We start from the raw sequence: 109,794 nt of genomic DNA, 5'->3' as shown, positions 1-109,794 counted from the left end.
CTTCGGGGACGTCGGGCTGCCGACGGTCGACCCGGCGGACGTGGCCGAGGTCGCGGCCGCCGTACTGCGGGGCTCCGGGCACGAGGGGAACACGTACGACCTGACCGGCCCGGCCCCGGTCACCCCGCGCGAGCGGGCCGGGGCCATCGCGGGGGCGATCGGCGCACCGGTGCGGTTCGTGGAGCAGAGCCCCGAGGAGGCCCGCGCGCAGATGCTGACCTTCATGCCCGAGCCGGCGGTGGAGGGCACCCTGGCGATCCTGGGCGCGCCGGTCGCCGCCGAACGGGCCGTCAGCCCGGCCGTCGAGCGGATCCTCGGCCGGCCCCCGCGCCCCTTCGCCGCCTGGGCGGACCGCTCGGCTGCGGCCTTCCGCTGAGGGCGCCGGACCGGCCCGGCACCCCTTCCCGTCTCTCCCCAGAGCAGCAGCAGAGCAGTAGAGCAGTAGCAGAGCAGTAGCAGAGCAGTAGCAGAGCAGTAGCAGAGGAGCAGGACCCATGCCCGTACAGCCCGTACTCGACTCGACGATCCACTACCGGGAGGCCGGTGAGCGCGCGGGCGTACCCGTGGTCTTCCTGCACGGGAACCCCACCTCCTCCCACCTCTGGCGGGAGGTGATCCCCGCCGTCGGCGGGCCGGCCCGGCTGCTCGCGCCGGACCTGATCGGGATGGGGGACTCGGGCAAGCCCGGCATCGGCTACACCTTCGCCGATCAGGCCCGCTACCTCGACGCCTGGTTCGACGCGCTCGGGCTGGAGGAGGCGGTGCTCGTCGGGCACGACTGGGGAGGCGCGCTCGCCTTCGACCGGGCCGCCCGGCATCCGGGGCGGGTGCGCGGGATCGCGTTCACCGAGACCATCGTCAAGCCGATGACCTGGGAGGAGTTCCCCGAGGGCGGCCGCGAGCTGTTCCGGGCGATCAAGACGCCCGGGGTGGGGGAGGCGATGATGCTCGACGAGAACGCCTTCATCGAGCAGGCGCCGCCCGGAACCTTCGGCCCGGGCGCCCTGGAGGTCTACCGGGCGCCGTACCCGACGAGGGAGAGCCGGCGCCCGCTGCTCCAGTGGGCCCGGTCGATGCCGCTGGGCGGGGAACCCGCCGAGGTGGTGGCCCGCGTGGCGGCGTACGGGGAGTGGCTCGCGGCGAGCCCGGACGTGCCCAAGCTGCTGCTGACCTTCGCCCAGGGGCCCGGAGCGATGACGGGCCCGGAGACGGTCGACTGGTGCGTGGCGAACATCGCGGGCCTGGAACTCGCCCGGCACGACGGGGTGTCCGCCGGCCACCACACCCCCGAGGAGCACCCGCTGCTGGTCGCGGCGGCGGTACGGGACTGGGCGGGGCGGCACGGGCTGTGGGGGTGAGGGCCGGTTGCCCCGATCGGCGGGGACGGGGCGAAGGGCGGTCGGCGCGGGCCTTCGGACCCCCCGGCGGCGGACGTAGGTCCCTGTCGGTGGGCCTTCCGCCCCGGGGAGACTTCGCATCATGGACACTCTGGATTCGGTGATCGTCAACGTCAACGATCACCTCTGGACCTACCTGCTGATTCCGCTGGTGGTCGGTGCGGGCCTGTACTTCACGGTCCGCTCCCGGGGTGTGCAGCTGCGCCTGCTTCCCGAGATGTTCCGGGTGGTGAAGGAGAAGACCCCGCCGCGCGCCGACGGCCGCAAGCAGGTCTCGTCCTTCGGCGCCTTCACGATCTCCGCCGCCGCGCGCGTCGGTACGGGCAACATCGCCGGTGTCGCCGCCGCCATCACCCTGGGCGGCGCGGGCGCCGTCTTCTGGATGTGGATGATGGCGCTGATCGGCGCGGCCTCCGCCTTCGTGGAATCGGCCCTCGCCCAGCTCTACAAGGTGCGCAACGCCGGCGGCGCCTACCGGGGCGGCCCGGCGTACTACATGCAGCGGGCGCTCGGTAAACGCTGGCTCGGGGTGCTCTTCGCGGTGACGATCACCGTCACCTTCGGCTTCGTCTTCAACGCCGTGCAGGCCAACACCATCACCGCCGTGGCCGCGGGCTCCCTCGCGGACGCGGACGGCTCGAACTGGCTCGGCCCCTCGCTCGGCGTGCTGCTGGCCGCCCTGCTGGGCCTGGCCGTCTTCGGCGGGGTCAAGCGGATCTCGTCCATCACCACCGTCCTGGTCCCGGTCATGGCGATCGTCTACCTCCTCCTCGGCGGGGCGGTGGTCCTCCTCAACATCACCGAGTTCCCCCGGGTCATCGCGGACATCGTCGGCGGCGCCTTCGGCTTCCGCGAGCTGGCGGCCGGCGGCATCGGCGCGGCCATCCAGCAGGGCATCCGGCGCGGCATGTTCTCCAACGAGGCGGGCCTGGGCTCGGCCCCGAACGCGGGCGCCGCCGCCGAGGTCTCGCACCCGGTCAAGCAGGGCCTCGTACAGTCCCTGGGCGTCTTCTTCGACACCCTCCTCGTCTGCACGATGACGGCCTTCATCGTCCTGGTCACCAACCCGGAGCTGTCGGGCCGCCAGGGCGCGGACCTGACGCAGACGGCGCTGAGCGACACGCTGGGCGGCTGGGCCGGCCATCTCCTCACCGTGGTGGTCTTCATGCTCGCCTTCAGCAGCATGATCGGGAACTACTACTACGGCGAGACCAACATCCAGTTCATCACCCGCAAGCGGTGGGTCCTGCCGGGATACCGGGCCCTGGTGCTGTCCGCGGTTGTCCTGGGCTCGCTCGGCTCGGTGTCGATCGTCTGGAACCTGGCGGACGTGTTCATGGGCCTCATGGCCCTGATCAACCTCGCCGCGATCATCCCCCTGTCCGCCATCGCCTTCCGCCTCCTGGACGACTACCTCGCCCAGCGCCGCGCGGGCCTGGAGCCGGTCTTCACCCGCGACCGCATGCCGGACCTGAAGGGCGTCCAGTGCTGGGACCGTTCCTACCTGACTCGGCCGATGCCGACCGGGTCGGTTGAAGCCGGACATGGTCCGGTGCCCCGCGAACGGTCTTCGGGGACGGGGAGCGTCATGAGCTGATCGCTTCGGTCCCGGCAGGTCTTGTCACCCGGGTGGGGTGTGCCTGTGGTCCTTGGCGGGCTCGTGTTCCCTCGCGCCCTCGGTACGGTGACGGTCTGGCCGGTAGCTCTCCGCGCGACGATCCTCTGGTCGTGTGCGGTCACACCTGGCCGACGCCGTGTCCCGTGTCCGAGGGCGCGTCTACCGATCGCCACCGAGGCCGCATGGTGCCCGGTGACGGTGGCGGTTTTCGATTGCTGCTGGAGCGGCGCCTTCCAGTGCTGGGTGCCCCAGCGGCTGGTGTAGGCGGGGTCGACCGCGATCACGACGAGGCCGGCGTGGTGGGCCATGCCGCGGAGCCGCTCGCGGAAGCGGGCGGTCGGCAGTCCGACTACGGTGCGGCGGAACGTCTTGCCGCGTTTGCCGCGCCCCATGGTTTCCCGGCCGGTGGAACGAGCATCGTCGAAGCCGAGGTTTTCGATAGCCAGACCAGCGCAGTCGTGGAGTTTTGCGAGGTGGATGAGTTCGCTGATCGCCTGCCGGAGGCGTCCGTCGCGCTGGGATGTGGGTCCGGTCAGGTCGGTGGGTACGGTGATCGGCTGGGCGACGGGGTTGCCGTGTGCGTCGACGACGCAGGCGGCGAGGTGGTCTGCGTTGAGGTCCACGGCCAGCAACCGGACTCCGGTTGCGGCCAGCTCGGCGGGCGTGGGCAGCACTGCCTTCGGGGTGGACCAGGAGGCGTCGAGGTGCCAGCGCCCGCGTTCGGGGTCATACACGATGTCGTAGCGCACCGAACGGTTGGTTGTGATCCGGTCCAGCCACTCCTCGCGGCGGTGGTTGAACGTGACCGTGCAGTCGAGCCGGTAACGGCCGCGATGCGCGTTGGCCAGGTGTCGCAACGGTTCGGGCAGGATGATCGTGACCGTGCCGTTGGCCGGGTCGACGCTGATCGTGTAGTTCCCGTACGGTGCCCCCGACTCGCCGTCTGCCGTAAGGAACATGCGTCGCGCGTCCCATTGTTCGCGCCACTCGGCCCCTGTGAGCCCAGCCTTGGCGAGGTTGTGCCGTGTCTTGGCGAGCCGACGGCCGCCGACCACGACCACCGGACGCCCGGCCTCGATCCGCCGCTCCACCTCCGCCAGGCGCACGGTGAGCGCCTGCAACCGGCAGTGCTTCTGTGCACGCTCGGCCCGGCTCGGGTAACCGCGGACACCACCCACACACTGACCGCACGGCACCGCCAGACGCTTGCGGATTCTAGCGATCGCCCGGCGCAGGGACGCCCGCTCAGCGAACAGGCAGCGCAGGCTGAGCTGGTACTGGTCCTCCGACGCACGGGTGATGGCCCCCGCCCATCGCGACGACGACGCCTCCGTCAACGCACGCTTACGCTCTGCCCGCCGATTCCCCTTCGCTGGCACCACACCGATCCGCACCCGCTCAGCCAGGTCTGCACGGGCATGCCGGCCCAGATGGTTACCGACGACCCGCAAGACCTCGGCATCATGGGCGGATGGGTGCAGACGGTCCCGGATACGGGCACCCGTCGGCGCGGATACGGTGAACGGTTCAGCCAGCGTCCGCAGTACACGCTTCCGCCGTCCCTCATCACGGGCCACCAGCCACCCCCCCACCGTCCCTGAAACAGCCCTAACGGCCTCCACTGACATTGACATCCCGGCCAAGACCGCACGTCAGTTACGACCCCGTTCACCTGTACGAGGTACCTGACGGCCAACTACGGCAACAACTCGATCAACAGTTGGCTACCCGCCACTGGTTGCGGGACGAATCGCGCCCGGTCGTACGAGTCGCGAAGGCCCCCGCCGCCGCTGCCACCGCCGCCCCCGCTCTGCGCGGGCCGTCCGCCTCCTGGGGGCTGGACCGGATCGACCAGACAACCCTGCCGCTCGACAACACCTTCACCACCCAGGGCGGTCAGCGTCCGCGTCCTGAACTGCGAGGGCGCGGGCAACTCTTCCGGGATCATCGCGGGCCTGGACTGGGTGGCCAAGAACGCCAAGCAGCCCGCGGTCCTGAACGGTTCCCTGGGCGGGGACGTGTCCGCCGTCCTGAACGCGGCGGCGGACGCCGTGACGGACGCGGGCGTCCTGCCGGTCGTCGCGGCGGGCAACTCGTCGAAGAACGCCTGCCTTGTCTCACCCGCGTCGGCGTCGAAGGCGCTGACGATCGCGGCCAGCAACAAGTACGACGAGGAGACCGACTTCTCCAACTGGGGCGAGTGCGTCGACCTGTACGCCCCGGGCGAGGAGATCGTCTCGGCGAAGCTGGGCGGCGGCTCCGTGGCCGAGAACGGCACGTCCATGGCCGAGCCGCACGTCACCGGCGTGGCAGTCCTCTACAAGGCGGCGAACCCGGCCGCGGCGCCGGAAGCCATCGTTGAGTACCTGGGGTTGAATTCCGCGAAGGACGTCCTGAAGAGCATCAGCAAGTCCTCCCCGAACGAGCTGCTGTTCACCAACGGCCTCTGACCGCCGCAGCCGCGAGGCGCGCAGCACTCACGCACGGGCACGGGCGCGGTTCCACCGCATCCGGGACCACGGCAGGGCCAGCTCGCTCCGGTCCTTCACCTCGCGCGGGGCGAGGTCCGCGATCGGGGCGGCCTCGCGGTGTCTCGCGTACACGGTGTCGACGTAGCGGTGGCCGGTGTCCGGGGCGATGAAGAGGACCGTGCGGCGGGGTGAGCGCTCGCGCTCGTGGCGCGCCGCGAGGTAGCCGGCGCCGGTCGACAGGCCGGCGAAGACCGCGTGCCGGCGCAGCAGGTCGACGCTGCCGGCGAGGGCGGCGTCGAAGGAGACCCAGTGCAGGGTGTCGTACAGCTCGTGCGAGACGTTGCCGAAGGGGATGGAGCTGCCGATCCCCGCAATGATCATCTCGGGGTCGGTGACGTGTTCGGAGCCGAAAGTGACGCTGCCGTAGGGCTGGACGCCGACGAGTTCGACGTCACCGCCCTCACCCGCACCCTCGCGGAGGTAGCGGGCGAGGGCGCCGGTGGAGGCGCCCGAGCCGACCCCGCCCACGACGGTGAGCCCGTCCGCCGCGGCGGTGGCCTCGCGGATCCGGTCGGCGATCGCGCGGTAGCCGAGGTAGTGGACGTCGTCGTGGTACTGGCGCATCCAGTGGTAGTCGGGGTGTTCGGCGAGGATCTCGTGGATCCGCTCGACGCGCCGCTTCTGGTCGAGCTTCAGGTCGCTGCACGGCTCCATCTGCTCCAGCGTCGCCCCGAGCACGGCCAGTTGGGTCCGCAGCGTGTGGTCCACGGTGGCCGAGCCGACGATGTGGCAGCGCAGGCCGTACCGGTGACAGGTCAGGGCCAGGGCGTACGCGTAGATGCCGCTGGAGCTGTCCAGCAGGGTGTCCCCGCGGCGCACGGCGCCGGTGTCGAGGAGGTGGCGCACCGCCGCGAGGGCGGAGACCACCTTCATCGTTTCAAAGCGCAGGCAGACGAGCCGGTCGTCGAGGCGTATCAGGTCCGGCCGGCCGATCGACTCCGCGATGTGCTGGTCCATGGTGAGGGCTCTCCTTGGGGCTGGGGCTGGGGCTGAGGGCGGTGGTGGAGCCGGTCGTGAAGGTGCGGGTGGCGGGGATGCCGTGGGCGTCCAGGGCGTGCAGGCAGCCGCGGACGCGGTGGCGCAGCCCGGGGGCGGCCGGATCGAAGAGCACGCCCGCCACCGCGCCGCTGTGCGCGATCTGCACGCCGACCGCCCCGACCCGGCGGGCGAGGGCGGTCAGCGCGTCGAACTCCGGGTGCCCCAGGATCTGTTGGCCGCGCCGTGCGCTGGCGGTGGCGACCGCGCCGAGCAGTTCCGCGCTGCCGGTGGCCACGGCCCGGCGCAGCAGGGCGCGCAGCCGCTCGTAGGCCCGTACGTCGCTGTCGGCCACCTCGGTGGTCGGAAGGGAGAGGGTGTCGACGGGCGCGCCCCCGCCGAGGGCGCAGCCCACCACGACCAGCGGCGGCAGCGCCGGGCCGAGGACCTCCAGGACCCGGCCCTCCCGCTGGGCGAACAGCACGGGGCGCCCGCCCAGCATCAGCGGATCGGAGGCCAGTTCGGCGCGTACGGCCAGCCCGGCGACCGTCGGGGGATCCAGCCGCAGCCCGTACGAGTCCGCGACCGCGCGCACGGCTGCGATCACGTCGCTGCTGGAGCTGCCCATGCCCAGGCCCACCGGTATCTCGCCGGTGAGCCGCAACTCCCCGCCGCAGTGCGGCTGACCGGTCCGCCGCGCGCACTCGGCGACGGTGAGGGCGGCGGCCCGCGCCGCCTTCGTGCGGTCGGCGGGTACGACGGTCAGCGCCTCTGGCGCAGCCCCGGGGCGGCGGACGAACGCGGCGCTGCTGCCGGGGCCCGCCATGGGGAGGGTGACCAGTCCGGCGCAGCGGCGCCCGGCACCGTCGAGGAAGACGCCCTGGAGGATCTCGCCGTGGTGGCAGGGGGCCTGCCCGGTGCCGGCGCGGGGAGCGCCGGGAGTCACGCGCCGCCCGCCGTCCGGTAGCGGTACAGGACCGACTCCTCGGCGCTGAACTGGGAGAAGGGGAAGGGCTCCGCGGACAGGGCGGTCACTCCGGAGCCGAGGAAGGCGCGGGCGACGGCGCTGCCGGTCTGCGCGTAGACGACCAGCGGGATGCCGCGGGAGCGGCAGCGCTCCAGGATGGTGTCGAAGGTGCCGTTGCTCAGGGTCATTCCGGTGGCGACGACGGCCTGCGCGCGCTCCAGTACCTCGTGCATGTCGTCGGTGACCGGGTCGCCCCACTGGGTGGCCTTGAGGTTGAGGTCGCACGGCAGCGGCCGGCCGCCGCGCTCGCGGATCGCCGCCACCAGCGGGTTGACGACGCCGATGAGGCCGACCTCGGCGCCCTCCTCGATGTCCAGGAGTCCGGCGATGGCCGCGTCGCGGGCCCTGGCGCGGATCTCCGGGGTGCCGGTGGGGAGGGTGACGGGCTCGGCGTCGCCCTGTTCGGCCGCCACGCGGTGGGGGCGGGTCTCGGAGAGGTAGGCGTCGAGGGCGGCGATCCGCAGCGGGCGCGGGGCCTCGCGCAGGAGGACGTCGAGCGGGGTGCCGGAGGAGTCGCGGCAGATCGACGGGTCGATCTCGCCGGCCTCGAAGGCGCAGCCGCCGAAGGAGCCGCCGAGGCGGACCAGGACGTACTGGTTGAGGTAGGTGGTGTCGCCGCCGGCCAGGCGGGTGCCGTGGTGGATCCAGAACACGCTGGTCGCGACGAGCGAGGAGGGGAGCGGGCCGTGCTCGCCGGCCAGTACGGCCTCGACGAGCGCGTCGACGGAGGGGGCGGGGGCGGGGGCGGGGGCGGGGGCACGGGAGGTGGTCGGAGTCATGGGGGGCATGGGGGTCGTCATGGGATTCCTCTTCACATTCACAGAGCGGGTCGGGACGTGTGCATCCGTGCGCCGAGCGGTCCGCGGTAGCCGACCTGCGGGTGTCCGAGGGCGTCGGTGGTGAGTTCGGCGTCCACTTCGAAGACCTCGGCGAGGCGCTCGGCCGTCAGGACGGCGGCGGGCGGGCCGGAGGCGATCAGGCGGCCGTGGTGCAGGAGCAGCAGCCGGTCGCAGTACCGGGCGGCGAGGGACAGGTCGTGGAGCGCGACCAGGACGGTCTGGCCGGTGCCGGACAGCAGCTCCATCAGTTCGAGCTGGTGCTTCACGTCGAGGTGGTTGGTGGGCTCGTCGAGCAGGAGGGCGGCCGGCTGCTGGGCCAACGCGCGGGCTATGTGCGTGCGTTGGCGTTCCCCGCCCGACAGCGCCTTCCAGGGGCGCTCGGCGAGGCCGGTGAGTCCTACGCGTTCCAGCGCGGCGGCGATCACGGCCCGGTCGGCGGCGTCGGGCCCGCGCCAGCGGTCGCGGAACGGGGTCCGCCCGAGGCCGACGATGTCCGCGACCGCCAGATCGCTGTCCGCGCCCGCGTCCTGGGCGACGAAGGCCACCTGCCGGGCGATCCTGCGCGCACTCCAGCCGCGTACGGACTCCCCGTCGTACCGGACCGCGCCCGCGTCGGGTGCGCGCAGGCCGGCCAGGCAGCGCAGCAGCGAGGACTTGCCCGAGCCGTTGGGGCCGAGCAGCCCGACGGTCTCGCCGGCGGTGATGTCGGCGCTGACGTCCCGTACGACCGGGGTGCCCGCGACCGACCAGCTCAGGGCCTCGGCGGTGATCCGCACGGCACTCACGGCACTCACAGCTCACCCCGCTTGCGCAGGACCAGGAGGAAGATCGGTACGCCGAGCAGCGCGGTGATCACGCCGACGGGAACCTCGCGGGGTCCGAAGGCGACCCGTGCCAGCGCGTCCGTCCACACCAGGAACACCGCGCCCGCCAGTGCCGTGTACGGCAGCAGCACCCGGTGCAGCGGCCCGACGAGGAACCGGACCCCGTGGGGGACGATCAGCCCGACGAAGCCGATGGCGCCGACGGTGGCCACCGCCACCGCGGTCAGCACGGCGGTGACCACGAGCAGCAGCATCCGCGTGTGCCGTACGTCGATCCCGAGGGAGGCGGCGGTGTCGGTGCCGAAGGCGAGCCCGTCGAGGGCGTTCGAGCAGAGCCAGGCCGCGGCCAGCCCCAGCGGGGTGACGACCGCGCAGACGGCGACGGTGTCCCAGCGGGCGGGTGCCATCGAGCCCAGGAGCCAGTGGGTGACGGCCCGCGTGGTGTCGGCGTCCGCCGAGGCCATCAGGACGAGCGAGGTCAGCGCGGTGAAGAGCTGCCCGATGACCACGCCGGTCAGGACGATGCGTACGGAGTCCAGCCCGGTGCGCCGCAGGAGCAGCAGGAGCAGCCCGAAGGACAGCAGTGCGCCGGCGAGCGCTCCGCCGGTGACGCCGAGGGTGTTCGCGCCGATCCCGAGGACGACCACGGTGACGGCTCCCGCGGAGGCGCCCGAGGAGACGCCGAGCAGGTAGGGGTCGGCGAGGGCGTTGCGGGTGACCGCCTGGAGCACCGCTCCGCACACGGCGAGCGAGGCGCCGACGAGGGCGGCCATCAGCACGCGCGGCAGCCGCAGGTCCCAGACGAGCGAGTCCAGCAGCGGCGGCAACGGCTCCACGTCCAGGCCGAGTCGGGAGCCGAAGACGCGGGCGAGACCGGTCCAGCCCACGTCGGCGGCGCCGATCCCCACGGCCGCCGCCACCGAGACCGCCAGGACGGCGGCGGCGAGGAGGAAGAGGCCCGCCCCGGCCACGGCGGACCGGGGTGCGACGGACCGGGGTGCGACGGACCGGGGTGCGGCGGGCCGGGGCGCGGCCGGCCCCGGCCCGGTCAGGGCGACCGACCCGGGGGCCACCGGGTCAGCGGGCATACCCGAGGTCCTTCATGCCGGCCGCGAGCAGTCCCAGGGCGTGTACGGAGCGCACCGAGGGGTCCAGTTCGATGCCGGGCACTTCGAGGATCTTGCCGTCGCGGACCGCGGCGAGCTTGGAGACGACCGGGTGTCCGGTCATGGTGGCGCGCTTCTCGGCGGCGCTGTCGCCGGGCCGGCCGCGCTCGGAGAGGTCGCCGATCACGATGAAGTCGGGGTTGCGCTTCGCGACTTCCTCCCAGGAGACCTCCGGCCAGTCCTCGTCGACGTCGTCGAAGGCGTTCTTCGCGCCGACGATCCGGCTCATCTCGCTGGGCAGGCCGGTCTTCCCCGCCACGTACGGCATGCCGTTGAAGACGGAGTAGAGGTAGACCACGGTGGGCCGTTCGGCGCCCGCGGTGCCCCCGGTGACCTTCGCGGCGTTCTCCCCGGCCTTGGCCACGGCGGTGCGCTGGTCGGCGGCGAGCTCGGCGGCCCGCTCCTCGGCGCCGAAGACCTTGCCGAGGTTCTCGTAGTCGGAGAAGAGCAGTTCGAAGGGGGTCCGGCCGGCCGGGTTCCGTTCGGGGCAGTCCACGGCGCTGACGAAGGTCGGGACCTTGAGGGCGTCCAGCTCCTCGCGGGTGCCGGCCCGGTCCTTGGTGAAGAGGTCCGCGGAGCCGCCGACGACGAAGTCGGGGGTGGCGGCGCGCAGTTGCTCGCCGGTCGCGATCTTCGGAGCGATGACGGGGACCTTGGCGTACGCGGCCTGGTACGCGGCGGGGATCTTCGTCTTGAGGTTGGCGGTGCCCGCCATCGAGTCCTGGAGGCCGAGTTCGAGCAGGGTCTCGGTCGAGGTCTGGTCCAGGGCGACGGCCCGCTTCGGCGGCGCGGCGAAAGTGGCCTGGCGGCCGCAGCTCGTGACGGTGGAGGCCTGGGCGGCGGGGGCGGCCGCGCCCTTGGGGTCGTCGGCGGCGGGTGCGGAGCAGGCCGCGGTGGCGAGGGCGATGGTCAGGGCGATGCCGAGGCGGGCGGGGTGGCGCATGGTGTCTCCGGTCTGGGCAGGACGGGTGGGGGCGGACGGGGGTGAATTCGGGCGAATGGCACCGAATTTCGGCGAATGCGGGCGTTGTCGTGCACCGGGCAAGACTGCCGCGTTCGAAGGGTACTGTAATGGTATTCATTTTCATTAAGAACCCCGGGGGTGGTTCGTGGAGCCCCCGCCCGTCCTTCAAGGAGCAAGCACACCGTGGCGACCACACCCGCGCCCCCGGCGCCCAAGACCGTTGACCCGCCCCCGCGTTCGGTCCTCCTCGACGTCCCGTTCCTGCGCCTGTGGGCGGGCACCACCGCCTCCGGCCTCGCGACCTGGGCCCTGCCCTTCGTCCTCGGGCTCGCCGTCCTCCACCGCGACCTGAGCGCCGCCGGCCTCGGCCTGGTCCTCGCCGCGCGCACGGTCGGATTCCTCGCCGCCGTCACCGTCGGGGGCGTCCTGGCCGACCGGCACTCCCGCCGCACGGTCGTCTTCTGGTCGGCCCTCGCGGCTGCGGTCGCAGCCCCCCTCCTCGCGGCCGGGCTGGGCCGCTCGCTCCTGCTGATGACGGCCGCCGCCGCCCTCGCCGGAGCCGGGCAGGGCGCCTGCCGACCGGCCTTCCAGGCGCTCACCGCCGAGACCGTCGACCCCGGGCGCCGCCAGCAGGCGAACGCCGCCATGACCATGGCCGTACGGGGTTCCACGCTCGCCGGACCCGCCCTGACCGCGCTGCTCGCGGCCTTCCTCGACGTCTGGACCCTGCTGCTCGGCATCGGCCTGCTCTGGCTGGTCGCCGCGCTCGTCCCGGGCAAGGGCCAGGGCGGGGCCGCCGGTTCCGTCACCGCTGCGCGCGCGAGTTTCCGTACCGAGTTCCTGGAGGGCGTACGGGAGGCACGCCGCCACCCCTGGTTCCTCGCCGGACTGGCCGCCCTCGTCGCGGTCATCGCCCTCGGCTACTCCGCCACCAGCGTCGCCCTGCCCCTGATCAGCCGGGACCGCTACGACAGCGAGTGGGTGCTCGCGGCGGCCATGACCGCCTACATAGTGGGCGCGCTCGGCGGAGCCCTGGTCATCGCCCGCTGGCGGCCGCGCTCACAGGGCTGGGCGGCCTTCGCGGGACTGGCGGCGTACGGATTCGCCCCGCTGAGCCTGATGCTGCCCGTGCACCCGTGGGTGGTCGTGGCCGCCTACGCCGTCGCCGGGATCGGGATCGAGCTGTTCAACGTGCCCTGGTTCACCGCCACCCAGCGCGAGGTCGCCCCGGACCGGCTGGCCCGCGTCTCCTCGCTGGACTTCCTCGTCTCCTACGGCCTGGCCCCGGTCGGCCTCGCCCTCATCGCCCCGGCCATCGATACCTTCGGCGTCACACCGGTCCTCGCCGCCTGCGCGGCCGCCTGCTTCCTCGTACCGGCGGCAGCCGCCCTGGTACCGACGGCCCGTCACTTCGCGCGGAACGCCCCGGCGGCGGAGGGGACTTAGGAAACCTCCGGTCAGGCTCGGGCTCGGGCGGGCACCTCGCGGACGAGGAGAAGTGCCACGGCGCCCAGGAGGGTGCCGGTGATGCGGCGTTGCACGGTGGCCCAGCTCGGGCGCTGCCCCAGGAAGGTGGCGATGGTGCCGGCGGCGATGACGATCAGGGCATTGACGGTCAGGCTCAGCGCGATCTGGACCGATCCGAGCGTCAGGCCCTGCGCGGCCGGATTCCCGCGCTGCGGGTCGATGAACTGCGGGATCAAGGTCAGGTACATGATCGCGGCCTTGGGGTTGAACAGGTTGGTGACCAGCCCCATGCGGAAGAGCCGGGCCGGGCTGTCACGGGGAACGTCACGGACCTCGAACATGCCCCGCCCGCCGGGGCGTAGGGCCTGCCAGGCGAGATGGGCCAGATAGAGGACGCCCGCGGCTTTGAAGCCGATGAACAGCCAGGGCACGGCGACGAACACGACCGCGAGGCCGAGGTTGCCCATCAGCATGTAGACGACGAAACCGACGCCGGTACCGGCCAGGGAGACGAGCCCCGCGGCGCGCCCCTGGTTGATGCTGCGCGTCACGAGGTAGATCATGTTGGGCCCGGGGGTCAGCGCCATGACCAGTGCGGTGAGGGCCATTCCGAGCGCGGACGCACCGGATACGGGTGAGGCCAACGAGGTGAGGGACATGCCCCTCACCCTGATGTAATGCCCTTGTGCATCTCAACCCTTACGGCGAGTACGCCGTGCTCCTCGCCCGCTCCCTGGCCGACGACTGGCCCGACACCCGCGCCGGGATCATCAAGCGGACCCGCGAGTTCGGCATGACGATGCCCTTCCCCGAGCGGCCCGACGACCACGTCCGCTGCCGGGCGGTGCTCGACGACTGGATCCGGGTCGTCGACGCCCGCGACCCGGGCGAGCGGGCGGCGATCCTCAACGAGCAGATGGCCGCCGCGACCGCCTATCCGCGCATGACCGACCACAACGGCGAGGGCTGGCACCTGCACTACCGCGACGTCGACGACGACCTGGCACGGGTCCTGCACGCCGTGTTCAGCGTCGGCACCGCACTGCACCTGACGACGCGTGGCATGAACCGCCTCGGCCGGTGCGCGGCTCACCCCTGCACGAACGTCGTCGTCGACACCTCGCGGAACGGCACCCAGCGGTACTGCTCACCACGCTGCGGCAGCCGGGACGCCGTCCGCCGGCACCGCGCCCGTCAGCGCGAACGGTGACGACTCGTGCCGAGGATGGCAGTGTGCCTCCATGAGCTACAGCATCTTCCTGCTCCGGTTCGTGGACGGCGAGGTCGTCGCGCTGGACGACGTACCGCTCCGGCACGTGACGGAGCCGTACGTGGTGGCGGGCGGCCCGGACGACGGCTATTCGCTGCTCTGCGCGGAGGACGGGGGCGAAGCGGACCTCTACCACGCGACCCACGGCGAGAGCGGACTGGTGAGCGTGATGGCCACGCACTTCGCCCGTGGCGCGATGCTCGGCGTGCTCGCCCGGCTGGCGGCAGCCCTGGGGGCCGCCATCGTCCCTCAGGACGGTGGCGCACTGATCTTCCAGGAGAAGGAGCGTCGCCACCTTCCCCCGGAGCTTCAGGCGAACGCGGTCGTCATAGTTCCCACGGCGGAGGCAATGCAGGCGGCGTTCGACGCGCGCTGAGCGCGTGATCCGCCCGGAGGGTGCCTAGGTGAGCGCGGCGACGAAGGTGGACCAGGCGGGGGCGCCGAAGGTGAGGTGGGGGCCGTCGGGGACCTTGGAGTCGCGGACGGGGACGAGGCCGGGGTGGCCGTCGGAGACTTCCAGGCAGTTGCCGCCATCGCCTGCGCTGTGGGTGGACTTGCGCCAGATGGCCATCTCCAGGCAGTCGCCGCCGTCACCGCCGCTGTAGCTGGACTTGTGCCACGTGGCGGTCGAGATGTCGTATTCAGGCCTGCGCGTCATGTGCGTAATCCTCCGCCACGGATTCGATCAAGGCCAGTGATTCACGTGGTGCCAGCGCGCTGGCAGTGAGGAGATCGTAGGTCAGGAAGTGGCGTGCCACCGTGGCCGGATCGTCTAGCAACAGACCTGTTGTGTGGCCCGCGAGATAGGCGAGTGGAGGCGCGTCGTCGAACGACATCAGCTTGAGGGGGCCGTCCATCGTCGCGTGAGCACCCGCACTGAACGGCAGCACCTGAAGGATGATCCGGTGGGACCGGATCAGGTCCGCGAGGTGCCGCAGCGCCTCGGCCATCACCGACCGGCTGCCGATGACTCGACGCACTACCGCCTCATCGAGCACGCACCACAACAACGGGGTTGTTGGCTCTGCAAGCAGGGCAGCGCGGGCCAGTCGGGCTTCGACCAGGGCGTCGATCGCCGACTCCGTCGCCGTCGGCTGGTACGCGCGGAAGATGGCCCGGGCGTACGTCTCCTTCTGGAGCAGGCCCGGGATCAGCAGGGGTGCGTACTCTCGGATGGCCTTCGCGAGGCCCTCCGCCTCGGCGGCCTCCGTGAAGTGGTCGGGGTACTTGAACTTCGTCACGGCTTGGCAGTTCCGCGTGAAGAAATCGTCGGTGCCGAGGACGCGGTCTATCTCGCGGCCCAGCTCCACCGTCATCCGCCGTGTACCCGCTTCGAGTTGGCCGATGAAGGAACCGCTGACGAAGAGGGGCTCGCCGAGTTTGTCCTGGCTGAGGCCGGCCCTTTTGCGGGCGACGCGCAGTTCGGAGCCGAGCATGGTGCGGGGTGAGGAGAACGGGTCCACGTCTCCGGAATCGGGCACGGCAACTCCCCTGACAACAGGTGCGGGTGTTGGAGTGTGACCCTTGAAGGCTAGCCAGCGCGTCGCCACTCTGAGTGCTGAACTCGACTACTCAGAGCGAAAGGTGACATGGTAAATGGTGCTTACGCCGATGGAACGGATGCTGGCTGCCGAGGAGGCCGTCGGGCAGTTGAAGGCCGCGCTGACGGACGTAGGGGTCGTGTTCCCCTCGCTCGGGGTGGACGGGGTGTCCGCGGCCGGGTCCTACGGGCTGCCGCTGGTCGATCTGGGGCGCTGCAACCTGGACACCGCGCTACGGCTGGCCGCCGTGCTGCACGAGCGGGCCCACCCCTCCTGAGGGGTCGGGGAGTCGGACCGTCAGGCGCGGGAGGAACCAGCCGACCAGCGGGCCCGTGCCCAGGGCGACGAGCACGGTGCCGAGGCCGAGGGTGCCGCCGAGCAGCCAGCCGAGGCCGGCCACGGAGACCTCGATGCCGGTGCGCACCGTCGCTACGGGCAGTCGGGTGAGGCGGACGAGACCGGTCATGATGCCGTCGCGCGGGCCCGAGCCGTACTGCGCGCCGAGGTAGAGGGCGTCGAAGAAGGCGAGGGCGAGCAGGCCGAGGGCGAGGTACGCGAGGGCGGCGGGCGTCCCCTCGGGGGGCGGGAGTACGGCGGCGGTGGCGTCGGCGGCGAAGCCGACGATGGCGACGTTGAGGACGGTGCCGAGTCCGGGGAGCTCGCGCAGCGGGATCCAGGCGAGGAGCACCAGGAGCGAGATCAGGTTCGTCGCCCAGCCGAAGGAGATGCCGAGGGACTTGGCCGTGCCGTCGGTGAGCACGCTCCAGCTCGCCGTGCCCAGGCCGGACTCGACGAGCACCATGACGGCGGCGCCGTAGCCGGTGAGGCCGAGCAGGAGTTGGGGGACGCGGCGTGCGGTGCGGCCCGCCCGGAGCTGGGCGAAGGCGTTCATGCGGGGCATGGGCTCAGCCTCGCCTCGATCTGGACCCGGAATCGATAGCCAGATTGCGTACGCTGGTCCGATGAAGATCAGCGCGCACGCCGTCGGACGCATGGTCGGGACCTGGCAGGAGGGCCCCGGGCCGGCGCACCAGCGGCTCTCCGACCGGCTGCGGCTGCTGATCCTGGACGGGCGGCTCTGCCTCGGGGCGGCGCTGCCGGGCGAACGGGACCTGGCCACCGCGCTCGGCACGAGCCGGACCACGGTCGGGGCCGCGTACCGCACGCTGGTGGACCACGGCTACCTGGAGACGAGGGAGCGCGCGCGGGCGACCGTACGGCTCCCGCACGAGGACGCGCCCGCCGGGCGGCGGGCCGGTACGGACGCGGAGGCGGAGGGCGTCGACCTGTCCTTCGCCGCGCCGCCCGCGCCCCCGGAGGTCCTCCACGCCGCTTTCGCGACGGCGCTGGAGCGGCTGCCGCTCCACTTCGAGCGGCACGGGTACGACCGGTACGGCACCGCGGAGCTGCGCGAGGCGGTCGCCGGGTGGTACGGGTGCAGGGGGCTGCCGACCTCGCCCGATCACGTCATGATCACCAGTGGTGCGCAGCACGCGATCGGTCTGCTGGCGCGCACGCTGCTGTCGCCGCGGGACAAGGTGGTGATCGACCACCCCACGTATCCGCACGCGATCAGGGCGTTCACCGAGGCGCGCGCCCGGCTCCTGCCGGTGGCGGTGGGCCCGGCGGGGTGGGACGTACCGCAGCTCCTCGCGGCGGCGCGGACCGCTCAACTGGCCTACCTGATCCCGGACTTCCACAACCCCACCGGGATGTTCATGTCCGCGGACGTGCGCCGGAGCCTGCGGCCGGCCTGCCCCACGATCATCGACGAGACCCTGGCGGACCTGGACCTGGACCTGGACCTGGACCTGGGGCTGGAGGCTACGGCCCCGGACCCGGCCGCGGAACCCTTCGCCGCGACGCACCCCACCGCCATCAGCGTCGGCTCGGTGTCCAAGAGCATCTGGGGCGGCCTGCGCATCGGCTGGATCCGCGCCGTGCCCGCGCTGCTGGAGCGCGTCGCGCGGGCCCGGCCCGCCACGGACCTCGGTACCCCGGTGGTGGAACAGCTGGCCACAGCCGTGCTCCTGAACGGCGGTCAGACCCGGCGGCCCGAGGCGCTGCACCAACTGCGGGCGCAGCAGGACGCCTTGCTGGCGGCTCTGGCCGAGCATCTGCCCGAGGTGCACGCGCCGCGGGCGGCCGGTGGTGTGACGCTGTGGGCGCGGTTCCCGGAGCCGGTCGCCTCGCGGCTGGCGGCGGTCGCGCCGGACCACGGGGTGACGATCGCGGCGGGACCGCGGTTCGGGGTGGGCGGCGCGTTCGAACGCCATGTCCGCCTCCCCTACACGCTCCCGGCGCCCCGGCTCACCGAGGCCGTGCGCCGCCTGGCCGCCGCCCACCGGGCCCTCACGGCGGGCGCCACGGGGATGCACAGGCCGGCCCCGGTGGCCTGAGTCGGGCCGGGCCGCGTTGGGCCGTGGCGGTGGCCGTCACCAGCCGTTCGGGGGAACGGCGGCGATCCGGTCCGCCCCTTCTGCCGCTTCTTCCGCCCGGCGTGCGCATCGTCGACGCGACGAAAGAAGACGAAGGAAGACGAAGGAAGGTGACGCGATGCCGCTGTATCTGTCGAGGTTCAGCTACACGCCGGAGACCTGGGCGAGGCTGACGGCCCACCCCGAGGACCGCGCACAGGCCGCCCGGTCGTACATCGAGTCCGTCGGCGGGCAGCTGCACGGCTTCTGGTACGCCTTCGGCACGCACGACGGCTACAACCTCTGGGAGGCCCCGGACAACGTGTCCATGGCCGCGGTCGCCCTGGCGATCAGCGGGGGCGGCGCGCTCAGCTCGTTCGAGACGACGGTCCTGCTGAGCGTCGACGACACCCTGGACGCCCTGCGCAAGGCCGAGCAGATCCGCTACCGGCCGCCGGGCGCGTCCGGGACGCCGTGACCCGGCGGCCGGCGCCCGCCGCCCCCGCCCTCAGTCCGTGCTGATGCGGGCGTGGAGGTGTTCGTCGTGCCAGCCGTCCGCGTGGAGGAGGGCCCCGCGCATGGTGCCCTCCAGGGGGTAGCCGGAGGTCGTGGCGACTCGGCAGGAGGCCGGGTTGGCCACGGAGTGGGTGATGTACAGGCGGTGCAGGCCGAGTTCCCCGAAGGCCCAGGGGGTCAGGACGGCCAGGCCTTCGGCGGTGGCTCCGAGGCCGCGGCCGGCCGGGAGGAGCCAGTACATGAACTCCCCGCTGCCGCCGCGCAGGTCGATGTCGGCGAGGGCGATCACTCCGACGGCGCAGCCGCCGTCCGCGGGGGCCAGCGCCCAGATCGCCGAGCTTTCGGCCTGCCAGCGTTCGCGCCAACGGGCGATGCGGGTGACGGCCTGCTCCTCGGTGAGCCGGTCCGGGCGGTTCCAGTGGCGGATGTCCGGGTCGGCGTACGCGGCCACGAGCGCGGGGGCGTCGTAGGGCTCCCAGGGGCGCAGGCGCAGCCCGCAGGGCAGGTCGTACGAGGGCTGGGCGAGGGCGGCCATCCGGCCGGACGGGACGACGGCCGGTATCGAGTCGGTCATCGGATCATCATCGGACCGTCGGCGTGCCGGCCCCGCACCGGGTCGGGGTGCCTCGCGCTGAGCAGCGGGACGACCGCGACTGCGACGGGGACCGCGGCAATGAAGGCTCCCGGCCGGTGGACCACACCGGCCGGGATCCTTCGTACGTGGGGGCCTGCCGTCAGCGGCCCACCGTCAGCGGCCCACGGGGACGGGCGTCGCGTCCGGGACGGGCTCGGTGGTCGCCGAAGGCGCCGGTGCGGTCCCCGGGGCCGTTTCCGTGTCCGGGGCGGCGTTGAACTCGGTCAGCATCTGGTGTGTTAACTGCACCTTCTCTGGCTCGTTGGGCAGGGCGATGTTTCCCCGCTCAAGGAGAGCCCGCATGAAACCCAACCTGCACCACGACTTGATCGAAGGCCGCGCCGATGTGCCTCGCCTCGGGTCGGTGGCCAAACTGGAGACCCAGCACCCTCCGTACGCGGTCCTCACCGTGTCCGGTGAGGTGGTCGAGCCCGCCCTCTCGTACCTCCGAGACCTGGCGCTGAGCGACAACAGCCCGCTGACCGGCCGCAGCTACGCGCATGACCTGCTGCGCTGGTTCCGGCTGCTGTGGTTCCTCGATCTGCCGTGGGACAAGGCGTCCGAGGCGGAGGCCGCCGCCCTCGTGGGGTGGCTCCGTACGGCACCCAACCCGCAGCGCCGCCGCAGCAGTCCTGACTCGCCACGGCCAGGGTCGGTGAACCCCCGCACGGGTAAGCGGTACCTCCAGGCCGGCTATGCGCCGAGCACGATCAACCACGCATTGACCGTGGTCAGCAGCTTCTACGCCTTCCACCGTCACTACGGACGTGGCCCGCTGACCAACCCCGTCCCGGAGTCGCTCGCACAACGAAGGGCGCTGGCACACCGAAACTCCACCGAGCCGGCGCAGCCATTCCGGCGGGCCCGGCTACGGCAGCGAGTGTCGAAGGGCGACCCAAGGGCGATTCCCGACGTTCTGTGGGACGAGTTCTTCGAAGCGATGACGCATGACCGGGACAGGGCCGCTGTCCTGCTCTACGTCTCCAGCGGTGCCCGAGCCGAAGAGCTTCTGGGGGTCACCCCGGCCGATATCGACTGGTCACGGCAGGTCTTCCACGTGATCTCCAAAGGGACCAAGGAACGGGACCCCGTACCGGCCAGCCCGCAGGCCCTCATCGTGCTCGCGGCCTACCTCGACTCCATCGGCCTGCCTGCGGCCCACGAGCCCGTGCTGCGGACGCGGCGCGGCCCCGACAAGCCGCTGAGCTACTGGGCGATGCGCCGGGTCATCCAGCGGGCCAACGCGAAGCTCGGTACGAACTGGACGCTGCACGATCTTCGCCACACGGCAGCCAGTCGTATGGCGAACGACCCGAACCTGACCCTGACCGAGGTCCGGGCGATCCTCCGGCATGCGGACCTGGCGACCACGGGCCGCTACCTCAACGCCCGCGTCGAGGACCTCTTCGATGCCCTGCAGGAGCACTACAACCGGCCCAAGGTCGTGCACAGTATTGCGCCTGGCTACGACGAGGACGACTTCAAGGCGGTGTTCGGTGCCTAACCGTCACACTCCCGACACCTACACCGCGCGAAACCGCCGCGTCGCCTCCTACCGAGAGGGTGCACGGCCAGAGGCGCCGAGGAGCCGGTTCTCCACTGCATCCGTGAAGGCCGCACCGGCACCGCGGCCAGAGGTCCCGCCGGCGCCGTTCGGGGATCTCTCCCGGGCGACGTTGGAAGAGGTCCGGGAGATCGCCACAGGAGCACTCAAGGGGCGTTCAGACCGTTCCCACGCGAACAAGCGGCGCCGTGGGATGAACATGCTGCTCGCCCACTTGGAGACACTGCCAGGGGAGACCTGGCAGCAGCGGTGGGAGGCGAGCGGCTTCGACGGCGAGAACGCGCCCTCGGTCAACATCCTCGCGCGTGAGGGGTTCCAATACGACGGCTTCGACCTGATCACGGCCGCCAAGATGGCCTTCTGTCTTCGGGTGGTCCAGCCGTCGGTGTCAGGCTTCCGCGCCAACAAGTTCACGCGGTACGCCGAGCCCTTTCGGGAGATCCAGAACGACCCACTCCTGGACCGGTTCTTCGAGGCCGTTGACGGACACCCCACGATGGGACACGTCCACAAGGCACGCGCGAAGTTCGATCTCACCTGCGCGCTGACCACTCAGGGCATCGCACTCGAAGATCTGACGCCTGCGGCTCTGCTGCACTACTCGCTGGAGTCGAAGCGTCTCGGGCTGACCCACGGGGCCAACAAGAACCACAATCGCTTCGCTGCGCTCGGTGCCTGGCAGTTGCTCCACGCCATGGGGCACTTTCCGGCTGAGACGCCACCGACGCTCAGGACGTTCGTGTACACCGGTCAGCGGACGATCGAGGAACTGGTGGACCGCTACGCGATCAAGAGCCTCTCAGTCCGACAGCTGTTGATCGACTACCTGACCCGCAGGCGGGCGGAGACTGACTACGTCACCGTCACCGGCCTTGCCCGGAACCTGGCCAAGCACTTCTGGGCCAAAATCGAGGAGCTCAGCCCAGGACACCCTGACCTGGTCCTCGGCCAAGACCTCTACGACCAATGGCGAGCCGAGCTCCAGACGTGCACCACTGGTGGCGGCCGGGAGCTGAGGAAGCGCCTGGACCCGGAATCCATCCTCCTTGCCGTTCGCGGCCTCTACGTCGACCTCCACAGCTGGGCTGTCGAAGAGCCGGAGCGGTGGGCGCAGTGGGTCGTTCCGTGCCCCATCCGTCCGCAGGATCTGAAGGGGTTCGGGAAGCGCAGGCGGGAGATCAATCGGCGAATGGCGGACCGGGTCCGCGTCCGGCAGCCGCTCCTGCCCGCGCTGGTGGCCCACGTAGAAGCACGCCACGAGTTCTACGCCGGTCTGCTGGATGCCGCTCGCCCGATCGCGCTCGGTGAGGAGTTCATCCACCAAGGGCGCCGCTACCGGCGCCGGAACTCCGACTATGACCGGCGCATGGCCGCGGCGGAGGCAGAGCCGGCGGTGAGGATCACGGAAGAGGAATCGGGTGAGCGGATCAACGTGACCGTTGTCGAGGACTCCGCCTTCTGGGAGTGGGCGGCAGTCGAGGTGCTGCGGCACAGCGGAATCCGGGTGGAGGAACTCTGCGAGCTCACGCACCTGAGCATCCGCCAGTACCAACGGCCTAACGGCGAGGTCATCGCCCTGTTGGTGGTCGCGCCGTCGAAGAGCGAGCGCGAGCGAGTGATTCCGATGTCGGCTGAGTTGTTTCACGCCGTCGCGCAAATCCTTCGCCGCCAAACGCGCAATGGCAGGACCGTCCCCCTGGTCACCCGGTACGACCCGCACGAGCGGACGTGGTCGGAGCGGCTGCCTTTCCTCATGCAGCGACATATCGGGACCGCGATCGGCGTCATGTCTGGCGCAACGGTCCTGAGCATGCTTGACCGCAGCTGCAAAGAGCTGGCCGAGATCAACTCCGCCTTTGAGGGCCTGAAGTTCACCCCGCATGACTTCCGTCGGCTGTTTGCCACCGAGGTTGTCAACGGGGGCCTACCGATCCACATCGGCGCAGCCCTGCTCGGACACCTCAATCTGCAGACGACTCAGGGTTACGTTGCGGTGTTCGCAGAGGATGTCGTCGGCCACTACCAGGCCTTCCTAAACCACCGGCGAACGTTGAGGCCAGAGGTGGAATACGGCGAGGTCACACCACAGGAATGGGACGAGTTCGAGGAGCACTTCGACAAGCGCAAGGTCGAGCTGGGCAACTGCGCGCGTCCCTACGGGACGCCCTGCCAGCACGAGCACGCCTGCATCCGCTGCCCCATGCTCCAGATCAATCCCAAGATGCTGCCGCGACTCGTGGAGCTGGAGAAGGACCTCCTTCTACGCCGTAAGAAGGCGGAAGAGGAGCAGTGGCTCGGCGAGATCGACGGAATCGACATGACGCTGACGTTCCTGCGGACCAAGCAGGCCGAGGCGGCTCGGACTGCTCAGCGGACCGTGGTGGATCTCGGCTTGCCGCGCCCCCGCTCTGTGGGCCGGTGAACGAGAGGACCATAATCAGCCGACACGCCTCTGGGGGTGGGGCCGAGAGCTGGGGAGGCGATCGAGCGTGGCCTTGTTTAGCCGACGCAAGAGCACTGGACCGGACTGGATCACGGATCTGCCGGGCAGGAGCAGGACAACCAGGCGGTTCTATCAGGCGTTGGTAGGTCGTCACCTGGACGTCTTGCGTACTACGCAAATCGCCCCTGCGGCGACGTGGGAGCAGGTGGCTTACGTAGCGATTGTCCACAACAACTCTGTGCCGATTGCTGATCGCAACGCTGGCGGGGTTGACCTGCTTGATGCCGAGATCCAGGAGGCGATCCGCACGGCACTCGATCAGTTCGCGGCCCACCATGGTGTTCGAGGCAGCCTGGTCCGGGCGTGGGGGACCGCGAAACTGTTCAACGAGCGCTTTGCTTCAGGCTGGGAGCGATCCAGCAATGTCATCGGTTGGTGGCAGGAGCGGCCGATCGCCTTCGCCTGCATCATGCACCCGGTCAAGGAGGGTGAACCTCTGATCGACGGACTGCTGATCTTTGATCACGCTGTCTACGAGTTCACGCCCGACGCTGAGAGGCTGCCACAGGTTCACTGGAGCCGGATGCAAGTACGGGAGGCGGAAGAGCCGGTACGGGGAGCAACGACTCTGCACCTGGACGCCGCTACGGGCTATGCGCGTGCCGACATCGCCAGCGATGCAGTGATCATTCTGCAGACCATGCAAGGGCCTCTCTTCACGGACCCTGACATGCCTGTGCCGAAGGTCAAGAAGCGGCGCAATTGGGGATCTACTGGCTGAGGCCGCCGGAGCACCGATGCTCCGGCGGCCTTCGGCCACTACTCGCTCAGCGAGTCAGAACTGCTTCCTCTTCCGGTGCTGTACTCGTTACCGGTTCCTCAGAAGTGGACTGCTCCTCTTCACTAGGCTCATTGAGTGAAGTGCAGAGAAGCTGGGTGAAGCCGAAGAAGTAGGTGGCGGCGAAGCCCACGAGGTAGCCGACGGCCAGGCCGCCCGCGTAGATCGCGATGGTCATCCCCATGCCCGACTTGCCGTCCAGCAGCGGGAACAGCGCCCAGCCCGAGGGGCCGATGGCGGTGGAGCCGAAGGCGGTGCCGAGCTGGTTGAAGAGGCCTACGAAGGCTCCGCCCGCGGCGCCGCCGATGCAGGCGGTGATGAAGGGGCGGCCCAGGGGGAGGGAGACGCCGTAGATGAGGGGTTCGCCCACGCCCAGGAAGCCGGCCGGGAGGGCGGACTTGATGGTGGCGCGGATCGAGCGGTTGCGGGGGAGCTTGTAGTAGACGGCGATGGCCGCGCCGACCTGGCCCGCGCCCGCCATGGCGAGGATGGGGAGCAGGACGGTGTAGCCGGTCTGCTCGATCAGGGTGGTGTGGATGGGGATCAGGGCCTGGTGCAGGCCCAGCATGACCAGCGGGAGGAAGAGCCCGCCGAGGACCAGGCCCGCGAAGGCCCCGCCGGTGGCGAGCAGCCAGGTGGCGAAGGTGCCGATGGCGCTGGAGACCTCACCGGCGACGAACATCAGGCCGAAGATGGTGACGAGGCCGGAGATCAGCACCGTGAGGGTGGGGGTGACCAGGACGTCCAGCGCTTCCGGGACCCACTTGCGGCACCACTTCTCCACCTGGACGGCGAGCAGCGCGGCGGCCAGTGCGCCGAGTACGCCGCCCTGGCCGGGGGAGAGCTGCTGGCCGAAGGCGTCGATCTTCGCGACGCCCGGGAAGACGATGATCGCGGCGACCGCGCCGCCGAGGATGGCGGTGCCGCCGAACTCCTTGGCCGTGTTGTAGCCGACGAAGACGGCGATCAGGGACATGAAGCCGCTCGCCATCGCGGCGAGCGCGGGGACCACGGCCGGCACCCAGCCCATGTTGGTGAGGAAGCCGTTCAGCCCGGCGATGATGCCGCAGCCGATCAGGGCCGGGATCAGCGGGACGAAGATGTTCGCGATGCGGCGCAGGAACAGCTTGAAGGGGGTGGAGTTCTTCGCCTTCTGGGCGTTCTTGATGGCCGCGCCCTGGGCGGCGAGTTCGTCGGCGGTGTGACCGGCGCCGGCGGAGGCGGGGGCGGCCGCAGGGGTTGCGGCGGCGGCCGAGCGGCTTTCCGCGACCAGGGCCTCGAACTCGGGCGTGACGCGGGCGACGGTGCCCGGTCCCAGCACGATCTGGTACATCCCCCAGCTACCGCTGGGAGGGGCCCCCAGGTCCTCGACGACGCCCATCACGGCGGGGACGGCCTTGAGGGCCTCGTCCTGGACCAGGGAACGGTCGCGCAGGGTGATCCGCAGGCGGGTCATGCAGTGCGCGATGGAGAGGATGTTGTCCGGACCGCCGACCAGGGGAAGGATCGCGGCGGCTGTGGCGCGGTTCTTGTCAGTGGACATCGTGGTGTTCGCCTTGCTGCTGGGGGTCAGCGGGGGATCGGCAGGGGTGGGTCAGCGCGGGGTCTGGGCCGGGGTCCGGGTCGGGGTCCGGGTGAGGGCGGCCCGGAGGTGGCCCTTGGAGGCGGTGAGCAGTTCGCCGGCCGTGGGGCCGTCGACTCCGCCGAGGATGACGAGGATGGCCTGCTTGACCTCGCCGTCGGACGCGGTGAGCGCGGCCTCGATCTCGGCGTCGGGGGCGCCGGTGGCCAGAGAGACGATGCGGCGGGCGCGGGCGCGCAGCTTCTCGTTGGAGGAGCGCATGTCGACCATCAGGTTCCCGTACGTCTTGCCGAGCCGGATCATCGTGAGGGTCGAGATGAGGTTGAGGACGAGCTTCTGCGCGGTGCCGGCCTTCAGGCGGGTGGACCCGGTGAGGAGTTCGGGGCCGACGACCACCTCGATGCCGTGGTCGGCGGCGGCGGCGAGCGCGGAGCCGGCGTTGCAGGACAGGCCGACGGTCAGCGCCCCGCGGTCGCGGGCGAACTCGACGGCGCCGATCGCGTACGGGGTGCGGCCGGAGGCGGAGATCCCGATGACGGTGTCCTCGGCGGTCAGGGCCAGCGCGGTCAGGTCCTCGGCGGCCAGTTCCTTGGAGTCCTCGGCGCCTTCGACGGCCTTGACCATGGCGGAGGGGCCGCCCGCGATCAGGCCGACGACCTCGGAGGGGTCGGTGTTGAAGGTGGGCGGGCACTCGCTGGCGTCCAGTACGCCCATCCGTCCGGCGGTGCCGGCTCCCGCGTAGATCAGGCGGCCGCCGCGGGCCATCCGCTCGGCGATCCCGTCGATGGCGGCGGCGATCGTCTCCAGCTCGCCGGCGACGGCGGCCGGGACGGTGGCGTCCTCGGCGTTCATCAGGCGGGCGATCTCCAGGGTGGGCAGCTGGTCGATCTCGGCCAGTTCGGGGCGGAAGGCCTCGGTGGTCAAGGTGGCGAGCTGGGCGCGGAGTTCGGCGTACGCGGTCATGGGCTTCGGCTCCTGAGGTACTGGCTGGTGCTGTCGTTGCTGCTAGCGGGTGGTGCTGTTGCGCTTGGCGGTGGGTACGGGGGTGTGGTGGCGGGGCGCGAGCGCCTCGTACGAGGCTGCGAGCGCGGGGGCCGCGGTCTCGTAGGTCTGCTGGGCGACACCCACGAACAGGCAGTCCACGACGAGGAGCTGGCTGGTCCGGCTCGACATGGCCGCCGGGCGCAGCTGGGTCTCGCGGGCGGCGGAGGTGGCCAGCACGAGGTCGGCGTAGTGGACGACGGGGGAGCCGGCGCGGGCCGTGAGCGCGAGGGTGGTGGCGCCGTGCTCGAAGGCGGTCCGCAGGGGCTCGATGACGTCGCCGGTGCCGCCGGAGTGGGTGATGGCGACGGCCACGTCGCCGGGGCGCAGCAGGACGGCGGTGGTGACGGCGAGGTGCGGGTCGTTGTGCGCCTGGGCGATGAGCCCGATGCGCGACAGCTTCTGCGCGAGGTCCTGGGCGACGAGGCCGGAGGCGCCGACGCCGTAGATCTCGATGCGGCGGGCGCCCGCGAGGGCGGCGACGGCCGAGCCGAGGGCGGCGACGTCGAGTCCGGCGGCGGTGTCGGCGAGGGTCTGCGCCTCCTCCTGGGCCAGCTTGGCGACCACGTTCGCGAGGGAGTCGTCGACGGCTATGTCCACGGTGACGGCGGGGGCCGCGCCGGACTCCTGCTGGGCGGCGAGCGCGGCGAGCGCGAGGCGCAGGTCGCGGTAGCCGGGGTAGCCGAGGAGGCGGGCGGTGCGGACGACGGTGGCCTCGCTGGTGCCGGTGCGGGCGGCGAGGCCGCTGACGGTGAGCGCGGCGCAGGCCGCGGGGTCCTCGGCGACGGCTTCGGCGACGGCCTGCATGGAGCGGGTCATCGAGGGGCCGAGGCTGCGGACGCGGGCCCGCAGGGCGGCGGGGGCGGGGACCGGGACGGGGGGCGGCGTGTCCACGCGGCTACCGCTGAAGGTTTCTTTCACGTTCTCGCTCACCCTTGAAACTTATTTTCAGAGGGGTGGGAACGTCAAGACGCCATAAGTCACCGGAGAAAGAGGACCTTCGCCACGGGGCCGGTCCGGGTCCACAATGTGTCCATGGACCACGCGACCCCCCCACCCCCCCTTGAGCAGGCGCTGCACGCCGCACGCGCCCTCGTACTCGCCGATCTCGTCGCGGGCGATGTCGCCGAGGCCTATGTCGTCTCCCTCGTCGAGGATGCGGTCACCCACCGCCGGTGGTGGGTGGAGCAGTGGCCGGAGGGCGTCGACTGCCTCGCCGGCCTCGTCGCCCAGGACGTGAAGGACGCGCTGCTGGAGAAGTACGGGCGCTGGCCGCTGTGCCCGGTCTGCGGCCACGGCGAGCCGCACGCGCTGGACGTGGAGCCCGAGCTCGGACCGGACCCGATGTGGGTGTGCTCGGAGGCCGGCGTGCGGGTGGCGCCGGTGGGCGGCCTGGGACCCGTCCTGGGCGGCGGCCTCGGCTCCGACTCCGGTAGCGGCTCCGCCTTCGGTTACGGCGAATGAGCCGCCGGTGACGGTGTACATCGACCCGCCCGACTGGCCGGGTCACGGCCGCATGTGGTCGCACCTGGTCAGCGACGCCTCGTTCGAGGAACTGCACGCCTTCGCGGCATCGATCGGCTGCCCGCCGAAGGCCTTCGAACGCGACCACTACGACGTCCCGGAGCAGCGCTACGCGGACGCGGTGGGCGCGGGCGCGGTCGAGATCGGCAGCAAGGAACTGGTCCGCCGCCTGACGCAGGCGGGCCTGCGGCGGCCCAAGGGGCGGGCGGCGTAGCCCCGGCGTGCGGGGGACCGCTGTCGGTGGCGGGGGTTAGCCTCCGGCAATGATCGTGATGTCCGGCGACGACCGCCGCTTTCCCCCTGCCCTCGCCGACGTGGCCCGGGTCGAGTTCGACTACGGGGACGAGGGCGAGGGCGTCGACTTCGAGCCCTACGAGGCCTTCGTGTCCGCCGAGGACACCACCGACTGGCTGCGCGCCTGGACGGGGAACCACGAGGTCGACGGGGACGCCTACCGGGTGTTCGGCCAGGACGGCTCCGGCGGCCTCGCGGCCCTGTGGTGCGTACGGCCGGGGCGGCCCCTGCACGAGCAGCCCGTGGTGTTCATGGGGTCGGAGGGGGAGGTCGGCGTGGTCGCCGGGGACCTGTCCGGGTTCCTGTGGGTGCTGGCGGACGGCTTCGGACCGCGGGAGGCGGCCCTGTACCCGGAGCGCGCGCCGCGGCCGGACGAGGCCCTGGCCGGGATCGCCGGGCGGCACGCGACCACGGCGCGCAGGCCCGCCGCGGAGGTCGTCGCCGGGGCCCGCGCGGAGTTCGGGACCTTCGAGGACGACCTCGGCGAGCTCTGCCGCTGAGCCCCGGCGGGGGCCTGGCTAGACCCGCTCGGGCACCGTCGGCAGGGCCGCCGCCGAGCCGGTGACCAAGCGCGAGGGGGTACCCGTACGGCGGTCCAGGCGGAGGGCCACCAGGCCCAGGGCGATGGCGGTGACGGTCATCGCGCCGCCGGCCCAGGCGGTGGCGGAGTAGCCGTACCCGGCGTCGATGACGGTGCCGCCGAGCCAGGGGCCGCCGGTGTTGCCGAGGTTGAAGGCGGCCGTGGTGGTCGCGCCGGCCAGGGTCGGGGCGGCGCCCGCGACGTTGAACATGCGGGCGTTGAGCGCCGGGGCCGTGAAGAACGCCGAGAAGCCGAGCAGGAACGAGAGCGCGATCGCGGCCGCGGCCGTGGAGGCCAGCAGGGCCAGCGCCGCGAGGAAGACGGTGGAGGCGGTGATGCCCCACAGCATCACCCCGAACAGGTGCGCGTCGGCGATCCGCCCGCCCACCGTGGTGCCCACCAGCGCGCCGATCCCGAAGAGGCCGAGGATCCAGGGGACCCACTTCGAATCGAGCCCGGCCACGTCCGTGAGCAGCGGGGACAGGTAGCTGAAGGCGCAGAAGACGCCGCCCGCGGCCAGCGCCGTGACGCCGATCGACAGCCACACCTGGCGGTCGCGGTAGATGCGCAGCTCGCGCGCGAGCGTCGGCTTCTCGGCGGGCAGCGGGATCTTCGGGATCAGCGCGAGGATGCCGACCAGGGCGACGGCGGAGGCCGCGCCGACCGCCCAGAACGCGGAGCGCCAGCCCAGGTGCTCACCGAGGAACGCGCCGGCCGGGACGCCGAGGACGTTGGCGATGGACAGCCCGCCGATCATGACGGCCATGGCCCGGGCCCGCTGGTGCTGCTCGACCATGGCGATGGCCACGGCGGCGCCGACCGCCCAGAAGCCGGCGCAGGCGAGCGCGGAGACGATGCGGGAGGCGAAGAGCAGCTCGTACGAGGGGGCCAGCGCGCCCGCGACCTGGCCGAGGCCGAAGAGGGTGATCAGGGAGAGCAGCGTGGTGCGCCGGGGCAGCCGCAGCGTGGCCACCGCGAGCAGGGGCGCTCCGACGACCATGCCGATCGCGAAGGCGGATATGAGCAGGCCCGCCTGGGGGATGGTGACGCCCATGTCCTCGGCGATGGGTGGCAGCAGCCCGGAGAGCATGAATTCGCTGGTACCGAGTGCGAAGACGGAGAGGCCGAGGATGTAGACGGCTACGGGCATGCGGGTGCGTTCGGCTGCTGCGGGCATGAACTACCTCAACCACGGCGAACGGGATCACATTCCCGGGGGCTGATCCGAGGGCTCGGTCAGCTGGGAGAGCTCGGCGGCCAGGTTGGCGCGGGCCGGGGCCTCCCAGTGCGCGGTCCCGTGGGCGGTGCGGAAGAGGCGGGGCAGCGCCAGGAGCTGGCGCAGTACGGCGGCCCGGCCTTCGCGGAAGGCCTCGTCGGGGACGAAGCCGTACTCGGCGCGCACGGCTGCGGCGTAGGCGGCGTACTGCTCGGCCGTGCCCGCCAGGACGCCCAGGTCGGCGTCGCAGAGCAGCTCGCCGTTGGCGTCGCCGGGCGCGGGGTCGTGGGTGATCGTGAGCCGGACGAGGCGGGCCACCTCGGCGGTGCGGGCGTCGTCGATGCCGAGCTCGGGCAGGGCGCGCTCGGCGAGGGCGGCGCTGCGCTCCTCGTTCTCGGAGCGGTCGGGGCGGTAGACGGCGTCGTGGAACCAGGCGGCGAGCTCTACGGCGGGCCTGTCCGCCGCCTCCACTGCTTCTTGGGCCGCTGCGAGTGCGTCGATGCGTGCGAGTACGTCGGCCAGGTGTGCGGTGGTGTGGTACCTGCGCTGCGGCTCCGCCCAGGCGGTGAGGAGGCGGTCGGCGTAGGGGGACGGGTCGAGGCCGGGGGTGGCTCCGGCGGCGGCGGTGGTGGCGTGCCAGCGGGCGCGGAGGTTCTGTTCGCGGTGCGTGTCGGACGTCATGGCGGATGTCATGCGCACATTGTGGTGGTGGCGTGATTGTGCTGGTGAAGGGTGGGCGGAGGCCCGTACCCTGGGCATTGGACTAGACCTATTTTCCAATGCGGGACGAAGGATGGGATTACATGAGCAACCGTGCGCTCCTGGAGGTGATCGCCCTCGACGTGGAGGATGCGGTCGCGGCCCAGGCCGGTGGGGCGGACCGACTCGAACTGGTCACCGACATGGCCGCCGACGGGCTCACCCCGCCGCGCGAGACCTTCGCGGCGATCCGGGCGGCGGTCGACATCCGGCTGCGCGTGATGCTCCGGAAGGCCGACGGGTTCTCGGCGGGCTCCGCGCAGGACGTGGAACGCCTGGCGGAGGAGGCGCGTGCGCTGCGCGCGGAGGGGGCGGAAGAGTTCGTCCTGGGCTTCCTGAACCCCGACGGCAGCCCCGACCTCACCGCCGTCGTGGCGGTCGTGGCGGAGCTCGGCGGCTGCGGGTGGACGTTCCACCGCGCGATCGACCGGGCGGCGGACCGTGACCAGCTCCGCAAGGCGGTCGCGGACCTGCCCGGACTCGACACCTACCTGACCGCGGGCGCGGCGGGCGGGGTCGACGAGGGTCTGCCGGTGCTGCTGGCGGAGGCGGCGAAGGCGGGCACCCCCGGCTACGAGCCGCGCATCCTGGTGGGCGGCGGCCTCGCCCTCTCCCACCTCCCGGTGCTCCGCGAGGCGGGCATCGACGCCTTCCACATCGGCAGCGCGGCCCGGCCTTCCGGCTGGGACCGTCCGGTGTCGGCGGCGGCGGTGGAGTCCTGGCGGACGTCCTTGAGCTGATCGCTGCGGGGTGGGCCGGTGCCGGGGGCGGGGTGGGGTGTCGGCCTGGACTGCATGATTTAGGCGCCCTGTGTTCTGCTTCGACAGCGCGGGCCTTTTGCGCGCCACAAATCACGCTTTACGTCCAGGCCGACACCCCACCCCGCCCCCGTCCCCGGCCCGGCGAGCCTTCGACCCCGACCGGGGGGAACGTCCAGTCGAGCGTTCCCTCCCGGCCGGGGTTTGTCTTTTCAGCCGTCCGGCGTTTGAGGACCGGGGTCTGGGGCGGAGCCCCAGGGGTCCGGGCGCAGCCCGGGGTCCCTGCTTTCAGCCCGTCCGGCGTTTGAGGACCGGGTCAGGGCCGGCCCTGGGAACGGTGGAAGGGCGGGTCGGGGACAGCCCCGCAGGGCTACGCCAGGGCCCCCGGCAAGGGGCTCGTGTGGAGGACGGTCAGGCCCGAGACGGCTCGGGTGAGGCAGACGTAGAGGCGGCGCAGGCCGGTTCGTTCGTCGGGCTCGCCCGCCACCACGTCCGCCGGCTCGTGCAGCACGACGTAGTCGTACTCCAGACCCTTGGCCAGTGCGGCCGGCACCAGCGTCAGCCGCGACTCCGCAGTCGTCTCCTCGCCGGGCGAGAGGTAGGGCAGCCCCGCCGCCAGCAGTGCGTCCCCGAGTTCAGGGATCCGCGCGTCCGCCGCGATCAGACCGATCGACCCCTCGTGCACGAGCGAGGCCCGGCAGGCCGCGACCACCGCGGACGGGAGGTCGGAAGCGACCTCCGAGACGATCAGCGAGCCCGGGGTCTCGCGGACCGAGGAGACCGGGGAGAGGCCCGGTGAGATCGCCGGCAGCAGCCGCGAGGCGTAGGCGATCACCTCGCGCGGCACGCGGAAGCCCGCCGTCAGTTCCTCCAGCACCGCACCCGGCTTGCCCAGGTGCCCCAGCGCCTCGTCCCAACTGCGCGTCGCCCACGGGGTCGTGCCCTGCGCGAGGTCGCCGAGGACCGTCGCCGAGCCGGTGGTGCAGCGCCGGCCGACCGCCCGGTACTGCATCGGGGACAGGTCCTGCGCCTCGTCGATGACGACGTGGCCGAGCGAGTGCGTGCGCTCCACCAGGTCCGCCGTCTCGTCGATGAGGACCAGGTCCGCCGCCGACCACTTCACCGATTTCACGCTGCGCGCCGGCTTCGCCCAGCGCAGTAGTTCCTGCTCCCGCGCCGACAGGACCCCCTCCGCGTGCTCCGCGAGGAACTCCGCGTCCGAGAGCAGCCGCAGCACCAGCTTGGCCGGTTCCACCAGCGGCCACACCGCCTTGACCACGGCCTTCACGGCGGGATTGCGCGCCACCGCGTCCTGGACCCGGTCGTCGGGCGCCTCGCCCGCCTGCTCCATGCGTACGAGGACCGCGTGCGCGATCCGCTGCGGGAGGGCGTCGCGGGCGGCTCCGTAGCGGATGTCGCGGTTCTGGAGCTCGGCGACGATCTCGGCGATCTCGTACGCGGGCACCCGCCAGCGGCGCGATCCGCGGACCACCATCAGCGGTTCGACCGGCTCCGACACGTGCGAGTGGACCGCGCGGCGCAGTACCTCCGCCATCCGGGCATCGCCCTTGATCACGGCGGTTTCGGCGGCGTCCGTGCCGCGTACCTCCAGGTCCGCGCGGGCGACCAGGTCGTCGACCGTGGCCTGCTTGACCTCCAGCTCGCCCAGCGCGGGCAGGACCTGCTCGATGTAGTGCAGGAAGGAACGGTTCGGCCCGATGACCAGGGTGCCGGTCCGGGCGAGGCGGTCGCGGTGCGCGTAGAGGAGGTATGCGACACGGTGCAGGCCGACGGCGGTCTTGCCGGTGCCGGGGCCGCCCTGCACGCAGACGGAGCCCGACAGGCCGGACCGCACGATCTCGTCCTGCTCCGGCTGGATCGTCGCCACGATGTCGCGCATGGGGCCGACGCGCGGGCGCTCGATCTCCTGCTGGAGCAGCTTGCTGACGGCCGCCGCCTCGGCGGGGTCGGAGAGGTGCTCGTCCTCGTACGCGGTCAGCTCGCCGCCCGTGTAACCGAAGCGGCGGCGCAGCCCGATGTCCTGCGGGTCGTTCTTCGAGGCCCGGTAGAAGGGCTGGGAGACCGGCGCGCGCCAGTCGATCACCATGGGGTCGCCGCCGGCGTCGTGGACGTGGCGGCGGCCGATGTAGAACTGCTCGCCCTCCGCGCCCTCGGCGAGCTCCGCGCCGGGCGAGTGCAGGTAGTTGAGCCGGCCGAAGAAGAGGGGGGTGTGGGCGAGGTCGGCGAGGGCCTTGATCCGGTCGTCGATCTGGGCCTGCAGGACGACCGCGTTGACCCAGTTCGCGGTGACGTCGCGGATGTCGAGGTTCTCGACGTCCTCGCGCATCGCGCGGAGCGCGGAGCGGGAGGCGGCGAGGTGGGCCCGCTCGCGGCCCAGGGGGTCGGCGGCGGCCGCGTCGGAGTCGGGGGCGGTGTCAGGGTCGGCGTCGGGGTCGGTGACGTGGGCGTGCGCGGGCACGGAACTGCCTCCATCTGCTGAGGACCTGCGTGATGCGGGCGGACGGGCCCGCCGGTTTCCGAGCGGCGGGCGGCGCTCCCGGTGACGCGGCGGGAGGCGGCAAGAGCGGAGATTCTAGCCATCGCAGAGGCGCTGCGCGAATGGATATCGCGAAGGGGCAGGGGGCCGAAAGTCCTTCGGGGCGGTGGCCCCGTACGGGGGATGTTCGGTCCGTGTCCTCCTTCGGACAGAGCCCGTAGGGGGTGGCATGGGCCGGGAGGAGGATGCCGGAGAGTCCGAGGTTCAGCCCTCAGGGCGATGTGACAAGCCGGTCGAAAACCGACCATGGATACATGAGCACCGCAACCTACACCCCGGTCCAGGGTCGCCGCCCTCGCGGCGCCACCGCCACTTCCGACTCCCGCCCCCGCCACAGCGTCGGCAGCGTCCTGCGCGCGGCCAAGGTCTTCGCGGCCACCGCCGTGAGCGTGGTCGTCCTCGGTGAATACTCCGAGGACGCGGGCGTCATACGCCACTGAGGCCTGGCGCCGAGCCGGAGCCCGGTGGCGGCGCCGGAGGCTCTGCGCCGCCTCGCCGCTGCCGTCCGCGCGGGCGGCTGGGGGCCTCGGCGCGGGTCCCGGGGCGTTGATCCACTAGGGTCGCGCCGTGACCCGGAGTTCCGAGCCCAGCCGCTCTCCGTCGCCCCGCGCCGGCGTGCTGCTCGCGGGCCTGCTGCTCGTGCTCGGCGTGCTCTGCGTCGCCCTGCGCATCCCGGTGGCCGATGCCCTCGCCCCCGGCCTCTCCGCCGCCGAGTGGAGCCCGCCCGCCGCGTATCCGCCGTTCGCGGCCATCCTCTTCGCCCCGGCCGCCTGGCTGCCGACCGGCGTACTGAAGGCCGTCCTGGTGGGGGGCAGTGCCGGGCTGTTCGCCCTGCTGATCCTGCTGTCGTGCCGGCTGGCGGGACTGCGGGCCCGGCCCGGTCCCGTGCTGGCCGCCACCGTCGCCGGGCTGTGGCTGGAGCCGCTGTTCCAGAGCCCGCTGTCCGGCCAGATCGCCCTGGCCCTGGCCTGCCCCGTCCTGTGGGACCTGCACCGGCCGCGCGGCGCCCTCGGCAAGGGCTTCGCGCTGGGCACGGCCGCCGGGATCACCCTGACCCCGGCGCTGCTGATCCCGTACCTCCTGCTGACCGGCCAGGTCAGGGCCGGGCTGACCGCGCTGGGCGCCTTCGCGGGCAGCGGCCTGCTCGGGCTGCTGGTCCTCCCGGGGGCCTCCGCCGAGTTCTGGTCCCGGCACCAGCCCCCGGGCGGCCGCTCGCTCCTGCTGGACTGGCCCCACCTGTGGGTCTGGACCGCCCCCCTGCTCACGGCCCTGCTCGCCGCCGCCCTGCGCCGCCGGTCACCCTTCGGGCAGCAGGATGTCCGCGTCGTCGAAGACCCGCAGCACCACGAGCAGCAGCCGCCCGCGCGACACCATGTACTCGGCCACGATCTGTGAGGTGAGCCGGATCTCGCGGTCCTGCTCGCCCGCTCCTATCGGCCGGGACAGCTCCGTGTACGGATCGCGTGCCAGGATCTCGAGCGCCTTGTCGAAGGAGGCGCGGCGCACGGGTTCGAGCCGGTCCCGGTCGCGGCCCGCCGACTCCGTGAAGAGGACCTCGTAGATCTCCTGGTGCGTCATACGACCAGCGTAGTGCTCGCCACCCCGTCCGTCAGTCCCCGTCCGTCAGTCCCCGTCCGTCAGTCCCCGGCCAGCAGCTCGTCGGCGTCCATGATCCGGTAGGCGTAGCCCTGTTCGGCCAGGAAGCGCTGGCGGTGCGCCGCGAAGTCCTGGTCGATGGTGTCGCGCGCGACGACCGAGTAGAAGCGCGCCTCGTGGCCGTCCGCCTTCGGGCGCAGGACGCGGCCCAGGCGCTGTGCCTCCTCCTGGCGGGAGCCGAAGGTGCCGGACACCTGGATGGCGACCGTGGCCTCGGGCAGGTCGATGGAGAAGTTCGCGACCTTCGAGACGACCAGCACGCTGATCTCGCCCTCGCGGAAGGCGTTGAAGAGCTTCTCGCGCTGCGCGTTGGAGGTCTCGCCCTTGATGACAGGCGCGTCCAGGTGCTCGCCGAGCTCGTCGAGCTGGTCGATGTACTGCCCGATGACCAGGGTCTGCTCGCCCGCGTGCTTGCGTACGAGGGCCTCGGTGACCTTCCGCTTGGTGGCGGTCGTGGCGCAGAAGCGGTACTTCTCCTCCGTCTCGGCGGTCGCGTAGGCGAGCCGCTCCGACTCGGTGAGGTTGACGCGCACCTCGACGCAGTCGGCCGGGGCGATGTAGCCCTGCGCCTCGATCTCCTTCCACGGGGCGTCGAACCGCTTGGGTCCGATCAGCGAGAACACGTCCGACTCGCGGCCGTCCTCGCGCACCAGCGTCGCCGTCAGCCCGAGGCGGCGGCGCGCCTGGAGGTCGGCGGTGAACTTGAACACCGGAGCCGGCAGCAGGTGCACCTCGTCGTAGAGGATCAGGCCCCAGTCCCGGGAGTCGAAGAGCTCCAGGTGCGGGTAGATGCCCTTCCGCTTCGTCGTCAGGACCTGGTACGTGGCGATCGTGACGGGCCGGATCTCCTTGCGCGTACCGGAGTACTCGCCGATCTCCTCCTCCGTCAGCGAGGTCCGCTTGATCAGCTCGCTCTTCCACTGGCGGGCGGAGACGGTGTTCGTGACCAGGATCAGCGTGGTCGCCTTGGCCTTGGCCATCGCACCGGCGCCGACCAGCGTCTTGCCGGCGCCGCAGGGCAGCACGACCACGCCGGAGCCGCCGTGCCAGAAGCCCTCGACGGCCTGCTGCTGGTAGGGGCGCAGCGCCCAGCCGGTCTCGTCGAGCTCGATCGGGTGCGCTTCGCCGTCCACGTACCCGGCGAGGTCCTCGGCGGGCCAGCCCAGCTTGAGCAGGGTCTGCTTGATCTGCCCGCGCTCGGAGGGGTGCACGGCGACGGTGTCGGCGTCGAGCCGCGCGCCGACCAGCGGGGCGACCCGCTTGGACCGCAGGATCTCCTCCAGCACCGGCCGGTCGGTGCTGGTCAGGACCAGTCCGTGGACGGGGTGCTTGGAGAGGGTGAGCCGGCCGTACCGGGCCATGGTCTCGGCGACGTCGACGAGCAGCGCGTGCGGGACGGGGTAGCGGGAGAACTCCACGAGCGCGTCCACGACCTGCTCGGCGTCGTGCCCGGCGGCCCGCGCGTTCCACAGTCCGAGCGGCGTGATCCGGTACGTGTGGATGTGCTCGGGAGCGCGCTCCAGCTCGGCGAAGGGCGCGATGGCGCGCCGCGCGGCCGCGGAGAGCTCGTGGTCGATCTCTAGGAGGAGCGTTTTGTCGCTCTGGACGATGAGGGGCCCGTTCACGCGCGTGTCCCTTTCCTGCGGGGGAGGACCACCCGGACGCGGGTGGCCAAACCTCCAGTCTGCCGTATCGCTCCGCGGGTCGGGCGGTTCTGAGCTCGGTGTGCGCGGTCAGGCTCCGCCGGTGGCGAAGGCGAGGACGGCGGGGGCGGCCTCGTGGAGCGTCGGGAAGTGGCGGTGGGTGCCCGGGGGTGGGGTGGGGGCGTTGACGGACCAGACCGTCATGCCCGCCGCGAGGCCCGACCGGACGCCCGAGGGGGCGTCCTCGATGACCAGGCAGTGGGCGGGGTCGGCGCCGAGGAGGGCCGCGCCCAGCAGGTACGGGACCCCAGAGGGCTTGCCCTCGGTCACGGAGGCGGCGTCCACGAGGACCTCGGGGACGGGCAGGCCGGTGCGGTCGAAGCGGCCGCGCACCCGGTGCGCGTAGTTGGAGGTGACCAGGCCCCAGCTCCCCGGGGGCAGGGCGGACAGCAGCTCGGCCGCGCCGTCGAAGGCGGAGTAGGTGCCGGAGCGGACGTCCTCGTCCTCCAGCTCGTGCAGCGCGGCCAGGCACGCGCGGGGGTCCCGGTCCGGGGCGACGGCCGCGAAGGTTTCCAGCGGGCGGGTCCGCAGGGCCACGGCGTGGACGGCGTCCGGGTCCAGTCCGTGGCGTTCGGCCCAGGTCGCCCAGACCCGGCGCTGGTTGGCGACGGCGTCGACGAGGGTGCCGTCGACGTCGAACAGGACGTACCGGGCGGGAGGGGCGGGAGGCTCGGGAGCTGCGGCAGGGGTGGGAGCGGTGGCTGCGGTGGTCACCAGCGGATCATGCCAGGCCGCGCAGGAGCAGCTCCAGGCCGCCCTCGAACTCCCGGTCCGGGGTGACCGAGCGGGCGTCGCGGGCGGTGGCCGTCATGTACGGGAACTCCTGCGGGGGGAGACCGGCGATGGCGGTGGTTCCCGGGCCGGCCAGCGGCCCGAGGTGTTCCAGCTGCGTGGCGCCGATCACGTAGGCGACGAGGGCGCGCAGCGCGAGCACCCGCTCCTCGGCCTCGATGCCGGCCTCGGTGAGGACTCCGAGCACCGTTTCCGACCAGTGCAGCCCGCTCGGCGAGCGGTGCCGGTGGGTCAGGGTGAGCGGCAGCGTGGCCGGGTGGGCGCTCATGGTGTCGCGCAGGCGGCGGGCCAGGACGGTGATCCGGCCGGGCCACGGGCCCGGGGGCGGCGGGGTGGTGTCGACGCCGCTGAGGACGAGTTCGACGACGAGCACTTCGAGTTCCTCGCGGCCCGGGACGTAGCGGTACAGGGCCATGGGGCTGGTGCCGAGCTCGGTGGCGACGGCGCGCATGGAGAGGCCGGGGAGCCCGTCGCGGTCGATGACGACGAGGGCGGCGGCGGCCAGTTGGTCCGGGGTGTGTGAGCGGGGGCGCGGCATGACGGTTGACAGCGTACGGCATACGCCTACGCTGGGGAGGTAGGCGTACGGCATACGCCTACGCCTGTCGAGGGAGGGTTTCCCATGCTCGAAACCGGTTCCGTGGTACCCGTACACCGGCTCACGTCCGTCGGGGGAAGGCCTGTTGGCGGAGGGCCCGCCGAGGAAAGGCCCGCCGGGGGAGGTGCCACCGGAGAAGGACCCGCCGAGGGAGGTGCCGCCGAGGGCAGGCCCACCGAGGGAAGCGTCGTCCGCGTGCCCGACCCGGAGCGGCTCGTCCATCTGCAGTTCCGGCGCTTCGCCGGCTGCCCCGTCTGCCATCTCCACCTGCGGTCCGTCGTCCGGCGCCACGCGGAGATCGAGGCCGCCGGGATCCGCGAGGTCGTGCTCTTCCACTCCCCCGCGGAGGAACTGCGCCCGCACGTGGCCGACTTCCCCTTCGCCGTGATCGCCGACCCGGAGCAGCGGCTGTACCGGGAGTTCGGCGTCGAGTCCTCCCCGCGCTCGCTGCTGGACCCGCGTGCCTGGGGGCCGGTGCTGTGGGGCATCGCCCGCTCGGCCGCCGCGGTGGCGCGGGGCCGGGAGCGGCTTCCCGCCCGGCGGCAGCCGAACGGGCGGCTCGGGCTGCCCGCCGACCTGCTGATCGGGCCGGACGGGAGGGTGCTGGCCGCCAAGTACGGGGAGCACGTCTACGACCAGTGGTCCGTCGACGAGCTGCTCCGGCTGGCGGCGGCCCGATATCCCGTGGGCGCCGGGGAGGGCGCTGCGTAGGGTCGGCGCATGAGCAGCGATCAGCAGAGCTTCGTACCGCCGGCCGAGGTGTTCGAGGTGCCCGTCCGGCTCGTCGGGGAGGGCTTCCGGCTGGAGCCCCTCGGACCCGAGCACAACGAGGGCGACCTCGCCGCCTGGAGCGGGAGCATCGCGCATGTGCGCGCCACGCCCGGCTTCCTGGGGAACTGGCCTCCGCAGGAGGGGATGAGCCCCGAGGCCAACCTCGCCGACCTGGTGCGCCACGCACGGGACTTCGCCGAGCGGCGCGGATTCACGTACAGCGTGCTGGAGGGGGAACAGGAGGGGGAGGGCGAGGTCGTCGGGTGCCTCTACATCTACCCGGCGAAGGAGGACCCGGAGCGCGTGCACGTCACTTCCTGGGTGCGCGGGGACCGGCTCCCGCTCGACAAGGCCGTGTACGACACCGTCGCGCGCTGGTTCGCCGAGGTCTGGCCGTTCGACGCGGAGCGGATCGACTACGCGGCCAGGTGAGCGACGCCGAAGGGGCCCGGCCCGCGCGCTGCGCGGGCCGGGCCCCTTGGGGGTGGTGGCGGGGGGTGACTAGTGCTGCGGCCGGAAAGGTTTGCCGGGTCGCGGTGTTCGGTGCGGTGCATCGCAAGGCGGAGGACCGCGGTTCGTACTGGACGTACTTCCGTGGTCCGACAACGCGGCGAGGTGCCGTGCCGGGCGCCGTGACCCGGTGAACCTTTCCGGTCACAGCACTAGCCGCGGACGGTGCGCTGACGGCGGGCGAACCAGGCGGCCGCGCCGCCGAGGCCGACGAGGACGGCGGCCAGGCCGGAGTACAGGGCGGTGTTGGAGTCCGAGCCGGTGTGCGCGAGGGATCCGGTCGGCGCGGGGCTGTTGCCCGTGGACGGGGTCGTCGTGGGGGCGGGAGCGGTGGTCGCGGAGGCGGTCGGGGCCGGGGAGGTGGGCGCCGGCGAGGTGGGCGCGGGGGAGGTCGGGGCCGGCGAGGTGGGCGCCGGGGAGGTGGGCGGGGTGGTGGCCTTCGGGCCGAGCACGAACTCCCCGTCGGCGTGCTCGAAGTGGTAGGTGTTGTCACCCTCGGCCAGGCCGACGGAGGCGAGCGCCTTGACCGGGGTGAGCTTCTTGAGCTGCGTCTTCGGGCCGAGCCTGACCTGCAGGCGCACGACGCGCTCGCCGGAGGCGGCCCCGAAGCCCTTGGCGATGACCGGCAGTTCGACGCTGGTGCCCTTCCAGGTGCCGTCGCCCTTGACGCGCGTCTGGAGGTTGGCTGCCTCGAGCTCGGACAGGTCGGCCGTGGCCACCTCGAGCCAGGTGCTGAGCCCGGAGCCGAACTGGCCCTCGCCGGTGACCCGGTAGTGCAGGTCCAGCTCCTTGCAGTCGGGGGACCCGCCGCCGTCCGTGCAGGGGGCCGCCTTGCCGAACCAGGTCTCCAGTGCGCCGGGCTTGCTCGCCGGGCTGGTCTTGAAGGTCAGGAAGCTTTCGCCGCCGTCCGCGATCTCGTTCTGGACGGACGCCGCCCGCAGCGTGAAGTCGCCGTTGATGGTCGGGTAGCTCTTGCCGAGGCCCATGGTGATCTTCCAGACCAGCTTGCCGCCGGCCGGGATCTCGAAGCCCTCGCTGGCGTTCTTGCCCGCCGGGTAGAACAGGCCCTGCCACCCGCCGTCCTGCTGCCCGATGAAGTAGGAGGTCGCCGGGGCGCTGACGGGCTCGACCTTGTAGACCACGTCGGCCTTCTGGAGCGGGCTGGCGCCGGTGGGGTCGAGGAGCATCCACGGGTGGTAGGAGGAGGGCTTGTCCGTCGTGTTGGTCACCGTCAGCTCGAAGGTCTCCGTCGCCCCGCCCCGGGTCAGCGGGCCGCTCGGGACCGGCGCGCTCATCGTGGTCTTCAGCGCCTTCGGGTTGCCCTCGTCCGCAGAGGCCGACAGCGGCGTCAGGACGGTGCCGGCGATGGCGGCGGCGACCACGGCGGCCGACCCGGTGCGGCGGGCGGTGGCGCGGAAGGCGTCGGAGCGGAGGGCGGCGGTGCGAGCGGACATGGTGGACTCCCCCAGGAATCATCAAGATCAGACGGCAGCGGCGGCCGAGACGGCCGAGAGGTGGAGCAGGGGCGGAGCAGAGGTGGAGCGAAGGTCGTGCGACCACGAGGCACAGAGAGGCCGTGCGGCGAGAGGCGGAGCAGATTTTCGAGAGGCCTGGCGCGGTGGCCGGCGGTTGAACGCCGTTCCGGTGGTGCGTGGTTCTCGCCGGCGCTCCGGTTCTCATGTCCCCGGTCGCTGCTGCGATGAGCTGATCCTCACACAGATCACATCTCTAATCCGTCGTCGGAATGTCACCGCCGTGCAACAGGCGAGAAGGGCTCTTTTGGCGGCCTGACCTGCGGAAATAGCGGAATGGGCGGTACCTGTTTCGCCGCTACGCGCCCAAGTGCGCCAGCGGCCCGGCCGGGTAGGGAGTCTCCACCGGCAGCAGGGCCCGCGCCGCCTCCTCCTCGCCCGCGCGGAGCAGGCCGTGGACCTCCCGCGCCAGCGGGGTGACATCGCGGATCGAGACCGTCCACTCGTCGGCGTAAGCGCGTGAGGCGGGCCCGGACAGGCCCAGTTGGAGCGAGCGGTACGGCAGCGGGTTCAGGTGCGGGTCCCGTTCCGGGTCCCACTGGACGCGGGCCGGGGCGGTGCGCAGCGCCTGCCTCCACGCCTCGCGGTCGGGGTGCACGTCCGGGGCGTAGTGCGACAGGCAGGCCTCGCCCAGCGCCCGGTCGAAGCCCGCGCGGGTGATCTCGACGGCCAGGACCGTCTCCTGGTCGGCCTTGGTGGCCCAGCCGCAGCGGTACATCATCCACAGGAACGAGGGCTTGACCCAGGTCATCCGCTCCCGCTTCCAGGCGGGCGGGAACCGGCCCTCCCGGGCGGCCGGCACCCCGATCCGCGGGTGGTACGCCTGGTACACGGTGAGGGTGTCGGCGGTGTGCGAGGCGCGGATCTGATGGCGGGGGACCCGGGTGGCGGGGCCGGTGGGACTGGTGGTTCCGGTGGGGCCGATGGAGCTGGTGGGAGCGGTAGAGCTGCTGGGACCGGTGGGGGTTGCGTCGGACATGGCTCCAGAGTGCGGGCCGACGCCCCGCCCGGGCCAGGGGATTTCCCTCCGGTGCCCGGGGAGCCTCCCCCGGGCGCCCTCAACTACACCTGGTCCTCCGCCAGTTCCGCGACCCCCGTGATCCGGTGCAGCGCGAAGGTCCGTACCTCGTCCGCCGTGTGGTCGTAGCCGGTGACGAAGCCGCCCTCCACCCGTACCGGGGCGATGACCCGCTGGCTCGCGGCGCCGTCGGCGTTGACGTAGCCGATCCACACCGCCGACCCGGTGAGCGCCGCCGCCTGCACGGTCGCCAGGGTCTCCGCCGCGCTCGTGCGCGGGAGTTCGCCGGCAGTACCCGGTGCACCCGGGGCGCCGGAAGGAGCCGGCTCCTTGCGGACCGCCGTCGCCGCCAGGTCGCCCGCGCGGATCGCCCGTACGGCGGCCCCCAGCAGCGTCCTGTCCGGGACCGGCGGCCCGTCGGGGACCGGTACGGGCAGGGCGCGGGCCGGGGTGCGGTGGGCGTCGGCGCGGGAGAGCAGGACGTCTCCCGTACGGGATTCCGCGGCCGGGGCGTAGCCCATGGCCCGCAACCCGTCGAGCAGCGCCGTCGGTTCGGCCTGCGCGGCCAGCACGGTCGGGGCGAGGCGGCGCAGCCCGAGGCCCGCGGACCGCTTGTCGGCGAGGATCTCGTTCAGCATGCCGTCGTCGTCGCAGCGCACGTACGAGGAGGCCGCGCCGACCCGGAGGTGTCCGTGCCGCCGGGCCACGTCGTCGATGAGGTACGACAGCGGCTGCGGCACCGGGGTCCGGCTGTGCTCGGTGAGGAAGGACTGCAGGTCGACGGCGGTGTGGCCGGCGTCCAGGGCGCGGCGTACCGACCCGGGCGTGAAGCGGTACACGGTGGCCCCGCCCTTGGACTCCACCTCCGCCAGCACGGCCAGCACCTCGGCGAGCGCCCGCCGCAGCGGCCCCGGGGCCACCGCCGTCAGGTCGGCCTGGAGCAGTACGTGGTCCACGGGCTCGGGCAGCAGCGGCGCGAGCAGCGGCGCCGGGTCGCGGCCCTCCAGCAGGGCCCGGCCGGGCGCTGCGAGCGCTCCCCGGCCGGTGACTCCGAGGACCTCCGCCTCGGCCAGCGTCCAGCGGGCGAGGCGGGCGCGCAGTTCGCTCGTACCGCGCACCGGCCGCTCCCACGAGAGGCGGGCGAGGACCACGGCCGGGTCCGGGGAGCCGCCCTCGGGGAGGTCCGCGAGGAGGCCCAGGATGCGGCGGCGCACCTCGGGGGCGGCGGAGCGGTCCAGCTCCGCGCCGAGCACCGAGAGGGTGCGGCCCTTCGCGTCCTGCTCGCCGACCAGGCCCGGGGTCCGGGTGGCGGTCAGCCAGGCCGCCGCCAGGGCCGACCAGCGCTCGGCGGGCGGGAGTTCGAGCCAGACGTCGAAGGCGGGGGTCGGGGCGTACCGCTCGTCGGCCTCGCCGTCGCTGGCCAGCAGGCCCGCCGCGTAGGACAGCTCGATCCAGAACGCCGCCGACGGCTCGTCGGTGTCCAGGGTGGCCGCCGCCCGCTTCAGATCGCGTACGGAGAGCCCGCCCGCCCGGAGCACGGGCGGACCGGCGTGCTCCCAGGACTTCACCAGCTCCTCGACCGTCGACAGCGCGGCCAGTGCCTGGCCGGCCGCGTTCGCGTCCACAAGCTGTGGACGGTGCTCGCGGTGCGCGGGAACCTCCGGGGCCAGCGGCTCCGTCGCCCGGTGCGCGAGCCCGCCGCGCAGGTACAGCGCCACCTCGCGCGGCAGCAGCACCGTGCGCGCCGTGGCCGGCAGCAGCAGGCCGCGGGCGCGCAGCCAGCGCACCGGAGGCGTCGGATGGGGCGTCACTTCCCCGTACGGCGGGCCCCACACGAGCCGGCCCAGCACCTGATGGGCCTCCGCCGGAGCCTCGTCGAGCAGCGCCGACATCCGCTCCGGGTCGGTGAACAGGGCCGTCAGCGCGGTCACCGCCGACACCGGGTCGTGCGTCGCGGGCAGCCCGACGGCCGCCACGATCTCCTGGATCCGGGTCGGCGACATGCCCGCGGTGGCCTCGGCGACGGTCGGGCCGAGCCCGGTCGGGGAGGGCCGCGTCGCGGAGGGGGCGAGCAGCTCGCGGGCGGTGCGCACCAGGCGCAGCCGCTCGTCGTCACCCCATACGAGGGCCTGCTCGCGCAGGGTCGCCAGGGCGCGGGGGAGTTCGGCGCGGGCCCCGTTGTCCTCCCCGGAGGTGGTGCCGGTGTCTCCGCTGAGCAGGGACTCCAGTACCGCGTACGGGCAGGGCTCCGGGCCCACCGCGAGGGCCTCGGCGGCCTGCAGGGCGAACCGGTCCAGGCGGTCCAGCGCGCGCACCACCGAAGCCCGCGTCCCGGCCCGCGTGGCGAGCTGCGTCACGTCTCCGGGGACCGGGCTCAGCAGGTCCGGCCGGGCGCGCAACAGGGCGCCGAGCCCGTCGTCGTCGCGGGCGCGCAGTGCTTCGGCGAGGGAGCGCGGAGCGCTTCCCGCGGTGCTCGGGTCAGGCACGGTCGTCGCCTCCTGGTCGCGTCGGCCGGTCAGTCGGCCGGTCCCCATCCGGTCAACGGTATCCGCTGCGCCCCCGGCCGCTCCACGGGCGCACGCGCTACCTTCGCTTGAGGTGGCACGGGAGGAGCCGGGGCGTGGGGATCGAGAGCGACCATCTGGTCTACGAATATCTGAGCCGGGTCGGGGACTTGGCGCAGCGCAGGCACCTGTCGTCGGGCGACCGGATGCGGCTGGTGGCGGGGCTGCGGGACGAGATCGACCGGCGGCGGGCCAAGTACGAACCGGAGACGCCGGCGGCGGTACGGAGCATCCTGGAGCGGATCGGCACGCCCGAGGAAGTCCTGGACACGCTGCCGGCGGCGGGCGCGGCGGACGCTGCTCCCGCCTCTGCTTCGGCTCCCTCCGCTCCCGCGGTGCCGGTGCAGCGGGGGGCCGCGCCGCCGCACCTCGCGGGGCTCGACGAACTGGGCGCGGGCGAGAAGCTGGAGCCCGACTGGTGGACGGTCGGGCCCGGATCGACGGTGGAGGGCTTCGCGGGCGGGATCGAGATCCCCGAACTCCTGAAGGGGCCGGGTGGGGGCGCGGGCCCGGGCCCGGGCTCCGAGCCGGAGGCTCCCGCGGAGGCCGCCCCTGAGGGTCCGCGCACCCTCATGGGCTACCTGCGCGAACGCCGCCGCCGGGCGAAGGCCGAAGCCGCGGCCGCCGTCCCCGCTGTGGTGGCTGCGCCGAAGCCGAAGCCGTACGCCTTCCTGACGCTCGCCGGGGTGGTCCTGGTGGCGGGGGCGGTCTCCGGCTACTGGCTGCTGCTCGCCGCGGGCTGGCTGCTCGCGTACGCCTCGCGCGTGCTGGGTTCCGCGGAGCGGAAGTGGGTGGTCTTCGGGTTGCCCGGGGTGGTCTTCGCGGGGGCGGTGGTGTGGCTGTGGGGCCGCCTGAACGGCCGGTGGGGCGCACCTCTGGCCGACGAGGCCCTGAGCGCTGCCTTCCAGGGCCTGCTGCCCTGGCTGGCCCGGGCCGCGGCGGTCTCCTCGGCGATCTACCTCTTCTGGCGCTCCCGCCGCCGCTGACCCCCTCCGGGGCCGGTCGCCTGGTGCGGCGCCGCTGCCGGGGACCGGTCCCCGGACCCCTGCGCCTCAAACGCCGGCGGGGCTGGGGTGTGCTGGGGCTCGGTGGCTGCGGGTGGGGGTCGGTGCCGGGGTCGGGGTGGGGTGTCGGCCTGGACTGCATGATTTAGGCGCCCCCTGCTCTACTCCGACAAGGCGCGGCCTGCTTCCGCGCCACAAATCACGCTTTACGTCCAGGCCGACACCCCACCCCGCCCCCGTCCCCGGCCCGCCGAGCCTCCGACCCCGGCCGGGGGGCGTCCGGCCCCGACCGGGGGAACGCCTGACCCCGACCGGGGGAACGTCTGACCCCGACCAGGGGGAAGCATCTGACCCCGACCGGGGGGAAACGTCCGACTCCGACCGGGGGAACGTTCAGTCCCGGCCGGGGTTTGTCTTTTCAGCCGTCCGGCGTTTGAGGACCGGGGTCTGGGGCGGAGCCCCAGGGGGTCCGGGCGCAGCCCGGTACCCTCCAGCCCGTCCGGCGTTTGAGGACCGGGTCAGGGCCGGCCCTGGGAACGGTGGAAGGGCGGGTCGGGGACTTCGCCCCGCAGGGACGAGCCCGCCCGCGGGGCCTGACATGTCCGCACATTTCACCGTCCGGTAAGCCGGGGCTCGGGCTGTGTTCCTGTGGGCGGAGCCCGCCTCTGCACAATGGAGCCATGACTCCCGAGACGCAGCTGACCGTCGGGTTCGACCTCGACATGACCCTCATCGACTCCCGGCCGGGCATCAAGGCGGCCTTCGAGGCGCTCTCGGCCGAGACGGGCACGTTCATCGACACCGAGCAGACCATTTCCCGCCTCGGACCGCCGCTGGACCAGGAGCTCGCGTACTGGTTCCCGGAGGCGGACATCCCCGCCGTGGCCGACCGCTACCGGGAGATCTATCCCACACACGCCATCGCGCCGACCCCGGCGATGCCCGGCGCCCGCGAGGCCGTCGAAGCGGTCCGGGCCCTCGGCGGCCGCGCGATCGTCGTCACCGCCAAGCACGAGCCCAACGCCCGCCTGCACCTGGACCACCTGGGCATCAAGCCCGACGCGGTCATCGGCTCGCTGTGGGCGGAGGCCAAGGCGGTCGCCCTGCGCGAGTACGCGGCGCAGGTCTACGTCGGCGACCACGTCGGCGATGTCCGCGGCGCCCGCACGGCCGGCGCGGTGTCGGTGACCGTTCCGACCGGCCCCTGCCCGGAGCCGGAACTGCGGGCGGCGGGCGCGGACGTGGTCCTGACCGACCTCACGGAGCTGCCGGCCTGGCTCGCGGAGTACGAGCGCACGCGGACCGCGTAACCGCGGCTACGCCTGCGAGGCGCGGGCCGCCGTGCGCTGAGCGGCGGCCGAGCGCAGCACGCCCGCCGCCGAGATCATGAAGCCGACGCCCATGAGCATGCACACGGCCCACGCGTACGAGGGGAACGGGTCCACGTCGAGGAAGAGCGGGGCCATCGTGGCGAGCGTGGCCACGGCGCCGGCGATGAAGACGATGCCGCCGGCCTTGACGAGCGCGTCGCCGGGGCGGGCCGCGTCGGGCTCGGGCTGAGGAGTAACAGTCACTCGACCAGGGTAGTTCCCTGGCCTCATCGGCTCCGACGCATGGGGCCACGATAGGAACACGTCGGCTAAGGGCTGTCCCGCTATCGGCGTCCTGTTCGACGTAGGGTCTGCGAGACGGTGCGGCCGGCGCTGTTGTCTCGGCGACATGGGAGGGCATCGTTGGACCCGAACCCCATCTGCTGCTTCTGCTATCAGGTCATCGATCTCGACCAGGACGGGGCAGCGACCGAGCTCAGGCTCGGTGCGGTTGACCCGGTGTGAGGCGGTGCCGTGCGGCAGCAGGCCTATTCACACTCAGACTGTCTGAGCGAACAAGTCCACCCGAACATCGATCTGTGGTTCGAGCTCTGAGGCCAGGCTGACCTCCCGCGCGACTTCCGCAAGTTGCTGACCGCGCTGCGCCGCGAGGGCGCCGACACCGTGCGGCCCGGGCGGCCGTGGGGCCTGTCCCTGGAGGACCGGGTCGTACAAGGGTGAAGTGGTTCTCGGCGACGAAGGCGAGCCCGTCATCCTGCCCGGCCGGCCCCACGCGGACATGGACGAGTGGCTCGACCTGGTCGAGAGGATCAGGCCGAAGGTGAAGGAGGGGCACGAGCCCGAGAGCCGCGCCGCCAAGAGCCTGCTCGCCGGAATCGCCAAGTGCGGAGAATGCGGTGCACCGCCCGCCCGAGTGCGGACCTCAGGGGCGAAGCGAAAGGACGGCATGCGATCGCCCTCGAAGTACTTCTACCGGTGCACCAGCCGATTCCGCGGTGGCTCCTGCAAGAAGGGCGCCTACATCGAGTGCGCGGAACTGGATCGAGTCGCCGAGGACATCTTCCTGAACAGCGTCGGGCGGTGGCAGCAGTACGAGCGAGTGGGCGCCGGCCCGTCGTACAAGAAGGAGTTGGGCGCGGCCGCGGTCCGGCCGGCCGGACTCGAAGCCGACTTCCTTGCGGGGAAGTACGACGGCAAAGGCCAGGACGAGCCCTACTGGCGGATGCACAAGTCCTTGTCCGGGAAGGTGCGCAACCTGAAGAACCGGCCGTGCTGGATCTTGGTGAGATCGGACGCGAGATCTTGACCGCGACGTACGGATCGGCCGAGTTGCCCGCGACGCTCCGAGACCGTCTGGATCGGCGGGAGAAGGACCGCGAACGATACCGGCCAGTGCCACTGGCCGGTATGGGTGGAGCGGCTTGACGAGGGGTAGATAGACGGAGAGGCTTCGGGCAATGGCAGGCAAGAGCAAGCGCTGGATAGCCTGACCTGCGGGAACAGTGGTTTGGCTGACTGGTGGAATGGGGTGCTTGCTTTGCCTACCGGCAAGGTCAAATGGTTCAACAGTGAGAAGGGCTTCGGCTTCCTCTCCCGCGACGACGGCGGCGACGTGTTCGTCCACTCGTCGGTGCTCCCCGACGGGCTGGACGCGCTCAAGCCCGGCCAGCGCGTCGAGTTCGGTGTTGTCGCGGGGCAGCGCGGTGACCAGGCACTTTCGGTGATCGTCCTGGATCCGGCACCCTCCGTCGCGGCCGCGCAGCGGCGCAAGCCCGACGAGCTCGCCTCCATCGTGCAGGACCTCACGACCGTGCTGGAGAACGTCACGCAGTCGCTGGAGCGGGGCCGTTACCCCGACAAGGCGCAGGGCGGGAAGATCGCCGGCATGCTGCGCGCGGTGGCCGATCAGCTCGACGTCTGAGTCCCCCGTACGACCGTGCCCCGCCGCCCACCAGGGCCGCGGGGCACGCTCATGCCTGCCGGAAGGCCTACGGGAAGGCCAGCGCGTCGGCTGCGATGGCCGGAACCAGACCCTCCGCGGCCGCCCGGGTCAGCAGCCCGCGCACGGCCGCGTAGCCGGCTTCGCCGAGGTCGGCGGTGAACTCGTTGACGTACAGCCCGATGTGCTGGTCGGCGACGGCCGGGTCCAGCTCCTGCGCGTGCGCCCGTACGTAGGGCCGGGACGCTTCCGGGTCCGCCCAGGCCATCCGGACCGACGTACGGGCCGACTCGGCGAGCGCGCGCAGCGCGTCCGCGCCCAGGGAGCGCTTGGCGATGATCGCGCCGAGCGGGATCGGCAGACCGGTCGTGGACTCCCAGTGCTCGCCCATGTCGGCCAGGCAGTGCAGCCCGTAGTCCCGGTAGGTGAACCGGGCCTCGTGGATGACCAGTCCGGCGTCCACGCGGCCGTCGCGCACGGCGGGCATGATCTCGTGGAAGGGGAGGACGACCACCTTGCCGACGCCCTCGGGCAGCACGTCGGCGGCCCACAGCCGGAACAGCAGGTAGGCGGTGGAGCGTTCGCTCGGGACCGCGACCGTCTTGCCGGTCAGGTCCAGGCCCGGCTCCCGGGTCAGACTGCGGTCTTTTACAAGCACAAGCGGGCCGCAACCACGGCCCAGCGCGCCGCCGCAGGGGAGCAGCGCGTACTCCTCCAGGACCCACGGCAGGACGGCGTAGGAGACCTTCAGCACGTCCAGCTCGCCGCGCTCGGCCATGCCGTTGGTGATGTCGATGTCGGCGAAGGTGACGTCGAGGGCGGGCGCGCCGGGGACCCGGCCGTGGGCCCAGGCGTCGAAGACGAAGGTGTCGTTCGGGCAGGGCGAGTACGCGATCCGTACGGGCCCTGCGAGGTCGGCGTCTGTTCCGGTCATGGAGGTCCTCCCCAGGAAGCGAGTACGGGCCGCAGGGCCCGGAAGCCGTCGGCCAGCGCCGTCAGCGCCTCGCCGATCCGCCAGGCGTCGCGGTCCCGCGGGCCCACGGCGTTGGAGACGGCACGGACCTCCAGTACGGCCAGCCCGTGGGCGGCGGCGGCCTCGGCGACCCCGAAGCCCTCCATGGCCTCGGCCCCGGCGAGCGGGTGCCGGGCGGCGAGGGCGGCCGTACGGGCGGCCGTGCCGGTGACGGTGGAGACGGTCAGGACGGGCGCGAGCAGCGCCCCGGTCGCCTCGGCGGCGCGCGCGGCGAGCTCTGCGGGAGGCAGGTGCACGCTGCGGCCGAAGCCGAGTTCGGTGACGGTGAGGAACCCCTGCGGGGTCTCGGCGCCCAGGTCGGCGGCGACGATCGCGTCGGCGACCACGAGGGAGCCGATCGGGGCGGCGGGCGCGAACCCGCCGCCGATGCCGGCGGAGACGACGAGGCCGTAGCCGTCCGGGGTGGGCGCGAGCGCCAGGGCCGTCGCGGTACCGGCGGCCGCGGCCGCCGGGCCGACTCCGGCGACCAGCACGTCGAAGGCTCCCCGGCGGTGGATGAGGTAACCGCCGGGGAGGGTGCGCGGCGGTTCGCTGCCGGGGGCGTGGTCCGGGCCGGGGGTGTGGTCCGGATGAGGGACCGGACCGGACAGGCCTCGGACGACGGAGTCGGCCTCCGCCGTCACCGCGGTCACGATGAGCGCGCGCATGGTGGGTGCGTGACTACTTGAGCTTGAGGGTGAAGGCCCAGACGGCGAGGGGCTTGCCGTCCTCGGAGACCTGGACGATGTTGAGCTTCTTGGAGGCCGGGGGCTCGCCGCCCTGGCCGCCGGTGGCGAAGATGTCGGCGCCCGGGAAGCTGTCGTAGGTGTTGGAGGTCGGCTCGGTGATCTGCTGTCCGTCCAGGACCAGCTGCCACTTCTTGCCGTCCTCGACGACGTCCGGCTCGACACCGAGGCGCAGCGTGTCGCCGCGGCCGTAGTCGATGGTCTTGGCGTGCTTCAGGTCGGTGAAGCACTCCTGGACCTTTTCGCCCGTGAGTTCCTTGGCGTCGCTGCAGGCGGCTTCGGCGGACACCGACGAGGTGCCGACCGTCACGGTCGCCAGCGGCGTCGGCTTGTCACAGGCGGAGAGGAGGAGGAGGCCGGCGGAAACGGCTCCGAGGGCCGCGACGCTGCGGCGGGCCCTACCCGAGAAAAGCGGTGCGGTCATGAGCCGAAGGCTATCGGGCGGGTGGCGTGCCTTGCTGCACGGGGTCCTGTGGTGCGGCGCCGTGGCGCAAGCGCCCCCGGCTGCGCCGGGCCTTCCGGGGCTCCGCCCCGGACCCCGCGCCTCAAACGCCGGCGGGGCTGGATTTGGCCGGCGCCGGTCTGTACGCGCAGCGTGCGTGCGGAGCCCCCACGCGGCGGAGCCGCAGAAGGCTGCGCAGCCGGGAAGGGGCGGGGTGGGGGGAAGCCCCGCGCAGCGGCCCCGGCTACGCCACCCGCGGTCGTGGGGACGTCGGGTGCTGGTGGCGCGGGGAGGCGAGGAAGCCGCGCAGGGCCATCGTCGTGCCCAGGGCCACCACCGCCGCGGCCACCGACATGCCGAGGACGCCGTTGAGGGGGAGGGCGATGCCGATCGAGCCGCCCAGGACCCAGGCCACCTGGAGCAGGGTCTCCGAGCGGGCGAAGGCCGACGTGCGGACGGCCTCGGGCACGTCGCGCTGGATCATCGCGTCCAGCGAGAGCTTCGCGAGGGCCTGGCAGAAGCCGGCCGTCGCGCCCAGGACGGCCATGAACACCCCGCTGAAGAAGACCGCCGCGAGGACGGCCACCGCGAGGGTCAGGGACAGGACGGCGGCGATGATCGCCTCGGGCGCGCGGGCCCGGAGCCAGGCCCCGACGGCGGTCCCGCAGGCGTTGCCGACGCCTGCCGAGACGCCGACGATGCCCAGCGACACCGCCGCGCTCTGCCCGGCGAGCGGGTGCTCGCGCAGCAGGAACGCCAGGAAGAAGATCAGGAACCCGGACAGTCCGCGCATCGACGCGTTCGCCAGCAGCCCGCACAGCACCGGCTTGCTGACCGTGCGCAGCCCCGGTCGCTTCGAGTGCGCCTCGTGGGTGGAGAGCCGGGCCCGGCGTTCGCCCTTGGCCTCGTCGACCTTGTGCGGCAGCGTGAACGCCGCGAAGGTGCCCCAGATGAAGATCGCGCACGCCCCGTAGAGCGGCCACGGCGGGCCGATCGTGTGCAGGGCCGCGCCCACGGGTGCGGCGGCGCCGGTGGCCAGCAGGCCGGCCAGGGTCACCCGGGAGTTCGCCTTGACCAGGGAGAACCCCGGTGGGAGGAGTCGGGGGACGACCGCGCTGCGCACCACCCCGTAGGCCTTGGAGGCGACGAGGACCCCGAGGGCGGCCGGGTACAGCTCCAGGCCGCCGGTGGCCACCGCGCCCGACATCATCACGGCCAGCAGGGCCCGGGTGAGCATCGCGCCGGCCATCGCGGCCCGCCGCCCGTGCGGCAGCCGGTCCAGCAGGGGGCCGATCACCGGGGCCAGCAGGGTGAAGGGGGCCATCGTGATGGCGAGGTAGAGGGCCACTCGGCCGCGTGCTTCGTCCGTGGGGACGGAGAAGAAGACGGTGGAGGCGAGGGCGACTGTGATCATCACATCACCCGCGCCGTTGATGGCGTGCAGCTCGATCAGTTTGCCGAGGCCCGATTCGCCCGCCCCGTGCGCGTGCGTGGCCCGCCGGATCCCGCGCGCCGTACCGGTGAAGGGCAGGTGCAGGGCACGCCCGACGGCCCGGCCGGCCCGCCTGGCCGGTCCCGAGCCGTCATCGGACGACCGTACGGGTGCCACGTGGCCATAGTGCCCCACTCGGCCCCCCGGGACCCTTCCCGGCGCGTCGCGGGGACCCGGCCGCGCCCCGGGTTGGCTGTGGGTTGGCCGTGGGTGTCCGCGAATCGGACCTTGCATGTGGGCCGAAGGCGCCGGAGGAGGTAGCGTGCGTAGCGCGCCACCGGCGGTTGCTCCTGGCCGCGCGCCTCTTCGCGATCCCGCAGAATGGATCGCAGGTAGGTGCGCCCTGGAACCCGATCGGGCGCGGACGTCGACGCGGCCCCCTGGTCCGCTCCGCCCGCGCTACGTAGGGACAGCCGACGGGTCGTTGTGGACGACAAGACGGACGGCGCACTCGTGAGACGGCGTAGGAGAGAACGAGACCTGTGAGTGCTGCGACGACGCGAAGCCGTACCCCCGACCGCCTGTGCGTCGAGGCGGTAGCCCTCGCCAGGGCGGCGGCCGAAGAGGCCGCCTACCCCGGAGTGGTGGGCGAGCACACCGCTGCCATCTCGGAGGGCGACAGGGTCGTCACGCACTTCTTCGAGTGCAAGGACCCCGGGTACCGCGGCTGGCGCTGGGCCGTGACGGTGACCCGTGCGTCCCGCGCGAAGAACGTCACCCTCGACGAAACGGTGCTGCTTCCGGGCGACGACGCCCTGCTGGCCCCCGAGTGGGTGCCGTGGAGCGAGCGGCTGCGGCCGGGCGACATGGGTCCGGGGGACCTGCTCCCCACGGACGCCGAGGACCTGCGGCTGGAGGCCGGCTGGTCGGGCGAGGACGCCCCGCCGCCGAACTCGGTGGTGTCCACCGAAATGGCCGAACTGGTCGAGGCGGAGGACGCCGACGTCACCGACCGCGCGGTGGTGCCCGTACGCGGCTCCATCACCTCGGTGGCGGAGGAGCTGGGCATGCGCCGGGCGCGGGTGCTCTCGCGCTACGGGCTGCACAGTGCCGCCGACCGCTGGGACGAGTCCTTCGGCGCGAAGACCCCGATGGCGCAGGCGGCTCCCGCCTCCTGCGTGTCCTGTGGCTTCCTCGTCGCCATCGGCGGCTCGCTGGGCCAGGCGTTCGGCATCTGCGCGAACGAGTTCAGCCCGGCGGACGGCCGGCTGGTCTCCCTGTCCTACGGCTGCGGCGGCCACTCGGAAGCCGCGGTCATGCCGAAGCCTCCGCGACCGGCGCCGCCCGTCCTGGACTCGATGGCCTCGGACGAGTTCCACCTGCGCCCGTCCCCCGACTCCGGCTCGGTCCTCACCACGGACCCCCTGGCCCCGGACCTCGGGCACTCCTGACACCGGGAACGGCGCGGGCGGGCCCCGGTGGGCCGGCCCGCGCCGTTCTGCTGTTCCCGCCGCGTCAGCCGGTGGTGGCCGCCGGGGCCGGCTCCTGCTCCGGCTCCACCTTCTGCTCCGGCCCCGGCTCCTGCTCCGGTTCGTCCACCGCGGTCCGCGGCTGCACCGCGGTGGTCCCGCGCCGCCGGAGCCTGCGGACGAACCACGGCGTCCAGTTCTTCAGCTTCATGGCCGGCGCCTCGATCAGGTGCCAGGACAGCGCCGCCAGCAGCACCGTGCCGGCCATGGCCAGCAGCAGGAAGACGGGCTTGCCGTACTTCGCGTAGCCCAGCAGGGCCAGCGCCTGTTCCACGGTGAAGCCGTAGATGTAGATCCCGTACGAGTAGTCCCGCTTGCGCCCGATGCTCCGGAACGGGCGCGGCAGCCGGATCGCGAGCCACAGCAGCAGGTACGCGAACGCGGGGTAGCCGAAGACGAAGACCCCGCCGTAGGCGAGCGTGCCGAGGAGCACCGCGGCGCAGAGGAGCGCCAGGCCGTCGTGGACCGGCACCCGGTCGCGGTACAGCTGGAACGTGGCGCCGATCAGGAACACGAAGCACAGGTGGATGAGGAAGTGCACCGACATGGAGCCCAGGAGCGGCACCTGTACGGCGGCCGTCATGTCACCGGGGATGCCGCGCAGCGAGGGGGCGGTGACCCAGTCCCGCAGGATCAGCAGGCCCAGTACGGCCGCCGACAGCGGGACGAGCCTGCGGGCCCGGCGGAGCGCGCCGGAGGCGGCCAGTACGCCGATCATCAGGTAGCAGAAGAGCTCGTACTTCAGGGACCACAGGGCGCCGTTGACGCCGGGGTCGAAGTTGGTGCCGCGGGCCTTTCCTTCGCCCAGCACGCCGGAGATGTCCCAGTGGGTGCTGACCGAGGTGTTCCACGTGCCCCGGAGGTAGCTGACCGGGCCCTCGGGGTGGTTCCAGTACCCGTCGGTCGAGCCGTGGAGGTGGGCGTACAGCAGGGGGAGGACGACCAGTGCGGAGACGAGGAGCGAGCCCCACAGGCCGGGCAGGATGCGCAGGGCGCGGTGCCAGGCGTAGCGGCCGGAGGTGCTGCGGGCGCCACTGCCCGTGATCATGAACCCCGACAGGACGAAGAAGCCGATGACGGCCATCTTGCCGACGTCGGTCTGCGCCCCGCTGTACTTCCACACGGGGTCCAGGGGGCCCCACCCGATCGGCCACACGTGGGAGACCACGACCGACGAGGCGAGGACCAGGCGCAGTACGCCGAAGCTGTTGGCCCGCGGCGAGTACAGCTCACCGAGGGTTCCGCGCCGGCCGGGCAGGACGGGTGTGCTGCGGGACACGGGTGTGCTGCGAGACGCGGGTGCGCTGCGAGACATGGGGGAGTCAGACTTCCTTGAAGGGGGATCAGACGCCGACCGGGCAGACGGCGGCCCACAGTTCGGCGACGGCGTCGCGCAGGGTCCGGCCCGGCTTCCAGCCCAGCGTCCGCTCGGTGGCGGAGATGTCGAGCTGGTGCCACTCGGTCTCCGGGCCGCTGCCGTTCGGGGCGGGCACCTCCACGATCCGCGTCGGTACGCGGCTCTCCTCGATGAGGAGTTCGACCATCTCGCGGGCGGACGTCGCCCGGCCGAGCCCGAGGTTGAGGACCGGCGGGCAGGCGCGCACGGGGGCGAGGGCGGTGGCGATGGCCTCGACCGCGTCCAGGAGGTGGAGGAAGTCGCGCTGGGCGGTGAGGGGCATCAGCGACAGCTCCGCACCGCCGGCCGCCCGGCCCTCGGCCAGCTTGCCCGCCATGACGCCGAGGAGGCTGTGTACGGGCTGGCCCGCTCCGACGACGTTGCCCAGGCGCAGCACGAGGGCGTCCAGGCCCCGGTCGCGGACGGCCTCGGTGATCAGCTCGGTGGCCCGGAGCTTGAGGCGTCCGTAGACCGTCGAGGGGCGTGCGGGGGAGTCCTCGGTGTAGCTCGTGCCGATCGGGAAGAGGCCGTACTCGTGCACGGATCCGATGTGCACCAGCCGCGGCGGCTTCGCCATGCCCTCGAGGGTTTCCAGCAGGCGCTCGACCATGCCGAGGTTGGCCGGGACCATCTGTTCGTCCGTCAGGCCCCAGTCGCCGCCCGCCGCGTTGACGATGACGTCGATCCGGTGCGCCTCGAGGATCCGGGCCAGCTCGGCCGGCGGGTCGAGGGTGAGGTCGAAGGCGGTGAAGGCGGTGAAGGCGCCCGGCAGCGTGAGGGTCGGCTGCCTGCGGGCGACGGCGAGCAGGCCGTGGCCGCGCTCGTCGAGCGTGGCGCACAGGGCCCGGCCGATGAAGCCGGTGGCTCCGAGGACGGCCACACGGGGCAGGGGCTGGCTGGTGAGCGGCATGGCGTTGGCTCCGGACGTCGGGAGATCGGGCGATCGGGAGATCGGGAGATCGAGGGATCGAGAGATCGGGCGAGGGTGTGGTGGCTGTCGGGGGTGTGCGCCGTCAGCGGTGGTCGGCGCCGGCGACGTGCCGCAGCAGGGTGCGGGCGCCCTCGCCCTGCTTGTTCTTCAGCGCGCCGGGGAGCATCGTCAGGGCGTGGATCCGGGAGGACAGGTGGAGCCGGGAAGCCTTGGCGGCCTTCGTCCAGCCCGCGGCGTCCAGCCGGTCGGCGACGTCCATGAAGAAGCGGTTCGCTTCTTCGAAGCGGACGCCGGTGAAGGCCTGCCGGGAGGAGGCGCTGACGGCGTGCCGCCGGTACTGGAAGCACAGGGTGTCCGACACGAGCATCCGCTCGCCGTCCTGGAGCAGGTCGATGACCAGGGCGAGGTCCTGGGTGACCTCCAGGTTGTCCCGGAGGCCGGCCTTGACGACGGCGTCGGTGCGCCAGCAGATGGAGGGGAAGAACAGCCAGTTCCCGCGCAGCAGGCTCGTGGCGAGTTCCTCGCCGCCCATCAGCACCTCACCCTTGAACCCGGGCTTGTACAGGCGGCGCTTGGACTGGTCGACGAGTCCCTCGGTGGGCTTGCCCGCGCCGTCGATGACCTCGACGCCCGGCTGGACCATGCCGATGCCGGGGTGCTCCGCGAGCGCGGCCCGGATGGTGGCCACGTAGGCGGGCAGCATGATGTCGTCGCAGCCCAGCCACACGAAGTGGGCTTCGCGGACCAGCCCCAGGCACGTGCGGTAGTTGCCGGTGACGCCGAGGTTGCGCTCGTTGCGCCGGTAGGAGACGCGCGGGTCGTCGAGCTCCGCGAACCAGCCGGGTACGGACGGCTCCTTGCCGTCGTCCACCACCGTGAGCCGCCAGTTCGGGTCGGTCTGGGCCAGCACGCTGCGCACCGCGGCTTGCATCAGGGCCACGTCGCCGTAGTACGGCAGCATGATTTCGAGAGTGCTCATGGGGCGTGCACCGGGTCCTTCGCAGGGGACGGGACGGGAGGTGTCCGGTGGCCGTCGGCTCAGTGACCGACGGGGGCCGGGCATTCCTCGTAATCCGGCAGGATGCCCGCCGCACGCCTCGGCCAGAGGGCCGTAGTGGGACGGCTCAATGAACAGTCCGTGCCGTGCTGGAGCGGGGTCCGGCCCCCTTCGACGAGGGGGCCCGGCGCGCCCGGAGGGCCCAGTACAGTGACCGCACTATGCGCATTCTCGTGACCGGTGGCGCCGGTTTCATAGGCTCGCAGTTCGTACGCTCCCTCCTCTCGGCAGACCCTGCCGCCACGGTCACGGTCTTCGACAAACTGACCTACTCGGGCGTCGAGGAGAACCTCGCGCCCGTGGCGGGCCACCCCGGTTACGCGTTCGTCCGCGGTGACATCTGCGACGTGGACGCCGTCGACCAGGTCATGGCCGGCCACGACGCGGTGGTGCACTTCGCCGCGGAGTCCCACGTGGACCGTTCCATCGCCGGTGCGGGCCCCTTCGTGATGACCAACGTCGTGGGCACGCAGGTGCTGCTGGACGCCGCGCGGGGGCACGGCGTCGGCCGCTTCGTCCACGTCTCCACCGACGAGGTGTACGGCTCGATCAGCGAGGGCTCCTGGACCGAGGAGTGGCCGCTCGCGCCGAACTCCCCGTACTCCGCCTCCAAGGCGGGCTCCGACCTGCTGGCGCTGGCCTACCACCGCACGCACGGCATGGACGTCGTGGTGACGCGCTGCTCCAACAACTACGGGCCGTACCAGTTCCCCGAGAAGGTCATCCCGCTCTTCACCACGAACCTGATCGACGGCAAGAAGGTCCCGCTCTACGGCGCGGGCGGCAACATCCGTGACTGGCTGCACGTCGCCGACCACTGCCGCGGCATCGAGCTGGCGCTGCACAAGGGCCGGGCCGGCCACGTCTACAACATCGGCGGCGGCGTCGAGCTCACCAACAAGGAGCTCACCGGCCTGCTGCTGGACGCCGCCGGCGCCGACTGGGACATGGTCGAGCCGGTGGAGGACCGCAAGGGCCACGACCTGCGCTACTCCCTCGACATCAGCAAGATCAGCGAGGAGCTCGGCTACGCACCGCAGGTCGGCTTCGAAGAGGGCCTGGCCTCGACGATCGCCTGGTACCGCGAGAACCGCGCCTGGTGGGAGCCGCTCAAGCTGAAGGCCGCCCAGCAGCCGTGAGCACTCCGGACGCCGGGGTGAGCGCTGCGGGCGCCGCGGTGACCGCTCCGGACACGGCGGTGACCGCTCCGGACGCGGCGGTGACCGCTCCGGACGCGGCGGTGACCGCTCCGGGCGCGGCGGTGGCCGTGAAGCGGTCGCCGCTCGCGCGGATCGCGGGCACCCTGCCCCCCGGCACCCTGCTGGTGATCAGCGGCACGGTCGTCCTGGGCGCGGCCTCCTACGTCCACCTCATGGCGGCGGGCCACAGCCTCGACACCGACGGCATGGCCGCCCTCTCGGTGCTCTGGACGATCCTCATGTCCGTGGGCATCGGCCTGTTCTTCCCCGTGGAGCAGGAGCTCACCCGGATCGTCGCCGCGCACCGCGTCGCCGGTACGGGCGTCTCCGGCATCCTGCGCCGGATCGCCGGGCTCACCCTCGGCATGCTCGTCCTGCTCGCGGCCGGGCTGGCCTGGGCGGCCCGGCCGCTCGCCGACACGTTCTTCTACGGGCACACCGAGATGGTCGGCGCGCTCGGCCTGGCCTTCGCCGCGATGGCCCTCGGCAACATCAGCCGCGGAGTCCTGGCCGGCCTCGGCCGGTTCGGCCCGTTCGGCCGGCAGCTCGGCATCGACGGCGTCCTGCGCATCGGCCTCGCCGTGGGCTTCGCCCTCGCCGGGGTCCGCTCCCCGCTGGCCTTCGCCCTGATCCTCACCGCCGCCCCGCTCGCCGCCGTCCTGGCCACCTCGGTGCCCGCCTTCCGGGGGCTCGGCCGGGGGCCGTCCGACCGGTGGCCGGGGCTGCTCGGCGGGCTCGGCCCGCTCGTCGTCTCCACCCTGCTGTCCCAGGTCGTCGTCAACGCCGCCGTGGTCAGCACCAAGCTCCTCGCGCCCGGGGACGGCGCGCTCGTCGCGGGCCTGCTGAACGCGATCGTGCTGGCCCGGGTACCACTCTTCGTCTTCGGCTCGCTCCAGGCCTCGCTGCTCTCCGGGCTGTCCACCGCGGCGGCCGCCGGCGACCGCGCCGGATTCTCCCGGCTGCTCGGGCGGACCTCCCTGGTCGTCACCGTGCTCGGCCTGGCCGGGGGCGTCCCGGCGACCCTGCTCGGCCCGTGGCTCATCGAGGTGCTCTTCAAGGCCGAGGCGGGACTCGGCCGCGCCGTGTTCTTCTGGATCTCCGCCGGCACCCTCCTCTACATGCTGGCCATGGTGCTCGGCCAGGCCCTCCTGGTCCTGCACCGGCACCGCCTGCAACTGCTCGGCTGGGCGGTGGCCACCCTGGTCCTCGCCGGCGCGACCCTGCTCCCCGGCGAGGTCTCCACCCGCGTGAGCCTCGCCTACACCCTGGCCTCGCTCGCCGCGGTCACCGCCATGGCCGCGGCCCTGTGGGCGACCTTTCTGCGCCGGCCCCGGGCCGCCGCGACGGCGGTGGCCGCGGGTGGCGGAGCCGTGGAGCCGGCCCTGGCCGACCGGTCCTGACCCGTCCTGACCGGGGCCCGCTCCGGCCGGCGCCGACCGGCGCCGACCGGGGCGGGCCTCCTGCCGCTGGAGGCGTCGGGGCCGCCCCCGGAGCACCTCGCCCGGTTGGCCGACCTGGGATGTGGGGGGTCGGCCGGCGTGTTCCGCTGGGCGGGATGAAGACGTCCGCGCGTCCCGAGACCCACACCGGCCAGGCGGCCCCCACGCGCACCCGCCTGTCCTGGGTGGACTTCGCCGTGGCCGCGGCCTTCCTGGTGCTCGGGTACGCGATCCTCCAGGTCGGCAAGGGCACCACCGTCAACTTCGACCCCGCCGACGTCCCCGACGTGGACACGGACCCCGCGAAGCTCCCGTACTACGCGGCCCGCAGCGTCCTGCGGATGTTCATCGCGCTGATCGCCTCCGTGGTCTTCACCTTCGGCTACGCCTACGCCGCCGCGCGCAGCCGCCGCCTGGAACGGGTCCTGATCCCGGCCCTGGACATCCTCCAGTCCGTCCCCGTCCTCGGTTTCCTCTCCGTCCTCGTCACCTTCTTCGTCGCGCTCTTCCCCGGCTCGCTCCTCGGCCTCGAAGTCGCCGTCATCTTCGCGATCTTCACCTCGCAGGCCTGGAACATGACCTTCGGGTTCTACGCCACGCTCACCTCCCTCCCCCGCGAACTCGACGAGGTCTCCCGCTCGTTCGGCTTCACCCGCTGGATGCGCTTCTGGCGCGTGGAGGTCCCCGCCGGGGTCATCGACCTGGTGTGGAACGGCATGATGAGCTTCGCTGGCGGCTGGTTCATGCTCGTGGCCTCCGAGGCGGTCTCCGTCTCCGGGCAGGAGTACGCCGTCCCCGGCCTCGGCTCGTACGCGGGCACCGCGATCGGCGAGGGGGACCTCGGCAAGATCGGCTGGGTCATCCTCGCGATGACCGTCACCATCGTCACCGTCAACTTCTTCTTCTGGCGGCCCCTCACCGCCTGGGCGGAGAAGTACAAGAACGAGCAGTCGGAGTCCACCGACGTCCAGCGCAGCTGGGTACTGGACTTCCTGCGCCGCTCCCACTGGCCCCGCCTGCTCGGCCGCGCCACCGCCCCCGCCCGCGACGCCACCGGCCGGGCCGCCCGCGTACTGGGCCGCGACGACATGGCGCTGTCCGTGGATCCGGCCCGCCGCCGGACCGGCGACGTGGTCTTCACCGTCGTCGCCGGAGCCGTCATCCTGTGGGGCCTGTACGACCTCGTGCGCTACCTCCAGCGCGAGACCGGCCTCGGCGTCTTCGGGGAGCCCCTCGTGCTCGGGCTGATCACCTTCGTCCGGGTGATCGTGCTCGTCGCCGCCGCCACCGTCGTCTGGGTGCCCGTGGGCGTGTGGATCGGCTCCTCGCCCCGGCTCACGAAGACCGCCCAGCCCGTGGTGCAGGTCCTGGCGAGCTTCCCCGCGAACCTGCTCTTCCCGGTGGCCGTCTGGTTCTTCCTCAAGACCGGGCTGAACATCAACATCGGCTGCATCCTGCTGATGGCCCTCGGCGCGCAGTGGTACATCCTCTTCAACGCCATCGCCGGAGCCATGGCCATCCCCTCCGACCTCAAGGAGGCCATGGACGACCTCGGCGTCCGCGGGCTCCAGCGCTGGAAGCGCCTGATCATCCCGGCCGTGTTCCCCTCGTACGTCACCGGGGGCATCACCGCCTCGGGCGGCGCCTGGAACGCCTCCATCGTCGGCGAGGTCGTCACCTTCGCCGGGACGACCTTGTCCGCGACCGGCCTGGGCGCGTACATCTTCCACGCCACCGAGGCGGGGGACTTCCCCAAGCTGATCGCCGGGATCGCCGTCATGAGCATGTACGTCGTCGGCCTCAACCGGCTGTTCTGGCGTCCCCTGTACCGGCTCGCGGAGCGCCGCTACTCCCTCTGAACCGCCGAGCCCGCCCGATTCGAGGAGCACGCCCCGAATGACCGCGACCGCGACCACGATCCTCCAGGCCGCCGCCCTCACCAAGTCCTACGCCGGCGCCGACGGGGAGCTGCCCGTGCTCGGCGGCATCGACCTGGAGATCCGCGAGGGCGAGATCGTCGCGCTCCTCGGGAAGTCGGGCAGCGGCAAGTCCACCCTGCTGCGCTGCCTCGCCGGGCTGATCCCCGCGAGCTCCGGCTCGGTCACCTACCGGGGCGAGGAGCTGCGCGGGGCGAACCCGGGCACGGCGATGGTGTTCCAGACCTTCGCGCTGCTGCCCTGGCTGACGGTGCAGCAGAACGTGGAACTGGGCCTGGAAGCCAAGGGCATGGACCGCGAGGCACGGGCGAAGCAGGCGGTGGAGGCGATCGACCTGATCGGCCTCGACGGCTTCGAGTCGGCTTATCCGAAGGAGCTCAGCGGTGGGATGCGCCAGCGCGTGGGCTTCGCGCGGGCACTGGTCGTGGAGCCGGACGTCCTCATGATGGACGAGCCGTTCTCCGCCCTGGACGTGCTCACCGCCGAGAACCTGCGCGGCGAGCTGATGGAGCTGTGGGCCTCGGACCGCTTCCCCGCCAAGGCGGTGGTGCTGGTCACGCACAACATCGAGGAGGCGGTGCTGATGGCCGACCGGGTGGTGGTGCTGGGCTCGCGGCCCTACGGAACCATCAAGGAGACCTTCGCGGTGGACCTGGCCCGCCCCCGGGACCGGAGCGCCGCCGACTTCGAGCGGATCGTGGACGCCGTGTACGCGGTGATGACCGGCCGTACCGCCAAGACCCCGGCCGCGGCCCCGCCGGCCAAGCGCACCCCGGCCAACACCCCGCTCCCGGCGGCCAGCGTCGACGGCATGGCGGGTCTCGCCGAGATCGTGCTCCAGCGGGGCACGGGCGACGGCAGCGTGGACCTCGCCGACCTCGCGGACGAACTGGGCCTGGAGGTGGACGACGTACTGCCCCTGGTGGACGGGCTGGAACTGCTGGGCCTGGCCGAGGTACGGGACCTGCACCTCGTCCTGACCGCCCGCGGCACGGCTTTCGCGGGGGCCGACGTACAGGAGTCGAAGGAGCTGTTCGCGGAAGGAGCGATGGAGGTCCCGCTGGTCCACCTGATCCACACCACCCTGCAGCGCTCGAGGGGCGCTGCCCAGCGCGCCGGCTTCTTCCGCGACCTCCTCTCGCACCACTACACGAGCGAGCAGCTGGAACAGCAACTGGAAACGGCCACGGACTGGGGCCGCTACGGCGAGCTGTACGGCTACCACGCGGACGCCGAGGAATACCGCCTGGACGAGGGCCCGACCCGGGGCTAGCCAATTCAGCCGTCCGGCGTTTGAGGACCGGGGTCTGGGGCGGAGCCCCAGGGGGGTCCGGGCGCAGCCCGGGGAACGGCGGAAGGGCGGGTAGGGGACAGCCCCGCAGGGCACTCAGGCCTTGGGACGCCGCCGCAGAAGCCGCTTGGCGGCCAGGGTCAGAGCAATGGCCACCACCAGAACGAGCGCACCCTTGGTGAAGCTCCCACCCTCGGGCTCCCCGGGCGCACCCGGAGACGGAGCCGGCGCGGCCGAGCCGGAGGAGGAGGGCGAGGGCCTCGCGTCCGGGGCCACCGGGACGGCAACGACCCGACTGTTCGCCCCCTCCGCCCCGAACATCAGCGCGGACCCGTCCGCCGCGTACGTCACGGACTCCGCCTGCCCCTGCCAGGGCGCCGCCACCGCCTCCCCGTCCCCCGTCGGCCGCCCGTCCTTCCACGGGTACGTCCTCGCCCACAAGTACCCCCGCAGCGCGAGCCGCCCCCCGTCCGGGGAGAACGCCCCGTCCGTGACCCACGGGACGTCACCGATCCGCCGGAAGGTGTTCGTACCGGAGGCGGACAGGGACTCCGGTCCCTCGTACAGCCCGCCGGCCCGTTCGTCCTTGCTCGCGATGTACACCCGCCCCGTCACCGGGTGCACCATCAGCGCCTCCGCGTTCCGCGGCCCGTCGGCGTACTTCACCGTGAACTGCTCGGCCTTGAGCGTGGCGTCGCGCAGCGTCTTCGGCTCGGCGAACCGGTAGATCCACACGTGGTTCCAGGAGCCGCCCAGGTTGTCCCCGATGTCGCCGACGTACAGCCGCCCGTCCGGGCCCAGCGAGATCCCCTCGACGTCCCGGGGCGTGCCGATGCCGGTGAGGGTGATCCGGGCGACCGTCTTCCCGGTCGCGGAGTCCACGGCGTACACGTACGGGCCGTCGTCGCTGTCGTTGTGCGTCCAGTAGACGCCGGGGTGGATCCGGCTGGCCGCGAGCCCGCTCGACTCCTTGATCCGCGGGTCGGTGATCGTGAACCCGGACGCGGCGGACCCGGACGCGGCGGACCCGGACGCGGCGGACCCGGACGCGGCGGCGGGCACCGAGGGCGCCAGCGCGAGGGCAACGGCAACAGCGGCGGTCAGGGGCAGCAGGTGCGGGCGCATCCCCCTACCCTGCCAGCCCGCCCCGCGTGTCCGGCATCACGTAGGGCCTCTGCACTGCGATCCGCGATAACACAGATACGCCCCATGTTCGTCGGTGATCTGTGCTGGAGTGGAAACAGCACAATCCAATGCTCGGGGAGGGCATGCGTGGCACCAAGCTCAACGTGGGGACCGCACCCGTCACTTACAGCGGCGCTTGAAGCAGGTCTCACCTACACGGAGTGGCTGAGAGACCGGAAGCCGGTGGTGTCGATGGCACGGATCAGCGGCGATACAAAGAAGCAGAGCCTCGGTGTAGCGCGTCAGCACAGGCACTGTGATGAGGCGGCAGAGAGGCTTGGCTGGGCTGTCGTCTACCAGTACACAGACAACGACATCACCGCCGCGAAGCCGGACGTCCCGCGACCCGGGTTCCTTCAGATGGTCCGTGACCTTCGAGCACGATGCACGGAGGAAGGCTTTCGCGTCTGCGGTCTCGTGGTTGTTGAGGAAGAACGTGCCGTGCGTCTGCCCGAGGACCTGCTCAGACTTCACAGGGCGTTGACCGTGGAAGACGACGGCCTTCTCTACTACACGGACAGCAAGCAGCTCATCGACGTCTACTCGGAGACGGAGCAGACCAGGGGCCTCAAGTCTGCCTCGGCGGGGGAGGCGGAGGTGGAGAAGCTCAGGCGGCGCACGAAGCGCTCCATCAAGGACCGTGCACGGGAAGGGCGACGCACGGGCGGGCAGAGGAGATTCGGCTGGCTCGGTGTCGAAAGGGGCGAGGACGGAACAGTGACGCGACCGTCCAACAAGTACGTGGATCCTGTTGAGGGGCGGCACTTGCGAAGGGCCATCGAGATGCGCCTTGCGAGGAGTAGCTACACCACTATCACCCGGTACCTGATTGGCCATAATGTGCCCTCCGTGCGCGGTGGTTCATGGATTGAGTCGACCGTAAAGAACATGCTCACCAACCCGGCGATCTGTGGATACCGGATGATCAATGGTGAACTGGTCATCGATCCGGATACCGGGATTCCTGTAGTCGGGGATTGGGAGGTGATCGCCACGCCGGAAGAATGGCTCCAACTGGTGCGACGATCCGACCGTAAAGATGATTCTGCTGGCGAAGGGATGCTGGTCCGATACAACCAGAAGAACCGTGGCCCGTCAGGCGGGCGCAAGCACCTGCTGTCCGAGTTTGTCAGGTGCGGAAAACTTGATGCTGACGGGCGTATGTGTATGTCCGTCATGGTGGGTACCAAGCCGCGTCCGAAGAGGCCGAATGGTAGCTACTCGTGCGGAAACCCCCGTTGTCGAGGTGTATCGCGTCGAATGGACAGGCTGGACAAGGAAATGGTCGAAATGGTCCTCAAGGTGCTCGAAGAGAGGTTCTCCGCGGTCGCGCCCCGTGATAAGTCTTGGCACGGCGAGGCGACTCTCGAATCACTGCGTGTGCGGAAGTTTGATCTGAAGCAAGGATTTGAGGTGGGCAAGGTCTCTGCCGCGGATTTCTTCGAACTGCTCTCCTCTCTGGACGGTCAGATATCGGAGTCTGAGAAGGACAGGGAATCGCATGCGACGGGACAGGCGGCAGAGAACTTCCTTGCAGGATTCCATCGAGCGAAGTGGGAAGGTTTCGATCTCCACCAGAAGCGCTCGGCGATAGGGGCGGTGCTGTCGCACGTCGTCGTGTTCCCCATGCCGCAGCGCGACCCTCACAAGGGATCATTCGACGCGTCGTTGATTGAACCGCATTTCAAACCGACCGATAGCTGAGAGTGGGTGGCGCGCTGCTGCACTGCAGGACGCCGGTCGGCAGCTCTGGTGTCAGTCGGCTGGGACGGGGCCGTTGCATGTGATCCGACCCACGCTCTGCATGGACGGGCTGTCCGTTACTCTGCCCACTCAAGGCCAAGCCTGCCAGCCGGTTCTCGGACGCGTGGGTAGAAGGCTTGAGGGCGCGGGCCGCCTGTTGAACTGCCCACCGCTCGGTGATTTCGTCATGGTTCCCACGCTCGTGGTCCGACTCGCTTGGATTCGGTATGTTTTTCATGTTTGTTGGCGACTCCATGACCGTCGGATGCGCCGGCGACTACACCTGGCGCTACCGGATGTGGCAGCACCTCGACACCACCTTCGGCGGCCCCTACGAGATCGTCGGCCCCCGCAGCGGGCTCTACGACGCCCTCGCGGACGCGCCGGCCAGCGACGCCTACGCCGACCCCGGTTTCCCCGCCGCGGCCCGCCGCCACCTGGCCGGCTGGGGCGAGGGCTGGCAGCACATGGCCCCGCTCATCGGGCCCGCCGTCCGCGCTGCCGGGGCCGACGTACTGCTGGTCTCCCTCGGCCTGATCGACCTGGGCTTCTACACCGCCGCCGAGGGCACCGCCGCGAACGCCCGCCGGTTCATCGCCGAGGCCCGCGCCGCCCGGCCCGGGATACGGATGGTCCTGCTGCCCGTCATACCCAACGTCCGGGCCCGGGACGACGAGCCCTTCGCCCAGCAGGTCGAGTTCTTCAACGAGCTGCTCGCCAAGGCGGTGGCCGACCTGTCGACCCCCGCCTCGCCGATCCTGCTGGCCGCGCGCCCGGAGGCGTACGAGCTCGACCGGGACACCTACGACGGCACGCACCCCAACGCCTCCGGCGAGCACCGCCTGGCCGGGGAGTTCGCGGCGGTCCTCCACCAGGCGTGGGGCATCGGAGGCCCGTACCGGCCCCGGCAGGACACGTAACACGCCCGTCACGGGCGGGTCTTGCTTCGAGCGCACTCCAGGCAGTTGGCTAGTGGCCCATGGAGTACACGCAGCTCGGACGCACCGGTCTCAAGGTCAGCCGACTTGTCCTCGGCACCATGAACTTCGGCCCCCAGACGGGCGAGCCGGAGAGCCATGCCCTCATGGACACGGCCCTCGACGCCGGTATCAACTACTTCGACACGGCCAATGTGTACGGATGGGGCGAGAACAAGGGCCGCACCGAGGAGATCATCGGTACCTGGTTCGGCCAGGGCGGCGGCCGTCGCGAGAAGACGGTCCTCGCCACCAAGGTCTACGGGAACATGGCCGCCGAGGGCGACCCGTGGCCCAACTACGACCGCCTGTCGGCGCTGAACATCCGGCGGGCCGTCGACGCCAGCCTCAAGCGCCTGAACACCGACTACATCGACATCTACCAGTTCCACCACGTGGACCGGCTGACGCCCTTCGAGGAGATCTGGCAGGCCGTCGAGGTCCTGATCCAGCAGGGCAAGGTCCTCTACGCCGGGTCCTCGAACTTCCCCGGCTGGAAGATCGCCCAGGCCAACGAGGCCGCGGCGCGCTCGGGTCGGCTCGGCCTGGTCAGCGAGCAGTGCCTCTACAACCTCGCCGAGCGGCGGGCGGAGCTGGAGATCATCCCGGCGGCCGAGGAGTACGGGCTCGGCGTCATCCCGTGGTCCCCGCTGCACGGCGGGCTGCTGGGCGGGGCGATCCGCAAGGCGTCGGAGTCGGGGCGGACCGCGACCGGCCGCTCGGCGGACGCGCTCGCGAGCAGTTCCGTACGGGCGCAGGTGCAGGCGTACGAGGACCTGCTGGACAAGCACGGACTGGAGCCCGGCGAGGTCGCCCTGGCCTGGCTGCTGACGCGTCCCGGGGTCACCGGCCCGATCGTCGGGCCGCGTACGCCGGAGCAGCTCGCGTCCGCGCTGCGGGCGGTGGAGCTGGAGCTGTCGCCGGAGGTGCTGGCGGGGCTGGACGAGGTCTTCCCGGGGCCGGGTCCGGCTCCGGAGGCGTTCGCCTGGTAGACGGCGCGCTACGGGGCCAGGGGCCTACTGGCCGACCGCGGCGGCCACCGCCACCACGAGGAACATCAGTACGAGCACGCCGGCCATGACACGGTTTCTGGTCTTGGGATCCACCCGTCGAGCCTAACGCGACAGAGTCCGCCCCTCGGACGGAGGGGCGGGCTCTCCCAGTTTCCAGGAGCCGACGACCTCGTAGCGGGGCTGCTCGCCGGGGACCCCGGAGTCGGGCAGGTTGCTGCGGACCAGGCTGAGCTCGCCGACCTGCCAGCGGGTGCCCTCGAAGGCAGCCAGGGCCGTGGCGTAGGGGCGGACGTCGTGCCGCTCGTCGCGGAGCCGGCCGAGGGTGAGGTGGGGGGTGTAGCGGTGGTGCTGGTCCATGGGCACCCCGGAGCGCCGGGCGGCGGCGTCGGCGCGCTCGGCGAGCATGCGCAGGGCGTCGAGGTCCCCGGCGGCGCCGGCCCACAGGGAGCGGTGGCCGAAGTGGCCGGAGCCGTGGATCCGGAGCGGGAAGGGCGTGCTCCGGGTCGCGGCGCGGGCGAGGCGTGCGTGGAGTTCGGGGAGCAGCTCCTCCTGGACCTCGCCCATGAAGGCGAGGGTGAAGTGCCAGCCCGCTTCCGCGGTCCAGCGGAGGTGGTCGTCGCGCAGGCCGCGTACGGCCCCGGACAGTTCCGAGATGGCCGCCTCGGGCGGGATGACGGCTGCGAACAGTCTCATGGCCCGAGCCTAGCGGGGGGTGCCCGGTGCGGCGCCGTTGCCGGGGACCAGCCCCCGGACCCCCGCTCCTCAAACGCCGGAGGGGCTGAAAAGATCGCCTCAAACGCCGGCGGGGCTGGATGCGGCCGGCGTTTGAGGCGCGGGGTCCGGGGCTACGCCGCCGTGGCCAGCTGGCGGCGGTCCGAGGGGACGAAGGTCACGCCGTGGCGGTTCACGCTGAGGCGGAGGTTGCCGATGCGGGAGAGGACCAGGCCGATCGTCACGGCTGCGGCGAGCGAGACGACGCCGCCCGCGGCCATGCCGATCCGCGCGCCGTAGGTGTCCGTGACCCAGCCGACCAGCGGGGCCCCGATCGGGGTGCCGCCGGTGAAGACCATCATGAACAGGGCCATCACCCGGCCCCGCATCTCGGGGTCGGTGGCCATCTGGACGCTGGAGTTGGCGGTGACGTTCACCGTCAGGCCGAAGACGCCGATGGGGACGAGGAGCGCCGCGAACAGCCAGAAGCTCGGTGCGAAGGCCGTCACCAGCAGGAGGACGGAGAAGAGCACCGCCGCCGCGACCAGCAGCCGCAGGCGCGAGAGGCCGCGCCGGGCCGCCAGCAGCGCACCCACCAGGGAGCCCGCCGCGATCAGGGTGTTGAAGAGCCCGTACGTGCCCGCGTCGCCGTGGAAGACCTTGCTGACGAAGGCGGACAGCCAGATCGGGAAGTTGAAGCCGAAGGTGCCGATGAAGCCGACGAGCACGATCGGCCAGATGAGCTCGGGCCGCCCGGCGACGTACCGCAGGCCTTCGCGGAGCTGGCCCTTCGCGCGGGGCTGGACCTCGACCTGGTGCAGTTCTCGGGTCCGCATCAGCATCAGGGCCGCGATCGGCGCCGCGAAGGACAGGCCGTTGAGCAGGAAGGCCCAGCCGGAGCCGACGGCGGTGATGAGGACACCGGCGATGGCGGGTCCGACCAGTCGCGCGGACTGGAAGTTGGCCGAATTCAGGCTGACCGCGTTGGCCACCTGGTCCTTGCCGACCATCTCGGAGACGAAGGTCTGCCGGGCCGGGTTGTCCACGACGGTGACCAGGCCGAGCAGGAAGGCGGCGAGGTAGACGTGCCAGACGTTGACGTGGCCGGCGAGGGTGAGGACACCGAGTGCGAGGCCGGTGAGGCCCATGGCCGCCTGGGTGCAGAGGAGCAGCGGCCGCTTCGGGAGCCGGTCGGCGAGTACGCCTCCGTAGAGCCCGAACAGCATCATCGGCAGGAACTGCAGCGCGATGGTGATGCCGACCGCCGAAGCGGATCCGGTCAGCGACAGGACCAGCCAGTCCTGGGCGATGCGCTGCATCCACGTGCCGGTGTTCGAGACGACCTGGCCCGTGGCGAAGAGCCGGTAGTTCCGGATCTTCAGCGAGCTGAACATCGAGTTCTTCGCGTTCTTCGCGTTCTTCGTGGTGCCGGGCGTGCGCGTAGTGGTGGGTGTGTGGCCGGGGGCGGAGTCTGCTCCGGGTCCCGTACTCAAAAGGGGTCGCCTCCTGGCGTCGTTCCTATAGGTGCGCGAGCTTGTCCAGGACGGGCGCGGCTTCGCGCAGCTTCGCCCATTCGTCCTCGGTCAGCCCGTCCACGAGCCCGGCGAGGAAGGCGTTGCGCTTGCGACGGCTCTCTTCGAGCATCGCTTCGGCCTCCTCCGTCTGGCGGACCACCTTCTGGCGGCGGTCGTCGGGGTGCGGTTCCAGCGTGACCAGTCCCTTGGCTTCCAGCAACGCGACGATGCGCGTCATGGACGGCGGCTGCACGTGCTCGCGCCGGGCCAGCTCACCGGGGGTGGCCTGGCCGCAGCGGGCGAGGGTGCCGAGCACCGACATCTCGGTCGGGCTCAGCGATTCGTCGACGCGCTGGTGCTTGAGGCGCCGGCCCAGCCGCATGACGGCGGAGCGGAGGTCGTTCACGGCGGCTGCGTCATCACCATGGGAAAGGTCGTGCATGTTCTTTAGAGTAACTCATTACCCTCCCTAAGGAACACCACTTAACTGGCGTCACTCGTAAGGGTGAGTCGGCTCCGGAAAGTGACACGCGTCCATGCCCTGTGCCCCGACTCTTTCGGCATGGGGACACATGTGCTGAGCATGCGCATAGACGGGGAGCTCCTCGACAGGCTCCGGACTCATGCCGCCAAACGAGGAATGAGCGTCCAGGACTATGTGGTCCGGACGCTCATTCGCGACGATTTCGACGAACGCTTCAAGGCGGCCGTCGACGAGACGGAGAAGTTCTACGGGCTTACGTGAGGCCCAGCGCCGGCATCGCGTAGTAGAAGACGAAGACCGCGGACACGACGTACATGGCCACCGGGACCTCGCGGCCCCGGCCGGTCGCCAGCCGCAGTACGGAGAAGGCCACGAAGCCGATGCCGATGCCGTTGGTGATCGAGTACGTGAACGGCATCATCACCATGGCCAGGAAGGCCGGGACGGCGATGGTGAAGTCGTTCCAGTCGATGTCCCTGACCGAGCCGGCCATGATCAGGAAGCCGACCGCGATGAGGGCGGGGGTGGCCGCCTGCGAGGGGACCATCGTGGCGAGCGGCGTGAGGAACAGCGACACGGCGAAGAGGCCGCCCGTCACGATGTTCGCCAGGCCCGTCCTGGCCCCCTCGCCGACGCCTGCCGTGGACTCCACGAAGCAGGTGGTGGCCGAGGAGGAGGAGGCACCGCCCGCGGCGACGGCCATGCCGTCGACGAACAGCACCCGGTTGATGCCGGGGAAGGAGCCGTCCGGCTTCGTCAGCTTCGCCTCGTCGCCGACGCCGAGGATGGTGCCCATCGCGTCGAAGAAGCAGGACAGCAGCACGGTGAAGACGAACAGGACGCCCGTCAGCATGCCGACCTTGCCGAAGCCGCCGAACAGGCTGACCTGACCGATGAGGCCGAAGTCGGGCGCGGCGACCGGGTTGCCCGGCCACTCCGGGACCGTCAGGCCCCAGGCCGTGTCCGGGAGCTTGGTGACCAGCTGGACCACCAGGGCGGCGACGGTCATGGCCACGATGGAGATCAGGATCGCGCCGGGGGTCTTGCGGATGATCAGGGCCAGCGTCAGCAGGACGCCGACCACGAAGATCAGTACGGGCCAGCCGTGCAGGTGGCCGTCGCTGCCGAGCTGGATCGGGACCGTGGTGTGCGCGAGGTCCGGGATGCGGCTGACGAAGCCCGAGTCGACCAGGCCGATCAGCATGATGAAGAGGCCGATGCCGATCGCGATGCCCTTGCGCAGGCCGAGCGGGACCGCGTTCATGACCCGCTCGCGCAGGCCGGTGGCCACCAGCAGCATCACCACGAAGCCCGCCAGGACCACCATGCCCATGGCGTCGGGCCAGCTCATGCGCGGGGCGAGCTGGAGGGCGACGACGGTGTTGACGCCGAGGCCGGCCGCCAGCGCGATCGGGACGTTGCCGATCACGCCCATGAGGAGCGTGGTGAAGGCGGCGGTCAGCACGGTGGCGGTGACCAGTTGGCCGCCGTCGAGCTGGTTGCCGTACATGTCCTTCGCGCTGCCCAGGATGATCGGGTTCAGCACGATGATGTAGGCCATCGCGAAGAAGGTGGCGAACCCGCCGCGGACCTCGCGGCCGATGGTCGAGCCGCGCTCGGAGATCTTGAAGTAGCGGTCCACAGGGGCCGACGTGCTCATGGGGGTCCTGGTCCTCAGTGGTGGTTTCCTACGGCTAAAACGGGCCAAGCCCAAACCGTTTCAGTATGAACACATGAACGAAGGAGCGTCTATCTCCGCGCGTAGACCTTCCGCCGACCGGCCTAGACTTGTCCCCATGGCGAAATGGACTGCGCAGCACGAGGCCCCCGAGCCCCTCGAGGGTCCGATCGTCGGCACCGTCGCCGGCGGCACGATCATCTGGTTCGCCCTCTTCCTCTTCCAGCTCCCCTTCTACGGGTGGTTCGCGGACCGGGGCATGCTGTGGTGGGTCTGGACCTGCGCGGTCGGCGGGGTCCTCGGCCTGATCGGCCTCTGGTACGTCCGCGGCCGCGATGCGGCTCTGAAGCGTCACGCCCTTGAGCTGGCCGCGCGGAACGATGCCGACCCGGCGGGTCCGCCCCCCCAGGCGGGCTAGGCCGTCCCTTTCGGATCTTGCCTGGCCCCTGCGGCCCGCACGCGACCGGCGAGGTCGGCCAAAATCAGCCCCGCCGGCGTTTGAGGCGCGGGGGTCCGGGGGCGGAGCCCCCGGGAAGCGGCGCCGCACGTGCACGGCGCGCGCCGCACCACGTCGGGCGGAAGGGCTACCAGCGGAGGATTCGACTCATCCCGAAGTCGGATCTTCGCACTTCTCGGCGGGTGAACCGTTGGAACCCCCTTTACCGTCGAAAGCATGACGCAGCGGGCGAGGATCGAACCAGACGGACCGGAGCCGGGCGGCGGTGGCGGTACGGCCGCCGGGACCGCCATCGACGCGGGGGCCGAGCTCGATCCCGTACACCCGGTCCGACCGCCCGCACCCCGGTTCAAGCCGGCCGGGCTGACCACCGCCGAAGTCGCCGAGCGCGTCGCCCGCGGAGCCGTCAACGACGTCCCCGTACGCAGCAGCCGCTCCACGGCCGACATCGTCCGCGCCAACGTCTTCACCCGCTTCAACGCCATCATCGGCGTCCTGTGGGTGGTCATGTTCTTCGTCGCCCCGATCCAGGACAGCCTCTTCGGCTTCGTGATCATCGCGAACACCGGCATCGGCATCATCCAGGAAATGCGCGCCAAGAAGACCCTGGACAGCCTCGCCGTCATCGGCGAAGCCAAACCCAGCGTCCGCCGCGACGGCCGCACCGCCGAGATCTCCACCTCCGAGATCGTCCTCGACGACGTCATCGAGCTCGGTCCCGGCGACAAGGTCGTCGTCGACGGGCTCGTCGGCGAGGCCGACGGCCTGGAGATCGACGAATCCCTCCTCACCGGCGAAGCCGACCCCGTCCTGAAGAAGCCCGGCGACCCCGTCATGTCGGGCTCGTTCGTCGTCGCCGGCGGCGGCGCCTTCACCGCCACCAAGGTCGGCCGCGAGGCCTACGCAGCCCAGCTCGCCGAAGAGGCCTCCCGCTTCACGCTCGTCCACTCCGAGCTGCGCTCCGGCATCTCCACCATCCTCAAGTACGTCACCTGGATGATGATCCCGACCTCCATCGGCCTGATCATCAGCCAGCTGATCGTCAAGGACAACAACCTCAAGGACGCCATCGCCCGCACCGTCGGCGGCATCGTCCCGATGATCCCCGAAGGCCTCGTCCTCCTCACCTCCGTCGCCTTCGCCATCGGCGTCATCCGGCTCGGCCGCAAGCAGTGCCTGGTCCAGGAGCTGCCCGCCATCGAGGGACTCGCCCGCGTGGACGTGGTCTGCCTCGACAAGACCGGCACCCTCACCGAGGGCGGCATGGACGTCACCGAGTGCCGCCCGCTCGGCGGCGCGGACGCCGCGTACGTCAAGAAGGTCCTCGGCGCGCTCGGCGAGAGCGACCCCCGCCCCAACGCCAGCCTCCAGGCGATCATCGACGCCTACCCCGACAGCGCCGAGTGGCGCTGCACCGAATCGCTCCCCTTCTCCTCCGCCCGCAAGTACAGCGGCGCCAGCTTCAGCGAGGGCGACGGCGAGAACAACACCTGGCTGCTCGGGGCCCCCGACGTGCTGCTCCCCGCCGGGGACCCGGCCCTGGAGGAGATCAACGAGCTCAACGAGCAGGGCCTACGGGTCCTCCTGCTGGGCCGCGCCGCCCGCGAACTCGACGACCCGGCCGTGGCCACCGGGGTCAAGCCGACCGCCCTCGTCGTCCTGGAGCAGCGGCTGCGCCCCGACGCCGCCGACACCCTGCGCTACTTCGAGGACCAGGACGTCAAGGCCAAGGTCATCTCCGGCGACAACGCCGTCTCGGTCGGCGCTGTCGCCGGGAAGCTGGGCCTGCCCGGCGCCGAGAACACCGTCGACGCCCGTAAGCTCCCCACCGACCAGGGCGCCATGGCCGACGTGCTCGACCAGAACGCCGTCTTCGGTCGGGTCACCCCGCAGCAGAAGCGCGACATGGTCGCCGCCCTCCAGTCCCGGGGCCACACCGTCGCGATGACCGGCGACGGGGTCAACGACGTCCTCGCGCTCAAGGACGCCGACATCGGCGTCTCGATGGGCTCCGGCTCGGAGGCCACCCGCGCCGTCGCGCAGATCGTCCTCCTCAACAACAGCTTCTCCACCCTGCCCTCGGTGGTGGCCGAGGGCCGCCGGGTCATCGGAAACATCACCCGCGTCGCCACCCTCTTCCTCACGAAGACGGTCTACTCGGTGCTGCTGGCCGTCCTGGTGGTCTGCTCCCAGGTCGAGTACCCGTTCCTGCCGCGCCACCTGACGCTGCTGTCCACGCTGACCATCGGCATCCCGGCCTTCTTCCTGGCGCTGGCGCCCAACAAGGAGCGGGCCAAGCCGCACTTCGTGAAACGCGTGATGCGGTACGCGATCCCGGGCGGGATCATCGCCGCCGTCTCCTGCTTCGTGACGTACGTGATCGCCCGCCACCACTACACCGGCCCCGACGCCCTCAAGGCCGAGACCAGCGCCGCGACGCTCGCGCTGTTCCTGACCTCGATGTGGGTCCTGGCGATCATCGCCCGCCCCTACACCTGGTGGCGGGTCGGCCTGGTCGGCGCGATGGGCGGGGCGTTCCTGATCGTGCTCGTCGTGCCCTGGCTCCAGGAGTTCTTCCAGCTCAAGCTGGAGGGCGCCGTGATGCCGTGGACCGCCGTCGGCATCGCCGCCGTCGCGGCCGCCCTCATCGAGTTCACCTTCCGGTGGGTGGACCGCAGGTTCCCGGCGTAGGGCGTGGCCCGGCCGTCGTGGGGGTTCACCCATTAGGGGACTGGACGGGCGGTTCGCGCAGTAGCCATACTTGCCATATGGCTACGAAGAAGATCACGATCACCGTGCCTGAGGAGCTCCTGGAGTCGATCCGCTCCCGGGTGGACTCTCGCGGGGTGTCGGCGTACATCACCGAAGCGGCGGCAGGCAGGGACGCGGTGGACAAGCTGGGTGAGCTGTCGGCCGGCCTCCAGGAGGAGTACGGCGCCCTCACCGATGAGGAACTCCGTGCCGCGGACGAATGGCTCGCCGAGATCGACGCCAAACACGATGCGCTGAGAGCCGGAGCCGAGGTGACCCACGACTCCGGTCAGGCTGCGGCATGACGCCGCGGTCGAAGCCCGCGGCCCCTTACCGCCCGAGGCTGTTCGTCTTCGACTCCGAGGCGCTGTCCAAAGCAGTCCGCGGGGACCGCGCCGTCGTCGGTCTGGTCAACAAGGCCTGGGAACGCAAGGTGCCGGTCGTCACCTCGGGGCTCACGACGCTGGAGGCGTGGGATCCACGGCCGGGCAAGGCGCCCCGGCTCTGGGACTGGTCCCTGTCCCGCATTGAAGTCGTCCACGCGGATGACCCGGTCGTCGGCATCGCTCGTTCACTCCTCACGGAGGCGGGGCTGCACGGCCACAAGTACGCCATTGACGCCGTCCTCGCTGCCGTCGCCGTCGCGAAATCGAGGCGAGGCGCAGAGGTGACGGTGTTCACCTCGGACGTGGACGACCTGGGGCGGCTCCTCTCGGGCCACCCTGTCGCCATCGAGCCCGTCTAGCGGCCTCACGCAGCCAGGCCGAGGTCCCGCTCCCTGCGGTTCGCGATCCGGCCGCGCAGGCCCAGGGTCGCCACCGCGGCGAGCAGGCCCGCGACGAGAGCGCCCCACCACAGGACCGTCGGGCCGACCCCGGTGTACAGGGCGACGCCCAGGGTGAGGGCGGCGAAGCGGGCCGTGCCCCAGGTCCAGCTGAAGGCGCCCTGGTAGCGGCCCCGGGCGTCGGCCGGAGCCAGGTCGGCGACCAGGGAGGCCGCGATGCCGGCCACGGCCACCTCGCCGAGCGACCAGACGACCACCGAGACCACGTACCCGGTGACGGAGTCCGCGAGCCCGGTCAGCGCCACCCCGGCGGCGATCAGTGCGCTGCCCGCCGCCTGCACCGGGAGCTGCGGCAGCCCCGACAGCTTGGACGTCACGTACGGCTGCAGGGCCACGACGAGCACGGCGTTGACCGCGGCCAGGGCCCCGTACACGGCCGGCGAGAGCCCGCTGTCGCGGACGGCCAGCGGCAGCGCCACCTCGGTCAGCGAGTACACGAACAGCTGGATCCCGAGCAGCGGGAGCAGCAGGAGCAGCAGCCGGTCGCGCAGGACGACCCCGTAGCCCAGGCCCGCGGCCTTGGCCGGAGCGGTGCGGGCCGGCTCGCGCAGCCGGGTCGCGACCACGGTGGCGTAGACGAGCGCCGAACCGGCGTCGACGGCGAAGAGCAGCCAGTACCCGTGCGCGGCGAGGAAGCCGCCGAGGACGCCGGCGACGGCCGTGCCGATGTTGACGCCCCAGTTGAACAGGGCGTACGCGCGCTGCCGCCAGCCGGAGTCCACCGCGTCGGCCAGCAGGGCGAACGCGGCGGGCGGGACGGTGGCTCCGGCGGTGCTGAGCAGCAGCGCGGAGGCGGCCAGCGTCCAGAGCCCCGGGGCCAGGAACAGCGCGCCCTGGGCGACGGCGGAGCCGATGAGCCCGATCAGCATGGTCGGACGGCGGCCGATCCGGTCGGCGAGCAGCCCGCCGACGGCCGGGCCGAGCAGGTGGCCGGCGCCGAGCGCGCCGAGCACGAAGGAGATGTCGGATCCGGTGATGCCCCGGTCGGCGAGGAGGAAGACCAGGAACGGGGTGACGAGGTAGCCGATCCGGTTGACGATCGAACCGGCGAACAGGGTCCAGACGAGGGGCGGGAGTCCGCGGAAGGAGGAGGGCATGGAACGAGACTGCGCCGGGCCCGCCGGATGCCCTATTGATTAAGCTGGGACCGAATCCGCCGCGAGGTGGCGGGTGGTGGGTGATGTGCGATGGGGGCGGGGCGATGGGGGCAGGGCCATGGAATACGAACTGAACTTCTCCGCGGCCGAGCTGGCGCAGACCCGCTTCGCGGTGTCCCCGATGTGGGAGGTCGTCACCAGCTTCCGGCTGCTGCACGCCGGGACCGAACCGCCGCTGCACCGCCGCTGGGCCGAGCAGGTGAGACCCCGGCTGCGGAGCGCGGGCCTGGACCGGGGCTGGCTCGCCGCCCTGATCCCGGGCGGCGGCTACCTCGCGGACTTCCTCAACCCGACCCCGGCCGGCCCCTTCCCGGACCTGGACGCCGAGCTGGCCGCCATCCGCGCCGGCGACCCGGAGAACGTGCGCTCCGACCTGGCCACGCTCGCGGCGAAGTCCCGTCCGGCGGGCCGCCCGGCGCCGCGCCTGAGGCTGCTCCACGAGGAACCCGAGGCCGTGCTGGAGAAGGTCACCGACGAGATCCAGACCTACTGGGAACTCGCGCTCGCGCCCTACTGGCCCCGGATCCGCCAGCTCCTCGAAGCCGACGTGTTCCACCGGGCCCGCCAGGTCGCCGAACACGGATCCGCGCACGTCCTGGGCGAGCTCCACGAAACCGTCACGTGGGACGCCGGAACCCTGCGCCTGGTCCGCCGGCACTGCGCGCTGACCCGCGACCAGACCGGCTCCGGACTGCTGCTGGTGCCCTCCGCCTTCGCCTGGCCCCGGGTCCTGACCCGCTCGGTGGCCCCCGATCCGCTCCAACTGGCCTACCCGGCACGGGGGATCGGCACCCTCTGGGAGCCCCGCACCACCAAGGCCACCGACGCGGTGGCCGCCGTACTGGGCCGCTCCCGCACCATGCTGCTCACCGAACTCGACACCCCGGCCTCCACCACCCAACTGGCCCGGCACAGCGGCCTGTCCGCCGCCGCGGTCTCCCAGCACCTCACGGCCCTGCGCGACGCGGGCCTGGTCACCGGCCACCGCGCCGGCCGCTCGGTCCTGTACGCCCGAACGGCCATCGCGGACGCGCTGCTCACGCCGGCGGGGTGAGGGCGGGCGCGGCGGCCCCGGAGCATCCCGGTTACAGAGGCGCCGTCTCCACCCTGCCGGTGAACCGGCCGCCCACTCGATCGGCGAGCCAGGTGATGCGATCGGTGTCGAAGGCGGCGTTCCGGACGTGCACGTGGACGGTGTGGTCCTGCGAGGGCTCGTCCTGGTAGAGGTCCCGGGAATTCACGGTCAGCGTGAGGTACGCGTATTTCTGCGGGACCCGGTCCAGTCCCGCTTCGGGAACCGCGGGCCACCCGTCCAGATCCCACCGGACCGCCGCGAGATCCGACCCCAAGGCGTCGATGAAGGGCTCGGCGCGGTCCAGCGGACGGCACCAGTCGAACACTCGGATCGGGAGAAACTCCGCCGGGTCGTCTCCGGCCTTCGAGGAACCGTCTTCCTCGCCGGCCGACGACCACACGAGGTCGGGCAGTGCGCGGCGTACGCGCGCCAGGACATCCGGCGACGTGATCGAGGCTTCGAAGTCGACCTCTGCGTGATCGGCGTCCGAGATGTCCAGCAACGTACGCACGGCACGTATCGCTTCGGGCAGGTCGGCGGTCGTGAGGACGGCAGCCGCATCGGAGTTGCTCATGGCGGAACCCTATGACGCCCTCACGGACCGGCCCGGACGGGGCCTAGTCGAACCAGCGGTCCCGGGCCAGCTCCGCCGTGCGTGACGGGTCCTCCAGGAGGGCTGCCACCTCGAAGCGGCGCGGCCACTGGCCCGCCGCCCAGGCGAGGGCCGCTGCCACGCCCTCCAGGGTGGAGGCGTGCAGGGTGCCGTCCGGGGTGCGGCGCCAGTCGAGTTCGGTGCCGCCCGCCAGGAGTTCCTCGTGCTCCCAGTAGCTCTTGGGGGTGGCCGGGCCCAGGAGCTGGTGCACCGGCTCGGGGACCTGGTGCTCCTCGCCCTCGGTGGTGACCTCCGCCGGGACCGTCTCCGAGAGGCGCCGGACCTGGAACAGCTCCGCCAGGTCGGCGGCCCGGGACGGGGCCACGGGGAGGAGCGGGAGGCCGGCGGTCAGGGGGAGGAGGTCCGGGGCGTCCGCGATCAGCGCGTCGGCCGCGTCGACCACGACCACCTCGCCGTCCACGACCGCGCGCAGCTCGTCGGGCAGGGTGACCTGTTCGGGGTCCAGGTCCGCCAATGCCCCGTACAGGGCGTGCAGTTGGCGTCCGCCGATCTCCCGGTCCGGGTCGGCGAGGCGGCCCAGCAGCTCGGCGGCGCCGCCCGGCTCCTCGAGCAGGGCGGGCACGGTGGTGCGTACGCCCAGGGCCCGCAGGACCTGCTCGTCCTCGAAGCCGGTGGCGTCGGCCGGGGTGTAGAGGCCCGCCAGCAGCGGGTCGCCGTTCGCCGAGCGCAGGCCGGCCGGGCGGCGGCCGTCCAGGACCGGGTGGTCGCGCAGCCACCACGCGGTGTACGAGCGCACGGAGCGGGTGGTGCCGTCCGGGAGCAGGACCCGCACCGGCTGGGTCAGGGCGTCGCGCAGCGGGGGCTGGGCCAGCATGGCCAGGGCCTGGGGCCAGCAGTCGTCGTCGACCAGGTCGAGGTCGCGTACGGCGACCAGCTCGGTGGCGACCGGCGGTACGGGGGTGTCGGGGAGCTGGTCCAGGAGGTCCTCGCACCAGACGTCGACGGCGTCGAGCAGACCGGCGTCGTCGGGCTCGGCGAAGTCCCCGTCGCGGGGCTCCAGTTCGTCGGGGTCCAGGACCACGTCGGTGGCGCGGACCAGCTGGAAGGTGGCGAGGACGCCCACGGCGGTGAGGGTCCGCTCGTCCCAGCGCTCCACCAACTCGGCGTCCACGTACGGGATCTCGTCCTCGCGGACCACGGAGGCCAGCGGGGAGCCGGGCAGCAGCAGCTCGCCGGCCGGGGTCGGCTCGCCGTCCTCGTCGGGCAGGGCGAGCGCGCCCAGCCACGGTTCGTCGCCGGGGGAGAGCTCGGCGTCCCGGACCAGGCCGAGGACGATGTCGGCCAGTTCCTCGGGGTCGAGGGCGTCCTCGTCCCAGATCTCCCCGGAGTCCAGGGAGGCCGCGACGGCCGCCCGCACCTGCGGGGTGGTCAGGACGGCGCGGGGGCTGGCCGGGAGCGCGCCGAGCTTCTCCAGCAGCGGGTGCACCGCGTCGGGGTGGGCCACCTTCAGGCCGAGCCGGGCCAGGCTCTCGGGGCTTCCCGAACGCGGGGCGTCCGACCGCGCGGCGTCCGCGCCGGGCAGCAGCAGGTGCCGGGGCCCGATCGCGGTGCGGCCGTCGGCCAGCGGCACGGGGAGGCCGGAGAGCCGGTCGGGGTCGACCCCGGCGAGGCTGTCGTAGAGGCGGTACCACCACTCGGGGGTCCGCTCGATGCCGGCGATCCGCTCGATGGCCTCGCCCAGCGGCAGCCGGCCCACGCCCAGGGTGCGCAGTTCGGGGCGGCGCTCCAGCCCGGCCGGGAGCAGGGTCGGCAGCACCTCCGCGAGGACCCGTACGGTGTCGGCGCCCGCGCCCTCCACGACCTCGGCCTCGAAGGGGCGCAGCGCGGCCCGCTCCAGCGGTTCCCCCTCGGCCGGGGCCTCGGGCGGTGCGGCGGGTGCGAGGAAGGCCGTACGGGGCAGGCGCGCGATGACGGCGGCGCGCAGGGCCCCGTCGAGCTCGCCCTTGCCGAGCGGGCCGGGTACGAGGTCCACGAGCGCGGTGCTCACCGGCTCCCAGGAGCCCAGCAGTTCGGCGTACGCGTCGGCCGCGCGCTCCACGAGGAAGTCGGTCAGCGGCCCCGGCGCGGGGTGCCGGCGGGTGGTGTCCAGCGGCAGGGTCGCGATGAGCAGCGCGGGGATGCCGAGCGGTTCGTCGGTCGGGGTCGGCGCGTGCACCACGGCGGCGGTCGCGGGGCGCACCGGGGCGCCTTCGGCGTCGACGGGCACGGACCAGGACACCGCCCAGACGGGCCGCAGCCGCTCCTCGACGGGCCGGTCGGCGAGCAGCGCCTTCTCGATGGGGCCGGAGTGACGCACGGTGCGCCATCGCCTGGGGCCGGACGCGGTGTCCGAGGCGGAGTCGGTGATGACGGTGTACGGGCCTTCGGTGCGGCGGGTCAGCGTCCGCACGCCCCCGGCCGGGGTGTCCACGACGACCTCGGCGAGCCCCGGCAGGGTCAGCAGCAGGGCGTCGTCCACGGCGGCGAGCAGCCGCGCGGCCAGCTCCTCGGCGGCGGCGTCGCGCAGCGGGAGGACCACGACGGTGTCGTAGCCGTCGGGCGCGGTGCCTTCGGCGGGCAGCGGGAGGCGCAGCAGCGGGACGTGCCCGTCGCGGCGGCGCAGTTCCTCGCCGAGCCCGGAGCTGCCGACGGCGGCCCCCCGGGCCAGCTCGCGCGCCTCGGCCAGGGACCAGCGCACGCCGCCGTGCCGGCCGAGGACGGCGGGCTCGTCGGAGACGGCGAGGACGGCGGCGAAGCCGACGCCGAAGCGGCCGACGCTCCCGGAGGAGTCGTCGCGCTTGGCGGAGGCGCGCAGCGTGGACAGCGATTCCACGCCGGTGGCGTCGAGCGGGGAGCCGGTGTTGGAGACGGCGAGCAGCGCGTGCCCGTCGGGCTGGTCGGTGCCCGCGTGCAGGGTGAGCCGCAGGCGGCCTGGTACCCCGGCGCGGGCGGCCGCGTCGGCGGCGTTCTGCGCGAGCTCGACGACGAGCCGGTCGCGGTAGCCGCCGAGCGCCAGGTCCTCCTCGGCGTTGGCGTCCTCGCGGAAGCGGGCGGGGCCCGCGCCCCAGGCGTCGAGCACCCCGCGTCGCAGCCGGGCCGTGCCGAAGGGGTCCACGCCGTCCTGGGCCGCCGTCACTCGCACGCTCACGCTGCTGCCTCCAAGCTGCACTGCGATGTACCGCGCCGTATGCGCCGTACGGCATCCGCGGAACACCGGACGCCGAGGTCCTGAAGGTATCGCGTGCGTCGAGCGGCTCCGCAAACGAACCGGCGTCAGGCAGACTTCATGAGTCGGTACGGCTCTGCTATTTGTGAGGATTGCGCATGATCACGCTCACCAAGGAAGACGGCCCCGCGGACCTGGGCGGCGTAACCCACCTGTCCATCGGGGTCTCGTGGGACCCCACCGTGGGCAGCAGCGGCGGCCTGATGGGCAAGCTCAAGCGGAAGGTCGGGACCGACCTGGACCTGATCGCGATCGCGATGCAGGGCGCGGACCCCGTCCGCCTCGCGGGTCTCGACTCCCTGGACCCCATGGGCAACGGCTCGCTGCTCCACAGCGGGGACAACCAGACCGGCCACGGTGACGGCGACGACGAGACGGTGACCGTCGAGTTCGCCCGGATACCGGGGAACGTCACGTCCATCGTCTTCGTCGCCGCCGCGTACAAGAAGGGCAGTTCCTTCCAGAGCGCCCGCAACATCAGCTTCAAGGTGTACGACGGCACGGGCGGCAGCACCCAGCAGGTCGCCGACATCTGGCCGAGCCTGCTCGGGAGCGACAACGGCTGCGCCGTGGCCAAGGCGGTCCGGGACGGGTCGGGCTGGAAGCTGCACGTCATCAACGAGACCGGGAAGATCAAGCCGGGCGACGAGCAGGCCCTCATGCGGTTCGCCGTGGCCAAGTAGTCGCCGAGGAGGCGCCGAGTGGTCGCCGATGAGGCGTCGAGTAGGCGCCAACCAGGCGGCGAGCAGCCGCCACTGGGAGGCCGCGGGGGGAAGGCCGGGCTACGCCTTGCCCACGAGGTGGGCGAACACCACGACGTTGGCGTCCCAGTGGCGGTCCTTGGTGAGGTTGCCGCCGCAGGTGATGAGGCGGAGCTCGGCCTTGCCGTGGGTGTCCCCGTAGACCTTGTCGGTCGGGAACCGGTCCTTCTTGAACGTGTCGATCTCGTCCACGGCGAAGACGGCGGTGGAGCCGTCGTCGCGGTGGACCTCGATCTTCTCGTCCTTCTTCAGCTTCTTGAGGTTGTAGAAGACGGCCTCGGGCACCTGCGGGGTGTCCATGTGCCCGACTATGGCGGCCGCGCCCTCCTCCCCGGGGGTCGGGCCCTCCTTGTACCAGGCCGCGTCCTTGGGCTTGGCGAAGTCGGGCTCCTTCATGGCGCCCTGGGCGTCGAGTCCGACGGTGTCGAGCGGGGCGTCGACCTTGATGTCCGGGATCACGATGCGGTCCGGGACGGAGGCGTTCAGCACCGAGGAGGCCTTGGCGTCGGCCGGGTCGTTCTTGACCGCGCCGCCGGCGGCGTCACCGCCGGAGGAGCAGGAAGAGATCAGGAAGACGGTGAGCGCCGAGGCGCCCGCCAGGGCGGCCACGCGCAGTGCGCGGCCGCTCCGGCGGGGGGCGCGTTCAGGGGCGGACCGCTCAGCCATGGTTCGCGGCGTCCGAGGGGACCCAGCCGAGCGGGGCCTGGCCGGTGTTCACGGAACCCTTGGGGGTCTTGTGGTGGCTCGGGTCGACCGGGGTCGGCTTCGGCTTCGGGGTGACCGGGCCGGTGGCGTCGGTGGAGAACTTGACGGTGTCGAACTTCTTGCCGCCCGCGTAGGCCTCGACGCCGTAGTAGCCGGACTTGACGTCCTTGGCGACGACCGCGGTGCCGGTCCAGACGCCCTTGCCGTTGCTCTTCAGGTTGACCTGGCCGCCGAAGGCGTCGGACTTGACGAACGCGCTCTTCTCGTTCGCCGCCGTCTTGATGGTGACCTGGATCTTGTCGCCCGGCTTGCCGTTGTCCTTGGACAGGCTGACGGTGGACTCGGTCGGCTTCGGGGCGTCGGCCTTGACCGTGAGCTGCGCGGTGGCCTGGAGCTTCTTGCCGTCGGGGCCCGTGCCGGTGAGGGAGATGCCGTAGGTGCCGGCGGGGACATCGGCGACGGTGGCCGTGGCGCCGCGGCCGTCCGTCATCTTGACGTCGTTCAGGGCCTTGGAGGAGATGTACAGGTTCGTCGAACCGTCCGGGACCTCCATCGACATCTGGACGGAGTCGCCGACCTTGGCCGAGGAGGCCGGGAGCTTCAGGGCCACCGGGGCGGAGGCCGTACCGGTGGAGGGGCTGCTCGACGCCGTCGGGGTGGAGTCGGCGGCGAACGCGACGGCGGGGGCTGCCAGGGCCATCGACGTGGCGAGGGCGATTGCCGAGAAGGTGAGTGCCTTGCGCATGGGGTTCCTCCTGAACGGGCCGGGGTTCGTTCCCGGCACACCAGACATGAGGGACATCCTGGGGTGGTTGGTTGCAGCTCCCGGAGGCGCCGGGAGGGGCCCCTGCCGAAGGTCCCGGGGTAGGAAACCGCAGGCCGTGGAGGGAGTGGTGATCTTCCGTTTGCTGGCCCTTTGCCCCGATTTTTGGGACCAAGGTCCCGGAGTTGCGGGTCGGGTGGCGGGCCTCGGCCTTCAGGACTCGTTCAGGACCGGCTCAGGGCCCCTTCAGGCGGGGTGCGGACAGCGCGGAGCCCCCGGTGACGAAGCGTCACCGGGGGCTCCGGAGCGTGTCGGACGGCGGGGCCCGTATCGGTCAGACCGTGTCGGTCAGAGGGCTTCGATCACGAAGTCCACGCACGCGGTGAGCGCCTGCACGTCCGCCGGGTCGATCGCCGGGAACATCGCGATGCGGAGCTGGTTGCGGCCGAGCTTGCGGTAGGGCTCGGTGTCCACGATGCCGTTGGCGCGCAGCACCTTGGCGACCGCCGCCGCGTCGATGTCGTCCGAGAAGTCGATCGTGCCGATGACGGCCGAGCGCTTGGCGGAGTCCGCGACGAAGGGGCTGGCGTACTTCGACGCCTCGGCCCAGCCGTACAGGTGGGCCGCGCTGGCCGAGGTACGGCCGGTGGTGAACTCCAGACCGCCCTGGCTGTTCATCCACTCCAGCTGCTGGTCCAGCAGGAAGAGGGTGGAGAGCGCCGGGGTGTTGTACGTCTGGTTCTTCAGCGAGTTGTCGATCGCCGTCGGCAGCGAGAAGAACTCCGGGATGTGCCGGCCCGAGGCGTGCACGCGGGCCGCGCGCTCCAGGGCCGCCGGGGAGAACGCCGCCAGCCACAGGCCGCCGTCGGAGGCGAAGGACTTCTGCGGGGCGAAGTAGTAGACGTCGGTCTCGGTGATGTCCACCGGCAGACCGCCGGCGCCCGAGGTCGCGTCCACCAGGACGAGGGAACCCTCGTCGGCGCCCGCGACGCGCTTGATCGGCGCCGCGACACCCGTCGAGGTCTCGTTGTGGGTGTACGCGTACACGTCCACGCCCGCCTCGGCCACCGGGTCCGGGTGGGTGCCCGGGTCGGAGGAGATCACCGACGGGGCGTCCAGCCACGGAGCGGACTTCGCGGCGCTGGCGAACTTGGAGGAGAACTCGCCGAAGGTGAGGTGCTGCGACTTCCGCTCGATGAGACCGGCGGTCGCGATGTCCCAGAAGGCGGTGGAGCCGCCGTTGCCCAGGATCACCTCGTAGCCCTCGGGGAGGGAGAAGAGGTCCCGGAGGCCCTGGCGAACCGATCCGACCAGGTTCTTGACCGGAGCCTGGCGGTGGGAGGTTCCGATCAGGGAGGTACCGGTGGCGGCGAGGGCGTCCAGCGCCTCGGTCCGCACCTTGGAGGGGCCCGCGCCGAAGCGTCCGTCGGCGGGCTTGATGTCAGCGGGAATCTGGATCTCGGCCACAAGCGGAGCGTATCGGGTCCGGGTCCACCCCTTGGAGCCGCGTCCACCCGATGAGATGACGCGGGTGGACGCGAGCCGGTGGGAGACGGACGGCAGGCGGTGGGAGGCTGTCCGCCGTGACCTCACCCGGTGAACTCGAACGGACCTTGCGGAAGAACCTGCGCGGCGAGGTCGACTTCGGCGCCGCCGCCCGCGCCCTGACGACGATGGACGCCTCGAACTACCGCCGCGTCCCGGTCGGCGTCGTCGCCCCGCGTGATGCCGAGGACGTGGCCGCCGTGCTCGCGGTGTGCGCCGCGGCCGGGGTCCCCGTCGTCCCGCGCGGCGGCGGCACCTCCATCGCGGGCCAGGCGACGGGCGTCGGCGTCGTCCTCGACCTCACCCGGCACATGAACGGCCTGCTCTCCCTGGACCCGGCCGCCCGCACCGCCGTCGTCCAGCCCGGCCTGGTCCTCGACCGGCTGCGGGACGCGGCCCGCCCGCACGGGCTGACCTTCGGACCGGACCCCTCCACGCACTCCCGCTGCACGCTCGGCGGCATGATCGGCAACAACGCCTGCGGGGCTCACTCGGTGGCCTGGGGGACCACCGCCGACAACGTCGCCGAGCTGGCGGTGACGGCGTACGGCGGCGCCTCCTACCGGCTCGGCACCGGCTGGGAGGGCGCGCCCGGCGGGCTGCGGGAGCTGGTGTCCGCAAACCTCGCCGTCCTGCGCACCGGCATGGCGGGCGGCCCGGCCGACGGCTTCTCGCGGCGGATCTCCGGCTACGGGGACCTGGACGCGCTGCTCCCCGAGCGGGGTGTGGAAGTGGCCAGGGCGTTCTGCGGGACCGAAGGCACGCTCGGGGTGGTGACCGAGGCGCTGGTACGGCTCGTGGAGCTGCCGGCCGCCCCCGCGCTGGCCGTCCTCGGGTACGCCGACGAGAGCGCGGCCGCGGAGGCGGCGGCGGGGCTGCTGCGGTACGGGCCGCTGACCCTGGAGGGGATGGCGGCCGACCTGGTCGGCGCGGCTGCCGCCGGGCTCCCGCGGGGCGGGGCCTGGCTGTTCGCGGAGATGCGCGACGAGGGCGCGGCGCGGACCCTGCTACGGGCCTCCGACGCCGTGGACGGCCTGCTGCTCACCGACCCGGCGGCGCAGCGGGCCCTGTGGCGGATCCGCGAGGACGCGGCGGGCACCGCCACCCGGATGCCCGACGGGACGATGGCCTGGCCGGGGTGGGAGGACTGCGCGGTACCGCCCGCCCGGCTCGGCGCCTACCTGCGGGAATTCCGGGCGCTGCTGGCGGAGCACGGGCTGCGCGGATCCCCGTACGGCCACTTCGGCGAGGGCTGCGTCCACGTGCGCATCGACTTCGACCTCGTGACGCCGCCCGGCGTGGCCCGCTTCCGTGCCTTCTCCTCGGACCTCGCCGACCTCGTGGTCGCGCACGGCGGCTCCCTGTCCGGGGAGCACGGGGACGGACAGGCCCGGGCGGAGCTGCTGCCGCGGATGTACGGGCCCGCGGTGATCGGCCTCTTCGAGTCGTACAAGCGGCTCTGGGACCCGGCGGGCGGCATGAACCCCGGGATCCTGGTCCGCCCGGCCCGCCTCGACGAGAACCTCCGCTTCGCGGTGCTGCCGGCGTCACCGCTGGCGGGGGAGGTGGCGCGGTGCGTCGGCGTCGCGAAGTGCCGGTCGACGGAGGTCGGGGGGCCGGAGGTGATGTGCCCGTCGTACCGGGCCACGGGGGAGGAACGCCACTCCACGCGGGGGCGGGCCCGGCTGCTGCACGAGATGCTGGCCGGAGAGATCATCCGGGACGGCTGGCGTTCGGCGGAGGTGGCCGAGGCGCTGGACCTCTGCCTCAGCTGTAAGGGCTGTCGCAGCGACTGCCCGGTGGGGGTCGACATGGCCTCCTACAAGGCGGAGTTCCTCCACCACCACTGGGCCGGCCGGCTGCGCCCGCTCTCCCACTACGTCCTGGGCGGCCTGCCGGGGTGGCTCCGCCTGATCGCGGCCCTCCGCCTGGCCGGCCCCCTGAACCTCGTATCCCGCTACCTCCGCGTCCCGGGCCTGGAGCGGTCCCGTGCGCTGCCCCGCCTGGCCGGAACCCCCTTCACCCGCGGGTGGCGCGCGGCGCTCCGCTCCGCGGGGCCGGGTCCCCTACCCGCCCTTCCTCCGTTCCCCGGGCTGCGCCCGGACCCCTTGCCGGGTGCGGCGCCGTTGCCGGGGGCCGGCCCCCGGACCCCCGCGCCTCAAACGCCGGCGGGGCTGGACTTGCCCTCCGGGCAATCCAGCCCGCCGGGCGTGCACGTTCAAGGCGACGCCGGCCACAATCCAGCCCCGCCGGCGTTTGAGGCGCGGGGTCTGGGGCGGAGCCCCAGGGGGTCCGGGGCACAGCCCCGGGGAACGGAGGAAGGGCGGGTAGGGGACGGCCGCCCGCAGGGCACGCCCGGGACCGCTCCCGTCGTGACGGTGTGGCCCGATACGTTCACGGAGTACCTCGCTCCCGAGGCCGGCCACGCCGCGGTCCGGGTGCTGCGGGCCGCGGGCCTGGAGACCGTGCTGCCGGAGGGCCGCGTCTGCTGCGGGCTGACCTACATCTCCACGGGCCGCCTGGACGCCGCCCGCAGGGTCCTGCGCCGCACCCTGGACGCCGTGGGCGACCCGCCGGGGCCCGTCACCGTCCTCGAACCGAGCTGCGCGGCAGCGCTCCGCACCGATCTGCCCGCCCTGCTCCCGGAGGACCCCCGCGCACCCCGTCTCGCAGCGGCCGTCCGCACCTTCGCCGAGACCCTGGAGGAGTACGCCCCGCACTGGCAGCCGCCCCGCCTCGACCGGCCGGTCGCCGGCCAGACCCACTGCCACCAGCACGCCGTCCTCGGCGACGCCCCTGACCGCCGGCTGCGCGAGCGCGCCGGGCTGACGGGCGGGCTCAGCGGCGGCTGCTGCGGCCTCGCGGGCAACTTCGGCTTCGAGCCCGGCCACCACGAGGTCTCCGTGGCCTGCGCCGAGGAGCAGCTGCTGCCGTCGCTGCGGGCGGCCGCTCCGGGTACGGAGGTGCTGGCGGACGGGTTCTCCTGCCGGACCCAGATCGCGCAGCTGGCCGGCGGCCGGGCCCGCCACCTGGCGGAGGTCCTGGCGGAGGTCCTGGCGGAGGGCCTGGCGGAGGGCCCGCCGGAACCGGACGTACACAAGATGTAAGGCAAAACACGGACGCACGCTCCTTACCGACCCCCTAATCTGGATAAATGCCCGCACCCTCCTCACCCACGAGCACCGCCCCGAGCACCGCCACGCCCATCGAGCTGCCGCAGACGACGGCAGTCGCCCCCGCGGACGGCTCCTTCCGGGCCCGCTTCGGCCCCGTCGCCCTGGTGGTCACGGCGGGCGTCTCGGTGCAGTTCGGCGCCGCCCTCGCGGTGATGCTCATGCCGCGGGCGGGCGCGGCCGGCGTGGTCACGCTGCGGCTCGCCGCGGCCGCACTGGTGCTGCTGCTCGTCTGCCGGCCCAAGGTGCGCGGGTACTCCCGCTCCGACTGGTCGACCGTGGTGTGGTTCGGCGTGACCATGGCCGGCATGAACGGGTTCTTCTACCAGGCCATCGACCGCATCCCCCTCGGCCCCGCCGTCACCCTGGAGGTGCTGGGCCCGCTGGTGCTCTCCGTCGTGGCCTCCCGCCGCCTGCTGAACCTGCTGTGGGCCGGGCTGGCGCTGGCCGGAGTCGTCCTGCTGTCCACCCACGGCGGAGGCGGCCTCGGCGGGCTCGACCCGCTGGGCGCGGCCTTCGCCCTCGCGGCGGGCGGCATGTGGGCGGCGTACATCGTGTTCAGCGCGCGGACCGGCCGCCGGTTCCCGCAGGCCGACGGGCTGGCGCTGGCGATGGCCGTGGCCGCCGTACTGTCCCTGCCGCTCGGCGTGATCGAGGCCGGCTCGGCCCTGCTGCACCCCAGCACCCTGCTCCTGGGCCTCGGCGTGGCGCTGCTGTCCTCGGTCCTGCCCTACACGCTGGAACTGCTCGCCCTGCGCAGGCTCCCGGCGCCGACCTTCGCGATCCTGATGAGCCTGGAGCCCGCGATCGCCGCGACGGCCGGGTTCCTGATCCTGAACCAGGCACTGTCGGCGCTCGACGCGGCGGCGATCGCGCTGGTCATCGTGGCGAGCATGGGCGCGGTCCGCTCACAGACCCGCCCGTAGATCCGTCCGCGGGACGTTTCCGCTGCTCAGGCCGTCGTCGAGGGGTCCAGCGCGGGCAGGAACTGATCGTAGAAGCCGGCCTTGAGCCGCAGCGCCCGCTCCTCGATCTCCCTGAAGCCGTCCGCCCTGTCCGCCCTGTCCGCCCTGTCCGCCGCCCCGTCCGCCGCGTCCGATCCGTCCGCCCCGTTCCCTCGGCCGAGGAGTTCGGTCACCCGGGCGGCCAGCCGGTCGGAGTGGGTGTCGGACAGCAGGGACACCGTCGCGAGCGAATGAGTCTTCGCGTCGTGGACCAGATGCGGATGTTGAAGTGCTCTCCCGGCTGGAGCCGGGAGATTCCCGCTTACCTTGCGGCAGCGGGCTTGACGCGCTTGGCGCGCCTGACGACTGCCCTTCCGGCAGCCGGGATGAGCGCGAGGCCCATCCGGTACAGGTGCAAGACGTTCCGGGCCGCGTTCCAGTCGGCGTTGCCCGACCACCCGCAGTCCGGGTTCTTGCACACGAACACGGCCTGGGACTCCCGACTGCCGGGCGTGGTCAAGCCGCACGCTGAGCAGCGTTGAGAGGTGCCGGGGGCGGGAACCTTGCACAGGGCGCCGCCGTTCTGGGCGGTCTTGTACGCGAGCATGGTGACCGTCCGGCCCCACGCCTCCCCGCTGATGGAGTGGGTCAGCCCGGATTTCTGGGCGAGGTTCGTTCCCGGCTGGTCGGCTGTGCCCTTGACGGACCTGACCATGTTCGTGATGGTGAGTGCTTCGACCACGACGGTGCCGTAGGTGCGGGCGATGGTGGTGGTCGTCTTGTGCTGCCAGTCCAGTGCCCTGCGCTTGGCTTTCGCGCGGAGTCCTGCGATCTGGTCGTAGGTGTGGTGCAGCCGACGGCTGGTGTGTTCGCCGGGCGTGCGGTGCCGCTTACGCCGTGCGGCGCGCTGCTCCAGGCGCAGGAGCTTCGCCTGCTCCCTCTCCGTCAGCCACTCGTCGTGTTCGTACGTCTCCCCGTCGGAGAGGGCGATGGGGACAGTGACGCCCAAGTCGATGCCGATCTCTGGCCCTTGGTGGGGCTCGGGCTTGACCTCCAAGGTCTGGACGCGGAAGGCGATGTGCCAGCCGAGAGCGTCCTTGACCAGCCGCGCCCCGGTGATTCGGTTCTCCACGCCTGCACGCTTGCCCATGGGCAGGTCCTTGGTCCACCGGAAGCGGACCCGGCCGATCTTCGGCAGGTTGGCCATGCCCCACCTGCGATGCACGCGGATAATGTTCAGGTCCCGGCCCTGCGGGACGTCAACGGACATCACCGTGCGCAGCCGGCCCTTGAAGTTCGGGGCGTCGGCCCGGCCGTCCCAGCAGTTCTGCCATGCCTGGAAGTACGTTTTCAGCACCGCTTGCGCGGCCTGGGCGGGAAGAACAGCAAGAAAGTCGATGTCGCCCCGGGCCTGGCGGATCGCTGCATCCGCGTTCGCCAGGGTCCGCTTCTCCTTCGGCATCATCTGCCACCACGCATGCAGCAGGTTCCACATGGTGCGGGCCGCGTGCGCCTGATCATCTGCCTTGCTAACCCCGGCAGGCGACAGCGCGAGCCGGGCACGGTGCCCGAACTGTCGCTTGGCCAGGGTGTCTTGGCTCACGATCGGGAACCTAGCAGTGGTTTATGTCGACGAGCTGGAATCCTCATCCCGATGTCAGAACCGGGCGTCATGTTGTCTGCCACCTGCACGTTCACTTGGTTTTCGTGGCCAAGTACCGGCGGAAAGGGTTCACTGACGCCATATCGGATGTCCAGCTTGGCGAGCTGCGCCTGGAAGCCGGTGTCGAGCCGGGCGATCTGCGTCCGGAGGGTCTCGTCGAGCCGGGTGACCTGCGCCTCGACCACGTCGAGCTTGCGCAGACGGTCGATCTCCAGCAGGAGGAACACGGTGACCGTGCTCAGGATGAGCAGGGTCACCTTGGGGAGCGCACCCCCGGGAGCGAGTGCGTCGAGCCACCCGAGGAGGTCCGCGATCAGTACCACGACGCCCGATGTGGACATCAGGGCCAGCGCGATCCGTTCCACCCGATAGCGAACGTCGACACTCATGTCGCTCCAGCCCCCGTGCCCGGTACGGCGTACCTCGTACCTCGTACCTCGTACCTCTTGCCCGTCGTGGTCGGCGATGACGCTATACCGACTCCCTTTGTTCCAGGGAGGTTTGAGGGGCGGTACGGGGTGGGGTGGGACGAGTTCAGGCCACGACGCCGGTCCGGTCAGTTCCAGATGATGTCGCCGGCCGGCAGGGGAGTCACGTCGGCGTGCTGGACGTTCGCCTCGGCGTGCTCCCCGTCCGGGAAGTCCTGGCCCCAGCCGCTGGCCATGGCCACGCCCAGCGCGAGGGCGCTCAGGGCGGCAACGGCGAAGTACATCCGAGGAGTCGTCATGCGGGGAGCATCCCAGCCACCCGCACCGGAGGGAAGCCCTCAACCGAAACGGCCCGCGGCTCCGTTCTCACCCCTGCTGGTCCGAGTCCGCATCCGAGTCCGCACCCGAGCCCGCACCCTTGCCGCCCGCCGTCCCGTAGCGCGCCGCCGTCGCGGCGGCGGCCGCTCCGATGCGTCGGCGCAGGGCGGGCGGGGCGAGTACCTCCGCCTCCGCGCCGAGCTGCAGGAACTGCGCCTCCGCGTGGTCCTGCGACTCGATCGGGAGGACCGCCCGTGTCCACCCGGGCAGTTCCGGGTCCGGGGTCCCGGTGGCGGCCAGGGCCCTGGCCTGGGCGCCGGTCAGCCGGGCGGCCGCGCGCGCGGAGACCCGTACCTCCGCCTCCTGCGGGTACAGCCGCTCGTGGAACTCCGCCTGGCTGCGCCGCCAGTGGGCGGCCAGCTCGAAGCCGTCGGGGAGCGCGCATTCCTCGCCGGTCTCCCGCACCGCCAGGATCTGGTCCACGCGATAGGTGCGCGGGGACGCTGCCGCGGCGCCCTCCGTACCCGCCGCTCCCGCCGCTCCCGCGACCAGGTACCAGCGCCCCGCCTTCAGGACCAGCCCGTACGGGGCCAGCCGCCGGTCCACCTCGTGGGGTTCCTTCCAGCGCCGGTACCGGATCTCGACGATCCGCCCCTGCCACACCGCGTCGGCGATCCGGCCCAGGTGCGGGGTCTCCCCGTGCTCCGCGTACCAGCCGGGCGCGTCCAGGTGGAACCGCAGCCGCATCCGGTCGGACTGCGCACGCAGCTCCGCGGGCAGGGCGGCGCGCAGCTTCAGCTGGGCGGTGGACAGGGCGCGGCCGAGGCCGAGTTCGGCGGCCGGTCCCGGCATCGAGGTGAGGAAGAGGGCCTCCGCCTCGCCCGGGGCCAGCCCGGTGAGGCGGGTGCGGTAGCCGTCGAGGAGCTGGTAGCCGCCGCTGTGCCCGGCGTCGCCGTACAGCGGGACACCGGCGGCGGCCAGGGCCTCCGCGTCGCGGTAGACCGTACGGACCGACACCTCCAGCTCCTCGGCGAGCTCTGCGGCGGTCATCCGGCCGCGGGTCTGGAGCAGGAGCAGGATCGAGAGCAGCCGGCTGGACTTCACTTGCACTTCACTGACAGAGGATGTCAGTGAAGTGCTCCTACGGTTCCCCCATCAGCGCAGAACAGCTAGAGAACAGTTGTTGGGGAGACCGCACATGAACGACTTCGACTTCCTCGTCGGCACCTGGGACGTGTCCAACCGGTGGCTCGCCGACTTCCTGGACGCGGACAGCGGCTGGGAGGCGTTTCCGGCGGTGTCCCGGGCCACCCGCCACTTCGGCGGCGCCGCGAGCTTCGACGAGATCGAGTTCCCGACGAAGGGCTTCGCGGGGATGACCCTGCGGCTCTACGAGCCCGAGCGCGAGCAGTGGACCCTCAACTGGGCCAACCGCCGGACCGGAACGCTCTTCCCGCCGGTCACCGGAGGGTTCGACCCGGCCACGGGGACGGGAGTCTTCGAGGGCGAGGACACCTACGGGGGCAAGGCCGTCCGGGTGCGGTTCGTGTGGTCGCGGACGGAGGCGGACTCCCCGCGCTGGGAGCAGTTCTTCTCGGCCGACGGGGCCGAGAAGAACTGGGTCCACAACTGGACGATGGACTTCAGCCGCCGCGCGGCCGACGCCGCCGCTTGATCCCTTCCGCGCGGCCGCGCGTCAGAGGAGCCCGAGCGGCCCGAGCGCCGAGGTCAGTCCGCTCGGCCGCTGCTCGACGGGCAGGTGCTCGACCAGCCGGACCGGGCAGCCAAGCGCCGCGGCCCCCGTATCCGCGACGGCGTCGTCGCCGATCATGAGCACGTCCGCCGGCGCCGCTCCGAGGGCGTCGCAGGCGACCTGGAACAGGCGGGGGTCGGGCTTCTGGACCCCGTGCTCGAAGGAGAGCACGTACGCGTCGACGAACCGGTCGACCCCGTGGGCGCGGAAGACGGGCCGCAGGTCCCAGCCGATGTTGCTGACGACGGCGACGGGGACGCCCCGTTCGCGCAGGGCGGCGAGCGTGGCCGCGGTATCGGGGTAGGGCCGCCAGGCCGCGGGGATCCGGTGCCGTTCGTAGAGGGCGTCGGCCAGCTCCGCGGAGGGCAGCGGCACCTCGCGGGTGAGGGCGGTGTAGGCGGCCCGGTGCTGCTCGGGGCTCAGGTCCCGCTCCCGCCACAGCGGCTCGATCCGGGCCGGCAGCCGCCGCGGCGAGGCGCCGCCCGGAAGGGCGCCGGCCTCTTCCAGCAGGGCTGCGCAGGCGGTGAGTTCTGCCTCGGGCAGGTCGATCCCGGCGTCCGCCACGACCGCGCGCAGCCAGTCCTCGGTGGGTTCGACGCGGAAGAGGGTGCCGGAGAAGTCGAACATCACGCCTTTGACGGAGCCCGTGAGCATGCCTTCGCCCTTGTCGTTGCCCTCGCCGTCGCCTTTGTCCTCGCGTTCAGCCATGACGTGGATCCTCGCCGCGGGCCCGTGCGCCGCGCAAGCCCCGCCGACGGCCGGGATCCCGTGCCGGGCCAGGTTCTCAGATGCCCGGGGGCGTGGTGGCGGGGACCCCCGCGGTGCCCACGCGATGTCCGTCGGCGTCGAACGCTCCGATCTGAACGGCCGTGGCGGGTCGGTTGGGCCACGCCTCGTAGACGGCGAACAGGCCGGCCGTCTGCTCGGGCGGCTCGCCGTTCTCGGCGTGCGGCAGGTCCGTGTGGAGGTAGACCAGCTGTCTGTCGCCGGACTCCACGACCTGTACGGCCTTGATGTGCGTGACCGCCGCCTCGGGGTCGCTGCCGGCGTTGATGGACGCCCATTGCTGCAACTGTGCGGCGCGGTCGGCGTCCTCGGTGGAGTAGGCGCCGTGGGGGTCGGGCGCGGGCAGGGCCGTGGGGATGCCCGCCGTATCCACCGGTTCCCTGGTGAAGGAGCACCCGCTGAGGAGCACGACTCCGAGGGCCCCGAGAGCTGCGAGGGCGGTGAGGCGCCGATGGCGCTGGACAGACACGGGCGGGTCCTTCCCCTACAAGTGAGACGCAGCTGCGCCCCTGCACGATAGACGGCAGGGGCGCAGCGCAGTCGGAGTGGGCGTGCGTTGCCTCCCACGCACTCTGCGTGCCGCCCCTGAACTGGCCGTTTGAGTCAACGTGGCCTGGCTGGAAGGTGGTTGAGGAGGCACCTCGACGTCCAAGTTCCCGATCGCGCACCCCCGGGTCACCTTCCAGAAAATAATGCAAGCACGCTTGATTGTTTTCGTGGCGGCTGCCACGCTTCCCCTCACGCCGAGAAGGGGAGCGCACCCGTGCCCGATCCGTCCGCTGTCGAGAACGCCTTCGCCGTCTTCGCCGATCTCCGCGAGGAGGGCCGGGAACTCGACTCCCTGGTCGGGGAGTTGCCCGCCCCCGACTGGGCGGAGCCCACGCCCGCGCCCGGCTGGAGCCTCGCCCACCAGATCGCCCACCTGCACTGGACCGACCGGGCCTCGCTGCTCGCCCTCACCGACGCCACCGCCTTCGCGGGGCTCGTCGAGGAGGCGCTGAAGGCCCCCGACTCCTTCGTCGACGCGGGCGCCGAGGAGGGTGCGGCACTGGCCCCCGCCGAGCTGCTCGCCCGCTGGCGGGACGGCCGTACCGCACTCGGCGAGGCCCTCACCGCGGCCTCCCCCGACGCCAAGTTCCCCTGGTACGGGCCGCCGATGAAGGCCGCGTCGATGGCGAGCGCCCGCCTGATGGAGACCTGGGCCCACGGCCAGGACGTCGCCGACGCGCTCGGGGTGCGCCGCGTACCGACGGCCCGGCTGCGGCACGTGGCGCGGATCGGAGTGCGGGCGCGCGACTACGCGTACGCGGTACGGGGACTGCCCGCGCCGGCCGGGGAGTTCCGGGTGGAGCTGACGGCTCCGGGAGACCGCGCCGAGGTGTGGACGTACGGCCCCGAGGACGCGCCGCAGCGGGTCACCGGCCCGGCGCTCGACTTCTGCCTGCTGGTGACCCAGCGCGCCCACCGCGCCGACCTGTCCCTGACGGCGACCGGCCCCGACGCCGACCGCTGGCTCGGCATCGCCCAGGCCTTCGCCGGCCCGGCGGGCCCGGGGCGTGCGCCGGAGGCCTCCCGGTGACCCGGCGCCCCCTGCTGATCGGCAACGCGTCGGGCTTCTACGGAGACCGCTTCGACGCCCTGCGCGAGATGCTGACCGACGGCCCCCTCGACGTACTGACCGGGGACTACCTGGCCGAGCTGACCATGCTGATCCTCGGCCGCGACCGGCTGAAGAACCCGGAACTCGGCTACGCCAAGACCTTCCTGCGCCAGTTGGAGGAGTGCCTCGGCCTCGCCCACGAGCGGGGCGTACGGATCGTCGTGAACGCCGGCGGCCTGAACCCCGCGGGACTCGCCGGAGCGGTGCGTGCGCTGGCCGCGAAGCTGTCCGTCCCCGTCTCGGTCGCGCACGTGGAGGGCGACGACCTGATGCCGTACCCGCTCCCGTCCGGGGAGGGCGCGCTCACCGCGAACGCCTACCTCGGCGGCGGCGGGATCACGGCCTGCCTGCGGGCGGGCGCGGACGTGGTGGTGACCGGCCGGGTCACCGACGCGGCCCTGGTGAGCGGGCCCGCGGCGTGGTGGTTCGACTGGGCGCCGGACGACCACGACCGGCTGGCGGGTGCGGTGGTGGCGGGCCACGTACTGGAATGCGGCACGCAGGCCACGGGCGGCAACTACGCCTTCTTCACCCGGCACGACGTGTCCCGGCCGGGGTTCCCGCTGGCGGAGATCGCCGCGGACGGCTCGTCGGTCATCACGAAGCACCCGGGCACGGGCGGCATCGTCTGCGTCGGTACGGTCACGGCGCAACTCCTCTACGAAACCCAGGGAGTCCGCTACCTCGGCCCCGACGTGACGGCCCGCCTGGACACGGTCCGGCTGTCGGACGCGGGCGCGGACCGGATCCGGATCTCCGGGGTCCTGGGCGAAGCCCCGCCCGCCACCCTCAAGGTGGGCGTGACCCGCGTCGGCGGCTGGCGCAACGAGGTCGTCTTCGTCCTGACGGGCCTGGACGTGGACGCGAAGGCCGCGCTGGTGCGGGAGCAACTGGCGGCTCTGCTCGCGCCGGTGGAGTCCGTCTCCTGGACGCTGTCCCGTACGGACCACGAGGACGCGGAGACGGAGGAGACCGCGAGCGCGCTGCTCCGCCTGGTCGTCCGCGACCCGTCCCCCGACAGGGTGGGCCGGCCCCTCACTTCGGCGGCGATCGAGCTCGCGCTCGCCAGCTACCCGGGATTCCACGTCACGGCTCCGCCGTCGCCGGCCCAGCCGTACGGAGTCTTCGACTCGACCGCGGTCGCCTCGGGCGGGGTTCCCCACACGGCGGTCCTGCCGGACGGCACCCGCCTGCCGGTCCGCGCGGCCCCCGACCCTGCGGGGCCTGTCCCCTCCCCACCCTTCCCCCGTTCCCCGGACTCCGCCCGGACCCACGCCTCAAACGCCGACGGGGCAGGGCCCACCACCCCCGAGCCGCAGGCCCTGGGAGTCCCCGAGCCGGAGGCCCGGGCCATCCCGGATCAGGCGGCGGCGCCCACCGCGCCCACCCGCAGGGTGCCGCTCGGCACCATCGTCGGGGCCCGCAGCGGTGACAAGGGCGGGGACGCCAACGTCGGCGTGTGGGCCGAGAGCGCCCCCGCCTGGGAGTGGCTGCGCACCACCCTCACCGTCGAAGCCTTCAAGGCGCTGCTCCCCGAAACGGCCCCACTGGAAGTGACCCGCGCCGAGCTCCCCAACCTCCGCTCCCTCAACTTCACCATCACCCGGATCCTCGGCGACGGCGTAGCCTCCGGCCACCGTTTCGACCCCCAGGCCAAGGCCCTCGGCGAATGGCTCCGCTCCCGCCACGTGGACATCCCCACAGCCCTGCTGGAACCGCCTACGGAGCCTCCCGCAGCCTTGCCGCAACCACCCGCGGAGCCCTCCGCAGCCCCGCCACAACCGCCCGCGGAGCCCCCCGTACCCGCCGCCACCGCCCCGGAGGGGACCCCGTGACCCGCCTCAAGAGTGCCGTCGACCCGCTCGCCCCCGAGCACACGCAGGCCCGTACCGCCGCCCTGGAACGCCTCGCCGAGCTCGATGCCGCGCACGCCACCGCCCTCGCCGGCGGCGGCGAGAAGTACACCGCCCGGCACAAGACCCGCGGCAAGCTGCTCGCCCGCGAGCGCGTCGAGCTGCTCCTCGACCCGGACACCCCGTTCCTGGAGCTGTCCCCGCTCGCCGCCTGGGGCAGCGACTACCCGGTCGGCGCCTCCATGGTCACCGGCATCGGCACCGTCGAGGGCGTCGAATGCCTGGTCACCGCCAACGACCCCACGGTCCGCGGCGGCGCCTCCAACCCCTGGACGCTCAAAAAGGCGCTCCGCGCCAACGAGATCGCCCGCCAGAACCGACTGCCCTGCATCAGCCTCGTCGAGTCCGGCGGAGCCGATCTCCCCTCCCAGAAGGAGATCTTCATCCCGGGCGGCGCCATCTTCCGCGACCTCACCCGGCTCTCGGCCGACGGCGTCCCCACCATCGCCGTCGTCTTCGGCAACTCCACCGCCGGAGGCGCGTACATCCCCGGCATGTCGGACCACACCATCATGATCAAGGACCGCTCCAAGGTGTTCCTGGGCGGCCCGCCGCTCGTCAAGATGGCCACCGGCGAGGAGAGCGACGACGAGTCCCTCGGCGGAGCCGACATGCACGCCCGGACCTCGGGCCTCGCCGACTACTACGCCCTCGACGAGCACGACGCCATCCGCCAGGCCCGCCGCGTCGTCGCCCGCCTCAACCACCGCAAGGCCCACTCCGATCCGGCCCGCGCCGAAGAACCCCTGCACGACCCGGAGGAACTCCTCGGCATCGTCCCCGCCGATCTCAAATCCCCCTTCGACCCGCGCGAGGTCATCGCCCGGATCGTCGACGCCTCCGACTTCGACGAGTTCAAGCCCCTCTACGGCACCAGCCTGGTCACCGGCTGGGCGAGCCTGCACGGCTACCCCGTCGGTATCCTCGCCAACGCCCAAGGGGTGCTGTTCAGCGCGGAATCGCAGAAGGCGGCCCAGTTCATCCAGCTCGCCAACCAGCGCGACATCCCGCTCCTCTTCCTCCACAACACCACCGGCTACATGGTCGGCAAGGAGTACGAGCAGGGCGGCATCATCAAGCACGGCTCGATGATGATCAACGCCGTCTCGAACTCGAAGATCCCCCACCTCTCCGTCCTCATCGGCGCCAGCTACGGCGCCGGCCACTACGGCATGTGCGGCCGCGCCTACGAGCCCCGCTTCCTCTTCGCCTGGCCCAGCGCCAAGTCCGCGGTCATGGGCCCCGCCCAGCTCGCCGGGGTGCTCTCGATCGTCTCCCGCCAGTCGGCTGCGGCGAAGGGACAGCCCTACGACGAAGAGGCCGACGCCGGCATGCGCGCCTTCGTGGAGGCGCAGATCGAGTCCGAGTCCCTGCCGATGTTCCTGTCCGGACGGCTCTACGACGACGGGGTCATCGACCCCCGCGACACCCGCACCGTCCTCGGCCTGTGCCTTTCGGCCGTCCACAACGCCCCCGTCGAGGGCGCCCGTGGCGGCTTCGGCGTCTTCCGGATGTGAGCCCCCACATGACCCCGCACATCACCCCGCACACCAACCTGGCCTCCCTCCTCGTCGCCAACCGCGGCGAGATCGCCGTCCGCGTCTTCCGCACGGCCCGCGCGCTGGGCCTGGCCACCGTCGCCGTCCACTCCGACCCCGACGCCGACGCCCTGCACGTCCGCGCGGCCGACGCGGCCGTACGGCTGCCCGGCGCGGCCCCCGCCGACACCTACCTGCGCGGCGACCTGATCATCGGGGCCGCCCTCGCGGCGGGCGCCGACGCCGTCCACCCCGGCTACGGGTTCCTCTCCGAGAACGCCGACTTCGCCCGCGCCGTCCGCGCCGCCGGGCTCACCTGGGTCGGCCCGCCACCCGAGGCCATGGAGGCCATGGCCTCCAAGACCCGGGCCAAGGAGCTGATGCGCGCCGCCGGAGTCCCGCTGCTCGACCCCGTCGACCCGCACGCGGCCACCACCGCCGACCTCCCGCTGCTCCTCAAGGCCGCGGCGGGCGGCGGCGGCCGCGGGATGCGGGTGGTCCGGGACCTGGACTCCCTCAAGGAATCCCTCGAAGCCGCCTCCGCCGAGGCCCTGTCCGCCTTCGGCGACGGAGAGGTCTTCGCCGAGCCCTACGTGGAGCGCGGCCGCCACGTCGAGGTGCAGATCCTCGCCGACTCCCACGGCACCGTCTGGGCGCTCGGCACCCGCGACTGCTCCCTCCAGCGGCGCCACCAGAAGGTCATCGAGGAAGCTCCCGCGCCCGGCCTCCCCGAGGCCCTGCGCAGCACGCTCCACGAGGCCGCCGTGGCCGCCGCCCGCGCGGTGTCGTACGAGGGCGCGGGCACGGTCGAGTTCCTCGTCACCGCCGACGGGCGCCCGTACTTCCTGGAGATGAACACCCGCCTCCAGGTGGAACACCCCGTCACCGAAGCGGTCTTCGGGATCGACCTCGTCGCGCTGCAACTGCGGATCGCCGAGGGCGCCGCCCTGCCCCTGCACCCCCCGACGCCCGCCGGACACGCCGTCGAGGCCCGCCTCTACGCCGAGGACCCGGCCCAGGACTGGCGTCCGCAGACCGGGACCCTGCACACCCTCGCCGTCCCCGGCGAGGTCCGCGTGGATACCGGTTTCACCGACGGGGACACCGTCTCCGTCCACTACGACGCCATGCTCGCCAAGGTCGTCGCCCAGGCCCCGACCCGCGCCGAGGCGGTCCGCGCCCTGGCCCACGCCCTCGCCGGAGCCCGGATCCACGGCCTGACCACCAACCGCGAGCTCCTCGTACGCTCCCTGCGGCACCCGGAGTTCGCGGCCGCCCGGCTCGACACCGGCTTCTACGAGCGCCACCTGCCCGCCCTCACCGAGGCCGCCCCGGACGACCGGGCCCCCGTGCTCAGTGCGCTCGCCGCGGCCCTCGCCGAGTCCGCGCCCGACCCGGACGCCCCCCTCGCCACCCGCCTCGGCGGCTGGCGCAACCTCCGCTCCCAGCCGCAGAGCCGCCGCTACACGACCGCGGGGACCGAGTACGAAGTCCGCTACCACCCGTCGCGCACCGGGCCCCCGGAGCTCCTCGACCACCCCGGCGTGCGCGTCCTGTCCGCCACGCGTGACCTCGTGACCATCGAAGTGGACGGCGTCCGGCGGCTGTTCCACGTGAAACAAAATTCGAACACGACGTACGTGGACTCCGTGCTCGGCTCCCACGCCCTGACCCCCGTCCCCCGGTTCGAGGACCCCCAGGACCGCACCGAACCGGGCTCCCTGCTCGCCCCCATGCCCGGCACCGTCGTCCGCGTCGCCGAGGGCCTCGCCCCCGGCAGCCCCGTCACCGCCGGGCAGCCCCTGCTCTGGCTGGAGGCCATGAAGATGGAACACCGCATCCTCGCGCCCGCCTCCGGCACGCTCACCGCGCTCCACGCCGTCACCGGCCAACAGGTCGAATTCGGCGCCCTGCTCGCCGTAGTCCAGGAGGAAGCATGAGCTCCACCCCCGGCACCACGACGCTCGGCACCACGACTCTCGAAACTGAGGAACACCAGGCCCTGCGCGCGGCGGTCGCCGCCCTCGGCCGCAAGTACGGCCGCGAGTACCTCGCCCGTACGGCCCGCGAGGGCGGGCACCCCGACGAACTGTGGGCAGACGCCGCCAAGCTCGGCTACCTCGGGGTCAACCTCCCCGAGGAGTACGGCGGCGGAGGCGGCGGCATCGCCGAACTCTCCATCGTCCTCGAAGAACTCGGCGCCGCCGGCTGCCCGCTCCTCATGATGGTGGTCTCACCTGCCATCTGCGGCACGGTCATCGCCCGCTTCGGCACCGAGGCCCAGAAGCAGGCCTGGCTCCCCGGCCTCGCCGACGGCACGCGCACCATGGCCTTCGGCATCACCGAACCCGACGCCGGCTCCAACTCCCACCGCATCACCACCACCGCCCGCCGCGACGGCGACGACTGGGTCCTCACCGGCCGCAAGGTCTTCATCTCGGGCGTGGACATCGCCGACGCCACCCTCATCGTGGGCCGCACGGAAGACGCCCGCACGGGCAGCCTCAAGCCCTGCCTCTTCATCGTCCCCCGCGAAACCCCCGGCTTCGCCTACACCCCCATCGACATGGAACTCCAGGCGGCGGAGAAGCAGTTCGAGCTGGTCCTCGAAGACGTGCGCCTCCCCTCCTCCGCCCTGGTCGGCGACGAGGACGCGGGCCTGCTCCAGCTCTTCGCGGGCCTCAACCCCGAGCGCGTCATGACCGCCGCCTTCGCCATCGGCATGGGCCGCTACGCCCTCGCCCGGGCCGTCGACTACGCGAAGACCCGCCAGGTCTGGAAGACCCCGATCGGCGCCCACCAGGCCATTGCGCACCCCCTGGCGGCCGCCCACATAGACCTCGAACTGGCCCGCCTGATGATGCAGAAGGCGGCCCACCTCTACGACGCCGGCGACGACATGGGCGCGGGCGAGGCCGCGAACATGGCGAAGTACGCCGCGGGGGAGGCCTGCGTCCGGGCGGTGGACCAGTCCGTCCACACCCTGGGCGGCAACGGCCTCACCCGCGAATACGGCCTCGCGGCGCTTATCGTCGCCTCCCGGGTGGCCCGGATCGCCCCGGTCAGCCGGGAGATGATCCTCAACTTCATCTCCCACCAGACCCTGGGCCTCCCCAAGTCCTACTAGCCCCGGCTGCCCCGGCTTGCCGCTGCGCGGGGCGAGGAGTCCCCGCCCCACCCTTCCCCCGTTCCCCGGGCTCCGCCCGGACCCGTTGCCGCGTGCGGCGCCGTTCCCGGGGGCCAGCCCCCGGACCCCCGCGCCTCAAACGCCGGCGAGGCTGGAGTGTGCCGGCGAGGCTGGATTGCCCTCCGGGCAACCGTGCGCACGGCGCACGGTGTGCTGCGGGCCGGTCCAGTCCGGCGCCGGCCAAACCCAGCCCCGCCGGCGTTTGAGGCGCGGGGTCCGGGGCGGAGCCCCGGGGGGTCCGGGCGCAGCCCGGTACCCCTTCCCAGCCCCGCCGGCGTTTGAGGCGCGGGGTCCGGGGCGGAACCCCAGGGGGTCCGGGCGCAGCCCGGTACCCCCACTCCAGCCCGTCCGGCGTTTGAGGACCGGGTCAGGGCCGGCCCTGGGAACGGTGGAAGGGCGGGTAGGGGACTTCGCCCGCGCAGCGGCAAGGGTCGCTGCGGGGACTCTGCCCCGCGCAGCGGCAAGGGTCGCAGGGGGGACTTCGCCCGCGCAGCGGCAAGGGTCGCTGCGGGGGCTTCGCCCCGCAGGGCCACCCAGCCGCGGCCCACCGGAGCCCGCCGCAGGCGACCCGCATACCCTCCCCGGAGGGGATCCCGACCGACCGATCACCCCCTCCGGAGGAGACATGCCCCCACTGGTCCACGCCGCGCGAACGCCCGGCCTCACCACCCTGACCCTCGACTCCCCGGCCAACCGCAACGCCCTCTCCGCCACCCTGGTCCAGGAGCTCCGTACGGCTCTCGCCACCGCGGCCGCGGAACCGTCCACCCGTGCCGTCGTCCTCACCCACACCGGCACCACCTTCTGCGCCGGCGCCGACCTCAAGTCCCCCTGCGACCCCGCCGACTTCCTGGCCCTGCTCCGGGAGATCGCCGAACTCCCCCGGCCCGTCGTCGCCCGGGTCACCGGCCACGTCCGCGCGGGCGGCCTCGGGCTGCTCGGCGTCTGCGACATCGCCGCCGCCGGGCACGGGTCCACGTACGCCTTCACCGAGACCCACCTCGGCGTGGTCCCGGCCGTGATCTCGGCGCCGCTGCTCCCGCGCCTGGACCCCCGCGCCGCGGCCCGCTACTTCCTGACGGCCGAGGTCTTCGACGCCGCCGAAGCCACCCGCATCGGCCTGCTCACCCTCCACACCACGGACGCGGACGTCGACAAGCTGCTCGCCCCCGTCCTGGAAGGCCTCCTCAAGGCCGGCCCCGAGGCCCTGGCCGCGACGAAACGGCTGGTCACCGCCCCGGTACGGGCCGCCCTGGAGCGGGACGGAGCCGCCCTCACCGAGCTGTCCGCCCGGCACTTCGCCTCCGCCGAGGCCCGCGAGGGCATCAGCGCCCGCTTCGAACGACGGGACCCGTCATGGCTGCGGTGACCGCGGAGACCGGCCCCAAGCAGGCCCGCAGCCGGGTCACCCGCCGCCACCTCCTCGAAGCGGCGGTCTCCTGCCTCGCGGAACAGGGCTGGGCCGGATCCACCGTCGCCGTCGTCGCCGAGCGCGCCGGCGTCTCGCGCGGGGCGGCCCAGCACCACTTCCGCACCCGCGAGGAACTGTTCACCGCCGCCGTCGAGTACATGGCGGAGGTGCGCTCGACCGCGCTGCTGGACCTGTTCCCGCGCGGCGCTGCCTCGGCGGCCCGCGCCGACGTGGTCGGGGCGCTCATCGACCTGTACACCGGCCCGATGTTCCGCGCCGCCCTCCAGCTGTGGGTCGCGGCCTCCCACGAGGAGCAGCTGCGCCCCCGCGTGGCCGAGCTGGAGGCCCGCGTCGGCCGCGAGACCCACCGCATCGCCGTGGAACTCCTGGGCGCGGACGAGTCCGTACCGGGCGTACGGGAAACCGTGCAGGGCCTGCTCGACATGGCCCGCGGCCTGGGCCTGGCCAACGTCCTCACCGACGACACCACCCGCCGGGCGCGGGTGGTCGCCCAGTGGGCCCGGATCCTGGACTCGGAACTGGGCTGACGGGACGCGCAGGGCGCCGCACCCCGAGGGGATGCGGCGCCCTGCGTCACGGCGGCGGCCCTGTGCGGGGGCAGCCGGCGGCCGGTGCGATCAGGCGGTGGAGGCGATGTCCTCGTAACCGGCGATCTCGCTGGGGTTGCGCACGCCCGGCCCGGTGTAGCGGGCCGAGGGGCGGACCAGGCGGCCCGTGCGCTTCTGCTCCAGGATGTGCGCGGACCAGCCGGCGGTACGGGCACACGTGAACATCGAGGTGAACATGTGCGCCGGGACCTCCGCGAAGTCCAGCATGATCGCGGCCCAGAACTCCACGTTCGTGGCGAGCACCCGGTCGGGGCGGCGCGCGTGCAGCTCCTCCAGGGCGGCCTTCTCCAGCGCGGCGGCCACCTCGTAGCGCGGGGCGTCCAGCTCCTTGGCCGTACGCCGCAGCACGCGGGCGCGCGGGTCCTCGGCCCGGTAGACGCGGTGGCCGAAGCCCATCAGCCGCTCACCCTTGTCCAGGGCCTTCTTCACGTACGCCACGGCGTCGCCGGTGCGCTCGATCTCCTCGATCATGCCGAGGACGCGCGAGGGCGCCCCGCCGTGCAGCGGCCCGGACATCGCGCCGACCGCGCCGGACAGCGCGGCCGCGACATCGGCACCCGTCGAGGCGATGACGCGCGCGGTGAAGGTCGAGGCGTTCATCCCGTGCTCGGCGGCCGAGGTCCAGTAGGCGTCGACGGCCTTGACGTGGCGCGGGTCGGGCTCGCCCCGCCAGCGGATCATGAACCGCTCGACCACGGACTCGGCCTTGTCGATCTCGCTCTGCGGGACCATCGGCCGTCCCTGGCCGCGCGCGGACTGCGCGACGTACGACAGGGCCATCACGGCCGCCCGCGCGAGGTCGTCCCTCGCCGTCCGCTCATCGATGTCGAGCAGCGGTTTCAGACCCCACACGGGGGCGAGCATGGCGAGCGCGGACTGCACGTCGACCCGGATGTCACCCGAGTGGACCGGGATCGGGAAGGGCTCGGCGGCCGGCAGGCCGGGGTTGAAGGCACCGTCGACCAGCAGGCCCCAGACGTTCCCGAAGGAGACGTGGCCCACGAGGTCTTCGATGTCGACGCCCCGGTATCGCAGCGACCCACCTTCCTTGTCGGGTTCGGCGATCTCCGTTTCGAACGCGACGACTCCCTCGAGACCGGGTACGAAGTCGGACATCAGGCGGCTCCTCAAATAGTGCGAACACGCGCGGCTCCCGGCGTGATTCGCGGTCCGGCGCGGTCATCCCCGTTGATGCCCGGCACGGCCGATGGTCATCCGTTCGGGACCGTCGGACCGGCCCCAAGATTTTGTACGTTCCGCTTGGCGCGGGGAAGCGTGACATACGGCACAGTCGCGGACGCGCCGCTGCGGCAGGATGGCCGCGTGACCGATCAGCACCTTGACCCTGCCGACATGCGCAAGCAGTACCGCTCCCAGCTCGTCGCCGAGGAAAGCCTCGCCGAGGAGCCGATGGGCCAGTTCGCGCACTGGTTCCGCGACGCTGCGGAGGCGAACGTCTTCGAACCCAACGCGATGGTCGTCGCGACCGCAACCCCGGACGGCCGTCCCAGCTCGCGCACGGTCCTGTTGAAGCAGTTCGACGAGCGCGGATTCGTCTTCTTCACGAACTACGACTCCCGCAAGGGCCGCGAACTGGCCGCCAACCCCTTCGTCTCCCTGCTCTTCCCCTGGCACCCCATCGCCCGCCAGGTCATCGTCACCGGCACGGCCTCCCGCATCGGCCGCGACGAGACGGCGGCGTACTTCCGCTCCCGCCCCCACGGCTCCCAGCTGGGCGCCTGGGCCAGCGAACAGTCCACGGTGATCGCCTCCCGCGCGGAACTGGACCGCCGCTACGCGGAACTGGAAGCCCGCTACCCCGAGGGCGAACAGGTTCCGGTCCCCCCGCAGTGGGGCGGCATCCGCGTGGTCCCCGACGCGGTGGAATTCTGGCAGGGCCACGAGAACCGCCTCCACGACCGCCTCCGCTACGCCCTGGAGGCCGGCGGCTGGCGCGTGGAACGCCTCTGCCCGTGACCCCGTAGGGGCCCCGTACACGCAGACAACCCGCGGGCTCGGGTTTCCCCCCTGCAGTGGGGGAAGCCGGCCGGACGTACCGGCGAGCCCGCGGGTCGGGTGACTGCTTGGGATTGGCGCCGGCGACTCCGCCGGGCACCGCACTGGGTGCGTGCGACAACGGGCGCTTTAGCCCGCAGCCACCTCACGCGTCCGGTTTCCGTACATTGCGGCAACCACCTCCCTTCTCGTGTGCGGCCACTGTAGGCACCCCCACAGGACGCGCTCAACCGAATTTCGGGGGCAATTCCGCAGGCGTGGCCAGGGTCTCCGGAGCCGCCGGTTCATACCTTCTTGACGACGATCGAGTCCGGGACCAATCGCTCCAGATCGTCCACGTCCGAGGTGTAGACGGTGACCTGCCCCTTCTGCTGACGCGCGATGACGGCGAGTACCGCGTCGATCGCGTACTTGTGGCCGTGCAGCTCGGCGTCCGCCAGGAGTCGGCGGGCCTGACGTGCTTCGTCCTTCCCGACGTCGGCGACCTTGAGCCGGGAGAGGACCCAGTCCCATCGCTGTTCAGTGGTCCTCCCGTCATAGGCCTCGACGAGTGTCATCGGAGAGGTCACTACCTCGGCTCCACCCTGGGCGGCGATGTCCAGCAAGGCGATCATCTTTCGGTCGCCGCGCACGGCCAGGGACAGTGCTTCGCAGTCGAGTACGAAGACGCGCAGCGGCGGTTGCGCACGCTCACCGGTCCGCTTCACGCGGCCTCGCCGGCCTGGTGGCTTGCCGTGGCGCGACGGCGTTCGTGCTCGGCGTCGAGAGCCTCCAGATCCTCGAACGCGGCCGCGCGCTCCTCCTCGGTGACAGGGCCGTGCTCCTCCTGTAGCCAGTCGACCAATTCCCGCAGCCGGTCCCGGTCGCGCTTGAACCGCAGTGCTTCGGCGACGTACGCCGACAGGCCTCGCTCCGCTGCTTCCGCACGGATCTCGTCAAGGAGCTCTTCGGGAATTGTTACCG

General features: G+C 72.2%; 105 protein-coding genes and 2 pseudogenes (2 of these 107 cut by a window edge). 53 read left to right on the top strand and 54 right to left on the bottom strand.

Features of this window, described 5'->3' with window-relative positions; translation table 11 throughout:
• The 3 genes from ACODT5_RS35905 to ACODT5_RS35895 all read left to right on the top strand — a co-directional run.
• Positions 1-376, top strand: partial view of an SDR family oxidoreductase gene (locus ACODT5_RS35905; protein WP_422523257.1) — the 3' end only. 446 nt of this gene lie to the left of the window's left edge; 376 of the gene's 822 nt are visible here — the last part of the coding sequence; its start codon lies beyond the left edge, outside the window; it ends in the stop codon at positions 374-376.
• A 118-nt stretch (positions 377-494) separates the two neighbouring features.
• Positions 495-1,358: a haloalkane dehalogenase gene (locus tag ACODT5_RS35900; protein ID WP_422523256.1), complete on the top strand. Its 864-nt coding sequence runs from the start codon at positions 495-497 to the stop codon at positions 1,356-1,358.
• Between the two features lie 121 nt (positions 1,359-1,479).
• Positions 1,480-2,994, top strand: a complete 1,515-nt coding sequence (locus ACODT5_RS35895; RefSeq protein ID WP_422523255.1) for an alanine/glycine:cation symporter family protein — start codon at positions 1,480-1,482, stop codon at positions 2,992-2,994.
• Here the strand turns inward: ACODT5_RS35895 and ACODT5_RS35890 are convergent.
• The gene (locus ACODT5_RS35890; RefSeq protein ID WP_422523254.1) at positions 2,898-4,592 is read right to left on the bottom strand and encodes a hypothetical protein; all 1,695 of its coding nucleotides are present in this window, start codon (positions 4,590-4,592) and stop codon (positions 2,898-2,900) included. The two genes, ACODT5_RS35895 and ACODT5_RS35890, sit on opposite strands and share 97 nt — an antisense overlap.
• Before the next feature lie 108 nt (positions 4,593-4,700).
• On the opposite strand from ACODT5_RS35890, the gene ACODT5_RS35885 reads away from it, so the two are divergent.
• Positions 4,701-5,465, top strand: a complete 765-nt coding sequence (locus tag ACODT5_RS35885; protein ID WP_422525141.1) for a S8 family serine peptidase — start codon at positions 4,701-4,703, stop codon at positions 5,463-5,465.
• Between the two features lie 27 nt (positions 5,466-5,492).
• Here ACODT5_RS35885 and ACODT5_RS35880 read toward each other — a convergent pair whose 3' ends face one another.
• From ACODT5_RS35880 to ACODT5_RS35855, 6 genes are read right to left on the bottom strand one after another with little or no spacing between them, the layout of a single operon-like run.
• Positions 5,493-6,503 (bottom strand): pyridoxal-phosphate dependent enzyme, encoded by a 1,011-nt coding sequence (locus ACODT5_RS35880; protein ID WP_422523253.1) that lies wholly within the window; start codon positions 6,501-6,503, stop codon positions 5,493-5,495.
• Positions 6,424-7,467 (bottom strand): GHMP family kinase ATP-binding protein, encoded by a 1,044-nt coding sequence (locus ACODT5_RS35875; RefSeq protein WP_422523252.1) that lies wholly within the window; start codon positions 7,465-7,467, stop codon positions 6,424-6,426. Before ACODT5_RS35875 ends, ACODT5_RS35880 begins: the two co-directional genes overlap by 80 nt.
• Positions 7,464-8,327, bottom strand: a complete 864-nt coding sequence (locus ACODT5_RS35870) for a Rossmann-like domain-containing protein (protein WP_422523251.1) — start codon at positions 8,325-8,327, stop codon at positions 7,464-7,466. Before ACODT5_RS35870 ends, ACODT5_RS35875 begins: the two co-directional genes overlap by 4 nt.
• A 38-nt stretch (positions 8,328-8,365) precedes the next feature.
• Complete coding sequence (locus tag ACODT5_RS35865; protein ID WP_422525140.1) at positions 8,366-9,163, bottom strand: ABC transporter ATP-binding protein; 798 nt, start codon at positions 9,161-9,163, stop codon at positions 8,366-8,368.
• A gap of 14 nt (positions 9,164-9,177) precedes the next feature.
• Positions 9,178-10,299 carry a FecCD family ABC transporter permease gene (locus ACODT5_RS35860; RefSeq protein WP_422523250.1) on the bottom strand — a complete coding sequence of 374 codons (1,122 nt, stop codon included), beginning with the start codon at positions 10,297-10,299 and terminating at the stop codon, positions 9,178-9,180.
• Positions 10,289-11,320 carry an ABC transporter substrate-binding protein gene (locus ACODT5_RS35855; protein ID WP_422523249.1) on the bottom strand — a complete coding sequence of 344 codons (1,032 nt, stop codon included), beginning with the start codon at positions 11,318-11,320 and terminating at the stop codon, positions 10,289-10,291. Before ACODT5_RS35855 ends, ACODT5_RS35860 begins: the two co-directional genes overlap by 11 nt.
• 204 nt (positions 11,321-11,524) lie before the next feature.
• Between ACODT5_RS35855 and ACODT5_RS35850 the strand changes: the two genes are divergently transcribed.
• Positions 11,525-12,787 (top strand): MFS transporter, encoded by a 1,263-nt coding sequence (locus ACODT5_RS35850; RefSeq protein ID WP_422523248.1) that lies wholly within the window; start codon positions 11,525-11,527, stop codon positions 12,785-12,787.
• A gap of 11 nt (positions 12,788-12,798) precedes the next feature.
• On the opposite strand, the gene ACODT5_RS35845 is transcribed toward ACODT5_RS35850, so the two are convergent.
• Positions 12,799-13,467: a LysE family translocator gene (locus ACODT5_RS35845; protein WP_422523247.1), complete on the bottom strand. Its 669-nt coding sequence runs from the start codon at positions 13,465-13,467 to the stop codon at positions 12,799-12,801.
• A gap of 26 nt (positions 13,468-13,493) precedes the next feature.
• Between ACODT5_RS35845 and ACODT5_RS35840 the strand changes: the two genes are divergently transcribed.
• Together ACODT5_RS35840 and ACODT5_RS35835 are read left to right on the top strand one after the other, a co-directional pair.
• Positions 13,494-14,018: a CGNR zinc finger domain-containing protein gene (locus ACODT5_RS35840; RefSeq protein WP_422523246.1), complete on the top strand. Its 525-nt coding sequence runs from the start codon at positions 13,494-13,496 to the stop codon at positions 14,016-14,018.
• Between the two features lie 31 nt (positions 14,019-14,049).
• Positions 14,050-14,454 (top strand): hypothetical protein, encoded by a 405-nt coding sequence (locus tag ACODT5_RS35835; protein WP_422523245.1) that lies wholly within the window; start codon positions 14,050-14,052, stop codon positions 14,452-14,454.
• Positions 14,455-14,478: 24 nt separating this feature from the next.
• Here ACODT5_RS35835 and ACODT5_RS35830 read toward each other — a convergent pair whose 3' ends face one another.
• A complete protein-coding gene (locus ACODT5_RS35830) occupies positions 14,479-14,736 on the bottom strand; it encodes a DUF397 domain-containing protein (protein WP_422523244.1) in 258 nt (85 codons plus the stop codon).
• The gene (locus ACODT5_RS35825; protein ID WP_422525139.1) at positions 14,720-15,514 is read right to left on the bottom strand and encodes a helix-turn-helix domain-containing protein; all 795 of its coding nucleotides are present in this window, start codon (positions 15,512-15,514) and stop codon (positions 14,720-14,722) included. Before ACODT5_RS35825 ends, ACODT5_RS35830 begins: the two co-directional genes overlap by 17 nt.
• A gap of 160 nt (positions 15,515-15,674) precedes the next feature.
• On the opposite strand from ACODT5_RS35825, the gene ACODT5_RS35820 reads away from it, so the two are divergent.
• Positions 15,675-15,896: a hypothetical protein gene (locus ACODT5_RS35820; RefSeq protein WP_422523243.1), complete on the top strand. Its 222-nt coding sequence runs from the start codon at positions 15,675-15,677 to the stop codon at positions 15,894-15,896.
• Here the strand turns inward: ACODT5_RS35820 and yczE are convergent.
• Positions 15,852-16,520, bottom strand: coding sequence for a membrane protein YczE (gene yczE / locus ACODT5_RS35815; RefSeq protein WP_422523242.1), 669 nt, complete (start codon positions 16,518-16,520; stop codon positions 15,852-15,854). The genes ACODT5_RS35820 and yczE overlap by 45 nt on opposite strands.
• 61 nt (positions 16,521-16,581) lie before the next feature.
• On the opposite strand from yczE, the gene yczR reads away from it, so the two are divergent.
• Positions 16,582-18,018, top strand: coding sequence for a MocR-like transcription factor YczR (gene yczR / locus ACODT5_RS35810; RefSeq protein ID WP_422523241.1), 1,437 nt, complete (start codon positions 16,582-16,584; stop codon positions 18,016-18,018).
• 157 nt (positions 18,019-18,175) lie between these two features.
• Complete coding sequence (locus tag ACODT5_RS35805) at positions 18,176-18,514, top strand: GYD domain-containing protein (protein ID WP_422523240.1); 339 nt, start codon at positions 18,176-18,178, stop codon at positions 18,512-18,514.
• 30 nt (positions 18,515-18,544) lie between these two features.
• On the opposite strand, the gene ACODT5_RS35800 is transcribed toward ACODT5_RS35805, so the two are convergent.
• A complete protein-coding gene (locus ACODT5_RS35800; protein ID WP_422523239.1) occupies positions 18,545-19,126 on the bottom strand; it encodes a GNAT family N-acetyltransferase in 582 nt (193 codons plus the stop codon).
• A 174-nt stretch (positions 19,127-19,300) separates the two neighbouring features.
• On the bottom strand, positions 19,301-19,435 hold the full coding sequence (locus tag ACODT5_RS35795) for a hypothetical protein (protein WP_422523238.1): 135 nt from the start codon (positions 19,433-19,435) through the stop codon (positions 19,301-19,303).
• 52 nt (positions 19,436-19,487) lie between these two features.
• On the opposite strand from ACODT5_RS35795, the gene ACODT5_RS35790 reads away from it, so the two are divergent.
• The 3 genes from ACODT5_RS35790 (at position 19,488) to ACODT5_RS35780 (ending at position 23,974) form a co-directional block, all read left to right on the top strand.
• Positions 19,488-20,690 carry a tyrosine-type recombinase/integrase gene (locus ACODT5_RS35790; protein WP_422523237.1) on the top strand — a complete coding sequence of 401 codons (1,203 nt, stop codon included), beginning with the start codon at positions 19,488-19,490 and terminating at the stop codon, positions 20,688-20,690.
• A 103-nt stretch (positions 20,691-20,793) separates the two neighbouring features.
• Complete coding sequence (locus tag ACODT5_RS35785) at positions 20,794-23,172, top strand: site-specific integrase (RefSeq protein ID WP_422523236.1); 2,379 nt, start codon at positions 20,794-20,796, stop codon at positions 23,170-23,172.
• Between the two features lie 67 nt (positions 23,173-23,239).
• Positions 23,240-23,974 carry a hypothetical protein gene (locus tag ACODT5_RS35780; RefSeq protein ID WP_422523235.1) on the top strand — a complete coding sequence of 245 codons (735 nt, stop codon included), beginning with the start codon at positions 23,240-23,242 and terminating at the stop codon, positions 23,972-23,974.
• 46 nt (positions 23,975-24,020) lie between these two features.
• Here the strand turns inward: ACODT5_RS35780 and ACODT5_RS35775 are convergent, their stop codons facing one another.
• The 3 genes from ACODT5_RS35775 to ACODT5_RS35765 are packed head-to-tail and all read right to left on the bottom strand — an operon-like array spanning position 24,021 to position 27,575.
• Complete coding sequence (locus ACODT5_RS35775; protein WP_422523234.1) at positions 24,021-25,574, bottom strand: PTS transporter subunit EIIC; 1,554 nt, start codon at positions 25,572-25,574, stop codon at positions 24,021-24,023.
• A 51-nt stretch (positions 25,575-25,625) separates the two neighbouring features.
• On the bottom strand, positions 25,626-26,576 hold the full coding sequence (murQ, locus tag ACODT5_RS35770) for an N-acetylmuramic acid 6-phosphate etherase (RefSeq protein WP_422523233.1): 951 nt from the start codon (positions 26,574-26,576) through the stop codon (positions 25,626-25,628).
• A 42-nt stretch (positions 26,577-26,618) separates the two neighbouring features.
• Positions 26,619-27,575, bottom strand: coding sequence for a MurR/RpiR family transcriptional regulator (locus ACODT5_RS35765; RefSeq protein ID WP_422525138.1), 957 nt, complete (start codon positions 27,573-27,575; stop codon positions 26,619-26,621).
• Positions 27,576-27,689: 114 nt separating this feature from the next.
• Here ACODT5_RS35765 and ACODT5_RS35760 point away from each other — a divergent pair, with 114 nt between their 5' ends.
• The 3 genes from ACODT5_RS35760 to ACODT5_RS35750 are packed head-to-tail and all read left to right on the top strand — an operon-like array spanning position 27,690 to position 28,972.
• Complete coding sequence (locus tag ACODT5_RS35760) at positions 27,690-28,118, top strand: hypothetical protein (protein WP_422523232.1); 429 nt, start codon at positions 27,690-27,692, stop codon at positions 28,116-28,118.
• A 7-nt stretch (positions 28,119-28,125) separates the two neighbouring features.
• Positions 28,126-28,392: a DUF4031 domain-containing protein gene (locus tag ACODT5_RS35755; protein WP_422523231.1), complete on the top strand. Its 267-nt coding sequence runs from the start codon at positions 28,126-28,128 to the stop codon at positions 28,390-28,392.
• A 49-nt stretch (positions 28,393-28,441) separates the two neighbouring features.
• Positions 28,442-28,972 (top strand): SMI1/KNR4 family protein, encoded by a 531-nt coding sequence (locus ACODT5_RS35750; RefSeq protein WP_422523230.1) that lies wholly within the window; start codon positions 28,442-28,444, stop codon positions 28,970-28,972.
• 18 nt (positions 28,973-28,990) lie between these two features.
• Here ACODT5_RS35750 and ACODT5_RS35745 read toward each other — a convergent pair whose 3' ends face one another.
• Both ACODT5_RS35745 and ACODT5_RS35740 read right to left on the bottom strand, forming a co-directional pair.
• Positions 28,991-30,202, bottom strand: a complete 1,212-nt coding sequence (locus ACODT5_RS35745; RefSeq protein WP_422525137.1) for a Cmx/CmrA family chloramphenicol efflux MFS transporter — start codon at positions 30,200-30,202, stop codon at positions 28,991-28,993.
• Positions 30,203-30,256: 54 nt separating this feature from the next.
• Positions 30,257-30,961 (bottom strand): HD domain-containing protein, encoded by a 705-nt coding sequence (locus ACODT5_RS35740; RefSeq protein ID WP_422523229.1) that lies wholly within the window; start codon positions 30,959-30,961, stop codon positions 30,257-30,259.
• Positions 30,962-31,071: 110 nt separating this feature from the next.
• On the opposite strand from ACODT5_RS35740, the gene ACODT5_RS35735 reads away from it, so the two are divergent.
• Positions 31,072-31,767, top strand: a complete 696-nt coding sequence (locus tag ACODT5_RS35735; RefSeq protein ID WP_422523228.1) for a copper homeostasis protein CutC — start codon at positions 31,072-31,074, stop codon at positions 31,765-31,767.
• A 388-nt stretch (positions 31,768-32,155) separates the two neighbouring features.
• Here ACODT5_RS35735 and ACODT5_RS35730 read toward each other — a convergent pair whose 3' ends face one another.
• Positions 32,156-34,264, bottom strand: a complete 2,109-nt coding sequence (locus tag ACODT5_RS35730) for a HelD family protein (protein WP_422523227.1) — start codon at positions 34,262-34,264, stop codon at positions 32,156-32,158.
• Positions 34,265-34,596: 332 nt separating this feature from the next.
• Between ACODT5_RS35730 and ACODT5_RS35725 the strand changes: the two genes are divergently transcribed.
• Both ACODT5_RS35725 and ACODT5_RS35720 read left to right on the top strand, forming a co-directional pair.
• The gene (locus tag ACODT5_RS35725; RefSeq protein ID WP_243339576.1) at positions 34,597-34,782 is read left to right on the top strand and encodes a hypothetical protein; all 186 of its coding nucleotides are present in this window, start codon (positions 34,597-34,599) and stop codon (positions 34,780-34,782) included.
• A 127-nt stretch (positions 34,783-34,909) separates the two neighbouring features.
• Positions 34,910-35,737 carry a glycosyltransferase family 87 protein gene (locus tag ACODT5_RS35720; RefSeq protein ID WP_422523226.1) on the top strand — a complete coding sequence of 276 codons (828 nt, stop codon included), beginning with the start codon at positions 34,910-34,912 and terminating at the stop codon, positions 35,735-35,737.
• Here the strand turns inward: ACODT5_RS35720 and ACODT5_RS35715 are convergent.
• From ACODT5_RS35715 to ACODT5_RS35700, 4 genes are all read right to left on the bottom strand, one after another.
• The gene (locus ACODT5_RS35715) at positions 35,639-35,920 is read right to left on the bottom strand and encodes a hypothetical protein (RefSeq protein WP_351595494.1); all 282 of its coding nucleotides are present in this window, start codon (positions 35,918-35,920) and stop codon (positions 35,639-35,641) included. The two genes, ACODT5_RS35720 and ACODT5_RS35715, sit on opposite strands and share 99 nt — an antisense overlap.
• 59 nt (positions 35,921-35,979) lie before the next feature.
• Entirely contained in the window at positions 35,980-37,623 is a 1,644-nt protein-coding gene (locus tag ACODT5_RS35710) for a DNA repair helicase XPB (protein WP_422523225.1), read from the bottom strand.
• A 108-nt stretch (positions 37,624-37,731) separates the two neighbouring features.
• A complete protein-coding gene (locus ACODT5_RS35705; protein ID WP_422523224.1) occupies positions 37,732-38,415 on the bottom strand; it encodes an HAD-IA family hydrolase in 684 nt (227 codons plus the stop codon).
• A gap of 7 nt (positions 38,416-38,422) precedes the next feature.
• The gene (locus ACODT5_RS35700; protein WP_422523223.1) at positions 38,423-39,031 is read right to left on the bottom strand and encodes a TetR/AcrR family transcriptional regulator; all 609 of its coding nucleotides are present in this window, start codon (positions 39,029-39,031) and stop codon (positions 38,423-38,425) included.
• 255 nt (positions 39,032-39,286) lie between these two features.
• Here ACODT5_RS35700 and ACODT5_RS35695 point away from each other — a divergent pair, with 255 nt between their 5' ends.
• Entirely contained in the window at positions 39,287-39,802 is a 516-nt protein-coding gene (locus ACODT5_RS35695) for a peroxiredoxin-like family protein (protein ID WP_422523222.1), read from the top strand.
• Positions 39,803-39,811: 9 nt separating this feature from the next.
• Positions 39,812-40,294: an N-acetyltransferase gene (locus ACODT5_RS35690; RefSeq protein ID WP_422523221.1), complete on the top strand. Its 483-nt coding sequence runs from the start codon at positions 39,812-39,814 to the stop codon at positions 40,292-40,294.
• 230 nt (positions 40,295-40,524) lie between these two features.
• Here the strand turns inward: ACODT5_RS35690 and ACODT5_RS35685 are convergent, their stop codons facing one another.
• From ACODT5_RS35685 to ACODT5_RS35675, 3 genes are all read right to left on the bottom strand, one after another.
• Complete coding sequence (locus ACODT5_RS35685) at positions 40,525-41,826, bottom strand: LAETG motif-containing sortase-dependent surface protein (RefSeq protein WP_422523220.1); 1,302 nt, start codon at positions 41,824-41,826, stop codon at positions 40,525-40,527.
• Between the two features lie 376 nt (positions 41,827-42,202).
• Positions 42,203-42,883: a DUF4291 domain-containing protein gene (locus ACODT5_RS35680; protein WP_422523219.1), complete on the bottom strand. Its 681-nt coding sequence runs from the start codon at positions 42,881-42,883 to the stop codon at positions 42,203-42,205.
• 83 nt (positions 42,884-42,966) lie between these two features.
• A complete protein-coding gene (locus ACODT5_RS35675) occupies positions 42,967-45,456 on the bottom strand; it encodes a helicase-associated domain-containing protein (RefSeq protein ID WP_422523218.1) in 2,490 nt (829 codons plus the stop codon).
• Between the two features lie 86 nt (positions 45,457-45,542).
• On the opposite strand from ACODT5_RS35675, the gene ACODT5_RS35670 reads away from it, so the two are divergent.
• Both ACODT5_RS35670 and ACODT5_RS35665 read left to right on the top strand, forming a co-directional pair.
• On the top strand, positions 45,543-46,472 hold the full coding sequence (locus ACODT5_RS35670; RefSeq protein WP_422523217.1) for a hypothetical protein: 930 nt from the start codon (positions 45,543-45,545) through the stop codon (positions 46,470-46,472).
• 698 nt (positions 46,473-47,170) lie between these two features.
• Entirely contained in the window at positions 47,171-47,800 is a 630-nt protein-coding gene (locus ACODT5_RS35665; RefSeq protein ID WP_422523216.1) for an HAD family hydrolase, read from the top strand.
• Positions 47,801-47,806: 6 nt separating this feature from the next.
• Here the strand turns inward: ACODT5_RS35665 and ACODT5_RS35660 are convergent, their stop codons facing one another.
• Complete coding sequence (locus tag ACODT5_RS35660; RefSeq protein ID WP_422523215.1) at positions 47,807-48,091, bottom strand: hypothetical protein; 285 nt, start codon at positions 48,089-48,091, stop codon at positions 47,807-47,809.
• A gap of 339 nt (positions 48,092-48,430) precedes the next feature.
• Here ACODT5_RS35660 and ACODT5_RS35655 point away from each other — a divergent pair.
• From ACODT5_RS35655 to ACODT5_RS35645, 3 genes and pseudogenes are all read left to right on the top strand, one after another.
• Positions 48,431-48,532 (top strand): annotated as a pseudogene (locus ACODT5_RS35655) (IS5/IS1182 family transposase); the annotation flags it as partial.
• Between the two features lie 10 nt (positions 48,533-48,542).
• Entirely contained in the window at positions 48,543-49,127 is a 585-nt protein-coding gene (locus tag ACODT5_RS35650; protein WP_422523214.1) for a recombinase zinc ribbon domain-containing protein, read from the top strand.
• A gap of 231 nt (positions 49,128-49,358) precedes the next feature.
• The gene (locus ACODT5_RS35645) at positions 49,359-49,742 is read left to right on the top strand and encodes a cold-shock protein (RefSeq protein ID WP_327253456.1); all 384 of its coding nucleotides are present in this window, start codon (positions 49,359-49,361) and stop codon (positions 49,740-49,742) included.
• A 67-nt stretch (positions 49,743-49,809) separates the two neighbouring features.
• On the opposite strand, the gene ACODT5_RS35640 is transcribed toward ACODT5_RS35645, so the two are convergent.
• From ACODT5_RS35640 to ACODT5_RS35625, 4 genes are all read right to left on the bottom strand, one after another.
• A complete protein-coding gene (locus tag ACODT5_RS35640) occupies positions 49,810-50,694 on the bottom strand; it encodes a 1,4-dihydroxy-6-naphtoate synthase (protein WP_422523213.1) in 885 nt (294 codons plus the stop codon).
• Positions 50,691-51,440, bottom strand: a complete 750-nt coding sequence (locus tag ACODT5_RS35635) for a futalosine hydrolase (protein WP_422523212.1) — start codon at positions 51,438-51,440, stop codon at positions 50,691-50,693. Before ACODT5_RS35635 ends, ACODT5_RS35640 begins: the two co-directional genes overlap by 4 nt.
• Before the next feature lie 13 nt (positions 51,441-51,453).
• The gene (locus ACODT5_RS35630; protein WP_385374869.1) at positions 51,454-51,942 is read right to left on the bottom strand and encodes a DUF2771 domain-containing protein; all 489 of its coding nucleotides are present in this window, start codon (positions 51,940-51,942) and stop codon (positions 51,454-51,456) included.
• A gap of 262 nt (positions 51,943-52,204) precedes the next feature.
• Positions 52,205-53,587: an MFS transporter gene (locus ACODT5_RS35625; protein ID WP_422523211.1), complete on the bottom strand. Its 1,383-nt coding sequence runs from the start codon at positions 53,585-53,587 to the stop codon at positions 52,205-52,207.
• A 347-nt stretch (positions 53,588-53,934) separates the two neighbouring features.
• Between ACODT5_RS35625 and ACODT5_RS35620 the strand changes: the two genes are divergently transcribed.
• Positions 53,935-54,843 carry a DUF3027 domain-containing protein gene (locus ACODT5_RS35620; protein ID WP_422523210.1) on the top strand — a complete coding sequence of 303 codons (909 nt, stop codon included), beginning with the start codon at positions 53,935-53,937 and terminating at the stop codon, positions 54,841-54,843.
• Positions 54,844-54,907: 64 nt separating this feature from the next.
• On the opposite strand, the gene ACODT5_RS35615 is transcribed toward ACODT5_RS35620, so the two are convergent.
• The 3 genes from ACODT5_RS35615 to ACODT5_RS35605 all read right to left on the bottom strand — a co-directional run bounded on the left by ACODT5_RS35615 (position 54,908) and on the right by ACODT5_RS35605 (position 58,227).
• Positions 54,908-56,200 carry an acyltransferase family protein gene (locus ACODT5_RS35615; RefSeq protein WP_422523209.1) on the bottom strand — a complete coding sequence of 431 codons (1,293 nt, stop codon included), beginning with the start codon at positions 56,198-56,200 and terminating at the stop codon, positions 54,908-54,910.
• A 64-nt stretch (positions 56,201-56,264) separates the two neighbouring features.
• Positions 56,265-57,227 (bottom strand): NAD-dependent epimerase/dehydratase family protein, encoded by a 963-nt coding sequence (locus tag ACODT5_RS35610; RefSeq protein WP_422523208.1) that lies wholly within the window; start codon positions 57,225-57,227, stop codon positions 56,265-56,267.
• 103 nt (positions 57,228-57,330) lie between these two features.
• Positions 57,331-58,227 (bottom strand): glycosyltransferase family 2 protein, encoded by an 897-nt coding sequence (locus ACODT5_RS35605; protein WP_422523207.1) that lies wholly within the window; start codon positions 58,225-58,227, stop codon positions 57,331-57,333.
• 239 nt (positions 58,228-58,466) lie between these two features.
• On the opposite strand from ACODT5_RS35605, the gene rfbB reads away from it, so the two are divergent.
• The 4 genes from rfbB to ACODT5_RS35585 all read left to right on the top strand — a co-directional run bounded on the left by rfbB (position 58,467) and on the right by ACODT5_RS35585 (position 64,153).
• Positions 58,467-59,444: a dTDP-glucose 4,6-dehydratase gene (gene rfbB, locus ACODT5_RS35600; protein ID WP_422523206.1), complete on the top strand. Its 978-nt coding sequence runs from the start codon at positions 58,467-58,469 to the stop codon at positions 59,442-59,444.
• The gene (locus ACODT5_RS35595; protein WP_422523205.1) at positions 59,441-60,904 is read left to right on the top strand and encodes a lipopolysaccharide biosynthesis protein; all 1,464 of its coding nucleotides are present in this window, start codon (positions 59,441-59,443) and stop codon (positions 60,902-60,904) included. Before rfbB ends, ACODT5_RS35595 begins: the two co-directional genes overlap by 4 nt.
• A gap of 155 nt (positions 60,905-61,059) precedes the next feature.
• A complete protein-coding gene (locus tag ACODT5_RS35590) occupies positions 61,060-62,802 on the top strand; it encodes an ABC transporter permease (protein ID WP_422523204.1) in 1,743 nt (580 codons plus the stop codon).
• Between the two features lie 37 nt (positions 62,803-62,839).
• Positions 62,840-64,153 (top strand): ABC transporter ATP-binding protein, encoded by a 1,314-nt coding sequence (locus ACODT5_RS35585; RefSeq protein ID WP_422523203.1) that lies wholly within the window; start codon positions 62,840-62,842, stop codon positions 64,151-64,153.
• 114 nt (positions 64,154-64,267) lie between these two features.
• Here the strand turns inward: ACODT5_RS35585 and ACODT5_RS35580 are convergent, their stop codons facing one another.
• Positions 64,268-65,296, bottom strand: a complete 1,029-nt coding sequence (locus ACODT5_RS35580; protein ID WP_422523202.1) for a WD40 repeat domain-containing protein — start codon at positions 65,294-65,296, stop codon at positions 64,268-64,270.
• A 147-nt stretch (positions 65,297-65,443) separates the two neighbouring features.
• On the opposite strand from ACODT5_RS35580, the gene ACODT5_RS35575 reads away from it, so the two are divergent.
• From ACODT5_RS35575 to ACODT5_RS35565, 3 genes are all read left to right on the top strand, one after another.
• A complete protein-coding gene (locus ACODT5_RS35575) occupies positions 65,444-67,060 on the top strand; it encodes a recombinase family protein (RefSeq protein WP_422523201.1) in 1,617 nt (538 codons plus the stop codon).
• Positions 67,061-67,326: 266 nt separating this feature from the next.
• Positions 67,327-68,019 carry a GDSL-type esterase/lipase family protein gene (locus tag ACODT5_RS35570; protein WP_422523200.1) on the top strand — a complete coding sequence of 231 codons (693 nt, stop codon included), beginning with the start codon at positions 67,327-67,329 and terminating at the stop codon, positions 68,017-68,019.
• 59 nt (positions 68,020-68,078) lie between these two features.
• Complete coding sequence (locus tag ACODT5_RS35565) at positions 68,079-69,068, top strand: aldo/keto reductase (protein WP_422523199.1); 990 nt, start codon at positions 68,079-68,081, stop codon at positions 69,066-69,068.
• Between the two features lie 123 nt (positions 69,069-69,191).
• Here the strand turns inward: ACODT5_RS35565 and thpR are convergent, their stop codons facing one another.
• The 3 genes from thpR to ACODT5_RS35550 all read right to left on the bottom strand — a co-directional run bounded on the left by thpR (position 69,192) and on the right by ACODT5_RS35550 (position 71,756).
• Positions 69,192-69,782: an RNA 2',3'-cyclic phosphodiesterase gene (thpR, locus tag ACODT5_RS35560; RefSeq protein ID WP_422523198.1), complete on the bottom strand. Its 591-nt coding sequence runs from the start codon at positions 69,780-69,782 to the stop codon at positions 69,192-69,194.
• A gap of 152 nt (positions 69,783-69,934) precedes the next feature.
• Positions 69,935-71,293 (bottom strand): MFS transporter, encoded by a 1,359-nt coding sequence (locus ACODT5_RS35555; RefSeq protein ID WP_422523197.1) that lies wholly within the window; start codon positions 71,291-71,293, stop codon positions 69,935-69,937.
• Positions 71,294-71,318: 25 nt separating this feature from the next.
• Positions 71,319-71,756, bottom strand: a complete 438-nt coding sequence (locus tag ACODT5_RS35550) for a MarR family winged helix-turn-helix transcriptional regulator (RefSeq protein ID WP_422523196.1) — start codon at positions 71,754-71,756, stop codon at positions 71,319-71,321.
• A gap of 120 nt (positions 71,757-71,876) precedes the next feature.
• Here ACODT5_RS35550 and ACODT5_RS35545 point away from each other — a divergent pair, with 120 nt between their 5' ends.
• The gene (locus tag ACODT5_RS35545) at positions 71,877-72,059 is read left to right on the top strand and encodes a hypothetical protein (RefSeq protein WP_030156886.1); all 183 of its coding nucleotides are present in this window, start codon (positions 71,877-71,879) and stop codon (positions 72,057-72,059) included.
• On the opposite strand, the gene ACODT5_RS35540 is transcribed toward ACODT5_RS35545, so the two are convergent.
• Positions 72,052-73,458 (bottom strand): NCS2 family permease, encoded by a 1,407-nt coding sequence (locus tag ACODT5_RS35540; protein WP_422523195.1) that lies wholly within the window; start codon positions 73,456-73,458, stop codon positions 72,052-72,054. The two genes, ACODT5_RS35545 and ACODT5_RS35540, sit on opposite strands and share 8 nt — an antisense overlap.
• 136 nt (positions 73,459-73,594) lie before the next feature.
• Between ACODT5_RS35540 and ACODT5_RS35535 the strand changes: the two genes are divergently transcribed.
• The 4 genes from ACODT5_RS35535 (at position 73,595) to ACODT5_RS35520 (ending at position 77,429) form a co-directional block, all read left to right on the top strand.
• Positions 73,595-73,894 carry a DUF2530 domain-containing protein gene (locus ACODT5_RS35535; RefSeq protein ID WP_422523194.1) on the top strand — a complete coding sequence of 100 codons (300 nt, stop codon included), beginning with the start codon at positions 73,595-73,597 and terminating at the stop codon, positions 73,892-73,894.
• A gap of 255 nt (positions 73,895-74,149) precedes the next feature.
• Positions 74,150-76,624, top strand: a complete 2,475-nt coding sequence (locus ACODT5_RS35530) for a cation-translocating P-type ATPase (RefSeq protein WP_422523193.1) — start codon at positions 74,150-74,152, stop codon at positions 76,622-76,624.
• Between the two features lie 77 nt (positions 76,625-76,701).
• Positions 76,702-76,989 (top strand): hypothetical protein, encoded by a 288-nt coding sequence (locus ACODT5_RS35525; RefSeq protein WP_422523192.1) that lies wholly within the window; start codon positions 76,702-76,704, stop codon positions 76,987-76,989.
• A complete protein-coding gene (locus ACODT5_RS35520) occupies positions 76,986-77,429 on the top strand; it encodes a hypothetical protein (RefSeq protein WP_422523191.1) in 444 nt (147 codons plus the stop codon). Before ACODT5_RS35525 ends, ACODT5_RS35520 begins: the two co-directional genes overlap by 4 nt.
• A 5-nt stretch (positions 77,430-77,434) precedes the next feature.
• On the opposite strand, the gene ACODT5_RS35515 is transcribed toward ACODT5_RS35520, so the two are convergent.
• The gene (locus tag ACODT5_RS35515; RefSeq protein ID WP_422523190.1) at positions 77,435-78,625 is read right to left on the bottom strand and encodes an MFS transporter; all 1,191 of its coding nucleotides are present in this window, start codon (positions 78,623-78,625) and stop codon (positions 77,435-77,437) included.
• 118 nt (positions 78,626-78,743) lie between these two features.
• Between ACODT5_RS35515 and ACODT5_RS35510 the strand changes: the two genes are divergently transcribed.
• Entirely contained in the window at positions 78,744-79,739 is a 996-nt protein-coding gene (locus ACODT5_RS35510; RefSeq protein ID WP_422523189.1) for an ArsR/SmtB family transcription factor, read from the top strand.
• Positions 79,740-79,770: 31 nt separating this feature from the next.
• Here the strand turns inward: ACODT5_RS35510 and ACODT5_RS35505 are convergent, their stop codons facing one another.
• The gene (locus ACODT5_RS35505; protein ID WP_422523188.1) at positions 79,771-80,334 is read right to left on the bottom strand and encodes a hypothetical protein; all 564 of its coding nucleotides are present in this window, start codon (positions 80,332-80,334) and stop codon (positions 79,771-79,773) included.
• Positions 80,335-80,377: 43 nt separating this feature from the next.
• Positions 80,378-83,560 carry a sacsin N-terminal ATP-binding-like domain-containing protein gene (locus tag ACODT5_RS35500; RefSeq protein WP_422523187.1) on the bottom strand — a complete coding sequence of 1,061 codons (3,183 nt, stop codon included), beginning with the start codon at positions 83,558-83,560 and terminating at the stop codon, positions 80,378-80,380.
• A 176-nt stretch (positions 83,561-83,736) separates the two neighbouring features.
• Here ACODT5_RS35500 and ACODT5_RS35495 point away from each other — a divergent pair, with 176 nt between their 5' ends.
• Entirely contained in the window at positions 83,737-84,321 is a 585-nt protein-coding gene (locus ACODT5_RS35495) for a TerD family protein (RefSeq protein WP_422523186.1), read from the top strand.
• Between the two features lie 99 nt (positions 84,322-84,420).
• Here ACODT5_RS35495 and ACODT5_RS35490 read toward each other — a convergent pair whose 3' ends face one another.
• From ACODT5_RS35490 to serC, 3 genes are all read right to left on the bottom strand, one after another.
• Positions 84,421-85,065 carry a class F sortase gene (locus ACODT5_RS35490; protein WP_422523185.1) on the bottom strand — a complete coding sequence of 215 codons (645 nt, stop codon included), beginning with the start codon at positions 85,063-85,065 and terminating at the stop codon, positions 84,421-84,423.
• Positions 85,058-85,849, bottom strand: coding sequence for a hypothetical protein (locus tag ACODT5_RS35485; protein WP_422523184.1), 792 nt, complete (start codon positions 85,847-85,849; stop codon positions 85,058-85,060). The genes ACODT5_RS35490 and ACODT5_RS35485 overlap by 8 nt, the downstream gene beginning before the upstream one ends.
• Before the next feature lie 366 nt (positions 85,850-86,215).
• Complete coding sequence (serC, locus tag ACODT5_RS35480; protein ID WP_422523183.1) at positions 86,216-87,334, bottom strand: phosphoserine transaminase; 1,119 nt, start codon at positions 87,332-87,334, stop codon at positions 86,216-86,218.
• Positions 87,335-87,540: 206 nt separating this feature from the next.
• Between serC and ACODT5_RS35475 the strand changes: the two genes are divergently transcribed.
• Positions 87,541-90,519 carry an FAD-binding and (Fe-S)-binding domain-containing protein gene (locus ACODT5_RS35475; RefSeq protein ID WP_422525136.1) on the top strand — a complete coding sequence of 993 codons (2,979 nt, stop codon included), beginning with the start codon at positions 87,541-87,543 and terminating at the stop codon, positions 90,517-90,519.
• Between the two features lie 47 nt (positions 90,520-90,566).
• Entirely contained in the window at positions 90,567-91,511 is a 945-nt protein-coding gene (locus ACODT5_RS35470) for an EamA family transporter (RefSeq protein WP_422523182.1), read from the top strand.
• 26 nt (positions 91,512-91,537) lie between these two features.
• Here the strand turns inward: ACODT5_RS35470 and ACODT5_RS35465 are convergent, their stop codons facing one another.
• Both ACODT5_RS35465 and ACODT5_RS35460 read right to left on the bottom strand, forming a co-directional pair.
• A complete protein-coding gene (locus tag ACODT5_RS35465; protein WP_422523181.1) occupies positions 91,538-91,768 on the bottom strand; it encodes a hypothetical protein in 231 nt (76 codons plus the stop codon).
• 83 nt (positions 91,769-91,851) lie between these two features.
• Positions 91,852-93,132 (bottom strand): RNA-guided endonuclease InsQ/TnpB family protein, encoded by a 1,281-nt coding sequence (locus ACODT5_RS35460; RefSeq protein ID WP_422523180.1) that lies wholly within the window; start codon positions 93,130-93,132, stop codon positions 91,852-91,854.
• Between the two features lie 23 nt (positions 93,133-93,155).
• On the opposite strand from ACODT5_RS35460, the pseudogene ACODT5_RS35455 reads away from it, so the two are divergent.
• A pseudogene (locus ACODT5_RS35455) lies at positions 93,156-93,278 on the top strand (IS200/IS605 family transposase); the annotation flags it as partial.
• Between the two features lie 470 nt (positions 93,279-93,748).
• On the opposite strand, the gene ACODT5_RS35450 reads toward ACODT5_RS35455, so the two are convergent.
• Positions 93,749-93,919, bottom strand: a complete 171-nt coding sequence (locus ACODT5_RS35450) for a hypothetical protein (RefSeq protein WP_385374778.1) — start codon at positions 93,917-93,919, stop codon at positions 93,749-93,751.
• 67 nt (positions 93,920-93,986) lie between these two features.
• The gene (locus ACODT5_RS35445) at positions 93,987-95,042 is read right to left on the bottom strand and encodes a helix-turn-helix transcriptional regulator (protein ID WP_422523179.1); all 1,056 of its coding nucleotides are present in this window, start codon (positions 95,040-95,042) and stop codon (positions 93,987-93,989) included.
• Positions 95,043-95,136: 94 nt separating this feature from the next.
• Here ACODT5_RS35445 and ACODT5_RS35440 point away from each other — a divergent pair, with 94 nt between their 5' ends.
• The gene (locus ACODT5_RS35440; protein WP_422523178.1) at positions 95,137-95,613 is read left to right on the top strand and encodes a hypothetical protein; all 477 of its coding nucleotides are present in this window, start codon (positions 95,137-95,139) and stop codon (positions 95,611-95,613) included.
• A 21-nt stretch (positions 95,614-95,634) separates the two neighbouring features.
• Here the strand turns inward: ACODT5_RS35440 and ACODT5_RS35435 are convergent, their stop codons facing one another.
• Entirely contained in the window at positions 95,635-96,345 is a 711-nt protein-coding gene (locus ACODT5_RS35435; protein WP_422525135.1) for an HAD family hydrolase, read from the bottom strand.
• 130 nt (positions 96,346-96,475) lie between these two features.
• Positions 96,476-96,946 (bottom strand): hypothetical protein, encoded by a 471-nt coding sequence (locus ACODT5_RS35430; protein WP_422523177.1) that lies wholly within the window; start codon positions 96,944-96,946, stop codon positions 96,476-96,478.
• Between the two features lie 294 nt (positions 96,947-97,240).
• On the opposite strand from ACODT5_RS35430, the gene ACODT5_RS35425 reads away from it, so the two are divergent.
• The 7 genes from ACODT5_RS35425 (at position 97,241) to ACODT5_RS35395 (ending at position 106,734) form a co-directional block, all read left to right on the top strand.
• On the top strand, positions 97,241-98,056 hold the full coding sequence (locus ACODT5_RS35425; RefSeq protein WP_422523176.1) for a TIGR03084 family metal-binding protein: 816 nt from the start codon (positions 97,241-97,243) through the stop codon (positions 98,054-98,056).
• Between the two features lie 68 nt (positions 98,057-98,124).
• Positions 98,125-99,972 (top strand): acyclic terpene utilization AtuA family protein, encoded by a 1,848-nt coding sequence (locus ACODT5_RS35420; RefSeq protein ID WP_479685674.1) that lies wholly within the window; start codon positions 98,125-98,127, stop codon positions 99,970-99,972.
• Entirely contained in the window at positions 99,969-101,567 is a 1,599-nt protein-coding gene (locus ACODT5_RS35415) for an acyl-CoA carboxylase subunit beta (protein WP_422523174.1), read from the top strand. The genes ACODT5_RS35420 and ACODT5_RS35415 overlap by 4 nt, the downstream gene beginning before the upstream one ends.
• An 8-nt stretch (positions 101,568-101,575) precedes the next feature.
• On the top strand, positions 101,576-103,528 hold the full coding sequence (locus ACODT5_RS35410) for an acetyl/propionyl/methylcrotonyl-CoA carboxylase subunit alpha (RefSeq protein WP_422523173.1): 1,953 nt from the start codon (positions 101,576-101,578) through the stop codon (positions 103,526-103,528).
• A complete protein-coding gene (locus tag ACODT5_RS35405; RefSeq protein WP_422523172.1) occupies positions 103,525-104,715 on the top strand; it encodes an acyl-CoA dehydrogenase family protein in 1,191 nt (396 codons plus the stop codon). The genes ACODT5_RS35410 and ACODT5_RS35405 overlap by 4 nt, the downstream gene beginning before the upstream one ends.
• A 685-nt stretch (positions 104,716-105,400) precedes the next feature.
• A complete protein-coding gene (locus tag ACODT5_RS35400; protein WP_422523171.1) occupies positions 105,401-106,144 on the top strand; it encodes an enoyl-CoA hydratase family protein in 744 nt (247 codons plus the stop codon).
• The gene (locus ACODT5_RS35395; protein WP_422523170.1) at positions 106,132-106,734 is read left to right on the top strand and encodes a TetR/AcrR family transcriptional regulator; all 603 of its coding nucleotides are present in this window, start codon (positions 106,132-106,134) and stop codon (positions 106,732-106,734) included. Before ACODT5_RS35400 ends, ACODT5_RS35395 begins: the two co-directional genes overlap by 13 nt.
• 90 nt (positions 106,735-106,824) lie before the next feature.
• Here ACODT5_RS35395 and ACODT5_RS35390 read toward each other — a convergent pair whose 3' ends face one another.
• A complete protein-coding gene (locus ACODT5_RS35390; RefSeq protein ID WP_422523169.1) occupies positions 106,825-107,931 on the bottom strand; it encodes a citrate synthase 2 in 1,107 nt (368 codons plus the stop codon).
• Positions 107,932-108,168: 237 nt separating this feature from the next.
• Here ACODT5_RS35390 and pdxH point away from each other — a divergent pair, with 237 nt between their 5' ends.
• Entirely contained in the window at positions 108,169-108,792 is a 624-nt protein-coding gene (pdxH, locus tag ACODT5_RS35385; RefSeq protein ID WP_422525134.1) for a pyridoxamine 5'-phosphate oxidase, read from the top strand.
• A gap of 323 nt (positions 108,793-109,115) precedes the next feature.
• On the opposite strand, the gene ACODT5_RS35380 is transcribed toward pdxH, so the two are convergent.
• Entirely contained in the window at positions 109,116-109,538 is a 423-nt protein-coding gene (locus tag ACODT5_RS35380; RefSeq protein ID WP_422523168.1) for a hypothetical protein, read from the bottom strand.
• Positions 109,535-109,794: the 3' portion of a CopG family transcriptional regulator gene (locus tag ACODT5_RS35375; RefSeq protein WP_422523167.1), read on the bottom strand. 19 nt of this gene lie beyond the right edge of the window; the window shows 260 of its 279 coding nt (coding positions 20-279); the start codon falls outside the window, past its right edge; it ends in the stop codon at positions 109,535-109,537. Before ACODT5_RS35375 ends, ACODT5_RS35380 begins: the two co-directional genes overlap by 4 nt.

Source organism: Streptomyces tatrensis (assembly GCF_049310065.1).
Lineage (GTDB): Bacteria > Actinomycetota > Actinomycetes > Streptomycetales > Streptomycetaceae > Streptomyces.
The sequence above is the reverse complement of the archived record's forward strand: the minus strand, read 5'-3'. Positions and strand labels throughout refer to the sequence as shown.

What these genes read in the sequence shown, in the direction of transcription:
- ACODT5_RS35880 (WP_422523253.1), bottom strand. Translation starts at nt 6,503, where the DNA reads ATGGACCAGCACATCGCGGAGTCGATCGGCCGGCCGGACCTGATACGC.
- ACODT5_RS35745 (WP_422525137.1), bottom strand. Translation starts at nt 30,202, where the DNA reads ATGCCCGTAGCCGTCTACATCCTCGGCCTCTCCGTCTTCGCACTCGGT.
- ACODT5_RS35590 (WP_422523204.1), top strand. Translation starts at nt 61,060, where the DNA reads ATGAAGACGTCCGCGCGTCCCGAGACCCACACCGGCCAGGCGGCCCCC.
- ACODT5_RS35405 (WP_422523172.1), top strand. Translation starts at nt 103,525, where the DNA reads ATGAGCTCCACCCCCGGCACCACGACGCTCGGCACCACGACTCTCGAA.
- ACODT5_RS35635 (WP_422523212.1), bottom strand. Translation starts at nt 51,440, where the DNA reads ATGCGCGCGCTCATCGTGACCGCGGTGACGGCGGAGGCCGACTCCGTC.
- ACODT5_RS35410 (WP_422523173.1), top strand. Translation starts at nt 101,576, where the DNA reads ATGACCCCGCACATCACCCCGCACACCAACCTGGCCTCCCTCCTCGTC.
- ACODT5_RS35535 (WP_422523194.1), top strand. Translation starts at nt 73,595, where the DNA reads ATGGCGAAATGGACTGCGCAGCACGAGGCCCCCGAGCCCCTCGAGGGT.
- ACODT5_RS35520 (WP_422523191.1), top strand. Translation starts at nt 76,986, where the DNA reads ATGACGCCGCGGTCGAAGCCCGCGGCCCCTTACCGCCCGAGGCTGTTC.
- ACODT5_RS35750 (WP_422523230.1), top strand. Translation starts at nt 28,442, where the DNA reads ATGATCGTGATGTCCGGCGACGACCGCCGCTTTCCCCCTGCCCTCGCC.
- ACODT5_RS35790 (WP_422523237.1), top strand. Translation starts at nt 19,488, where the DNA reads ATGAAACCCAACCTGCACCACGACTTGATCGAAGGCCGCGCCGATGTG.
- ACODT5_RS35900 (WP_422523256.1), top strand. Translation starts at nt 495, where the DNA reads ATGCCCGTACAGCCCGTACTCGACTCGACGATCCACTACCGGGAGGCC.
- yczE (WP_422523242.1), bottom strand. Translation starts at nt 16,520, where the DNA reads ATGCCCCGCATGAACGCCTTCGCCCAGCTCCGGGCGGGCCGCACCGCA.
- yczR (WP_422523241.1), top strand. Translation starts at nt 16,582, where the DNA reads ATGAAGATCAGCGCGCACGCCGTCGGACGCATGGTCGGGACCTGGCAG.
- ACODT5_RS35630 (WP_385374869.1), bottom strand. Translation starts at nt 51,942, where the DNA reads ATGACCGCACCGCTTTTCTCGGGTAGGGCCCGCCGCAGCGTCGCGGCC.
- ACODT5_RS35895 (WP_422523255.1), top strand. Translation starts at nt 1,480, where the DNA reads ATGGACACTCTGGATTCGGTGATCGTCAACGTCAACGATCACCTCTGG.
- ACODT5_RS35690 (WP_422523221.1), top strand. Translation starts at nt 39,812, where the DNA reads ATGAGCAGCGATCAGCAGAGCTTCGTACCGCCGGCCGAGGTGTTCGAG.
- ACODT5_RS35855 (WP_422523249.1), bottom strand. Translation starts at nt 11,320, where the DNA reads ATGCGCCACCCCGCCCGCCTCGGCATCGCCCTGACCATCGCCCTCGCC.
- ACODT5_RS35580 (WP_422523202.1), bottom strand. Translation starts at nt 65,296, where the DNA reads ATGCGCCCGCACCTGCTGCCCCTGACCGCCGCTGTTGCCGTTGCCCTC.
- ACODT5_RS35435 (WP_422525135.1), bottom strand. Translation starts at nt 96,345, where the DNA reads ATGCTCACGGGCTCCGTCAAAGGCGTGATGTTCGACTTCTCCGGCACC.
- ACODT5_RS35585 (WP_422523203.1), top strand. Translation starts at nt 62,840, where the DNA reads ATGACCGCGACCGCGACCACGATCCTCCAGGCCGCCGCCCTCACCAAG.
- ACODT5_RS35860 (WP_422523250.1), bottom strand. Translation starts at nt 10,299, where the DNA reads ATGCCCGCTGACCCGGTGGCCCCCGGGTCGGTCGCCCTGACCGGGCCG.
- ACODT5_RS35530 (WP_422523193.1), top strand. Translation starts at nt 74,150, where the DNA reads ATGACGCAGCGGGCGAGGATCGAACCAGACGGACCGGAGCCGGGCGGC.
- ACODT5_RS35820 (WP_422523243.1), top strand. Translation starts at nt 15,675, where the DNA reads ATGGTGCTTACGCCGATGGAACGGATGCTGGCTGCCGAGGAGGCCGTC.
- ACODT5_RS35545 (WP_030156886.1), top strand. Translation starts at nt 71,877, where the DNA reads ATGGGGACACATGTGCTGAGCATGCGCATAGACGGGGAGCTCCTCGAC.
- ACODT5_RS35395 (WP_422523170.1), top strand. Translation starts at nt 106,132, where the DNA reads ATGGCTGCGGTGACCGCGGAGACCGGCCCCAAGCAGGCCCGCAGCCGG.
- rfbB (WP_422523206.1), top strand. Translation starts at nt 58,467, where the DNA reads ATGCGCATTCTCGTGACCGGTGGCGCCGGTTTCATAGGCTCGCAGTTC.
- ACODT5_RS35835 (WP_422523245.1), top strand. Translation starts at nt 14,050, where the DNA reads ATGAGCTACAGCATCTTCCTGCTCCGGTTCGTGGACGGCGAGGTCGTC.
- ACODT5_RS35565 (WP_422523199.1), top strand. Translation starts at nt 68,079, where the DNA reads ATGGAGTACACGCAGCTCGGACGCACCGGTCTCAAGGTCAGCCGACTT.
- ACODT5_RS35475 (WP_422525136.1), top strand. Translation starts at nt 87,541, where the DNA reads ATGGACGCCTCGAACTACCGCCGCGTCCCGGTCGGCGTCGTCGCCCCG.
- ACODT5_RS35510 (WP_422523189.1), top strand. Translation starts at nt 78,744, where the DNA reads ATGGAATACGAACTGAACTTCTCCGCGGCCGAGCTGGCGCAGACCCGC.
- ACODT5_RS35825 (WP_422525139.1), bottom strand. Translation starts at nt 15,514, where the DNA reads ATGCTCGGCTCCGAACTGCGCGTCGCCCGCAAAAGGGCCGGCCTCAGC.
- ACODT5_RS35440 (WP_422523178.1), top strand. Translation starts at nt 95,137, where the DNA reads ATGAACGACTTCGACTTCCTCGTCGGCACCTGGGACGTGTCCAACCGG.
- ACODT5_RS35775 (WP_422523234.1), bottom strand. Translation starts at nt 25,574, where the DNA reads ATGTCCACTGACAAGAACCGCGCCACAGCCGCCGCGATCCTTCCCCTG.
- ACODT5_RS35610 (WP_422523208.1), bottom strand. Translation starts at nt 57,227, where the DNA reads ATGCCGCTCACCAGCCAGCCCCTGCCCCGTGTGGCCGTCCTCGGAGCC.
- ACODT5_RS35735 (WP_422523228.1), top strand. Translation starts at nt 31,072, where the DNA reads ATGAGCAACCGTGCGCTCCTGGAGGTGATCGCCCTCGACGTGGAGGAT.
- ACODT5_RS35725 (WP_243339576.1), top strand. Translation starts at nt 34,597, where the DNA reads ATGAGCACCGCAACCTACACCCCGGTCCAGGGTCGCCGCCCTCGCGGC.
- ACODT5_RS35685 (WP_422523220.1), bottom strand. Translation starts at nt 41,826, where the DNA reads ATGTCCGCTCGCACCGCCGCCCTCCGCTCCGACGCCTTCCGCGCCACC.
- ACODT5_RS35715 (WP_351595494.1), bottom strand. Translation starts at nt 35,920, where the DNA reads ATGACGCACCAGGAGATCTACGAGGTCCTCTTCACGGAGTCGGCGGGC.
- ACODT5_RS35570 (WP_422523200.1), top strand. Translation starts at nt 67,327, where the DNA reads ATGTTTTTCATGTTTGTTGGCGACTCCATGACCGTCGGATGCGCCGGC.
- ACODT5_RS35400 (WP_422523171.1), top strand. Translation starts at nt 105,401, where the DNA reads ATGCCCCCACTGGTCCACGCCGCGCGAACGCCCGGCCTCACCACCCTG.
- ACODT5_RS35605 (WP_422523207.1), bottom strand. Translation starts at nt 58,227, where the DNA reads ATGAGCACTCTCGAAATCATGCTGCCGTACTACGGCGACGTGGCCCTG.
- ACODT5_RS35525 (WP_422523192.1), top strand. Translation starts at nt 76,702, where the DNA reads ATGGCTACGAAGAAGATCACGATCACCGTGCCTGAGGAGCTCCTGGAG.
- thpR (WP_422523198.1), bottom strand. Translation starts at nt 69,782, where the DNA reads ATGAGACTGTTCGCAGCCGTCATCCCGCCCGAGGCGGCCATCTCGGAA.
- ACODT5_RS35660 (WP_422523215.1), bottom strand. Translation starts at nt 48,091, where the DNA reads ATGAGGCCAGGGAACTACCCTGGTCGAGTGACTGTTACTCCTCAGCCC.
- ACODT5_RS35640 (WP_422523213.1), bottom strand. Translation starts at nt 50,694, where the DNA reads ATGACCGGAACAGACGCCGACCTCGCAGGGCCCGTACGGATCGCGTAC.
- ACODT5_RS35675 (WP_422523218.1), bottom strand. Translation starts at nt 45,456, where the DNA reads ATGGGGACCGGCCGACTGACCGGCCGACGCGACCAGGAGGCGACGACC.
- ACODT5_RS35390 (WP_422523169.1), bottom strand. Translation starts at nt 107,931, where the DNA reads ATGTCCGACTTCGTACCCGGTCTCGAGGGAGTCGTCGCGTTCGAAACG.
- ACODT5_RS35680 (WP_422523219.1), bottom strand. Translation starts at nt 42,883, where the DNA reads ATGTCCGACGCAACCCCCACCGGTCCCAGCAGCTCTACCGCTCCCACC.
- ACODT5_RS35830 (WP_422523244.1), bottom strand. Translation starts at nt 14,736, where the DNA reads ATGACGCGCAGGCCTGAATACGACATCTCGACCGCCACGTGGCACAAG.
- ACODT5_RS35845 (WP_422523247.1), bottom strand. Translation starts at nt 13,467, where the DNA reads ATGTCCCTCACCTCGTTGGCCTCACCCGTATCCGGTGCGTCCGCGCTC.
- ACODT5_RS35665 (WP_422523216.1), top strand. Translation starts at nt 47,171, where the DNA reads ATGACTCCCGAGACGCAGCTGACCGTCGGGTTCGACCTCGACATGACC.
- murQ (WP_422523233.1), bottom strand. Translation starts at nt 26,576, where the DNA reads ATGACCGCGTACGCCGAACTCCGCGCCCAGCTCGCCACCTTGACCACC.
- ACODT5_RS35470 (WP_422523182.1), top strand. Translation starts at nt 90,567, where the DNA reads ATGCCCGCACCCTCCTCACCCACGAGCACCGCCCCGAGCACCGCCACG.
- ACODT5_RS35515 (WP_422523190.1), bottom strand. Translation starts at nt 78,625, where the DNA reads ATGCCCTCCTCCTTCCGCGGACTCCCGCCCCTCGTCTGGACCCTGTTC.
- pdxH (WP_422525134.1), top strand. Translation starts at nt 108,169, where the DNA reads ATGCGCAAGCAGTACCGCTCCCAGCTCGTCGCCGAGGAAAGCCTCGCC.
- ACODT5_RS35870 (WP_422523251.1), bottom strand. Translation starts at nt 8,327, where the DNA reads ATGACTCCGACCACCTCCCGTGCCCCCGCCCCCGCCCCCGCCCCCGCC.
- ACODT5_RS35485 (WP_422523184.1), bottom strand. Translation starts at nt 85,849, where the DNA reads ATGCGCAAGGCACTCACCTTCTCGGCAATCGCCCTCGCCACGTCGATG.
- ACODT5_RS35420 (WP_479685674.1), top strand. Translation starts at nt 98,125, where the DNA reads ATGCTGACCGACGGCCCCCTCGACGTACTGACCGGGGACTACCTGGCC.
- ACODT5_RS35450 (WP_385374778.1), bottom strand. Translation starts at nt 93,919, where the DNA reads ATGACGACTCCTCGGATGTACTTCGCCGTTGCCGCCCTGAGCGCCCTC.
- ACODT5_RS35740 (WP_422523229.1), bottom strand. Translation starts at nt 30,961, where the DNA reads ATGACATCCGCCATGACGTCCGACACGCACCGCGAACAGAACCTCCGC.
- ACODT5_RS35800 (WP_422523239.1), bottom strand. Translation starts at nt 19,126, where the DNA reads ATGACCGACTCGATACCGGCCGTCGTCCCGTCCGGCCGGATGGCCGCC.
- ACODT5_RS35550 (WP_422523196.1), bottom strand. Translation starts at nt 71,756, where the DNA reads ATGCACGACCTTTCCCATGGTGATGACGCAGCCGCCGTGAACGACCTC.
- ACODT5_RS35490 (WP_422523185.1), bottom strand. Translation starts at nt 85,065, where the DNA reads ATGGCTGAGCGGTCCGCCCCTGAACGCGCCCCCCGCCGGAGCGGCCGC.
- ACODT5_RS35505 (WP_422523188.1), bottom strand. Translation starts at nt 80,334, where the DNA reads ATGAGCAACTCCGATGCGGCTGCCGTCCTCACGACCGCCGACCTGCCC.
- ACODT5_RS35700 (WP_422523223.1), bottom strand. Translation starts at nt 39,031, where the DNA reads ATGCCGCGCCCCCGCTCACACACCCCGGACCAACTGGCCGCCGCCGCC.
- ACODT5_RS35760 (WP_422523232.1), top strand. Translation starts at nt 27,690, where the DNA reads ATGGACCACGCGACCCCCCCACCCCCCCTTGAGCAGGCGCTGCACGCC.
- ACODT5_RS35805 (WP_422523240.1), top strand. Translation starts at nt 18,176, where the DNA reads ATGCCGCTGTATCTGTCGAGGTTCAGCTACACGCCGGAGACCTGGGCG.
- ACODT5_RS35540 (WP_422523195.1), bottom strand. Translation starts at nt 73,458, where the DNA reads ATGAGCACGTCGGCCCCTGTGGACCGCTACTTCAAGATCTCCGAGCGC.
- ACODT5_RS35495 (WP_422523186.1), top strand. Translation starts at nt 83,737, where the DNA reads ATGATCACGCTCACCAAGGAAGACGGCCCCGCGGACCTGGGCGGCGTA.